Origin of the sequence: Geobacillus sp. YHL, assembly GCF_022341265.1 — a bacterium.
GTDB classification, from domain to species: Bacteria; Bacillota; Bacilli; order Bacillales; family Anoxybacillaceae; genus Geobacillus; species Geobacillus thermoleovorans.
Genome location: NZ_JAEIGB010000004.1, coordinates 57,672 through 173,014, shown reverse-complemented (window position 1 = coordinate 173,014; position 115,343 = coordinate 57,672). Strand labels below are relative to the sequence as shown.

Sequence of the window (115,343 nt, the reverse complement as noted above, 5' to 3'; positions counted from 1 at the left end):
CAAATTCATACCAAGAGCAATGGCCTGAATTAGAAATATGGTAGACTCCATATTTTTCAGTCTGAATAAGTTGAAAAATGCATCTAGCTAAATCAACTGCATAAGTTGGACATCCAATTTGATCATCAACGACAAACAATTGTTTTTGTTCTTGCGCTAGCTTTAACATTGTTTTCACAAAATTATTTCCATGTTTCCCGTAAACCCATGATGTTCGAATAATAAAAAATTTAGAGTGAAGGTCTCTTACAAACTGTTCACCGGCTAGTTTACTTTTTCCATATACGCTTATCGGATTCGTAAAAGCAAACTCGTTATAAGGCACGTTTGCGGTGCCGTCAAACACATAATCGGTACTTATATAAACAAACTTAGCACCTATATGTTCTGACGCTACAACTACGTTTCTTGTTCCGTATGCATTAACTAAAAATGCTTGATCTGGTTCGGACTCTGCTGCATCTACATTTGTATAAGCAGCAGCGTGAATAACAACATTAGGATGGATATGGTCAATAACACTTTTCACTTGCTGAAAATCCGTTATATCAAGTTCTGCTCGTCCATACCCATATACTTCATATTTCAAGTCTTTTAACAGCTTGACTATTTCTGTGCCTAATTGCCCTTTTGTACCAGTAACCAATATTTTTTGTTTACTCATTCTCTTTCACCATATTGCTTTTGATAATAAGCCATGTACTCTCCGGACTTAATGCGTTTCCACCAATCTCGATTATTGATATACCATTGAATCGTTTCCTCAATTCCCTTGTCAAACGTATATTGTGGTTTCCATCCGAGTTCTGTCATAATTTTTGCAGGATCGATTGCATAGCGACGATCATGCCCTGGGCGATCCGATACATATTTAATTAACGATTTTGAAACCCCAAGTTTTTCAACAATTAAATGGACTATTTCATTATTTGTTCGTTCATTATGCCCACCGATATTATATACTTCTCCTGGTTTGCCTTTATGAATAACTAAATCAATAGCGGCGCAGTGGTCTTTAACATGAAGCCAATCACGAATATTTTGGCCATCGCCATAAATAGGAAGCTCTTTACCTTCTAATGCGTTTGTTATCATTAACGGAATTAGCTTTTCAGGAAAATGGTATGGTCCATAGTTATTTGAACAACGTGTAATATTCACATTTAATCCATATGTTTCATGATATGCTCGTACAAGTAAATCTGCACTGGCCTTACTTGCTGAGTAAGGGCTGTTTGGAGCAAGCGGCGTTTCTTCCGTAAAATACCCTGTATCTCCTAAACTGCCGTACACTTCATCGGTAGAGATTTGGACATACTTTTGAATACTGTTCGCCTTCGCGACATCTAACAATACCTGAGTCCCCAATACGTTCGTTTTAACGAAAACACTTGGGTCAGAAATACTGCGATCCACATGCGATTCAGCAGCGAAATTAACAATCACATCAATATGATGAGACTTTACAATATAATCAACGAGTTGATAGTTTCGGATATCTCCTCTAACAAAAACATACCGTGGATTTTCTTGAATATCTTTTAAATTTTCCAAATTCCCAGCATAAGTTAATAAGTCATAATTAACGATTTTATATTCAGGATATTTGTTCAACATATAACGCACAAAATTGCTACCGATAAAGCCTGCTCCACCGGTTACTAAAAGATTCATAGAGTTCTCTCCCACACAAAATTAATTTCTGCATCCGCTAACAATGGATGATTTGCATCTTTTTCCGAAAGAATAGGATTCGTTACTGGCCAGTCAATGCTTAACGCTGGATCATTCCAAAGAATTCCTCGATCATGCTCAGGTGAATAATATTCGTCAACTTTATATTGAACTTCTGTGTTCTCTACCAATGTACAAAAACCGTGTGCAAATCCTTTAGGAACTAACAATTGTCGTTTATTGTCCTCACTCAAAATAAATCCTTTCCATTTCCCAAACGTCGGTGATCCTTTCCGAATATCAACGATCACATCATAAATAGCACCGCGAGTAACACGAACAAGTTTTGTTTGGGCTTTTGGATTTAGTTGATAGTGTAACCCACGAATCGTTCCCGCTTTTACGGAAAGAGAATGGTTATCTTGCACAAACCGGACATCAAAACCTAATTTACGAAATATTTGTTCATTATAACTTTCCATAAAAAAACCGCGCTCATCTTTATACACAATAGGCTCAAATATAACCGCTCCATCCAATTCGGTTTGAATAATCCTCATATCATTCATCCTTCAATGATTTCATATTTTCTTATTAAACAAGCTACCGAAATCGACATCTTTAGCAAGCTCATTAGCCCGCAAATAGGATGCATGCGTACCAGCATCCGTCCACCATCCGTCCAAAATGTCATACGTTAGCTCATTTCGTTCAATGTAAGCGTTATTCACATCCGTAATCTCTAACTCGCCTCGTGCAGACGGCTTTAACGTTTTAATAATGTCAAATACTTTAGCATCATACATATAAATTCCCGTAACTGCATACCGACTTTTCGGGTTTTTTGGCTTTTCTTCAATACTCTTAATTTGATTACCTTCGAGTTCAGGTACCCCGAATCGCTCAGGGTCCTCAACTTCTTTAATTAAAATTTTCGCCCCTGTTGCCTGTTGTTTAAAGTTTTCAACATAAGGAACAATGCTGCCAGAAAATACATTATCCCCTAAAATAACCGTCATTAAATCATTGCCAACAAACGATTCACATAACCCTAGCGCCTGAGCAATTCCACCAGCTTGATCCTGTACTTTATATGTAAACTGAACATCAAATTCAGAGCCGCTGCCTAAAAGATTAACAACGTCCCCCATATGTTCGCGTCCAGTTACAATTAAAATATCAGTAATATTCGCTTCTTTCAGTTTATAAATGGCATGATAAATCATCGGGTATTTGCCGACTGGCAACAAATGTTTATTCGTTACTTTAGTAAGAGGATAAAGGCGGGAGCCTGTCCCACCTGCGAGGATGATGCCTTTCATTTAAGTAATCCTCCTGTAAATTCATCCTTACTTAACTAATTAACTAACCCTGCGCGTACTATAAACTGATAAGTATCCGCGTCAGGTAGTGATCTCAAATAATCAGCAACTTGCTGAGGAAATACATTCAAATTAGTTCTAAATTCTGTTTGCTCCGGTGGACACACTGTTCTATTCATTTCTTTAATCGTTAATCCAGCGTCTTGGAACAACTTGATAACTCCGGATCTAGTAAAGAATCTAATATGAGTATTATCTAAAAGACCTAATTCTTTATAAGGGAATCTACCTTGTAATAACTCTGCTATGACAGAGCAATGAGCTATGTTAGGAATAGATACAAGAATTTCCCCATTTGCACTTAGATAGGGTTTGACACGCTTTAATACATCCAAAGGATCATATAAATGTTCCAAAACATCCGCAAAGATAATAACATCGAATTCCCCTTTTTGGAAATGCTGACTAAAATCGAAATTGTTAAGATCGCCTACAATAACATTATTAGAATATCTTCTTGCCTTTTCAGCAGCCACCGCATCATATTCTACACAACTAACTTCACAGCCCAATAAATTAGTTAATATATTAGTCATATATCCAGTGGCACAACCTAATTCTAAAACTTTTTTATTTTTTCCAACCATTCTCAGTATCATAGCATGAGAATTGTTTTCAGCGTTTATATCTATGTTAAAATCATATTTAGTTCGCTTTAATTGTTGAACAAGTTTATGATACTCTGTTTCCATTAATAGTTTATATTTTTGTATTTCTGCTATTCTATCTGAAATATTTGAATTAAATATTTCTGTAATCTCCGAATTATTCAATATTTCATCTATGAATCTATTTATATAATCTAACCAATGTTTTAAGGCTAATTCGTAGTTCCTATCACTTTGTAAAAAACCTTTTTTTCTAGCCTCTATAATTGAATGAGCAAAATCTATTATTCCATTTAACTGCATTTCAATTGATTGTGATTGCTGATCATCATGAATCCTAAAATAACTTAGTGTTTCGCTAATATAAACAACTTTTCCTTTAGCCAAAAGATTAAACCATGAAGCTAGATCAACATTGCACAAATATTTCCTTCCAAGGAAAGTACCAAAAGGCTCATCTAAATCACTCTTCCTGAATAACACTGTAGTAGGCTCACCAATATAGTTAATCAGTGACATTAATACATAATCTGCCATCATTTTTCCATCTATAATAGTGTCTGATTCAAAAAGCCGTCTCGTACTAACAATATCCTTTAAAAAATTCCCATTTCTATCAATTAATTGTCTATGTGATGTTACTAACTTTATTTCATTATTTTTATCATGTAGATAATAATTCATCATTTTTTCAATTTTTTGGGGATGAAATAAATCATCGTCCATTAAATAATTAATATATTCTCCTCGTGCAAGGTTAAACAGCTTAACATCATTTTCAAACTGACCCAATCTGACCGGATTTTTAATATAGGTTAAGTTATCATATTTACAAGTATATTTAGATATAAGTCTCTCAATTTCATCGTTCGTGCTATCATCACATACTATTATTTCTATGTTCTTATATGTTTGATTTAAAGCACTTTGTAGAGCCAACTCAAAATAATATGGTTTGTTATAAGATGGAATTAGTATGCTTACTAACGGATATTTCTCATTAATCATTAAATCTTTTGATTGTTTTTCAACTGTTTTTATTTCGAAATTAATCTTCTTATAAACATCTAAAAGCTCTTCAAACTTATCGTTATCTTTTTCCTGTTTAAGTTGCTCTATAACATTAGCTAAATATTTCTCACAACTATTGAGCGCAATTAAATAATCTTCCTTCTTTTCTAAAAACCCTTTTTTCCTCGCATATAAAACCTCATGAGCATAATCTAAAGCCCCATCTAATAACATTTTTGTTGATTGCAGTTGTTGACTATTATGAATTCTAAAATAGCTTAGCGGTTGAGAAACATATACTGCTTTTCCTTCCGCTAACAAGGTTAACCATGTTGCTATATCTACATTACAACCGTATTTTCTACCAAGAAACGTTCCAAACGGTTCCTTTAAATCAGATTTTCGAAACAATACTGTAGTTGGTTCTCCTATGCAGTTAAAATTATATTTTAAAACCAAATTCCCTAAATCTGTTCCGCTTATTACCTTATCTTCTTCAAAAAGAGGCTGTGTCAGAATATTATCTGGAAGTTGTTCTCCATTTTGATCTATCATTTTCCTATTTGAAGTAACAAGTTTTATTTCTTTATTTACATCATCTATAAAATAACTCATCATTTTCTCAATCTTTTGCGGATGGAATAAATCATCATCCATTAAATAGTTAATATATTCTCCATTGGCAAGGTTAAATAACTTAATATCATTTTCAAATTGTCCCAATCTAGTTGGATTTTTGATATAAGTTAAATTATTATATTTAGCAGTATATTTTTTGACTAACTTTTCTGTTTCATCATTCGTGCTATCATCACATACAATAACTTCAATATTTTCATATGTTTGATTTAAAGCGCTTTGTAAAGCAAGCTCAAAATAATGCGGACGATTGTAAGTAGGAATTAGTATGCTTACAAGGGGAAGAAATGTCTTGTTTAATCTCTGAACATTTTCCCCATAAACATCAACAAATTTTTTTCGATCATTATCAAATCCGTTTTCCGCACTCGCTATACCGCAGTCATGAACACACCATGGCACGTTTTGGCGCACAACCCCTACATCGTAACCCGCTAATAAAAATTCTTGACACTCGGAGAGATCATAAAAATGCCAACCCGTAAACAAATCTTCTCGCCATGGGATATCGTATTGAGTAATCATGATTAACCCGTTGATAGCTTGAACGGGTTCATATTCTAGTTCTGTTTCCTTAAAACTTAATAACTTCATTTCTCCAGTATGACTGTCATAAACCTTTCCAAATCGTTGCGTGCTCTCCCACCAAATTCCATTTCTCGGAATTGTTTTCGCTCCAACTACTCCAATCATCCCTAATTTAGGATACTTTTCAAAGAGAGCAATAATATCATATAAGAAATTTTTATTCACAATAAACGCATCTTGATGCAAATACACTTTATACTTTGCATCTGTTTTTTTCATCGCTTCGTTATATCCAGAAGTAATGCTTTTTGCCCCTTCTATTGTTATAATTTCGATTTTGTATCCTTCTGGTACGTAAAGCGACCTTACGTAACGGACAGATTCCTCATATAATTCCCGATTGTTGACGCAATAAATAAAAGCGATTTTTTTGTCGTTCATAGTCAAAACTCTCCTCTTGCGATCTTCAACAGTTGTAGCACTTGTTCATCTGGTTGTTGAATTTTTTGTAAAAATGTCTCTGCTAACGCATGCTCTCCATAAGTAATAAGCACATAGCCTAAATTGTATAACGTATCTACGTTTGTCGGCTCTTGTTCATACGCAAGTTGTAAATACGGTAATACATGTTCGTGCAATCCTTGTTCAAAGCATGCAATCGCAATAGCCTGAAGCACTTTTACTTTATGGATCATGCTTGTATCAATAATTTCCTTAATAAGCGGTTCATCAATCTCACCACAAGCGATTTTCTCAACAAGTGCCTGCTTTGTTTCGTCAATATCGACATCAAACTCAAGGCGACGCAACAAAAATGTCAGTTCTTGCGCCTTTTTCAATGAGTGTTCATTAATTTCTTCAAATAGTTTCTTCACCTCATCGTCTGGTTGACGAATGAACGACAAATAACGATTTGCTAGCTCTTTCTCGCCATAAGAGTTTAACACAAATGCTAAATTATATAATGTATCTGTATCATCTTGACATAACTCAAACGCCGCCTGCAAATATGGTAAAACATGCTCATGATTCCCTCGCGCAAAATTTTCAATCGCAAGTTCATTCAGCAGCTTGGTTGCTTCATCCATTTTCTTTATCATGTCAATAACTCCGGTAATGGGAAAATGATTTAATTTTTCTAAGACTTGATGACAATCTTCTTTGGATACGAAAGCTTCAATTAGTTTTCGCATATTCTCATTTTGTTTATAGGCCCGTACAACAAACGATTGTGGCATAAGCAAAGACTGAACAGCTTCTCCGTAAAGTACTTTCAAATGGTTGACGAACCGATGTTGGTTGTCAGTCTCTGAGAGCATCAAACCTGTAACAGATATCGATAGCGGATATCGTTTAAACAAATCATCCAATTGACCTAGACTGTACAACCTCGTACGAGCAAACGGATTACGCCCAGCAATCAGTTCTTCAATTACGCGAAAGTGCCCCGCATTTTGGACATGAGCAAAAAACTGCCCATTTGGTTTTAAATGGTCAACGACAAAACGAAGGAAATGATCATTCAACTCAAACGCGCGATCGCTGTACAAAATAAGATCAAACATTTGGTTTTTTATCTTATCGTCTTTTAAGTCATTCGCTACGTATGCATACCGTTGCGCTTCCTTCATGGCAAATGCATTTTGTTCTATGCCGTACAACGTTGCATATGGATACTCATGTTTGATTTTCAACAACGTCGCCCCAGCACCGCAACCAATGTGCAACACACTAACATGAGATTGACGATCTACCTCGATTCGATCAATCATCTCTCGTTCAATGTTATACGCCTCAACATCAACGTTCCATTTTTCTTCGAACTTTTTTTGATTATCCCGCAACAACTTCGAATAACCGCTACCATCGTCTTTCCATGATACGCTACCGTAATGATGGATAAACGTATCTTTGCATAGCATTAAACGATAACCAGCTTGTCTCAAACGAACAGAGTAATCGTCGTCCTCAAAATTTCCTGGAGTAAACCGCTCATCCAACAGCCCTACTTTATCAATCGCTTCTTTTTTAATTAGCATACAGAAGCCAATTAGTTTTAATCTTTCTTCCCATTTATTCGGATCCAAAACATTATGTTGAGAAGCGAACACATGCATTTCATCGATCGATGTATAACTTACAGGAATCGTTGAATAGTAAGCTGCAGAATTTGTAACCGGTCCGACCGCTCCAATATCGTCAGCGCTATATAAGCAAGCTAACAAATGATCAAGCCAGTGCTTTGTAACGACTACATCGTTATTTAGTAAAAGAATGTTTTCCCCTGTTGCAATTTGTATTCCTTGGTTGCATCCTTTCGGAAAACCAACGTTTTCATCATTAAAAATCGTTCGGGTGTCTGCTTGTTTCTTTAACCACTCCACTGTTCCATCGGTAGAATGGTTGTCAACTACGATAATCTCATATGTGCCTGATCTCGTATATTGGCGAATGCTTTCAATACATTGTTTTGTATAATCTAGCTTATTGTGAGTTAATATAACGATACTTGTCTTCATCGTGCTCTCCCTTTTATTTTTCTTTCTCCTTTAACCATTCACTGTCTGGATATATACGTTTAGCTTGTTGAACGACCTTCTTTCTCTCTTCACTTATTCCACATATGTTCATCAGCTCAATCACATATTTGTACAAACGAAAATCACGATGACCGAAACTGATAGCCAACAGTCCATATTGCACCGCTTCTATCGTTTCATTTTTTACTGCTAGCGCTTCGATCACATTCACGAATGACTCTGCATCCCAAGCGCTCATATTCTCAACTGAACGATACAATTGAAGTGCCACGTCCATAAATTCATAACGATGGAGCAAATGACCAATTTGAATATGAACACTCGCAGGAAATTTATCACTTAAAGCAAAAAATTGTTCAAATAGCTCATACTCTTTCAACTGAATCGTCCGCTCAAGTAAAAGCAAATAAAACATCGGTTCAGATGCTTCCTTATATTCATTCATCATGAACAATAAAAACTCTTTTTCTTTTTGCTCAGAAACAAGATGAAGCAAGAGGCGAACGACATCGAGTTGATTCGTTTTGAACGCCGTCACTAATAGATCGTACGAGTCCAAACTGCCTGTTCGAATGTATGTTTGCAAGTTAGACACAGAACTTTTCAATATTTGTTGTAACGCTCTTTCATAATTTTTTTGTAATATATTTACTTTTATTTGGAAACCACGTCGAGCCGTTTCATCGCTTAGTTTCAAAGCATACCATTGTATCACCTTTTCTAAATGTAAAACGGAAGCAATGCGCAAAATCAAAGAAATAGCTAGCTCATCGTTCGCTAATTGTTTATCTTCGATAAATTGAATCATTTCTTCCTGATGATGAGCACGCGCTAATAGCTGTAACACGTGATACAATGCTTCATAACTTTTGCGATTGAAAGATAATGCACTAGAGTAGTGATACATTGCTTTTTGTAAATTTCCTTTGTGTCTGTAGATATGACCGAGCAACATATGCGGATCATATTCGACATATTCAAACGTTTTAATCGTATAAGGATATTTACTTTTATTTTCAAGCAAATATTCTAGCTGCTTTGCCGCATCATCATAACGATGTTGCAAGTAGTAAATTTCCCCCCGCAAAAATGGAAAATCGGCGGTTTCACTATATAGAGTTTCTGCATCCGTGATTACCCGCAAAGCATCTTCAAATCTCTTTAAATACTTCAAACATAAAATGATTTGCACAAGACAATATGATACCCAGCTTAGACGAATATCTTTTTTCTCTTGATACGCTTTAACAAATGATTCCAGCGCCTTCTCTATTTCACCTTTGGAAAGATACTCGTTTCCTAAATTGAAATAGTCAAAAGCAACACTCTCTCCTGCTTGAATTTCACGCTCAATAAGCGGAGCATTTCGATCGTGTTTTTTCTTTTCTACCACTGCTTGATGCATGTAGCCTGTATGATAAACAGTTAAAATCCCTTGTTTAGCCTGGACATATTCTCCATTTACTCTCTGCAACTGTTCATGAATGGCACGATCATATCGTAAATGTGGACAATTACGATAGATTCTTGTATGACGATGTTGAAGAATACGCTCACCATACACTCCCATGAAGTTGTAGATGACAACATCATAGGCTTCAACGCTTTCGTCTGTTTGCTTTAATACATCAATCATTGCTTGTAAATTTGCTCGTTCGACATATTCGTCTGCATCTAATACGAGAATCCATTCCCCTGTCGCTTGTTGCTGGGCGAAGTTGCGGGCCTCAGCAAAGCTGTTTGTCCATTCAAAATCATATACTTTATTTGTATATTTGAGTGCAATCTGTTTTGTTGAATCCGTCGAGCCTGTGTCAACAATGATAATTTCATCCACAATGCCGTATACAGAATCTAAACAACGTTGCAACACTTTTTCTTCGTCTTTAACGATCATACATAACGATACAAATGGTTTCATCCTGCTCTTCCTTCTCCAATAAGTTTCAATAATCCACTTTTTATATCGGCTGGAGGTCAGCGGTTGTGAAGGATAAAGGATAAACAATAAGTTAGAGCGGTTCAATACACTTATAAAAAAGAGACCTTAGATAGCCTAAGGCCTCTTGACGCTTCATTAGCGAAGCAATTGCAATACTCCTTGCGGCTGCTGATTCGCCTGAGCGAGCATCGCTTGTGCAGCTTGCATTAAGATATTGTTTTTCGTGAATTCCATCATTTCTTTGGCCATCGTGCCACCCGCCCTTTCGGTACGGGACAAGACTACATCTTCACCCTCAGCTTCACCTGGTAGGGGCCGGGCGCTTCGGATGAACGAGGACGATGGAAATCCTCTCCACCCTACGGGCTTCATCGCCATAGCACAAGCCGTAGGCGGTATGCCCTAGTCGTTGAACCTTCTCCACCCTTTCGGGACAGGAGCTTGGCTGCTGATTGCCCAATCCTTTGGCTTTTTCCGCCGTCACGTCTGCCGTTTCCAGCTCCGTTGTGGCGCCAAAGGCTCTTAGGGCTTCCCAGCAATTCACCCGGTGGTGATCCTAGCCGTTTCCAGCCAGGACGACTGTGCCTGTCGCCGTTTACGCGGCTAAGGCATAATCGACGTCGCGGATACGGGATTCTGCGGCTGTTAAGTTTTCCGCAGAAGTAGATAAGTTGTTAATTGTGTACTCTAAACGGTTTTGTAATGCACCAAGTTTTGAGCGCTCTTGCGATACAGCATTGATCGCAGCATCAATGTTAGCAATCGATGAACTAGCTAGAGAGTTGTTAGCAACCGAAATACTAGCTGCATCAACTGTTAACGAAGTTGAGTTCATTTTTGCAATCGTCAAGTTAATAATTTGACCGCTATTGGCGCCCACTTGGAAGGTTGCGTTCAACGAACCATCAAGCAAGTTTTTCGTGTTGAATTGTGTGGTATTTGAAATACGGTCAATTTCTGAAATTAACTGATTCAACTCTTTTTGGATTTGATCGCGGTCAATCGTTGTGTTCGTATCGTTCGCTCCTTGTACCGCTAACTCGCGCATACGTTGAAGGATAGCATGTGTTTCATTTAAAGCTCCTTCCGCTGTTTGGATCAACGAGATCGCGTCTTGCGAGTTCTTCGCAGCCATTTCTAGTCCGCGAATTTGGCCTCTCATTTTTTCGGAGATCGCAAGGCCTGCCGCATCGTCACCAGCGCGATTGATACGAAGACCAGAAGATAGCTTTTCAATGTTTTTTGCCGCCTGCGTGTTGTTGAACGTCAACTGCCGATACGTATTCAACGCCGCGATGTTGTGGTTGATTCTCATGTTCTCTTCCTCCCTGAAATGATTTTTTCCACGTCCTTGTGGAACGGCGGGGCTAGGGCGAAAGTCGGCCGCCTTTCGCCGCAAGCCGCGCTCACTTTTTATATCGGCGCGTTTTTTGGAAGTTTAATAGGGAAATTTAAATTTTTTGTCGATGGTGACAAAAAAAGCGCCGCTTGGGCGCTTCGGGTTATGGTTGTTTCCACTGTTTCAGCTTGGCGGTCAGTGCGGTGAGCGACGCTTCGGGCGCTTCGGAGGCGGCGCTGTTTTCGGCTTGGATGGCAAGATACACTTCTTTGCGGTGGATGTCGATATGCTTGGGCGCGTTGATGCCGAGTTTCACTTGGTCGCCTTGAATGGCGAGGACGGTGATTTCGATGTCATCGCCGATTTGGATGGCTTCTTTCAGTTTGCGCGTTAGAACAAGCATAAGCCGCCTCCTTTACGTCGCCACTTTTTCCGGGAAGAGGCGATGTTTCGTTTTGTACGGGGGGTTCGTTAAGATCACTTGCTTGCCGAGGCGCTTATGGACGTTAATGACCACGGGCGCCTGCAAGTTCGCCGTCGTCTCGTGAAACGGGTCGGCGACGGTGAGGATCACGTACACCGCGACGTCGCGTTCGCTTTCGATGTTAAGTTGTTCGACCGTCGCTTCATCCAGTTCAAATTCGTATGTTGGAAAGTACGAAAACGGCTCAATCAGCACAAACCCAAGCGCAGGGGTCTCGACCGACTGCAAGATGACAAACGGCGTGTCGGCGAGCGGAAGAAGGACGAACCGCTTCTTGTCCGCGAATCCTGGCAAGCCGTGGGGGAAGTGGATAATGTCTTCTTCCTTCACCGCCACGGTTCCGTGGTATTTCGTGTCGATATTCATGAATCGTTCCTCCTGTTTTCTCAAATGACGACGTCAATGTGAAGCGACGGGCGCTGGGCGAGGCGGATCGCCACCTCGCCCGGCGTGTAGCGAATGACCGGCGGATGCGTGCGGGCGCGGATGACCGGTTTGTGTGTCTCAAAGCGAATATCCACATCCGCCGGGGTATAGGATATGTGAACGCTGAACGGGGACGGCACCCAGCCGATGTTGAATTCGTACATCGGAGTTTCGCTGTTTTCTTTCGCCTGCTCGGCGATCGGGTTGCCGCCGTCCTCGATGCGCATGAGCTCGTCGCCTTGGCGAGAGACGCGGGCCAGCCCGTCAAGCCAATCGTTGTATCCTTGTTCAGCAAACTTTTCGATGCGGCGGAAGATATGTTCTAAGTTCATGTCTTCCCACGCTTTTGTCTGATCGATCGTTAGCTTGGACGGCGTCGTACGGATCGTGAGTCGGGCCGGAGATTGCTCGATTTCCAACTCGGCAGGCGGCTGTTGGATTTCTAGTTTCGCCGGAACGGTTTCGATGGCGATTTTCGCCATCGTTGACTGCAAGCGGATCTGCGGCAGCTGCATCGTCATCTCCCCCTTATCCGCTTAGCGCAAAAAGTCGAGCAGCGTCGGCTGAATGATGCGGGCGCCGACGCCAAGGGCGGCGCGGTGCACACTTTCCTGTGTTTTCAAATCGGTAATGACCCGTTCGATATCGGCGTCTTCATTGTCCGACAAAATTTGTTGGGCGATGACTTCCTGTTCATCGACACGCGCCTCCATCAGCTCAAGGCGGTTGCTTCGCGCGCCAAGCTCGGCCCGCTCGGCTAAGACGTTGTCGATGTGCTTGTCCATATACGATAAATAAACGTTCAGCTCTTGGCCGCTCTTGCCGGCTTCCAAGTCATTCACAAGCGCTTCTAAATCGCTGAACAGTCCTTGTCCCGGAGCCGCGCTGTATGTAAAGACGCGCGTCGGATTCACGTTGACCGGGAGCTGGATGCCTTTTAACAGCTCGATTTTCACTTGTTCTGTGTTCGTCGACACTTTGTTCACTGGGTCGTCCAAGTTGACCGGCGGACGAAGGGTATCTGTGCCGTTAAAAATGTATTTGCCCGCAATTTGCGTGTTGGCAATGGAAACTAAATGGTTTTTGAGCTCATCGATCTCTTTCGCGATATGCTCACGCTGCGATTGCTCATACGTATCGTTGCTGGCTTGGACAACGAGCTCACGGATGCGCTGGAGCACTTGCGTCGCTTCGTTGAGCGCCGAGTCGGATGCATCGATCCAGTTATGAGCTTCAGAGAAATTGCGTTTAAACTGTTCGACCTCGGTTAAGTTCGTCCGGTAGGCCATTCCTTTAATGGCCACGACCGGGTCATCGGACGGGCGGGCAATTTTTTTGCCGGTGGACAGCTGGTCTTGAATTTTGCTGAGCCGTTCATAGCTTTGGCTCAAGTTGCGCAGCATATTTTGCGTCAGCATGAACTGCGTGACACGCATGGTCATTCACCTACCTTCCGACAATTCCCATGCCGTTAATGATTTTATCGAGCATTTCATCGATCGTCGTAATCGTGCGCGCCGCCGCGTTGTAGGCGTGCTGAAACCGAATCATGTTCGTCATTTCTTCGTCGAGCGACACCCCGCTGACGGACTGCCGCCGTTCCTCCACCGACTGGCGGAGCACTTCGGAGTTGTTGACGAGGCGGTTCGCCTGTTGGGTGTCGACCGCCAGCTGGCCGATCATGCTTTCGTAATACGCCTGCAGCGTGCCCGCTGTGATCGGATACGAGACCGACGGCGCCGGATCTTGCAGGTTGGCAAAATTGCTGTTTTTGACATTGGCGAGACGAATGGCGTTTAAGCCGTTCCCCGGTTCGTTCGGCGCTGATGAAGCGGCGATATTGTTTAAATCATCAATATTGGATGACAATTGGATCGCTTTCGCTGCCCCGTCCACTTGCGTCAAATCGCTGAAAAACAGCCCTCCCAGGTTGCTCGGGCTGAGCGTATACCCTGTTTGGTGCACTTCGTTAAACCGTTTGGCGAACGAATACGCGAGCGTATCGAGCTTTTTCAACATATCGGGATAAATGCCTTTGACACCGCTTCCGTCATCATATCCGTAGGCCTCGATCAACCCTTTCAACTTGCCGGAGGCGACAAACGGGATGGAAGAGCCTCCAAGCGAAAGTCCGGTAAGCGGACCGGTCGGCATCTCCGGGGAGGAGCTGGCGCTCGGCGATACGGACAGCGTCTGGTATCCTTGGTTGCCATTGACCAGCAGCTGACGCTGGCCGTTGCCATCAAAAATATATACATCATAAGACCCCTCCGCCGTTTTCAGCGCATTGCCGCCGCTTGGCTTCGGCTCGACTTCGATTTTGACGAGCGCAGACAGTTCATCGAGCAGTCGGTCGCGCTCATCGTACAAATCGTTCGGCAAGTAGCCGTGCGGTTCGACTTCGGCGATTTGTTGGTTGATTTTATACAGCTGTTCCGCGATCGAGTTGATCGATTTGACGGTCACTTGAATTTCATTGGCGAGATCGTTTTGAATAGAGGTTAACGAATCGGCCAAATAATGAAACGTCTCGACCACCGCCAGTCCGCGCTGGCGCACGACCGAGCGGGCCCCTGTATTTTCTGGGTTTGCACTTAAATCCTGGAGCGCCTGCCAAAATTGATCCATGGTTTTGGATAAACCGCTGTCGGACGGTTCGTTCATAATGTCCTCCATTTTTTTTAACGCATCGGCTTGGGCTTGCCAATAGCCGAGCTTGTTGTTCTCGCCGCGGTATTGCCAGTCAAAAAAGCGGTCGCGCACCCGCTCAATCGACCCCGCCTCGACCCCCGTCCCCATCTGTCCCGGAATTTGCGGGCGGTTGAGGGACGCCGGCGGGTACGGCTCGCTTTGGACAAAATTGACACGCTGACGGGAATAGCCGAGCGTATTGGCGTTGGCAATGTTATGGCTGGTCGTGTATAGCGCCATTTGCTGCACGGCCATGCCGCGCTTGGCGACTTCAAGCCCGTGAAACGTCGATCCCATCGTGCCCCTCCTTTTCATCTTCTAATGATTGTCCGCTGTTTTCTGCCTAGCGGCTCTGTTTCGTTTTGACGGCTGTTGGATGGATCGATCTCTCCTTATTTTCCGTCGGTGACTTGTGCTGCTATGCTTTGGAATCAAAGAGTGAACGGCTTCGTCCATGTCCATATTGTCTCGTTGATTGGTTTGGCGCGGTATAGTTCACGTTGGGCGGCTGCGGCATCAATTGGTCCAACATCAGCGTCACCCATTGCAGCGACTGGCGGATGAGCTGCCCATTCAGCTCGTTGACTGCCTGGAGCTCGTTGATCACGTCGAGCAACTCGCTAGCCAACTGTTCGGCTTTTTGCCGCTCCTCCCCGCCTATTTTCGGCAGGCAATCGGCTAATGATGGCGGATTCTCATCGTCAGACCATGCGGCAACGAGCTGTGCCCGCTCGCGCTCGAGCTGCTGGATGGCGGCGATAGCAGTTTGTTCTTTTTGGATCAGCTGCATTAATCCGTCCATATCGCCTCGTTTTAATACGTCCGTTTTTTGATAGGCCAATTGAAGCAAATGCCGGTGCAGCGTCAAGTGCCGGTCAAGGAGCGCCATCAGCTGCAGCGCTGGCGCACGCTGTTCATCATCGGTTCGGCGATTTTCTACCCTTGTGTTCATTGGCCATCGCCCTTATAGAACTTGTATAGTTTCTCCGCAATGGCGCGGGCATCGATCTCATACGTTCTGTTGTCGATTTGTTCCTTCAACCGGCGCACTTTCTCTTCCCGCTCGGCGGCCCAAGTAGAGCGTTGCTGCAGCTCTTTTGCCTCCTCAGAAATTTCGACGCGATCCCGCCGCCCGGGTTGCCCTGTTTTTCCTTGTGGGATGCCCGAGTACTGACGGTAGGGATGAACGCCAATCAAAAACCGGTGATCGATTCTCACTGCGATTCCTCCTATCCGTTCCGCCCGTTGTTGTCTTACTACTATTATCGGTCAATCCGTTCATTTGTTTAGCGGCCATTTCGCTCTTTGTCGGTGTAATACGTGCGAAACACTTGTTTTTTCTTCTGTTCTTCTTCTTTTTTCGCCATTTCCAGCTGCCTTTGCAAATCTTTTGAACAGTCAGCGCACATTCTGCCTTCGCGGATCAGCTTGCCGCAACGGTCGCACGGATATCCTAAATTCGGCAGCTGCGCCAACGTTAAGCGGCCGCTTTTGATGAATTTGACCAGCAGCGTCTCAGGCACCCCTGTCGCATCGACAATTTGCTCCATCGTCGCCAACCGGTTTTCCCGGCGCCGCAAAAATTGGACCACGGTTTGAAATTGCCGTTCTTCTTCTTCATGACAAGACGGGCAAATATCGCGAAACGGCGAGCGGACAAACAGACGGCCGCAAACCGGGCAATTTTCTAAGTTCATCATTCTCCCCTCCCAATGTGCCCATTACGTATACAAATTGACGATCAACCCTTGAATTTCCCCCAACGTCTGCAGCAAATCAATCCTCGGCCGTTCTTGCTCGAGCACCGCGTTTGTGACGTCCAGCAGCTTTTGGTCGATCGTTTTGACGATATGATAGACGCGGGAACGGCCGCTCCAATGGAACCCATACTGCTCCGTCAGTTTCAAGCCATGGTTCACCGCTTCATCGAGCAATTGTCTGACGAGCTGTTTATACCGCCGCAAATCGTCAACCGTCCGCAACTTGGCCAGTTTTTTTCCTTGCTGTTCGATTTCATCCGCCAGCTGCCTCAGCCGCTCGTTTCGCAGCTTTTCCTGCTCCTTGGCGGTCAGCTCGGCAAATGACACGGATGGCGAAAAAGAAGCCGCCGCTTTTTTGCCGATTGGAACCGATGGGGTGTTGGCAATTTTATTGATCTCCATCTTCTTCGCTCCTACCGCCTTGTTCATCAAGCTTCTGAATCCATTTTAAAACTTCCCCGATCACCGCGTAAAGCTGCGGCGGGACGCGCGGCACCGGATCGACCAGCTGTCTCAGCAACTCCCGGTCATGGGGCAGCGGAATGCCCGCCCGCCCCGCCTTGTCGGCCACCTCATCAGCGAGCTGTCGCGGCTGTCGGCCAAGATGTTGCTCATATGATTTGAAAGCAGGGGCGTAACGGTGTCTGTTCATATCGTCCACTCCCACTGGCTCGTTTCGTTTTCCGTCTTCACTCTGTCTGTCGCCGCCCGCTCTTGGTCTTGGGTGTTCATCGGTTGGAAAGTGAGGCGTTGCACTCGATAACCGATCTGTTCCAAATGGTCTTTGACTGTCGCCGCATATGACTGCAACACCGCCGCCAACCGCTCGTATTCTGTTTCCACCGTTACGGACAGCTGCCGTTCGATCGCCTGCAAGGAAATGCCGACTTTGCCTTGATTCGTGTCCAACAAAAAGTAGAGGCGGCAGTTTTGCCAGTCAAGCTGTCCGTCACCGCTGCGAGCGTTGACGTGCACATGTACGGTCGCCATCTCACCATGAAGCGAGAGTGGCCACTGGTACAACATAGTTTGGGTGTGGCTGTCAACAGTAAATTTGTTGAGCAACTGTTGGCCGGTAAGATTCATGAGCAGCCGTTCCGCCTGCGCAGGAGCCGTTCCTTCCTCAACCCATGACAGCAGCATCGCCTTCAAATTCTCGACCGGCTGTAATCGCTCTCCGCTCAAGAGCGCACGGGCGGTCTCTTGTTCATGGAAAAAGCCGAGGCGGCGCAGCGATTCAAAGACTCCTCTCGCCGATAATGCGCCATCGTTGGGCGCTTGGTCCACATGTTTCAGAAGGCGCGACAGCTGCTCGTGCGGCTTCGTGCCCTGCCACGCTTCCGATTCCATGAAAAACCGCTGTACTTTTTGTTCAGATGGCTGAAAGCGGAGCGACTCCAACAAGGCTTTCACTTCACGCACCGTCTTGGCCGCTTCGTCCGTCTTTCCTTCAGCAAGGCCGCGTTTCGCTTCTGCCAATTTCGCCCCCGCCTCAAGCAACTTCGTTTCCGTTTTCATGTCAGTAAACAACAACCATTCCCCGTGCAACAGCATGCGGTCGAGTGAATGAATGAGCGACTCAACAAGCGGCGCGGCTCGCTCTGTCGACTGTTGGGCAGCGGCATGCGCAAATTGTTCGAGCTGACGGACCATATCACGCTGCCAAACACGAAAATCGTGCACGAGTTGCACCATTTTTTCCGTCACTACCGTCACGGCAAACGTCCGGGCCTCTGCCGTCGGAAGAACCAGCTCCGATGCAACCGCATACGCGCGCGAACCTTCCAATCGCTCCGTTTGTTCACGAACAGGCGCCGCTTTTGCTTCATGGGTTTCTTCCGGTTCCGTTTTCGTCAACAACGGCGCCAACAGGTCTCCGAGCGGCGGGCCATGGAGCGCTTCATGCGCTAGGCGCAAATGCGTCTCGGTCACCTCGAGCTGTTTCGCCGCCAAAGCAGCGACGGTTTCCTGTTTTTTCTTTATCGAGCCGCCTTCCGTCTCCCAAAAACGACGAACGGCTTCTTTTTCCTTTTCGGTCAGGCGAATGCCACGGGCCGACAGCCATGAATCGATTCCATCGTCCAACGAAGATGGCAGAAACCGCCCTATAGACGATAGTGGCACCGCTTGCGCCATCCAAGTTCCACCTTCTTGCTTCACAAGCCGCACCATAAACGAACGGTCGCTTGGGACGCCATCCACAAAGTGGACGCGTACATCCTGTTGGCCGATGGCGACCACGGCCTCTTGATCGTTGAACCTTTCTTTCATTACCGCCATCTGCACGCTCCCCGGCTGCAATGAAACAGCCGGTGCGGCGACCTCATTGGATAGTTGATCGTGACGAATACGCATCATTATTCTTCCTCGCTCTTTGTTCTCCTACTGTTTATATCGGCACGTAGGCTTCCAATGTTTACACTGTTACGCGCGAATGAGCGTCAACGCCCACACCTCCGCCGCCCCCGCCTCAAGCAGCACGCGGGCCGCGTGGCGGATGGTGATGCCCGTCGTGTAAATGTCATCGATAAGAACGATTCGCTTCCCATTTATCGGCGGATGTCCTGAGAGAAAAAACGGGTTGTCGGTCTCGAGCCGCTCACGGCGCGATTTTTTCGATTGTTTTTCGGAATGCTTGCGAGAAAGCCAAGGGAAACACGGAAACGGAAGCAAGCGGGCGAGCGCTTCCGCTTGGTTGAAGCCGCGCTCATCGAGGCGCTCGCGGCTTAACGGGATCGGGACGACGTGCCAGCCGCGGCCGAAATGGCGGCGAAACGCTTGGGAAAACGGTCGGCGGAACGCCTCGACGATGACATAGTCGCCGCGGAATTTCCATAAGGCGACGACGTCTTTCATCCAGTCGTTGTATAGATAGACAGATCGGTTTTTCACGAGCACCCTCCCCCATTGTTCATCTTCCTGCCACCTTAGACAGTCGGCGCACAGCGATGGCTTGGCTTCCTCAAGCGGACGGCCGCACATCTCGCAAAGGCGGCCGTCAATGAGTTTGAACGACCCGCGGCAGCGTGGGCAAAGGACGTCAAGGTCTTCGAGGAAAAGAAGCTGGCGCCAGCTCGCGATCGGGTTGTACGGAGAATGGCAAAGGAGGCAGTTCATCGATGCAGCAACCCCCTTTTCTTTGCTGTCTCATTCATGCGGACAATGTGGCGGCGCGCCCGCACCATCTCGTTCGTTTTCCCGTGATGGAAAAAGCGGACATCGCCATCCGGAAACGCGGCGTGGCGGCCGACGCGGCCGGCGATTTGCACGAGGGCGCTTTCCGTGAAAATGCGGTCTTCGGCGCCAAGGACGGCGACATCGATGTTCGGCACGGTCACGCCGCGCTCAAGGATCGTTGTTGTGACGAGCAGCGGCACGCGCCCATCGCGAAACGCTTGAACGTGCTCAGCTCTGTCTGGGGCTTCGGCATGAACGCCGACGATGCGGGGATCGACGCGCTGCAAGAGGCGGGTGACCGCTTCAAGCTCATCGATATGGGGAACGAACAAAAACGCTTGTTTTCCCTGCGCCAAACGATGGAGAACCCACGCAAGAACGTTTTCGGGCAAGCGACCGCGCTCTAACCGTTTGCGCCAATTGCCGCACCATTCGAACACGGGGACGGGGAGCGGACGGCCGTGGTAGCGGGCGGGGATGACCACAGCTTTCCGTTTGCCTCTTGTGATGTCAAGCTGCCAAGCACGCGATGGGGTGGCGGTTAAATAAATGAGGCTCGACTGTTCTTTCCGCGCTTGACTGACGGCGTATTCGAGCATCGGCTCAACCGAATACGGGAAGGCGTCGACTTCATCGACGATCATAACGTCAAATGCGCGGTAGGCTCGCAGCAACTGGTGGGTGGTGGAGAGGACCAAGGAAGCGATCCGCCCGCGCTCTTCGCTTCCGCCGTACCATACGGCAAGCGGAACGCGCGGAAACGCTTGACGAAAGCGGGGAGCAAGCTCGCGGACGACGTCGACACGCGGCGTGGCTAGGCCAACGCGCCAGCCCTTCTCGAGCGCGGCGGCGATGGCGGGAAACAAAATCTCGGTTTTCCCTGCACCGCATACAGCCCAAACGAGCAGTTCGCTTCGATCGAGCACGGCCTGTTTGACAGCCATAGCGGCATCCTCCTGAGCGGCGGACAGCGTCCCATCCCAAACAAGCGGCGCCTCGTGCGGCTCGGACGGAAGCGGCATCGTCACGTGCACAAGGTGAGTGCAGGAGCTGATGCGCCCCATCACGAGACACTTACGGCAATACGCGCAATCCGATCCACAGCGGGCGCATGGAAACGAGGCGAACAGATGGCGATCATCATTTCCGCAACGGCCGCAGCGCCAGCCGCGCGCTGTTTTGATGAGCCCGGGATGTTCGTGAACCCAACCGGCTTGCACCGCGGCTTTGATTTCTTCATCAGAAAACGGCAGTTGTTCGCGTGGGAGGCGCTGGCCGTTCAACCATGAAACGAGGTGTGGAACACAAGATGGTTGTTGGATGCACAAGAAGCATCACTCCTTTTGAACGTATGAAAAGCACGTTCCCCAGCTGAGAGGCAAGAAGAGCAGATGACGCGGCAAAAACCCTCTCTCCCCAAGTTGAGAGGCTTGAAGCGCATAAAGGTACAGGAAGAGCGATCGACGGCGTTCTTTTTCGTAAAAAGTTAGAAAGATGGTGAAAAATGGGCGTCATGCGCAAAACAGCAACATTCCGCTAGAAAAGAAAGTGGAGATGAAAAGGCCTTTCCAAATGGAATAAGGATGTGGTTTGACCGTCTTTTTCACGACATATCGGCCTTCGAAAGAAATGGATGCGGCGAAACATGACGCCAGCGAAGATTCACAGGAGAGTCATGGAGCCGATCAATAACGTGTTTCGACAACATTCCCAGGGAAATAGCGACAAATTTTTCAGGAAAGGAAAACGGTTCGACAAGTTTGGCCAGCCCCGCATCTTCGGTCCGTTTCATAAAGCAGAGAGAAACCTACTGTACAACAAATTCGCCGCCGCGCAAGGCGGAGCGCACCGTTCCGCCTTGCGCTTGGCTGCAGCGCCTCGAGACGGCGCTTTGCAGCCCCGGCTTAAGGCTGATACCACGTCAACCCGAGCGCGCCTTCGCCGACATGCGTGGCGATGACGGGACCAAAATAGCTGATCGAAAATTCGACGTGCGGATAGCGGGCGGACAGCTCATCGCGCCAGCGGCCCGCTTCATCCGGCTGGTTGGCGTGGATGATGGCGGCTTTGAGCGGCACACCCTTTTCCGCATCTTCGGCGAACAGCTCTTCGATGCGGTGGATCGCTTTTTTGCGCGTGCGAATTTTTTCAAACGGCACGATCACTTTGTTTTCAAAGCGAAGAAGCGGCTTGATTTGCAAGAGGCCGCCGATGAACGCCTGCGCCCCGGTCAGCCGTCCGCCCCGCTGCAGATGGGCCAAGTCGTCGACCATAAAGTAGGCGCGCAGCGTTCGCTTCATCTCATCGAGGCGGGCGAGAATCTCGTCCGGCGCTTTCCCCGCTTGCGCCATCTCGGCGGCTTCGATGGCGTAAAACCCTTGCGCCATGCAGCTGATTTCCGAATCGTAGGCGTAAACGCGCAGGCCATCCACCATCGTCCCTGCCGTGACCGCCCCTTGGTACGTGCCGCTGATGCCGCTTGAGAGGTGGATGCTGATGACAGCGTCGTACCCTTCCTCACGAATGGCAGTGAACAAGTCGACAAATTCGCCGACTGAGGGCTGCGATGTCGTCGGCAGCTTCGGGTGCTGCTTGATTTTGGCGAAAAATTCATCGGCCGTCATATCGATCTCTTCGCGATATGTTTCGTCCCCAAAAATGACGCTGAGCGGAATCATCCGGATGCCGAGCCGCTCGCGCACGTCTTTTGGCAAATAAGCCGTGCTATCGGTGACAATCGCAATTTTCACGGGCGCCATTCCTTCCTGATTCAGCCTTTTCTGCCATTATACCAAAAAGACTGGCTGTCCACCACCGCTCAATGCATGAGGAGGCAAAGAACGCGGGCAAGCCGTGAAGCGGAACATCGTTGATCCTCATGCAACGCTTTGCCCAAGCCGCTCCTTCGCCGCCAAACGGCGCATCGATGCCACAGGAAGCCACTTCGATCGTCAATGCACCGCTGCAAAGACTGGCGAGAGCCCCCATTCCGTTCAGCGCACCTCGACCCAGCCGTTTTTGATCGCGACCACAACGGCTTGCGTCCGGTCATTGACGTTTAATTTTTGCAAGATGCTACTGACGTGGTTTTTCACCGTTTTTTCGCTAATGTACAGCGCTTCGCCGATGGCGCGGTTGCTTTTGCCGTCGGCCAACAGCTGCAGCACTTCGCACTCGCGCCGCGTCAGCAAATGAAGCGGACGGCGCACCTCCTGCTTAACCACTGCGCCGCCTTTTTCTGTCGTCAAGCGGCGGTATTCGCGAATCAAGTTGTGCGTCACTTTCGGATGCAAGTACGAACCGCCTTCGGCAACGATTCTCACCGCCTCAATGAGCGTATCGGCATCCATCTCCTTTAACAAATACCCGGTCGCTCCCGTCTGCAAGGCGCGCATGACATAGTGTTCATCGTCATGAATCGACAGCACGACGACTTTCGTATCAGGGTAAGCTTCAATCAGCTGTTTCGTCGCCTCAACGCCGTTGATGTCCGGCATGTTAATGTCCATCAGCACCAAATCGGGGCGGTATGTTTCGACGATCGAAAGCGCTTCGCTTCCGTCGCTTCCTTCCGCCACGACTTCAAAATCGCCCTCAAATTCCAAAATGCGCTTGATGCCCTCGCGAAACAGCTGGTGATCGTCGATAATCGCGATGCGTGTTTTCATCGTTTCCTTTCCTCCTTGTTCGTTTTGTCAGTCGAACGGTCGAGCGGAACGCGAATGAACACGGTCGTTCCGCTGCCAATCTTTGAGCGGATGTCGAGCGTGCCGCCGAGCAGCTCCACCCGCTCCCGCATTCCAATCAAGCCGAACGCATTTTCTTTTTTGACCGATGGATCAAATCCTTTGCCATCGTCTTTGACACTGACAAGCAGATGGTGGCACGTCACTTCCATTTTGACGTCGATATGGCGCGCTTTGGCATGCTTCAAGGCGTTTTGCACCGATTCTTGGACAAGCCGAAACACGGCCGCCTCCATCCGCGACGGCAGCCGAATTTCTTCGCCGATATGTACAAAGGAAATGTGGACTCCCTTGTTATATTCTTCGGTCGTTTGCAAGTATTTTTTTAGCGTCGGAACCAATCCTAAATCATCAAGCGCCATCGGCCGCAAATCGTAAATGATGCGGCGCACTTCGGACAAAGCCGAACGCACCATTTTGCGAAAATCACGAATCTCGGCGATCGCCGCCTCTGTCCCTCGCTCTTTGATCACCTTTTCGACCAAATCAGACCGAAGAAGGACGTGAGCGAGCAGCTGCGCCGGGCCGTCATGGATTTCCCGCGACAGCCGCCGCCGCTCTTCTTCCTGGGCTTCGATGATTTTCAGCCCAAATTCCTGCTTTTGCTTCGCTCCTTCAATAAGCTCGCCGACCTGGCGGAAATCGCTGTTTAAGTAGTGGAGCACGACCGTAATTTGTCCAACTAAATAATCGGCGCGTTCGATAATTTGCGCAAGGCTCGCCAATCTCCGCTCGAGCTCGTCGCGGCGCAACCGCAGCTGTTTCTCCCGCTCGCGCACCATCGTCAGCTTCATATGCAACTCATGCGCCGCTTCATACGCCTCGCGAATATCTTGCTCCGAGTGGGTGGAAAAGTTTTGACTCACTTCCGACAGGCGGCGGCGCGCCTGACGCGCCTTCATTTCCAGCTGATCCGCTTCTTCGATCGCCTGCACGGTCAGCCGCTTCACCTCCTCGAGTTCGCGAAGCAAATGGTCGTGCTCTTGACGCGACTGCTCCCCGATGCGGAAAATTTCGTCTTTGCTGTGTTGAACGGTGTCGATCATTTTTTCGACAATCCGATCTAATTGCTTCACGTCCCACTGTTTTGCCTCAGCCATTTGCCAACCTCCAACAGCGCTGCCAAGCGGTGCGCATGGGCGCCAGCAAAATTTGTTTGAAGGAAAAAAGTTGTCGATTTATAATAATAAAAGCATGCCCTATCTATTGCTCTTTTATTTTCAGTTTACCATAATTAGAGTAGAGCGCTAGCCATTCATGCAAAAAAATGAACAAAATTAAACCGTTTTCGCGTTTTTTGTATGTTGAGGTGTTTTGCTTTGTTGCAAACATATTACACGGTCAAAGGATACGGCGAACGCGAGATCGTGATCGAAAAATCACGGTTCATCTGCTATATCAATCGCGCTGAAACCGAGGAAGAGGCCGTCGCCTTTATTCAACAAATCAAGAAGAAGCATTGGGATGCCACCCACAACTGCTCCGCCTATTTGATCGGCGAGCATGACCAAATCCAAAAAGCGAACGATGACGGCGAGCCGAGCGGCACCGCAGGGGTGCCCATGCTTGAGGTGCTGAAGAAAAAAGGGGTGAAAGACACCGTCGCCGTTGTCACCCGCTACTTTGGCGGCATCAAGCTCGGCGCGGGCGGGTTGGTGCGCGCTTACAGCCGCGCCGTCTCCGAGGGGCTGAACGCCGCCGGCATCGTCGAGCGTCGGCTCATGCGCGTCATGCATGTCACGATCGACTACCCGTGGCTTGGGAAGGTGGAAAATGAGCTGCGCTCTTCCGTATATACTATTAAAAATATCCAATATGCCGACCGCGTCACGTTTGATGTTCTCGTTCCCGAGGACGGCCAGTCTTCGTTCGGCGAGTGGATGACCGAACTGACAAACGGAAGGGCGGACATTCAGGCGGGAGCGATGGAGTATGCCGAACGGTTGCTTCCGTCTTCCTAAAACGACACCGTAAAGGAAAGAAGGGTTAAACGATGAATCATACAAGAAAAACGGTGAAAAAGCGAAAGAAAAAAAAGCGGCTCCGCCGATTATTTTTGCTCGTGTTTCTTCTTTTGCTCGGGGGTGTCGGCGCCTTTGGCTACAATATTTACTCCGAGACGAAACAGGCGTCAAGCAAAATTTATCAAGCGCTTGATCCATCAGGCAAGCCGGCAAGAAACATTGAGATGCGCAAAGACCCATTTACCGTTCTGTTAGTCGGAGTGGAAAACCAGTACCACGACGAGGAGGGGCGGTCTGATGTCGTCATGCTTTTGACCGTCAATCCGAAGACGAACAAAGTGTATTTGTTGAGCATTCCGCGCGACACGCGCGTTTACATCCCGAGCGAAGGGCGGAAAGACAAAATCACCCATTCTTACAGTCATGGCGGCATTCAATCGACAATTGCAGCCGTCAATGAGCTGATCGATGTACCGATTGACTATTACGTGACAACCGATTTTGACGGGTTCCAGAAAATTGTCGATTCCTTAGGCGGCGTCACGGTGGATGTTCCGTTCACATTCAAAGCCCAACTGACCGGCTCCCTCAAATGGCATACGTTCCATAAAGGCAAACAAGAGTTGAACGGCAATGAAGCGCTCGCCTATGTGCGCATGAGAAAATCGGACCCCCGCGGCGACTTTGGCCGAAACGAGCGGCAAAAACAAGTCATTCGTGCCATTATTGACAAAAGCACATCCATCACCTCGCTGCCGAAGCTGGATGACATCATCGCCGATTTAGGGGATCACGTGCGGACGAACATCCCTCCGGCCGATTTGTTGTCGTTCATCTATGTCTATCAAAAAATGAAAAACGCGGATGTAGAAAATTTGCATTTGAAAGGATACGACGAAACGATCAACGGCGTGTACTACTACATCCCCGACGAGCAATCGGTCAGCTCAATCAATGAAACGCTGCGGCAAGCGCTCGAGACGTCCAACGCCTCCCTCACGCGCAGCGATTCACCATCCACACAAAACCAAAATTAACGATCACAAAGAAGGTGCTCCCAAAAGCAATGGGGCGCCTTTTTCCATTTACAGCGTATATCATGCCGCAATGATGATGAAAGAACACAACTTTTCATGTCCTCTGCTTTTTTTCTCTCTTTTTCAACAAAACTTTTCATTTTTTCTCATAATAGGACTGAATTCGGGTTGGATAAAACGGCAAAATTCGCTATGATAGTATAGAAAACGCAAACTTGAGAAAAAAGGGGGGATCGAATCCTTGAAAAAAACGCTTCTTTCCGTCTTGTTGGCGACTTGCCCGCTGTGGCCGTCGGCCGCCTTGGCCGCCGATGGAAGTCCGTCCTCATCCTCACCGACACTCATGGTCGCTGAGCATAACGCTTTGCTGAGGAGAGGAGCGACGGATTCCTATCAAATCGTCGAATCCATTTCCGCTGGCCAACAAGTAAAGGTCATCGACAAGTTCCAAAACGCTGCTGGCGAAACGTGGTATCGCATCGAATATAAGGGCATCACGGGCTGGGCGCGGGCAGACGACTTTTCTGAAGCGCATGTCTCTTCCGCCTTCCCTAACGTGATGTTCGCCAAGCAAGACTCGTTGCTGAGAAGAGGGGCAACCGATTCATATCGGTCCGTTGGTTCGATTCCCGCTGGCCAACAAGTGAAAGTCATAGACGAGTTTCAAAATGCCTATGGTGAAACGTGGTACCGCATCGAGTACGGAGGCGTCACCGGCTGGACGCGTGCGGACAGCTTTTCTAACCAACCGCCTTCCATGCTCGTCGGAAAGCGTGCGGTGATCGCCGCCAACGACATCGCGATGCGCAAGGGGGCATCCCCTTACTATCCGGTCGTCAAAACACTGTCTAACGGCGATGTCGTCTCCATCATTGCCGAGTTCACCAATTCGCTCGGGGAACAGTATGTGCGTGTGGAGTGGGCGGGAGTCAAAGGATGGGTGAAAACGGAACAGATCTACATACCCAAACAGCTTCCGACACTTTTGCCGACATTCATGAACGTTGTGCAGTCCTCCCCGGTTCGCCGCGGGGCGAGCGTCCATTACCGCGCCGTCGCCACAGTGTCACGCGGTCAATCTGTCAAAGTGATCGATTTGTTCGTCACAAATGGTCAGGAACTTTGGTACCGCGTTGATCTCGGACATGTCCGGGGATGGGTGTCGGAAAAAGTGTTGACGATGTCATCAACCATTTCGGTTCCAAGCGGTGTCTCGGATACGTCCAGCATCTCAGGCCAGCCGCTGACGGTCAGCGTGTCGGTCGCCAATGTGCGGCAAGCTCCATCTTTAAAAGCAAAAGTCGTCACCCAACTGAAAAAAGGAACCAAACTGAACAGCCTGTCAAGCGCCAAAGATGCGTCGGGAGCGCTTTGGTACAAAGTGTCCCTCAATGGAAAAACGCTCGGCTGGGTGCACGAGACGGTCGTAACCAAATCCTACCTTTCCCCACCAGCCAGCCAGGGGATGCAAAAGCAGGTGACAACCGCTAATGCGGCGCTGTTTGCCGAACCTTCGTTGAGCGCCGCCGTCATCGAGCGGATTGCGAAAAACCGAACGGTCACGGTTTTGAAGACGACAGAAGCATCTCCGTTCGACTGGGTGCAAGTCACCTCTGCATCGGGGAAAACGGGATGGATGCCGGTGTTTGAAGTAAAAGCCCCATCCTACGTATACGTCAAACAGGCGGGCACTCCGCTGCGCCGAGGTGCATCTTCGAACTATCAATCGTTGAAGGCGTTGGCAGCGAATGAGCGGCTTGCTGTCCTTTACGAATATCATGGATGGCTGAATGTCGAAACATCCAATGGCGTCCGCGGATGGGTGGAGGAATCAAGCACCTCTACCGTCGCCTTAAATAGTCTCGTTGAACCGACGTTTTCGACCATCAACGACAATGCCTATTTGACGTGGAAAAAAACGTCTAATTTCCGCGTCTCCTATTCGTTGTTGCCGGGCAATCGTCTGAAAATCACCGGCTCGTTTTCCTACGCTGAAGTCCCGTCGACCGATATTCCAGGCATACAAACCGTGGAATGGACCGGCAGCAGCCTGCTCATCACCTTTGAACCGGGGTACACGTTCACCCTTCGCCATTACAGCGACCGATTGGCGCTGAAAATTCTCGAGACCGGACTCAAGGGCAAAAAAATCATCATTGACGCAGGGCATGGGGCGCACGACACCGGGGCGATCGGCCCTGGCGGCACGCGGGAAAAAGATATTACTCTCGACACCGCCTTATTGCTAAAAGAAGAATTGGAGCGGGCCGGAGCGATCGTGAAATTGACGCGAAGCACCGACATCTTTTTGGAGCTGTCTGAACGGACATGGATCGCCAACAGTTCCGACTACGACGCCTTTATCAGCATTCACGCCGACTCGTACTCGCGGACATCTCGCGGAACGACAACGTACTACAACGTATCGAGCAACTTCAATGGGCCAAAAAGCGAGCAGTTGGCCGCCATCGTGCAAAAACATCTTGTCCAACAGCTCGGAACATATGACCGCGGCCATAAAACGCAAGACTTTTACGTCAACCGAAAAAACGAGCTGCCGAGCATTCTCGTTGAGCTCGCCTTCATCTCCAATCCAAATGAAGAGGCGCTGCTCAAAACGAAAGCGTTCCGCCAAAAAGCGGCCGTCGGCATTCGCGAAGGATTGGAAGAGTATTTCAGTCAATTCTAGTTTGTTCGTATTCGGAGAATAATAGCATGAGAAGGCCGATGATGCAACGGATATAAAGCTTTGGCAACGGTGTTTCTCAAGCTGGAGAAACATGGCAACATCGCGTTTTCATTCCTTGCGATTCCTCATGAACCAAGCGAATCCGTTGTGTTTCACCGGCCTTTTAGGAAAGCTATTATTCTCCTTTCTTTCCATATCCAAAAACGGGGGAGATGAACATGATGAAACGAAAAGCCAAATGGGCCGTTGCTGCCAGCCTGGCGGTCGGAATGACGGCAGGCGCCCTCTTGTTTACGCCATCGGCGATGAAAGCATCGGAAGAAGTCGTGTTAGCGAGCGTCGACTGGGTGACGTCCCAGCTCAACCCGATGAAAAACGACATTGCCAACCTGAAAGCACAACTGGCCGCCCAGCAACAACAAATTCAACAGCTTCAACAACAACTTGCCAGCAAACCCGCTTCGCCTTCTTTGCCTTCTGTCGTCTATGTAGCGAAAAACAATGCGGCCGTCCGCAGCGGAGCGTCAACGAGCTACCGCGTCATCACTTATAAACAGGCAGGGGCTTCACTGCAAGTCGTCGGGGCGCACCTTACTTCCCAAGGACTTTGGTACAACGTCGTCCTATCTTCATCGCTGAAAGGATGGATCCATTCAGGCGATGTCTCGACATCCGCTGTCAGCAGCGACAGCACCAAGCACGTCATCGCCACGGCCGCGGTCAATATTCGAAAAGGAGCGACGACTTCTTATCCGATTATTGCGACCGTTCCAAAAGGGACAGAGATGGTCTATATCCAGCCGTTTACCAACAGCAAAGGAGAGAAATGGTACAACGTGCAGCTGTCTGACGGGCGGCGGGGTTGGATGGCCGCTGAATTTGGTGAGGTGAAGTAGACGATGAAAAAACTAGCGTGGTTGGCTGTCGTCCTGTTTTGGCTCATCACCTCTCCTTCCGCCTCGAACGCCGCTGGGGTGAAAACGTACAACAATCCCGTGCAAGTCCTTTTATATAAAGGGGCATCGGTGACAGCCGCCGTCGAAGGAAACTATCAAATCGTCAATAAAGAGACGTTGACGATCACCCCGTTGCCAAGCGGGACAAATCTGACATTTCGGTCTTCCTCTTCGACCGTGTTTGTCACGTACAATGGAAAGACGGATTTTTCAAGCACCGGATTTACTATTCAAGAAACAATCGGCGCGGCGCCGTTGTCCCTTGTCAAGGTGAACCAAACGCGGTATCGGGGAAGCGTCGACATTCGCCTGCAAAACAGCGCCTTGTATGCTGTCAATATTTTAGATATGGAAGATTATTTAAAAGGAGTCGTGCCGAGCGAGATGCCTGCCTCTTGGCCGCTTGAGGCGCTGAAGGCGCAAGCCATTGCAGCCCGAAACTATGCCTATAAACATAAAACAAGTTTGACGACCAATCCAAACACACAGACGTATAAAGGATATGATGGAGAATCTCCCCGATCGAACGAGGCAGTGGATGCGACAAGAGGATTGTATCTTAAATATAATGGCAGTGTCATTGAAACGTATTACCACTCGACAAGCGGCGGCAGAACCGCCAACGTAAGCGACGTCTGGAACTCGTCGCAAACCGCCTACCCATATTTGGCGAGCGTCGATGACCCGTATGAATCATCGCCGTACAGCCGTTGGTCGTTCACCTTCTCCCCGTCTGTGCTGCTGCGTTCGTTCGGGCTCACCGATCCATCGGTTGTTTTATACGACGTCTCGATCGCCAAAACCGGCGCGAACGGGGAAGTGGGGGCCGTCACGATTGAAACCTCGGCCGGCGAAAAAACGGTGAAAGGCAATGAAACGACCATCCGCAAACTGTTCCCGCTAGACGGTAATCAATTTTACGGCATCTTGCCGTCCAACTGGTTCGACATTCAAGTGCAAAAAAGCGGTCCATCCGTGTCGATTCAAACGACGAACGGCAGCATCGCCGCCTCTTCCTTGTCATCTTATTCTGTCCAAACAGAGAACGGAACGGTTTCGCTCGCCGGCGTCGAAGGAATCAAAGTACAAACAACGGATGGCATCATGCCGCTTTCCGCCTCGCCGTCAGGGGTCAGCTCGATCACTGTCACTGGAAAAGGATGGGGGCACCGGATCGGCATGAGCCAATACGGAGCAAAAGCATTTGCCGAGCGTGGATGGACGGCGGAGCAAATTTTAGAACACTACTTCCCCGGTGCTGAAGTCTCGTTCTAGCGACAGAGTCCATGATGTCATACGGGATTTTGCTCTCCACCTCGGCATCACGCGGGAACAAAAAAGGGCGTCCTTCTTTGTGAGCGGAACGCCCTTTCTTCTTTTTCTATTTTTCTGTCCATCTGACGGATTCACGTTTTGTTTCATCGCCAAGGGCGTGAAGCAAATCGTCGACAATGCGAATCCATGAGTATTGCTCCACCGCCAACTTGCGCCCATTTTCCGCCATCTTTTCGTATTCCTCTCTCGGAAGGCAAAGCAGCTCGAGAACCGCGGCAGCGATCTGTTCAGGATTTTCTGGAGGAGCGATTTTTCCGCAATGGTATGTTTCTAAAATCTCTGCGCTCTCCCCTTCGCCGCAATACAGCACCGGGGTTCCGGTGGCGATCGCCGGGAAAATTTTCGACGGCCTTGCTCCTTTAAACAAATCGATATTGCGCAACGAAACGATGCTGTAATCGGTGATGGAGAAAATCGCTGGCATCTTCTCAACCGGAACGGATCCGTAAAACGTCACGTTGTCAAGGCCAAGCTCTTCTTTTAACGCCATCAACTTTTCTCGCTCTTGGCCGTCGCCGACAAACAGGAAATGCGCCCGTTCATCTTTTGCTTTGACGATGGCCGCCGCCCGCAATACCGAATCGAGCCCTTGGGCGTATCCCATCGTTCCGGCGTACGTAAACACCACTTTTCCTTCGAGCCCTAATTCCGCAAGCAACTCTTTGTTTTTCGGCAGCGGGCGAAACACATCCGTGTTGACGCCGTTCGGCAATAAAAAGACATCCTCGGGCGCCTTTCCTTGTTCAATCATATAATCGCGAATGCCTTCTGTCGCGGCAGCGATTTTCCAAGCCTTCCGGTATAAAAACAGCTCGAGCCATCTCGCCATTCGGATGAACAGCCGATTTTTCAAAATGCCGAGCTCAACGGCCGATTCCGGCCAAATGTCAGCGACGTTGAAAACAAACTTCGCCCGTTTCAACTTCGCGCCCACGTACCCGGTGATCCCTAAAAACAACGGCGGGGAATTGCAAATGATCACATCCGTCGGCTTCGCTTTCACAAGCAATGAATAAAACGAGCTGAACGTAAATGAAAAATACGAAGCGAGTCGCTTCCAAAAGCTCCCCTTTGGCGACGGATAAATCCATGTCCGATGAACGGGAATGCCGTCCCATTGTTCAAACAAATAAAACAGGCCGCGGTATGGCTCCGGGATGACGCCGTGCGGATGATGCGGGAATGCCGTGAGCACTTCCACTTGATGCCCCCGTTTGATCAGCTCTTTGCTCACCTCATACACACGAATTTGCGGTGCGCCCGTTTCCGGCGGGAAGTGTTGGCATAGGTAAATGATCCTCATCGTCCGCTCCACACCACTTTCCCCCAAAATCGCAAACAAACGTTCCATTTCGAGCGCCAAGAGGTGAGCGCAAACGAGGCGTGGAAAAAGGGCAACGCCCCCCTGGCATCGTTCCGCTGTCCTTGGATGTATAATCGTTGCCGCGAACCGACGGTCATCATGAGCTTGCCAACGGAAAGCCGCCGGCTTCGCGACTTAGCCTCCGCTTTCGGCAACAAACGAGCACCAACCGCGGCGGCTGATATGACGGCTTTGTTCCTCATCGACTCCCTCCACCGCCTTTCAACGTTTGTTCATACAATCGGATCATGCGCATCGCATTTTCCGTCCAATCGTAATGTTCATGAACATGGTTGACGCCGTTTTCCCCCATTCGTTGCCGCAGCCTCTCATCAAGCAACAGCCGTTCGAACGCCTCCGCTAGCTTTTCCGGACTGTTTTTCGGCACAATCAACCCCGTTGTTCCCTCACGGACGACTTCCGGCAATCCACCGACGTTGGAGACGACAACGGGAACGCCGCACGCCATCGCCTCGACGGCGGCAACGCCAAAACTTTCGCTGTCTTCAGTCGAAGGCACGGCGAAAATATCCATTTGATTGATGTACAGTGGCACTTGTTCGTTCGGAACTTTGCCGACAAACGTCGTCACGGATTGGATGCCGAGGCGGGCGCACAGCTCCTCGTATTCACTTCGCTGCGGCCCATCGCCGACGATCAACAGCTCCGTTTGTGGATGCCGCTCGTGCACAACGGCAAACGCTCGAATCAAATCAGCGATCCCGTACTTGTCCGAAAGAGCTTTCACTGTGCCGATCGTCACGGTCCGTTTCGGCTGTTTCGGCAATGGTTTGAAGCGGGCGACATCCACCCCAAACGGCGTCACCTCGATCGGTTTGTCCGTATACTTTCCGGTTTCTTTCGCCATCACATGACTTGTCGAACAAATGACATCCGCTCGCTGCAATGTATATTCAAGCATCCGTCGGTTCCAGCGATTGGCATTCGGAAACTGATACACGTCGCGTCCCCAGACGGAGACGTAAAACGGATGATACCCCGCAAGCGCCCCGATCAACCCGTAGCTGGAGGCATAATGGGCGTGCAAAATATCTGGTCGAAACGAAGCGAGCAGCCGCTTTAATGAAAAGACAGTGGAAAAATACGACAACTTCCCCGGCAGCCATTTCGGCAGCACGACTGTCTCGACTTCTTTCGCTTGCTCCGGCCCGTAATGGTCTTTAAACGTCACGACTTTCACATCGATGCCTTGCGTTTGGTAAAAGCGGGCCCACTTATGCGTATGGATCGATTTGCTTGGAGCCAATAAGGCGACTTTCATCGGAGGCCCCCCACCAACGTTTCTTTCACCTTTTCCACTCTCGCTTCCCATGAATGTTTCGCCATAAACGTCCGCGCAATGCGCAAGCGGCACTCCTCGAGCATGTCCGCCATCTTGGCGATCGCTTCTGCCATCGACGACGGGTTGTCGTCGCAAATGACGCCATACCCATCCGCTTCAATCAATCGCTTTTGCGCTGAGCAAGCGGTGGCGACAATCGGCAGGCCGCTCGACAGATAGTCGACCAGTTTGACGGGAACGGAAAAATCATTGTACTCGCTCCGCCGCCGCGGGATGAAGGCGAAATCCATCTCCGCATACAAACGGTCGAGCGCTTCGCCGCTGACGTGCTCGACGCGCACTTGCAAGGCGGCAAGCTCTTCTTTCACCGCAAGCGGCTGCCGCTCGTACTCGTCTTTTCGGCAGACGACGGTGAGCGAAACAAGCGGCTTGCGGCGGTTTGCCAAGCGAATCGCCTCAAGCAGGAGCAAAAGCCCATAGTCGGCATTGTTGATGCCGCCAACATAAATGGCATTCAGCGGCTGTTTCGCCGTCCCGAACCGCTGAAACGGCTTTTGCTTCCCACCCGGCGGCAAATCGACCATCGGGCGGCGGATCGCGACATATGTTCCCATTTCGAGGCTCGGCAAAAAGATGACATCGCAGTACCGCTCGTAAAACCGTTCTTCCCAACGGTACATCATTTGCATGGCCGCTTTTTTCCAACCGCGGAGCGGATACAAATCAGGAAACTTCCAATAGACGTCGCGGTAAAAGACGCCGATCGGAACGTTGCGGGCTTTCAAGTAGCGGAGAACGTCCCGGTCGACGAACGGACGTTGCGGCCGGTGTCCTGGGTCCGTGAGCCAAAGCGGAATCGTCTGGTTTTCCATATAGCAAAACCAGACATCATCGAGCTTGCCTTGGCTGCGGAGCTCTTGAAATTGCTTCTCCCGCTCGGCTGACGTGCCGGCGATCAGAAGAACGTCCACTCCCTCTTTCGCTCCCCAGCGCAAAAACGCCTGATGCATTTCATACGGCCGCAGCTTTGACCCGCTGTTTCGTTCCGCGGCGAGTGAAAACGGGTAATAAATCAATACGGTTTTCATCATTCATCCCTCATCAGTGATTCGCCTTTTCGTTGCAAACCATGCCCGTAAATCCCCCTGCACCCGCAGCCATAACGCCATTCCGCCAAACAACGCCACGAGCAGCACCCAGGTCGGATTGAACAAAAAATCGGTGAACCCACCGACGAGCGTGCGGGGGATGTTAATGGAAAAATAAACGAACAAACTTAAAAACAAAGGATTTTTTGGCAACCGTAGAAACCCAATGTACAACAGCTGCGTCACGACACCGACATACAGCGTGCCGATGACGATTCCAACGTAGCCAAAGTTCGCATACGCCTCAGCGACAAAGAGCGTATTGAGCACCCCTCCCGTTCCATCCTCGATCCGCTCCGGGAACACGTGCGCCATCACGAGGCGGGCGGAGCGGACATTCTCGACGTCAAACAACCCTGTTAAAATCGAGGGCAAGCTTTTTCCATAAAGAAATGGCAGCGCTTCGCCGAACAAATTCAAATGAAGAAACGTCGGCGCGATTTGCGCCAAAATCATGCGGCCGATCGGGCCTTTGTTGTAAGACAAAAAGGTCGCAACATCTTGCACCCCTTGAATGACGATGTACATGCCGACGAGCACCGCCGCCCCCACTCCCCCATACAACGCCAATTTCGCCGCCGACAGCCTTGTTTTTCCAATGTAGATGCGAATCAGCAAAAACATCATCACGTAAAAGAAAATCGGCGATTTGGCCAAATCATACACATTGACGAACACCGCCCCGACAAACAGACAGATAAACAGCAGCTTCCACCGCCACTCGTGCGTCAGCTCGGCAAACAAATAAGCGATAAACGACAAAAGCGGCGTGAGCGTAATGGCAAAAATATTGCGAACGAGCACGTTTCCGGCAAAATGGCGCGACGCCTCAATGCGCAACGCAGCCAAGCTCTCATCCGTCCCTGTCAAGAGCGCAAACACCGGAATCGTCGGCGTTTTCCAAATCATATACGCAATGGCGGCAAAACTGAGCAGCGACAGCGCCAAAAACGCATAAAACACTTGGCTGCCCGTCGCTCCAGCCAACGGAGAAAGCGGCTTTTGCAAATAGGCGCGAAACTCCTGCCTCGCTTCAAATCCACACAGCCTTGAAACGACCACCATCGACAGCGGGAACACGATCATGACAAAGCATACGACAGCAAATCCAATCTGCCGGTATTCCTCAGGCCGAAACAGCTTGCGAATCATGTAGTAATCGTCCATCCCCAAGGCGATCAGCAGCGCGCCGATGAAGCTTGACAGAAGGAACGAGTAATAGTACACAATCGACACGAGATTCGGCGCCGTCCATGCAAGCGTCCCCGCTGCATAGCGAAACATCAAGGTGGAGGCGACAAGAACAATCAACCCAATCAACACGTCCAACATGCCGACGCACCCTTATCGCTGTCCGATCGCCGCCACGATTTTCTCCGCCGCATGCCCATCGCCAAAGACGTCCGCATAAACAGGGGCGACTTCCTTGTGGACCGCCGCGACGATCTTCTCGCGGTCCGTGCCGGTTAAGATGTTCGCCCCGCCTTCGAGCGTTTCCACCCATTCGGTTTGTTCGCGCACCGTCACGCAAGGCACACGAAGGAAATACGCTTCCTTTTGTACGCCTCCTGAATCGGTGATGATTTTTTTCGCGCCGCTCTCTAACCGAAGCATGTCCAAATAACCGACCGGATCGATCAGCCGAAGCCCTGGAATCGCCGAAGCGTCCAAGCCGTACTCTTCAAGCTTATGCCGCGTCCGGGGATGAATCGGCCACACTTTCGTTCCGTCAATATCCCGAAAAGCAGCCAAAATGGCTTTCAATTTGTCGGGGTCATCGGTATTTTCCGCTCGGTGAATGGTGATCAAGTAGTAGGATTGTTCCGCCAGCGACAAATCAGCCAAAATCGTCGATTGGCGCTGTGCGAGCTCCTTGTTGTACAAAATGGCGTCATACATGACGTCGCCGACATTCCAGACGTTTCGCGTAATATTTTCTTTTCGTAAATTTTCCACGGCCGTCTCCGTTGGACAAAATAAGAGCTCGGAGACATGATCGGTCATGATGCGGTTGATTTCTTCCGGCATCTGCTTGTTGAAGCTGCGCAGTCCGGCTTCGACGTGGATGACGGGAATATGGAGCTTCGCTGCGACAAGAGCGCCCGCGAGCGTCGAGTTCGTATCGCCATAGACGAGCACATAATCCGGTTTTTCCTGCATGACAATTTCTTCAATTTTCATCAGCATTTCGCCCGTTTGCTTTCCATGGCTGCCTGAACCCACCCCAAGATAGTAGTCAGGCGTCGGAATGTTCAACTCCTCAAAAAAAATGGCCGACATATTCGGGTCATAGTGCTGCCCGGTATGGATCAGCACTTCGGTATATTGTTTTCGCAAGACGCGCGAGACGGGGGCAGCCTTGATAAACTGCGGTCTGGCGCCTAACACGGTGGCGATTTTCATCCGAAACACCTCCTAGATCAGATGAGCGGTTATCAAGTATTTTGCGCATTTTCATCCTCGATCGTGCGCACCGGACGGCGCAAATCACGATCAACCCGGCTGGCAAAGAGTGTGGCGGCAAACAGGCCCCAACCAGCGAGCACCCAGCCGTCAGCAAGCGGCGCCTGCTGAACGTAGACGATGACGATGAGGGCGAGCAATGTGCCGACCAAAACCAAAGCCATCTTTTTCCATGACACTGGCACAGGATACACTTGCTGGCTTTTGCGAAAAATGAAAGCCACAGCGACCATATACGTCATGAGGCTGGCCGCGACCGCCCCCCAGCTGAGCCAAAGCGGCACCAAAACGGCGTTCAACGCAAGATGAAGAAGCGCCGCTAGCGTGAACACCCGTGAAATATAGCCGGTTTCCTTTGTCAAAAACAAGCCGGTGGAAACAATCAGATAATAAAAGTTCAAAAACGTGACGGCCGATAAAAACGGGATATAGGACGCTGCATCGCGATATTCCGGTTTGAAAAAGGTTTCCACAAGCCACGGGCTCGCCGTGGCGATCAAAAGCAACCCAAACGCTCCAATGAGCAAAAGCGCCATATACACTTTCGCAAACAGCGCACGGCTTTCCGGCCGGTCTTTCATCGACATCGAATACGGACGCCACGCCATCTGCACGCCGCTCGTGATGAGCGTGATCACGGTCGCGAGACGCAAGGCAACCCCAAACACCCCGACTTCCTCCAACGACGCAAACCGTTGGATGAAAAACGTGCTGACGTTGGCGATCACCCAAAAGGCGAGCGAAGTCGGCACGAGCGGGGCGGCGTAGGCAAGCAGCTCCTTTAACACGTCAAAGCGCACGCGCCACACCATATACTTTACGGTCAAATGCAGCATCAACAAAAACACGAGCGCGCTGCTCACGAGCCGGCCGATGAGCAGCCCTTCCGGCGTCGCCGCGAACCACCGGAGCGCCGCATACGACAGCACAGCGACAAGCAGCATTTTCACGAGCGTCCAAATCACGACTTTTTTCGTCTGAAATTCAAACCGCAGCACCGTCGTCGCCATGACGAAAATCGTATCGAGCAGCAACGTCGCGATACTGATGTACAGCAAATCGACATAGCGAGGTTCTTGAAACAGCGCGCCTGCGATCCACGGACCGGCCAAAACGACAGCCAAAAATAAGATGGCGACGACAAACAGCCGGAAGTACATGACGTTGTGCACATACAAAAGGCGCTTCTCTTTGTCGTCCGTGTCGTAATAGTAAAAAGAGAGCGCCGAATCCGTACCGAAAATGACGAGAAATGTCAGCATCGACGTCCATTGGTCGATCAAGTAGACCGCCCCGTACTGCGCCTTTGACAAATAGCTTGTATAAATCGGCAGCATCAAAAAGGCAATCAGCTTCGTGCCGACGTTCATAAACGCGTAAAGGAGCGAATCCGCTCCTAAACGCTTGAATGCCGAGAACAATTTATAACAACTCCCGCTCGTCGACCATTTTGCTGAAGCGCGCCGGGAATCCTTTCACGACCGTCCTCGGTTCCGTATCTTTTGTGACGAGCGCCCCAGCGGCGACAAACGTCTCTTCCGCCACCGTCACGCCCGGCAGCAAAATCGCTCCGCCTCCGACGCGCGCCCCGCGCTTGACGGTCGCCCCTTTGATTTTGGCGAACCGTTCTTCCGTCCGCCCCATGTAGTTGTCATTGGTCGTCGTGACGCACGGGGCGATGAACACATGGTCTTCGAGCGTCGTGTAGGCCGTGATGTAGGAGTTTGACTGGATTTTCGTCCGATCGCCGATTTGGACGTGGTTTTCGACGCACACCCCGCGCCCGACGATCACATATTGGCCGATGTGCACGTTTTCGCGCACGCTCGCCAAATCAGCGATCAATGTGTAGGCGCCGATCGTCGCGCCTCGATAGATGACGGCGTTGGCGCCGATCGTGCAATGGTCGCCGATGACAAGCGGCGGCAGCTCGCCCGACAGCTTGACGGTGCTCGTTTTCGCCGGCTTCGGCGGTTTGCCGAGCACCGCTCCGTCGGCGATCGTCACGCCGTCGCCGATGACGGTTCCTTCGTGAATCGTGACGCGATGTCCGATTTTAACGTCGTTTCCGATTTTTACATTCGCCTCGATGACAGTGAAATGACCCATTTCGACACGTTCACCGCAAACAACAGAGGGATCGACAACGTTCATGGTTTCGTCTCCTTCGCTTACAATTTGACGTATTTGGCCGGTTTCGACACATCTTTCATAGCATTGCGTGTGTCAAACACGACCCGGCTGTGACGAGCGACCATTTCATAGTCGATGTTGGAATGATCCGTCGTAATCAAGACAAGATCTGACTGTGCAAGCAGTTCCGGCGTCAGCTCGACCGTCTCAATCACCCGGTTGCACGCCCGGAACGACGGAACATACGGGTCGACGACCGCAAATTCCGCTCCGTATTGCTCGAGCAGCTCGACGATTTTCAACACTGGCGATTCGCGCACATCATCAATGTCTTTTTTGTAGGCGACGCCGAGCACCGTCACTTTCGAACCGCGCAGCGCCTTGCCTTCTTCGTTTAAAATGAGCATCGCGCGGTTGACGACATATTCCGGCATGGCGTTGTTGATTTCTCCGGCCAGCTCGATCAAGCGCGTATGGTAGTTGTATTCGCGCGCCTTCCATGTCAAATAAAACGGGTCGATTGGAATGCAATGGCCGCCAAGCCCCGGCCCCGGATAAAACGCCATAAATCCGTACGGCTTCGTTTTCGCTGCATCGATGACTTCCCAGACATCAATGCCCATCCGTTCGCACAAAATGGCCATTTCGTTCGCTAACGCAATGTTGATATGGCGAAACGTGTTTTCAAAAATTTTCTCCATTTCCGCCACCGCCGGACTCGACACTTCATGGACATCGCCTTCAAGCACGGCGCGATACATCGCCGCTGCCACTTTCGTGCACGTCTTTGTCACGCCGCCGACGACTTTCGGCGTATTTTTCGTCTTAAACTGCTTGTTGCCCGGGTCAACCCGCTCCGGCGAATAGGCAACGAACACCGTTTCCCCGACGACGAGCCCCTTTTTCTCCAGCGCCGGTTTCACGATTTCTTCCGTCGTGCCTGGATAGGTGGTCGATTCCAAAACGACAAGCATCCCTTCATGGGCGTATTTGGCGACTTCGTTTGCCGAGTTTTCAACGTAGGACGTATCCGGCTGGTGATGCGCATCGAGCGGGGTCGGCACCGCGATCGCCACGGCATCGACTTCCGCGATCCGGGCGTAATCGGTCGTCGCCACAAGCCGCCCTTGTTTGACCATCTCATGCAAATCTTCATCGACGACATCGCCGATGTAGTTGATCCCATTGTTCACTTGATCGACGCGGCTTTGTTGGATGTCAAAGCCAATGACATGAAACCCTGCTTTTGCTTTTTCGACTGCCAGCGGCAGCCCGACGTAGCCAAGCCCGACCACGCCGATGACCGCGTCGCGTTTCTCAAACTTTTGCAACAGCCGTTCCGCGTAGTTCATTCCTCTCATTCCTTTCTACTCAGATAGTTGCACTCTTGTCCCCGTTTCCGCCGAACGCAAAATCGCTTCGATCAGCCGAACAGGAGCCAATCCGTCCCAACCAGTGACGATCGGCTCGCGGTTTTCGCGAATCGCTTGCACCATATCTTCAATGATCCATTGGTGCCCCGGCTTGCCAAACGGGTCGGCGTTGATCTCATCGATGAGCTTTGCCCGTTCTTCCTCGCTGACGCCTTCCGCTTCCCACGTTTCGATAAAGTTGGCCGTCCGGCCGCCGATTTTCACTGATGCCGTTTCGCCGAAAATGGCGATCGATTCCTCCAAGTTTTGCGGATAAATCGTCGTCGCTGCCTCAATGACGCCAAGCGCCCCGCTTTCAAACTCGACGACCGCCGCCGCGACATCTTCCGTCTCAATCTTGCGCAGACGGGTCGCCGCCATCGCTTGCACCGCCTTGACCGGCCCCATCAGCCAAAGCAGCAAATCCAAATTGTGAATGGCTTGATTCATCAGGACGCCGCCGTCAAACTCTTTCGTCCCCCGCCACGCCGCCTGGTCATAATAGGCTTGATTTCGATTCCAGCGCACCGTGGCGTTCGCATGGCTCAGTTTTCCGAATATCCCGCGCTCCATCGCCTCTTTCAGCTTCCGAATAGCCGGACGGAAGCGGTTCGGATGAACGACCGCGAGCTTCACGTCGTATTCTTTCGCCGCGCTGATCATCTCTTCGGCGTCGCTCACACGGAGCGCCATCGGCTTTTCCACAATGATATGACGGCGATAGCGGGCCGCCAGCTTGGCCAGCCGCGCGTGCAATCCAGACGGAACACAAATGTTGACGACATCGATCTGTTCGTTCTCCTTCAACATCGTCTCCATATCAGTGTAAACAGGAACGTCCGACACGTCGCGCAAACGTTCCGGATTCGTGTCGCACACGGCCGCCAGCTCGGCGCCGTCCGCCTTTTCAATGGCATCGATATGTTTTTTGGCGATATGCCCCATGCCGACAATGGCAAAACGGATCATGAAGAATAGTACCTCCTCGCGTCCAATATATACTTCCAAAGCACGAGCCAAACGACCGTCAAAAACAGGCCGAGGACAAGGCCGACGGCCATCAGCTGCCCCGTATACGTTTTCGATTTCGCCACCGTTTCCGACAACACGGCCGGTTTTTCGTAAAAGACAAGATTGCCGCGGATGCGATTGACGCGCTCCATCACTTCGGTCAAGTTGTTTTCCGACTCGACCAACAAGTCGCTGATGTCATTGAGCTGTTCTGGATTCAAGCGGCCCGACTGTATTTGTTCGCTATAATAATCGACTTTTTGCTGCAATGCGCGCTCCCGTTCTTCCAGCGCATGCAAGTATTTCGTGGTGACATCAATCCGCTCTTGCGAATGGCGCTTGAGCTCCTGGCTGTATTCCGACACAACAAGCTTCAATTCTCGACTCACGTCTTGTTCATCGTCGCCTTTGACAGTGATTTGCACGTACTGTTCCTCAGGAACGACGACATCCAAGTTTTTCACCTCAGGAAACTTCGCTTCTATATTTTTCGGATCCGTCAACTCTTTTACGTCAATCGATCCGGTAAACACGACAGCTTTCCCCGTATACTTCTCCCCCTGCAGCAAAAGCCGCCCTGCGATGACGGTCAACACGATCGTCGCAAGCGGAACGACAAGAAACCACCATTTTCGCTGCCAAAAAAAGCGCAAATATTCGTATAGCACAAACGGTCGTTTTTCCGCCGTCAATCCGGCCACCATCCCTTATCATAAAATAACAAAGTGTTGTGAACAAAACAAATGATCCAACGCCAAAGAAAACGCCATTGCTGTGCGCAAGTGACGTCTCCTTTGGCCGGTTGGACGATCAAGCGGAATGACGGTAAAATTCCGCAATTTTCTCCACGACGTACTGTTGCTGCTCCTCTTTCAGCTCTGGGAACATCGGCAGCGACAGCGCTTCTTTCGCCGCTTTTTCCGCCTCCGGCAGCTGCCCTTCCTTGTATCCGAGCGAAGCAAACACCGGTTGCAAATGCAGCGGCAGCGGATAGTACACCATCGTCGCGATCCCTTGTTCTTTCAAAAACGCTTGCAGCTCGTCTCGCTTCGGCGCTCGAATCGTGTATTGATGGAACACATGATAGCGCCCATCGACTTCTTTCGGCGTCACAACAAGGTCGCCGACCGCCTCCTCGAGCAGGCGCGTATACGTCGCCGCATGCTTGCGCCGCTGTTCCGTCCACCGATCCAGATGCGGGAATTTGACGCTTAAAATCGCCGCTTGCATCTCATCGAGGCGGCTGTTGTAGCCAAGTACATGATGGTAATATTTCGGCTTGCTGCCATGAACGCGGATGACCCGGCATTTTTCCGCCAGTTCGTCATCGTTCGTAATGATCATGCCGCCATCCCCGTAGGCGCCCAAGTTTTTCGTCGGGAAGAAACTGTACGTCGCCGCCGTCCCAAGCTCGCCGACGCATTTCCCGTTGTATTTCGCGCCGATCGCCTGGGCGGCGTCCTCGATGACAACCAATCCATGCCGCTTGGCAATCGCGGCGATCGCCTCCATATCCGCCATTTGCCCGTACAAATGCACCGGGATGATGGCTTTCGTTTTCTCCGTCACCGCCGCTTCAATTTGCGCCGGATCGATGTTGAACGTCACCGGATCGATATCGACAAACACCGGTTTGGCGCCGGCCCGCGCAATCGATCCTGCCGTCGCGAAAAAGGTGAACGCCGTTGTGATGACTTCATCGCCCGGCCCGACGCCGGCTGCTTGCAAAGCAATATGTATCGCATCGCTTCCGTTGCCGCAGCCGATTCCGTGTTTCGCCCGGCTGTAGGCAGCAATATCTGCTTCTAGCTTTTTGACATAATCTCCTAAAATAAAGCGAGAGGAGCGCATCACTTCATCCAATACGCGCATGATCTCCGGCTTCAATTGTTCATACTGTTCGCTTAAATCCAACATTGGCACGTTCATCGCAAGTTCCTCCAAATCCAAAAAATATGTAGAATAAACATGTTTAGTTTATCACATTTGCGTCAATATATAATGACAGTTTTGTGGCAATCTTGGCCTTGCCGCAAAAAAAATCAGCGAAGGAACGGCAGAAGCTGCATAAACAACGAAAAAGAAGGGTATAATTTTCCAAAGAAGGGCAATTCCTGAAAAAAGCCGTTTGTCCCTTTCATGACACAAACGGCCCATTTGCTATTTATCGGTCATTTCCGTATACTTTTCGGCTTCCCCGAAGCAGCTTGCGAATAAAGGTCATAAACGGCTTGTACTGATCATTGACCAAGCCGATCAGTTCAGCCAGCAGTTCCCCGAAGACGATCAAGGCAAAGACGATGAGAATGGACTGCCATAACGTCGAGGCGGAGAACAAAATCGCGCTGATGGCAAACATCAGGCCAAACGCATAAATGAGCAAGACCGTGTTGCGATGCGAAAAGCCGAGAGCCAGCAGTCGATGATGAAGATGCGACTTATCCGGCGCCGAGATCGGCCTTTTATTCACAATGCGGCGAATAATGGCAAATGTCGTATCGAAAATCGGCACGCCCAAAATGATCACCGGAACGACGAAGCTGAAGAGCGTCACGCTTTTGTAAAGCCCTAGCACCGACAGGACGGAAATGGCATAACCTAAAAACAACGCGCCGGTATCCCCCATGAAAATTTTCGCCGGGTGGAAGTTGTAAAACAAGAAAGCGATGACGCTGCCCAAGATGATCAAGCAGAGCGTGAAAATGAGCATTTTGCCCGCCATGCCCGCCATGACGGCAATGGCCGCAATTCCAATGGCGGAAATGCCTGCGGACAATCCGTCCAACCCGTCGATCAAGTTGATGGCGTTCGTAATCGCGATAATCCAAAATATGGTGATCGGGTAGCTCCACAGCCCCAACTCAAACGTGCCGACAAACGGGACAGTCAAAAGATCGACCTTCAGCCCGGAAGCGACAACGACGAACGCCGCCAGCAGCTGGCCGGCCAGCTTCACTTTTGGCGACAGCTCGTACAAATCGTCGAGCATCCCGACGAGCACGATGATGATGGCGCCGACCGTCATCCCCGTCACTTGCTCTTTATACACCCCGCCGACAAAATAGCCGACGGCGACACCGATAAAAATGGCCAATCCGCCAAGCCTTGGCATGACTTTTGTATGCACTTTTCTTCCGTTCGGCCGATCGACCGCCCCAATTTTGATGGCGAGCTTGATCACGAACGGGGTGATGACCAATACTGTAATAAACGAAGCCAAACATGCGGCAAATGCTTCCATATTCATGTGCAATCACCTTGGCCTTATAAAATCGCGGAAACACACATCATCTTTATGTTACCATATACGATGAGTAAATCAATCTTTTTTTACACCCCTTTTTTGTCCCCAAGGATGGAAAATTTCTTTTTCCCTTGCCGCGAGAAGCTCGAGCGCCAATCCGGCGAACGATTCCACATTTTACATCCTCCCTCCACAGGAAACATCTTGTGCTATAATTAGGTTTTAGAGCACTTGGTGTGAATCATGCCTGTCTAGGAGAGGAATGGACATATGTTTGCAAAAGTAAAGCAACTATTTGACGAAAGCGCGCGAGAAGTGCAGCGTCTTGCCAAGCTGGCGGCGCAAATCAATGAATGGGAACCAACCATTTCTTCGCTGAGCGATGAACAACTGCGCCAAAAAACGGTTGTCTTCAAAGAACGGCTCGAACGCGGCGAGACGCTCGATGACATAAAAACCGAGGCGTTTGCCGTCGTCCGGGAGGCGGCGCGGCGCGTGCTCGGTCTGCGCCATTACGACGTGCAACTGATGGGCGGATTGGCGATGCATGAAGGAAACATCGCCGAAATGCAGACCGGGGAAGGAAAGACGTTGGCGGCCACTTTGCCAAGCTACTTGCACGCCCTCCTTGGAAAAGGCGTCCACATTATTACGGCCAACGAATATTTGGCGCGCCGGGACTGCGAACAAATGGGCCGTGTGTTCCGCTTTCTCGGCTTAACCGTCGGCCTGAATGTGTCGCAAATGACGGCCAGCGAGAAAAAAGAAGCGTACGCGGCCGACATCACGTACGGCACCGGCACCGAGTTCGGCTTTGATTATTTGCGCGACAACATGGTGTACCGCCTCGAAGATAAAGTGCAGCGCCCGCTGTATTACGCCATCATCGATGAAATCGACAGCATTTTAATCGACGAAGCGCGCACCCCGCTCATCATCGCCAATAAATCGGGAATCGGAGCCGAATTGTTCCCGATTATGGCACGCATCGTCCGCACCTTCGAAGAAGGAAAAGAGTATGAACGGTCTCCGGAGACGAAACAAATTTTCCTCACCGAAGAAGGGGCGCAAAAAATCGAGCGGGCGTTTGGCATCGATAACCTATACGACTGGGAGCATCACGTGCTGCTCCATCATGCGATGCAGTCGCTGCGCGCTTGGTTTATCATGCGGCGGGATGTCGATTACATCGTCAAAAACGGCAAAGTGATGATCGTTGACCCGTTCACCGGCCGGGTGATGGAAGGACGCTCGTTCAGCGACGGCCTGCATCAAGCGATTGAAGCGAAAGAAGGTGTGGAAATCACCGAAGAAAACGACATCCAAGCAACGATTACGATCCAAAACTATTTTCGCATGTATGAGAAGCTGGCCGGGATGACCGGCAGCGCTACGCCGTCGAAAGAAGAATTTTGGCAAACGTACCGGCTGCGCGTTATTACGATTCCGACAAACCGGCCATCCCGACGCACCGACTGGGACGACCTCGTCTACCAGACGTACGAGGCGAAAGTACGGAAAATTATCGACGAAGTGAAAAAAATGAATGCCATCGGCCGCCCTGTTCTCATCGGCACGACATCGGTCGCTCAGTCGGAACGGTTGTCAGCAGCGTTTTCGAAAGCAGGCATCCCTCACCACCTGCTCAATGCCAAAACGGAGGAAGAAGAGGCGCGCATCATCGCGACCGCCGGGCAAAAAGGGCAAGTGATGATCGCCACCAATATGGCCGGGCGCGGGACCGATATTTTGCTTGGGGAAGGCGTCAAGGAACTTGGCGGGCTGCACATCATTGGCACAGAGCGCCATGAAAGCCATCGCATTGATATGCAGCTGCGCGGCCGGGCAGGACGCCAAGGGGATCCGGGGTCTTCCCAGTTTATCATTTCGCTCGACGACGATTTATTCCGCTTGTATGATCAAGATGAATTGAAAAAATGGAAAAGCAAAGTCGAGACGGATGAAACCGGGCGCATCGTGTCGCCCGACCCGATCAAGTTCGTCCAAAAAGTGCAAACAACGATCGAAAACGCCCATTATTCGGCGCGATTGCATTTATTGAAATTGGACACCGTGATCGACCAACAAAGCAAAGTCATCTACCATATGCGCGATCGCGTCTTGGCGCTGAAGCAAGCAGAGGTGCTGTCCGAGCTCCTTCGGCACATCCATCGCCATATCACGCAAACGATCGACCGTTATTGTCCGGAAAACGTCTTTTTTGAAGAGTGGAACATCGAAGGACTGCACAACGAGCTGCGCCGTGCCTTTTTCCGGTTTGCCTATCCGATTGATGATCTTCGCCATAAGCAAAAAGAAGAAATCGCCCAGCTTGTTTGGGACGAATACAAATCGCTTGAAGCGGCGCTCGCCGATCTTCCGTGCGACGAAGAACAAACCATGCGGCTTAAGCATTTGATGGTTGAAACAATCGACGCCCACTGGATTCGCCACTTAAATCAACTGAATTTATTAAAAGAGGGGATTCATTTGCGCAGCTACGGCCAAGAGGATCCGTACCGCGCCTTTGAAATGGACGCCTACCGCGAATTCGTCGCGCTGCAGCAAGCGATCGACGCCGGCATTTGCACGACAGCCATGAACTATTTGAAAAGCCAGTTTGTCATCGATGACGAAGCGGCCGCCGCCGCGAACAAACCATAACCGCGGCGCAGCACGCCGCCTCGTAAAGGAGGTTCCCTATGATTTTCCGACGAAAACAACGCACGCAACCGGAAGCCGAGCTGCCGGCGCAACATGTCAAACAGCCGGAGGTCGGAACGAAAACGACGCTGTCGTTTCATCCGGACTGGCAGCTGTCTCCGGAAGAAACGTACGTCTATCGCTTTTACCACGAACAGCTGCCGCCGCTTCAGCCAAACCAAATTTCCATTTCCGGCGTCAAGCTGGTCGAATACAACGATGGGTTTGTCGCTGTCGCCATTTTGCGCAACACGCTGCCGAAGCCGGTTCGCTTTGAACGAATCCGCCTGTTGCTACTTGACGAGGATGGCACGGCGATCGCCCGCAAAGAGTTTGATATGAGCCCTTTCGGCGAACTGCCGCCGATGACGGCCCGCCCGTGGCGGTTTTTGTTCGCCGCCGAGGACAAGCTCGTCGATCAGTTGCCTGCAGATGGATGGAAGATCGCCTTTGAACTGACACCGCGGCATCGGCTCGACCTAGAGGAAAGCTGGGAGCAGACGCTGTCGGCCAAGCAGCGCCAACATCTGCAAGCCCTCGTTGACTCGGTTCCGCCTCCCGCTCCCGGAGAGGTGAACTTCATGGGCATTGAAGCGAAACAGCTGCCTTCCGGTGAACTAGGCGTCACGTTGCTCATTCGCAACGGCAGCGACAAACATATCCATTTTGAACAAATCCCGCTTGAAGTGCGGGATTATGCTGGCGATATCGTCGCCCGCGGATTATTTCCCTGCCATCTGGAAGTGAAAGCTCACACCAGCAAACCATGGACGTTCCTCTTCCCACCGGAATTGCTGCACAAAGCAGAACCGGATTGGACGTCCTGGAAGGTGACAATCCCATCCTCCCCGGCACAGAGCGAAAAGCAAGAAACGCAATCAAGCGAAACGTAATCGGCAAAAAGCTGGCCCCCATGGTCGCCAAACGACCGATGGAGGCCAGCTTTCTTTGCATCGTTCCGTTCAAAACGACCGCGCTCCCGCTGTCGGCCGCGCCTTAGTCGAAGCAGCCGAACTTTGCACCATCAAGAGCAGACGGCTATCCAACGCATCTCGATGGGAGAGCCTTATTTCGTAGAAGCAGCGGTTTGAATCTCCATGTAAGCGCCTTTTTTCATCGCCACACCGTCTTTGCTTTTTAACACCGGCGGAATGACCAACAAATAGCTCTGCCCTTTGGCCAGCTTCGCTGCCGGTTTGATCAAAAGCTCCGTCCCCCGGCGGATTTGCGCCGTCACCGCTACTTCCTGTCCACCTAATTGATACAATTTTACTCCGCTTACCGCGGTATTGGCGAGCGGACGAGAGAAACGGACGACAAACGTCTTATCGACCGGCGCATTGCGCAGCTTGCCGAGCGACTGATACCCTTTCAGCTGCCCAATAAGCAAATCGCGGTGAGCGGCATACAGCTCTTTTCCAACGACCGTCGGCACATCCGGCTTCACCCCAACGTTATGAATCGGCGTCCCTTTTGGCGAGAAAAAGTGGGCGACGGTCAACTTCAACATGCTGCCGTCCGACAGCTCAAACATTTCCTGCATCGATCCTTTGCCAAACGTCCGTTGCCCATACAAAACGGCCGCCTTTTGCTCCTTCACCGCCGCCGCCAACATTTCCGACGCACTCGCGCTCGACGCGTTGACAAGCAGCCGGATCGGTCCCGTCATTTGCACCGGCTGTTTGACAGCGGCATACACTTCTGGGTGATTCGAACGGTCGCGCAACTGAAACGCCTGTTTCACATTCGGGAAAAAGCCGGCGATTTTCTGCGCCGTTTCCACATATCCCCCCGGATTGTCGCGGAGGTCAAAAATCCACCCTTTCACCCCGCTTAACGAGCGGATGGCGCGTTCGATCTCACCGGGCGCTGTCTCATCAAAACTATATAGCTGAATATAGCCGATATTCCCTGCCAGCCGTTTGAACTCAACGTTCGGCCAGTCGATTTTTTCCCGCTTGATGGTGACGCTGACGGTTTCCTCGGTCGACGGCCGCCAAACGGTTACGGCCACCGTCGTTCCTTCTTCCCCTGCGATCAGGCTCAATACTTTTTCCATTGTCTCATTCGTTACCGGCTGCCCGTCAACCGCCCGAATCACATCGCCCGGCTGCAGTCCGGCGCGGGCGGCTGGCCCATTGTCCAAGACAGACATGATGTGGACGCCGTCCTCATCTTCCTCAACCATCACGCCGATGCCGACAGACTCCATATCAATCCACTTCAAAAATTCCTCGTATTCTTCCTTTGTCATATAGGCAGAATACGGGTCAAGCTGTTTGACAATATCTTGCGGGGTGCTGGCTTTCAGCACTCGATCGCTTACGGGTTCAACATAATACTGACGAACCAACTCCCTCACTTCTTCGAGCACCTTCGTTGACGCCGGAGCCGCCGCCTCCGCCGGCGGACTCCAAACCGAAAATGAAGCCGCAAGCAACATAAGAGCCGCCGCCCATCGCTGAATCACATTCATATCCGTCTCTCCTCTCCCGACATGCGCCGGTTTATTCGATATCGACATCTAAGACAACCGGCGCTTTAAAATCATCGATATACACCGCCAGCTGCTTGCGCGTCGCCGCATCCACCACATTTGGCAGCCATCGGTCGCAAAGCGACAGCAGCCGCTCCGCCCGCGCGATATCCCCTTCATCATACGCATCAAGCAGCTTGTCCATGGCTTTCATAATATTGATGGCATAATACGCGCGCTGCTTGACAGCCAAAGCCGGGCGTTGAAACCATCCTTCCATCTTTTCGCGAAGCGCCGCTCCCGGAACACGGCCGATGAGAATCGCCGTTTTGCGAATTTGGTATTGCAACAGGGCATAGGAATCGTACACGACATCCACATCCCCCGTCCGCAGCGCCCGGTCGACGTTGGCCGTCAAGGCGCGCAATCGCTCCCCGCTTTCGACAGCGCTGATATAGGCAGAAGCCTTTTTGATTGTCTGTTCTCCGGCCGCGATCCGTTTTTCCAACTGCGCCCTTGCCGTTTGCGGACGCACGCGCGCCACTTCTTTTTTTGCCGCCTCATAATCGCTTTTGACTTGGTTGAAGAGACGGTACGGCTTGGACCATTGATTGGCTTTCATCGCCCGCTCAAGCTGGGCGGCATGCTGCTCAAGCCGCTCCACATTCGGGAACGAGGCCGCTTCCGCCTGAACAGTCAACAGCGAAAACGACAACCAAAACACCGCCAGCCATCCGATGATGGAAAATGCTTTTCTCCGTTTTCTCCTCACACTTTCACCTGCTATCTATGAAAATAGTAAACATGTATTTCAATTTTACTGGAAAAGACACAAAATGAAAATATGTTCTGAAAAAAATCGAACTTAAGCCCTTCAAAGCATAAAATAAGGCCGACTCTTCAGCCACCTTTTTGACTGTCAGAGCCAGCCTTGATCAACTAAAGTCCGGCCAATGGGTTTGCTGTTTGTCGCCGTCGATTTTGCTCAGCGTCCGGTAGCGAAACGGAATCACGTCCTGCTCGGGCTTGCCAAGAAACTCTTTCGCCCATTCGAACGGAATCAAATCGAACTGTTCCTTGTTTTCGGCGATGAAATAGACGCCGACGACTCTTCCTTGTTGATGGAGGTCAATCGTCAAAAAAGCCGGGTAATACGTGCCGTCTTGCGCCCGCAGCACCGCTTTGGCCGTCACCCGGCCGTCTCCTTCGTCTTCCACATCCGGATTGGCGATTCGCTCCAACACTTTGATCGCCCATCCTTGTTTTTTATATCCTCCGACCAGCTTCGGCGGGTTTTTCCGCAACTGCTCCAACAACGTTTGTTCGTCCATCGTCAAGCTTTTGCCTCCCTTGCGGTTTGCCTATCCACATATATACAATACTTTTCAGAGAAATGCAAATGCCCAGAAGAACAGCATGCAAGGATGGCCCGATTTATATAGATGCCATTTGAAGTTCTATAATTTACATTTTTTACATAATATAGAGTATACTGTATATAGAACGAACCACGCCGCTTCCAGACCCATCGATGGGTCTGTGAAGCAGGCGGTGGTTCGGTCTTCCGTCACGCCTTGGTGTGATGGAAGCAAGCCACAGGCTTGCTTCGACAGTCGAACATGGACCAACCGCTTTTCCGTCAAGGATCTGTTCCACGTCTTCGTTGCATCCTGAAAATACCCGAATTCGAAAATGTGCAAAATATAGAGGGGGATTTTCATCCTTCCGTTGGTGACGAAATTTTTCCGTCATGGAAGTCTATATAGGAATCCTTATCGGCGAGCAACATCCCTTGTTCATTCACCATCCTTCTAGGCGAGCAGGGGAGGCGAGCGCATCAGCGGAAGATGGCGCGAAGGCCGTCGATGTAAATCGCTCCGGCGTTTTTCCGCCCGATATCCGTTTCCATATAACGCACCGGCATCTCCAGCATGAGCGGAAGCGCGACATCGCTAGGCACAGCGGCCTGCACATATTTCCAACCGATCCAATCGACATGGCGGGCAAAATCGATCCAGATGCGGCGCCCGCTTCCATCCCGCAGCTGGGCGCGCAGCCAATGGCCGCTTCCGTCTCCATACACCCACATGCCAATCGCTTGCGGCCGTTTCGAAATCCAAATCGCTTCCTCCCGACTAGCATAGACGCCGGATGTCCCTGGCATCCCGCGGAAATCGTATGAAATTTTCAGCGCCTGCTTTCCTTCTCTCACCTTTTCTGTCGTCCGTTCGACCGCCGCCCCCACATAGTTGACGCCCGATGCATTCCACTTCGACTCCGTTTCAAAGTCATCAAGCACTTCTTCGCTTTCCCCGTTCTCTTGCGTCTCTTTGTACACAACAAGAAGCGCATTCGCCACTGGCCGTGCGAATCCATCAGACGGTTTGTTTTCGACTTTGAGCTGCCCGTTTGGCTGGCGGACGACAAATGTCGAAGAACCACCGCCATCGAGCGTCATCGCATCGACCGCGCCAAGCTCATGCATCAGTTTGGCCAGCTCATTCAATGTCATTCCTTGGCTATAGGCAGGCTGGCGGCCATCGACAACGACGAGCATGACATTTCCGTTCTTGTCAATGCCGACGGCTGTACGCGGATGGACTCCTTCAATCGAAAACGACTGCACTTTTTCATCCGCCACCAACCGGTATCGGCCGCCGAGCGCTTCTTTCACCCCACTCCATTCGGGCTGGTCATACTGAAGGGAAATTTGCACCGTATCCCCCTCTTTCGCTTGCCGCAAATAGTCGCTCGCCCGTCCGTGGCCCGACAACACCAATTCCCCAGGCTGAAGCGGCTCATCTCCTTGACTCACAGCCACCTTCTTCACCGTTGCAGTGACCGTTCCATTCCCGTTCAACACCCCTTGGACGTTCGTCAACACGACTTCCGTCCCAAGAGCGTTCGTTTTCGTGGAGGCAGCGAAATACGGGGTATACAAAATCAACTGATGAGCACGCCGCGGTTTATTGATGCCGTCAATGGGATAAGGGCTTCCCTGTCCCATTTGAACTCGAATCTGGACATCCGGATTGCCGATCATCGGCTTCCCATCAGCGCTGATGCCAAAAATCGTCCGTTCCGCCGCCGGCGTCGTATTCGTCATCACAATTTCCCCACGGTGCACCATCAAATCGGTCGGCGAACCATCCTGTTTGAAATAATCGCCGTTCACCGCCGCCAGCACGATTCCGTCGCGGCCATCGTACCGTTTTGCCTGCTCAAGCACCGGTTCAATGCCAAGCACTTGATCATTGGACAGCGCCGTCTCAATGGCCAGCCTCTCATTCGACGTATCGATGTCAAGCTTGTACACGTGCTGCTTGCCGCGCGCGCCGACGATTTCCATTTCCTCTTTTTCCACCCCAGAGGCAATGCGCGTCGACACTTCCTTTACCACTGTGCCGACCGCCAGCTGCCTTGCCCCATACTTCCCCGGATTGACAAGCTTCAGCTTCTCCCTCGACGGCGTTTTATACACAACATGCCCTTTGATATTGGTGACGTAATATCCACCGCCAACCCCGTATTGGCCGCCAAACGCCTCGTCATACGAATACACCCGGTACTGTTCTCCAGGCTGCAACACGCGGACAAACGTCAGCGCCCCGTTTTCCCGTTTCCATAGATTAATAGGTTTCACAATCTCCAATTTCCCAATTTGCCCCTGCACAAGGCGCATACCTTCCCAGTAGACGACATTCGCCGCGGCATCCACTTCTGTCGCTTGCAGCGCCGTCCATGCCGCCAACACCGCCCCGACCCCGCTGCGGATGATGTTCTTCACTTTTCTCACTGGTTCCCTTTTCCTCTCTTTCTATCATTTTGTTGCAATCGATTCTATTATACGACAAACTTCTACAAAAAGGGGGATCTTTTTCCATTTATTTGGTCAAAAAAAATGTCCCAGCACTGCTGGGACGCTCTGTAGAAGCGAAAAAATCATCCGCGGTCACGGGGCATAAAACTCTTGAGAGTAGTAGGGTTGATGGAATGCATTGAACGCCACCCCAACGCCGAGGCGGGTAAAGTCCGGGTATAAAAGATTTTGCCGATGCCCGAGCGAGTGCATCCACGCTTCATGGACAAAAATCGCATCGTATTGTCCGTAGGCGATGTTCTCGCCCGCCACGCGATAAGCGATGCCATGGCGCTTCAGACGGTCAAACGGCGACAATCCTTGCAAGTTCGTATGAGAGAAGTAGTGATGGACCGCCATATCTTCGCTATGTTCACGGGCAACCGCCGCCGCTTTCGCATCCCACGCGAGCGCCGGAAGCCCGTGCAAGCGGCGCGCCGCGTTTGCTAAATCAAAAATTTGATATTCATACGCTGTGCGCAGCTCCTCCGTCGGCATTCCATAAAATCCAGGTTTTTTATCTTCCAGTGCGCGATTCACCACCAGCACGCCATCAACCCGATTGTTGTTATACCGGTCATAAAAGAAGGTGACGTAGCGGCCGTTGACAAGATAGGTCCCGTATTCGTCATTTTGAATGTCGTAGACGGCATCCTTTTTTTGGATGAAGGCGAGCGGCCGGCCGTAGCGCGCTTCCACCACCGTTTTCGCCGTTCCGATGCCCGTTCCTTTTTTCGTTTGGACAATCGGTTGGTTCGTGTACATCGCCGCCACCCGATCACGGTCATAGCTCACCATCAAAAAGTTTTTGTAACCGCCCTGATCATACGCCTCCCAATATAGGCCGTAGGCGTTTTTCGTCTTCCGCTTCGCCTTGCCGTACATCGCTTCGATCTTGGCGCGCGAGTCGCCGATCGCCACCCCGTTCATCGTGACATCGGCCATGCTTGTTTTCGCCTGCTGCACGCATAAAGCAGCGGCCAACTTCTCTCTTGACGGCGTTTCATAGCGGACGCGGGCATCGTTCTTAATCACATATCCTCCGCCGACATCGAAATCCCCGCCGCGCAACGCGTACACGCGGTACACCCCACCGTTTGGCAGCGTCTTCACTGCTTTGTTCGACAACCATAGCTCTGTCGGCGCCACCACCGTCACCCGGCCGATTTGCCCGGGCTTCAGTTCAGCACCGTCCCACCACACTTTTTCCGTGCCGACACGTTCTCCGCATCCCCCCGCCTTGACCATGGATGAACTCGGCATCCAAAGCCATCCGACCGCCGCCAACAGCATTCCGATTGCCACCGCCTGCACCCATTTCCTCACTTCCGCCCGCTCCTTCCTTTCTCTTTTTCTTTCATCATAGAGGTCTTTCCATCAAAAGAAAAGAGAAAAAAGAATGATTTCAACGAAAAAGAGGCCGCTTTGGCTGTGCAAATGTCGAAATTTCGTCCAACATGCTTCGCACCCACTTGGCTAAGGGGCGAAATATAGGTTAAAATGGATCATATTATTCTTCCATTTTCGTGAGAGAGGAGCATACTTTATGAAGATCATGAAAAAATTTCTAGCAGTCTCAGCGCTAAGCGCCGGAATCCTTCTGTCGCCATTTCACGCCCACGATGCGCAAGCAAAAGTTTGGTGGAATGGCATGGAATTGGTGCAGGGACAGATCGGCAAATTAACTGTTTTGAAAGATACCGAGCTTTATAAGTTACAAGGAGAGAAGAAAGTTTACATAAAAACGTTAAAAGCCGGCGGAGTCTATCGCATTTACACGTTTAAACCTGGCATGTTAGGTTTAGGCGGCGGATATTATGTCGATCGCGATGCCCGGGTAAAATACGAAACTCCTTCCAAAGCAAAACTCAATCAAGTTAAAATGGAACAGCTGTTCCGTGGAGTAAAACTCGGCATGTCCACTTCTCAAGTCAAGAAGTTGGAAACCGCAAAATTGATCCTACAAGAAAATATAGACGGCGGCCAAGCCTGGGTCTATTCGACTTCTCTTTTCGGATATCATACGCTGCTCGTCTATGGATTTGAGAACGGAAAGCTTGCCTTCTACGGCTACTCGTTCGATGCCGGCCAGGAGTATACAAACGATCAGCTCACAGCGATTTACAACAATCTGAAACAACAGCTCATCACGCTATTTGGAAACCAGTATGAACAGTCCGATTCTGGCCAAGACTACCCGCCTGCACTCGCATTTCACAAAGACGGCCTTGTGATTGCCCTTTCCTATGATGCGGACGGGTTGGCGGTTACGGTCACGAGTGAACAATAACGTGCAAAAAGCGAGGCTGCCCCATTCATTCGGACAGCCTTGCTTTCTTGCTTACTCCCCATTCACCAACTTCAACTTCTCCTTTGACGGCGTTTCGTAGCGGATGTGCGTGTCGATGTCGGTCACGTAATACCCGCCGCCGACCGCGTACTGCCCGCCGAAGCGCGCGTCATACCCGTAGACGCGGTATACTTCCCCAGGCTGTAAGATGCGGACGAACACAAGGCGCCCATCCTTCGTCCGTTTCCATAGATTGATCGGCTTTTGCACCGTCAAGCGGCCGATTTGCCCTTTTTTCAACTCCACGCCATCCCAGTAGACTTTTTTCACTTGGCCTGGAGGAGTGGTTGGCTTTCTCGGTTTCTCTTTTGGTTTCGATGGAGACGGTTTTTGCGGCGGTCTGGATGGAGGCGCTTCGTTTCCCGGTGGAGCTGTGCCGCCCGGCGGAACGCTCCCCCCAGGGGATGCGCCATCCGATGGACCACCGCTGCCCGGAGAGGTGCCGTTGCCTGGTGTTGCCCCTCCGTCATGGGACGGCGTTTCGCTTCCCGGAGAATCGCCGTTGCTTGGCGGCGTTGTCAACTTCCCTTCGCTCAATTGCTTCGTTTCTAAATTCAGCACATAATCTTTCGTGTTTTTCGCAATCGCTCCGCCGTCGTTGTTGAAAATGGCTGTTTTGCTTTCAGCCGATGGTTCAATATGAATCGACACTTCTTTTTGATGGCTGGCCGGCGCAAACGTGTACGAGAATGCCATCCGGCCATCAATCGGCACCCGCTCACCGTTGATCGTCAAAACGCCATTTTTAATGGCATTGCCCTTGATCGTCACTTGACTCCCTTGTTTTTGCACCTCTTCGATGACGACTGGCATATCGATCCAACGCAAAATGCGGTCTTGCACAACCATCGTATTGTTTCCTTGATTGTGGACCGTCACTTTCAAGTCGGTGCCAATCGCCCCGTAGCCGTAATAGCTCACGTCATCATCGTTGTCGTCCTCACGCGTATGGTCGGCCAACCCCTCTTGATCCCACGATCCGCCTTTCACATACTTATAGGTGATCGTTTCCCCTTCCTGCACCTCGACGGTAAATTGCCAATCGGGCGTCACCGCACCGTTGCGCGACATCTCCCACGCTCCTGTGTTCCAGCCGTTCAGACTGTTCGGAATCGTAATGCGGGCATCGAGCGGCGTATAATCCGGCGCTCTCACTTTAAAAATCACTTTCACCATCACAATGTCCGGCGTCACCTTGACTGTGTTCGACGCCACAACATTGCCGGCGCGGTCATACAACTTGACAACATACGTGTACTCGGTGCCGTTTTCGACATCGTAGTCTGTAAATGAATCGCCGATCGAAGTGGTTGTATGCACGATATCACCGTTGCGCTCGATGGTTAACAAATAAGCATCCCCATCTTTTTTCCCAACAAACATCCATGATAAATTCACTTGTCCCGATTCAACCGCAGGCTGCCGCAGCTCGATGGCGTCTGCTGGCGCTATTTGGTCGCTGTTGTCTGCCGCAAACGTCACTTGCTTCTCTGCTGTATACACCCATTCCTCGCCGAGGTTGGTCGTCAGCGCATAACGATACGTATACGTCCCTGCGGCGAGCGGAGTGAAGACAGCTCGGAACACGTTGGCGTCGCCGTCTTGTCCTTGGTAGGACGCTCTGTATTCTTTCCATGTTTCGTCACGGGTGCCTTTCACTTGCAACACCGCTTGCAACCCATCAGCTGCTCCTTTGCTTGTCACATTGTCGATGTTGACATGGACATCCACTTGTTGCGGCTTTGACAAATCCAGTGTGGCATCGCTTAACGTTGTCACGAACTGGACATTGTCGCTCGTCAGCGGGTAATGAGGAACGACGCGATTCGTTTCGACCTTCGGTGATTCATTGCCGTTTTCATCGACCGCCGCAACGGCAAAGTAATAGGCTGTTCCGTTCGTCAACGAACCGATCGTAGCCGAAGTTGTTTCCGTCTCTTGCACCATCGTATAACCGGCCCCTCTTAACGTGGACTCGTAAATTCGGTATCTCGACGCATTTCCTTCCCACGTTAACATGACACGGCCATCCGAAGGGCTCGCCTGCAAATTGCTGACTGCTGCCGGCATTTCCACCGTCACCGCCCCAAACATCATCCGTCCATCCAGGGCCGGAATCGTGACCGTCAACGTTCCGCCAGCGACCGTGGCTTTCTCGCCATCATGCAACTCATCCGTGAGTACGGTGCCATTCGGAAGCAACGAAGCGACGTCAAGAGCCACCGTCTTGTCCTCATTGCCGCGGTTGACAGCAATGAGCGCCACTTCACGCCCGTATTGGCGGGCAAATACGTATACATCCCCTTGCGCATACACCGTCTTGATGTCGCCATGGGCCAACAACGATTGATGGTGCTGGCGAATGTGCCCCACTTTCTGATAATGGGACAATAGATTTTGATCTTCTTTGCCCCACGGATACGTGCGGCGGTTGTCTGGGTCTTTTGAGCCTGTTACTCCCGCTTCATCGCCGTAATAAATCGTCGGAGCTCCCGGATATCCCATCTGCAAAATCACCGCCAGCTTGAGCCGCTTTTTCCCAAGTTCCTCATTATAATTCGGATCAAGCTCCGCCCGCTCGGATGAATCCGTTCCGTTCCCAAGCAGAAAGACCGCCCGCGCCGTGTCATGGGAACCAATTAAGTTCATCAGCGCATAAAACGCTTCACTTGGGTAGTCTTCCCTTATGGCCGTCAGTCGCTTGTCCGCCTCTTCCGCATTTCCGTTTTTCAAAAAGTCAAGCACCGCCCCGCGGAACCGGTAGTTCATCACGGAATCGTACTGGTCGCCTAGAAAATATTTCGATGCGTCATCCCAAATTTCCCCTAAAATGAGCGGCTGCTCCCCCTCTTTTAACGTCGGACCGCGGTCGTACGACCCTTGAAGCAATTCTTGGCGAAACTCGCGCCAAAACGCCGGATCCACCTCATTGGCCACATCCAACCGCCAGCCGGAGGCGCCGCGGGCAATCCAGCTTTTCGCCACCGAATCCGATTCACGGAAAATGTAATTCGCGAGCGCATCGTTGTTCAATTCACTCGGATGCGGCACTTTTTCCCCCGTCACCGACTTAAACTCCGGCAGACTGTCATAGCCCCACCATGATTGGTATTGATAATGGCCATCGACTTTTTTGTTTTCAATATTGAACCAAAGGTGAAACCCATACGGGCTGAACGTCTGTCCCTCTTGTTTGAACTTCTCTTCCACTTGTTTCCGCGCTTCTTCCTCGCTCAATCCTTTTTCATTTATCAAATCGTAAACCGCTTCCCAATATTCATACGCGCCGACGGTCGGATAGCGGTGGTAGCGGTCAAAGTAAATCGAATCGTCGGATACGTGGTTGAACACCCCGTCTAAGATGAGATGCATTCCCCGGTTCGCAAGCGCCTGCACAAACGATTGGAATTCTTCCGGGGAACCGAACATCGGATCCAATTCTTTGTAATTGCTCGCATCATATTTATGGTTCGATGGCGCATTGGCGATCGGATTTAAGTAAATCGTGTTCACCCCAAGCGACTGCAAATAATCCAACTTTTGTTCAATTCCAGCGATGTCTCCGCCGAAAAAGTCATTCGACCATTCGCCGTCGCCATCGTAGCCGCTCGTTCCTTTCAGGCGCGGATTATCGGGCAAATCCGACCAATCGCGATGCTCAATCGGCTGCGCCCCGCGTGCCTGCTGCTTGCTGTTGTCATTTGAAGGGTTGCCGTTAAAGAACCGATCTGGGAAAATTTGATACACAACCGCTTCTTTCATCCAATCTGGTGTTTTGTAATTCGGATCATAGACGGTCAGCTGGAACAGCTCCGCATTTTTGTCGACCGCCCTCCCCCATTGTCCTTCTTTCGTATCTTCGCCATATTCCGCCTTCATCCCGGCATCGACAGCGATAAATTTATAACCGTATACCCCCGGCGCAGAAGGAGTAAACGCAGCCTCCCAATACTCATCATCCCCGAGCACGCCGACTTTTTCCATCGTGTAGACTTTGGCGGTTCCGGTCGTCGCATTTTTCACATACACATCCGCTTTCGTCAAATCGCCTTTTTTCGCCGCAAGACGAAGCGTTACCTTCGTTCCCGCTTTCACCGCGCCAAACGGCTGGCGGTACAGCGTATCCCATGTATTGTGTTTTAATCGGTCTTTCTGAACAACACCGTCAGAGCCATTGGGGTTGTAGTCGGTGTACACGTCTTTTGTTTTCGCATTGAAGAAGAATGTAATGGTTGTCGTTTCCAAAACGGTTAAGCGTGCATTCTCTTGTGGGTAGCTCTCGTTCCAATTGTTTCCGAGGACAATTTTATATTCATACGATCCTTTCGGCACCCGCGCCGTAAACGTGTACACCGAGTCAAAATCATCATCGGTCAACAGCGCTGTCGATGTCCCTGGAGTCCATCCGTTGTTCTCCCCCTCATAGCCGATGGCCGGCAGCACCGTCCCGACAAGACGCGGCTGTTTCTCCTTCGCAATCGCCGTATACCATGTCGAATCCGCGATCGCATGCGTCCGGTCATTGTAATAAAACGTCACCTCGGTTTGCCGATCCAGCTTCAACACCAGATTTGCGCCATTGCGACCACCGGCGCCGTAATTTTCATCCCAGCTGCCGTTGACCGCAATTTTGTACTCATAGGTCCCGGCTGGCAGCGTCCCGGTGAATGTATAAAGCCCATTCCCTTCATCATGCATCCTCGTCGCCAATGCCCCCGGATCCCATTCCGCCGTATGGCCCAACTCATCTTGCAAATTGCCGACTAGCGTGATCGTCCGTGGCTGCGAGGCCGTGGATTCGGCCGTCCACCGATGCTCCCCATTCCCTAGAGCGCTAGAACTTCCTGCCTCGTTCGCAGCGGCAACCGCCTGGAAAGGAGTCAATGCCAGCAACAACACCGATGCCAAAACCAATGATAGCATTCTCCTTGCCTTCTTGATCATCCCCCGCTCCCTTCTCCTTTGTTTTGCCAACTTCCTTCTCTCCTTTCCTTTTTATATTCTTTGTGCAATCGTTTGCACAAAACGGTTGATGCAAACGATTTCATCAATCTTTATCTTATACTAATAAACAGAATATTTCAACTATATTCCCCTCTGTTTTTTTATTTTCGATTCACTCCTAACTCAAAATCGTTTAAATTCGATATTGAAAACGATTACAAACAAAAATTATAATAGACGTAAACGTTCGAGGGTTTGCTCCCTTTTTACTCTTTTTATGCAATCGTTTCCCTTAATTTTTTGGAAGCCAAACCGTCGAATGTAACATTTGATTAAGGGGGAAGGGCATTGTACTAACGTTTCACCGCATCATTCGAAAAGGGTGGGTGTTCCTGCTCGCGTTTTTGCTCACTGCCTCGCTGTTCTGCCCGACAGGACAGCACGCCAAGGCTGCCGCACCGTTTAACGGCACCATGATGCAGTATTTTGAATGGTACTTGCCGGATGATGGCACGTTATGGACCAAAGTGGCCAATGAAGCCAACAACTTATCCAGCCTTGGCATCACCGCTCTTTGGCTGCCGCCCGCTTACAAAGGAACAAGCCGCAGCGACGTAGGGTACGGAGTATACGACTTGTATGACCTCGGCGAATTCAATCAAAAAGGGACCGTCCGCACAAAATATGGAACAAAAGCTCAATATCTTCAAGCCATTCAAGCCGCCCACGCCGCTGGAATGCAAGTGTACGCCGATGTCGTGTTCGACCATAAAGGCGGCGCCGACGGCACGGAATGGGTGGACGCCGTCGAAGTCAATCCGTCCGACCGCAACCAAGAAATCTCGGGCACCTATCAAATCCAAGCATGGACGAAATTTGATTTTCCCGGGCGGGGCAACACCTACTCCAGCTTTAAGTGGCGCTGGTACCATTTTGATGGCGTTGATTGGGACGAAAGCCGAAAATTGAGCCGCATTTACAAATTCCGCGGCATCGGCAAAGCGTGGGATTGGGAAGTAGACACGGAAAACGGAAACTATGACTACTTAATGTATGCCGACCTTGATATGGATCATCCCGAAGTCGTGACCGAGCTGAAAAACTGGAGGAAATGGTATGTCAACACAACGAACATTGATGGGTTCCGGCTTGATGCCGTCAAGCATATTAAGTTCAGTTTTTTTCCTGATTGGTTGTCGTATGTGCGTTCTCAGACTGGCAAGCCACTATTTACCGTCGGGGAATATTGGAGCTATGACATCAACAAGTTGCACAATTACATTACGAAAACAAACGGAACGATGTCTTTGTTTGATGCCCCGTTACACAACAAATTTTATACCGCTTCCAAATCAGGGGGCGCATTTGATATGCGCACGTTAATGACCAATACTCTCATGAAAGATCAACCGACATTGGCCGTCACCTTCGTTGATAATCATGACACCGAACCCGGCCAAGCGCTGCAGTCATGGGTCGACCCATGGTTCAAACCGTTGGCTTACGCCTTTATTCTAACTCGGCAGGAAGGATACCCGTGCGTCTTTTATGGTGACTATTATGGCATTCCACAATATAACATTCCTTCGCTGAAAAGCAAAATCGATCCGCTCCTCATCGCGCGCAGGGATTATGCTTATGGAACGCAACATGATTATCTTGATCACTCCGACATCATCGGGTGGACAAGGGAAGGCGTCACTGAAAAACCAGGATCCGGACTGGCCGCACTGATCACCGATGGGCCGGGAGGAAGCAAATGGATGTACGTTGGCAAACAACACGCCGGAAAAGTGTTCTATGACCTTACCGGCAACCGGAGTGACACCGTCACCATCAACAGTGATGGATGGGGGGAGTTCAAAGTCAATGGCGGTTCGGTTTCGGTTTGGGTTCCTAGAAAAACGACCGTCTCTACTATCGCTTGGTCGATCACAACCCGACCGTGGACTGATGAATTCGTCCGTTGGACCGAACCACGGTTGGTGGCATGGCCTTGATGCCTGCGATCGCGTTGTAAAGACATTCCGCTCTATCATTGAGGCAAAAAACACGGCCTTGCCCGCCATGAATGGCGGCACAAGGCCGTGTTTGATGTTACCATCCATTTGCTTGCTTCAACTTCTCCTTTGACGGCGTTTCGTAGCGAATGTGCGTGTCGATGTCGGTCACGTAATACCCGCCGCCGACCGCATACTGCCCGCCGAAGCGCGCGTCATACCCGTAGACGCGGTATACTTCCCCAGGCTGTAAGATGCGGACGAACACAAGGCGCCCATCCTTCGTCCGTTTCCATAGATTGATCGGCTTTTGCACCGTCAAGCGGCCGATTTGCCCTTTTTTCAACTCCACGCCATCCCAGTAGACTTTTTTCACTTGGCCTGGAGGAGTGGTTGGCTTCTCGGGCTGCTTGGGCGGGTTGGGCTTTTCTTCCTTCCAAAGCGGCAAGGCAAATTCATATTGGGCAAATCCACTCGGCAAGGTGGCGACATAGCGGATGCTGCCGTCTTGCGGCAAGTATTTTTGCGCTTCCGGCGACGATTCAAACGTGACGGTCACCGGCGCTTTCCCTTTCACTGGCGCAAACCGCCAGTTGCCATCCGCCGACGGGTTGATCGTTCCGTTTTCCCGAATGTAATCGATGATCACTTGCCGGTTTTCATCCGGCGCAGCCAAAATCGTGTTTTTCCCGCCCGGATTGATGATCCGGTTTGTCGTCGCCCGATAGTTGTTCGTTGCGACGATAAATTCCATGTTCGGCGTCACTGGCTTGCCTTCGAATTTCAAGTTTTTAATCCGACTCGCGTTCGGATTGATCACATTTTGGTTTTTGTCGTATTTCGCCGGCTCGGTGACATCGATCTCGTACGTCACTCCATCAATAATGTCGAAGTTGTACGTCGGGAAGTCATTGTTGATGAGCGGCTGAACGTCTGTCTTGTTCGGGTCGATTTGGTTGAATTGCCCCGCCGACCACTCAAGCCATTCTTTCAACTCGGCTCCCGTAATTTTCAGCGCATACACCGTGTTCGGATACAAGTACAAATCAGCAACGTTTTTAATGGCGATTTCCCCTGCCGGGATGTCGGTATAGTAGCTCGCCCCGCCGCGTCCGCCGGCTTTGAACGGAGCGCCGGCCGACAGCACCGGAAGGCCTTCATATTTCGTCCCTTTCAACATCTTTTCGACATACCATTTTTGCGCATTCGTGACGATTTGCACGGACGGATCGTCTTTGATAAGCGCAAAATAGCTGTTGATCGGGCTCGTTGTTTTTCCAACCGGGCTGCGGACGTACTGAATCGTCGCTTCATGTTCCGCTTGGATCGCCTGCTCCACGGCCGGGTCGCTGTCAACCAACGGCGTTTTCGTCGCCTTGTCGTACACCGGGCGAAGCTGGGCTTTCGCTTGCGTCACTTTCCATTTTCCATCGACTTGCTCAACCGTCAAATCAATAACCCCAAGCGTATCGCCCCACGCCCCCGGCATCGTCACCGGAACACCGTTGATTGTGCCTGTTTCATTGTTGATACCGTTCCCATCCGGAAAATCGGGCGTCGTTCCCGGAAGCGCCGGAAATTTTTTATGCTGGTGGCCGGTCAACACGGCGTCGACCCCCGGAATTTGCGTCAAATAATACGATGCGTTTTCCATATTCGGGCTGTTTCCGCCGGTCTCAATGCCCGAGTGCGATAGCACAACGATCAAATCGGCCCCTTCCGCTTTCATTTTTGGAATATACTTTTGCGCCGACTGCACAATGTCTTTCGCAATCACTTTCCCTTGCAAATTCGCTTTGTCCCAATCCATAATTTGCGGCGGCACAAAGCCGATGACGCCGATCTTCAGCGTATGCTTCTCCCCGTCTTCATCAACGACTTCTTTCGCTAAAATTTGATACGGCGTGAAATAGTTGACATCGTTATCCGGATTTTGGTCATGATCGTCACGGTACACGTTCGCATTCACGATCGGCAGCTTGGCATCGTCATACACTTCATTGAGGAAATCCAAGCCATAGTTGAACTCATGGTTCCCAACCGTCGCCGCATCGTACTTCAACAAATGCAACAGTTTCACCGCTGGATGCACTTCGCCATCTTGCAGCGGCTTCACTTTCGCCACATAGTCGCCAAGCGGCGTTCCTTGAATCAAATCCCCGTTGTCAAACAGAAGCGTATTCGGCTGCTCAGCGCGCGCCTGCTCGATCAAACGCGCCGTCTTCGACAACCCAAACTCATTCGTCGGACTATCTTTGAAATAATCGTAGTTGACGAGATTCATATGTACGTCCGTCGTCTCTAAAATGCGCAGCTTGACGACATCTCGGTCTTCCGCGCCCACCGCCGTCGGCCCAAACGAAGGAGCCAGCAGCCCCAACGCCAACGCCACGCTCGCTGCCGCGTATTTCTTCCGTTTTTTCAATGCCCATCCCCCTCGCTCAGATTCAATCACTTTCACTTCTATATTACCATAAAAGCAACAAAATTTTGATAGGAAAAACAAAAGAAATATGAGGAAATAAACAGACAATATCGAAAGAGATAGAGGAAAACACCATGTCCTATTCTTGGGAATGGTTGATCTTTTCCATCTTCCTTTCCGCATTCATGCTGTATATTATCATTGAAACCGCCGTCCGACGAGCGATTGACAGCTCAACATTAGCAAGAACACATCAAAAAACCGTTGGAAGATAGAAAAAAAGGAATGACAGCCGACATTAAAGGAGTGACACGCATCGTTCATCAATGTTATGATTAAATAAAAACTTGGAGCTTTTATTTGCAAGGGGAGTATGCAATGTTGCGGGACATCATCAATGCTGTTCTCGGTGTGATCATCGGGGTCATTTTAGGAGACCCTCTAAAGGAGGCTTGGGGGAAATTTGTCAAATACATGAAGCGCCTCCTTGCAAAGCCAAAAACTATTAAAGATCCCTCATATTTTACCATTGGGAATGAAACTACTTCGTTTATTGTTTGTGACGGAGATGGCGTTATGACCTACTCTCCTGAAAATATTGAAACAAGAGTAAACAACCATGCAGTTGAGCTTCCCAGTGATTTAAAAATTTTGAGGAGAGAAATAGAAAAAGCGGAAGATGCAAAGAAACAACGGGGGGAAAGCTACAGTTGGAATGGACCTTTGCTCTCTCTCGAAAAATATTCAATTCTACGAACAAAAGTGAATGAGGATATGAAAGTCATTTTTTCGTTCGTTCCTTCAGATTATTATACATTTAAAGCGTTAAATATGAATCTAGATAAACAACTTCCTTCCGGTTATACAATCCGAGAGAAATACTTGGCCGGAAACACAGTTAGGCAACCAATCCCAGCGCTAGCAAACGGCGTTGGCGTAGCCATCACTGTCATTACTTCAGACAATTACGTCATTTTAACCAAACGATCGCCTGAAAGCGGGGTGCGGCCAAACGAGTTGGATATTAGCGTTGTCGAAGCAATCCATCCTTCCCACGACCGTAAAGCGGTAGGACAAGGGCCGGACCTATTTAATACTGCTGTACGTGGCGCAGAAGAGGAACTAGGCGTTGTCATCCCTAGGGAAAATATAAAATTTCTTGGGTTCGGTGTAGATGAACAATACTATCAATGGAATATCATCGGCATTGCGCACTGTAAAGAAAAAGCCGAAGAAATTATGAAACAACGCAGCAGAGGAATCCCAGGGAAATGGGAAATGGAACAAATACTCTTCATTCCGTTTAAAATTAGGGACGTATTATATACTATCAAAAATGAAAAAATGTGGTCCACAGCAAAAGTTGCTCTATACTGGTCACTCGTCTTTGAATATACAAAAAGAGGAGTAGATAAGGAAGCAGAAAAGCTGTTCAAATAATCCATTATTCGCAGAGAGAATATGCCTTGAAGGAATGTCTTTTCTAAAAGAGCAGGAAAAGAAGCAACCCAAGCAAAAATAGAAGGTCACCATTGCAACACAACGAAGAGCGCCCTCCACTGGCGCCCTTCCTCATTTCTATAGCAAATTGAGCAACGCCTTTTTGTTCGCTTGCACTTGGTCGTTCAACGCCTTGACTTTTTCTTTTACCTTCTGAATGTCTGCGTTGTTGGCGCCGACTTTCTTTTCAAGGGCGCGAATTTCATTCGTCACCGCCCGCAGCTGGTTGGACAGCGCGATGAGCTGGCCGATGAGGCCATCAATTTGCTCTTGTTTTTCTTCATCGAGTTCCTCTTGGTCTTCACCAACAGGTTGTGGAGAATTCGGAGACGGCGCCTCCGTTACCGTTTGCCCGCTGGAAGCTGGAGCGGCAGCGTCATTGGCCGCTATGGCTTGTCCACTCGGAGCGTCAGTTGCCGCTGTGACTTCTGTCGGTTGAGAAGCAGACGGCTCGCCCGTTGGCAACGAATCAGCAGGCGTCGTTTGCGTGTCCGTTGCCGATTCCGCTTCGCTCAATGCTTGAATGCGAGCGGTCACTTTGTCTAGCCGCTCTTCAATTTGGCCTACTTTTTTATGTAACTGCGCCAACTTTTGCGCAAGCCATTTTTGTTGCTTGGACGATTCCTGTTTTTTCTTCGCCTCTGTTTCCTTTTGTTCCGTCTTCTTCTTGACGACGACTTCCACTTTCTTCACCATCGTTTCGCGCTCATGCGCTTTGCCCGCAGGTTTGGCAGCCGCCCACGCCGGAGAGGCGACGAGCATCGACGCCACCAAAATTGGCCATCCTTTCTTCAACATTACCAATTCCTCCTTTATTTTTTGGTAATGGCAGCTGGCTGGCATAGGTTTCCCCTTAGCCCCTGTAGCTTTGTGACGCTAAGTTTCCTTAGCTGTACCTTTCATCATCATTGTACCATGATTTTCTTCGCGATGAAGTGAGACGAAATGACTATTTTCGACCTTTGAACCATTTCATATATATCTCAAACATTCCTGCTTCACCGTTAAATCCCTAGTTGAAGTTCGTGCACAGTATATTTGCTTTTTGTCACAACTCCCCGGTGCCGCAATGTTTCATGCACGTTCTCATTATACAAGCGAACGTTTTCATTCATGACCTTCCACTCAACTGATCGTTGATGGCAAAACCCATCGATATCATTGTCGAGATGTTTCACATAGCGATAGGGGCCAATGATCCCGATGCTGAGCCACGCTCCATTGCGAACCAACACGATATCCCCTTGTTCCATCGTATTGACAAACGCCCAGATCGCACCAAGAGCGTTGCCAAGCTTCGCCCCCGAATAATGGTACACGTTGCGCAATCGCTCTCTCAGTTCATCTTTGCTTATGCCGTCTAAATTGCCGATCAGCGGCCAGCCAATCCCTATGACTTGATCGCGAATGAATTCGTCGTACCGCTGAAACCCATGCGGTTTCGTTTTCATTTGAAATACATGCGCCATTTCCAATCCCCCGTTTCCCTTTCAACCTCCGCCTTAGCCACACCGTCCCATCCATCAAAAAGCGACAGGCGCGTAACCACCTCAACTTCTTGCATGCTTCTTAAGAACGGCGGTAATCGCCTCAATCGTTTCTTTGGCGCCATCCGTCAACGCTTCAAACTTAAAGGCAATCGACTGGGCGTTTGGATTGATGGACGGGCCTGCGTTTCGATCTCTGCGAAACGCCGTGATCGCCTCCAAGTCTTGTTTGAGCCCATCGGGAAGCAACGCTCGCTCGAACCTCCAGCTGACAATGTAAGGCTCTTTCGCTGTGTAATCGTTGGATCCTTCATATTGTATAGCCCCAATGCGCTTCTTCCCTTTCTCGGAAGCTGCATCATTCATAAACAACTGCACGGTTTGCTTTCCACGGCCATCACATACATGCAAGCCTGCTTCCATCGATTTGCTTGCAATGAAGTGAAACAGAGGTGTAATGGCAAAGCGGTACTCAAACATCTTCACCTTTTCTCCCCCCCTTTTTTTGTCATATTTGCAACAGGCTCATCTGCCCCCAACAAAATGACGAGCAATCTCCGTTCATGCATCATTAAGGATTCTTTCAACAAAAACAAGCAAACTCCTGCATATGAATGAAAAAAAATAGAGGCCCAACCAATGTTTCTCTGTTTCGATTAATCCTCGAGTGGATCCTTCCTGCCTCCACGAGCCTTTTTGTCACTTCAATGTCTTCCCTTGAAGGAGTCGGGTCAGATGATGGATGGTTGTGAGCGACAAGAATCGAAGCTGAATTCGATAGAATCGCTGATTTGAACACCTCCCTCGGATGCACGGATGCTTGAATTGAGACTGCCCACGTGGCAAACGTTGATGGCAGTCGGCTGGTTTTTCGTGTCAAGGCAGATAACGACAAACTTCTCTCGGTCGGCTTCCACAAGAAACGGCTTCAGCAGCTTGTACGCATCCTCTGGGGATTTGATTTGCCGCTCCTTGTACAGCACGCTAGACTCCCAAACGAGTTTGAGGCTCACGATGTTGACGCGCTTCGCTGGCTGCTTGGAAGACACCTCCCTTTCTAGCAACTCTAGCTGTTGGTGGTTGATAGTTTGATACTTGCTCATCCTTTTCTCTCCTAAAACGAAATAACCTCTATTCCTTTCGGAGAATGGAGACTTACTGTAGATTCAAGAGAATAATTTATTTAAATTCCATTTGATGCGGATGCAGAAAAAAACCAGAGAGCTAAACTACGACTCTCTGTCTCTATAAACCTTCGACAAAATGCGGGTGATGACAGGCACCAAGCCCCAATTTGCCGACGAGCAGTGCTGACAACGGAATTACTAACACTGACTTTCTATTTTTCCCTTGCAAAAAAAAACCCTATCACATTTAAGTGATAGGGTTTTAAAATTAGCTGGTAATTATTTAGAAACAACGCCATCTTTAACTTTGTTGCCGTTAGCATCAACTAGGTTAGCTGATTTAAATTCAACAGTAATGCTATCAGATAAATTGAAGTCAGCAGAAGTTGTAACAGTCAGCTTACCATTTGCAGCTGAAACTGAAGCAGCTTTGTCTTCAACGCCGTTAATCTTAACTGTTACACCAGTAACGCTTCCAGCTGCTGCATCTTTAATCGCTTCTGAGAAGTCAACTGTGAAAGTATTGCTATCAACTAAAGTTATTTTAGTAGCAACAGGAGCTACACTTTCTTTTAATGGTACAAGAACAGTGGCTTTACCATCTTTTAAAGTATTTCCATTTGTATCAACTACATTTTTAATTTCAAGCATATAGCTTCCGTTTGCTACGATAGAGCCTGCTGGTAAAGTAATTCTAACCTTCTTAGTTCCATCTACAAATTGAAGTTGAGTTCCTGCAGGTAGTGCTGCTCCACCTAGTTTATAGTTAGCTGCATTTAAAGCAGATGATGTGACATCAGTTGCATATTCTACTGTGAATACATTATTGTTATTAGGATCGACAACAACTGGATTTGCAGCCAATACTAATGTAGCAGATGGCTGTTGTGCAGGAGCTTGATAATCAGCTGTATTGAAGTTAATAGTTAAATCATCAGCGATTTTGTTTCCTGATAAATCAGCAACAGAATTTCCTGCTAGTTTAAATGAATAGCTAGAATTTTTGTCTAAATCTACAGAAATAGCAATAGTATTTGACTCAGTTCCTTCGATTTCGCCATTTCCATCTACATCTACACCAGAAGCAACATTAGTTAATTTTATAGGAGTTGCAGAAGTATAAAGGATACCGTTTTTAGAAGTAAGAGTGAAATCACCGTTAACTACTACTGGCTCATTGAATGTTAAGTAAACAACATCAGTATCATCTGTCTTAGCTGTGTCATCTGCTACAAGAAGTTTAGAAGAAACAGATACTAAAGATGGAGCAGTTTTGTCAGCAACTAAAGTAGCTCCAACAGAATAAGCTTCTCCAGCATTACCAGCTAAATCTTTATAAGATTCTACTTTGACAGTAGTATTAACAAAAGCTTTTGTTCCAAGGACAGACTTTGCATCAAAAGTAAACTTAGTTTTATCATTAGCATCTTTTTCAGCATCTGTTAATAAGAACTCAGTAGTGCCAACAGTAACTTTTGCATACGCATCTAGAGTTCCGTCATTGTTAAAGTCTTGTTTGCTTAACTCTTCAGAGAAGTCAACAGTTACCTTTGTTCCATTAACTGAAACAGCAACAGTTGGTTTTGTATTATCAACAACTGGCTTTTCAACAGTAAAGTTTAGAACAATAGGATTTGCAGTGTTTCCAGCAAAGTCTTTCGCTCCAACAATATCAACTCTGTAGGATTTCTCAGCTTCTAATCCTGTGATTGTTAAAGTATTACCGTTTAGAGTGTAGCTTCCACTCGTTAATTCAACACCATTTAAGCTGACAGTTCCTTCACTTTGTAGAGGTTCTGCAAAAGTAATAACTGCTGTTGTCCCTTTTGCTTGTACGGAAGTAACAGCCGGTGCTTCTGTATCAGCAAAAGTTAACAATTGATTGAACTCAGCAGTTTTAACGTTAGCATCTGCTTTAGTTGGGATAGGGAAAACAGTTAATTTCGCATTGGAAACTTTAAGTTCATCAGCAGTTGTCAAAGTAACTGTTTTTCCATCTTCAGAAAGAACAGCGCTAGTAAAAGTTTCACCTTCTAATTTATAGTTTGAAGTCTTTTCAGCTTCAGTTTTATCAACAGCTTTGTTGAACTTAACGACTAATTCTCTAGCGTTAATCGCACTTACACTCTCAACCTTCGGCGTCAATGCCGCTTCATACGCCGCATTGGCGTCTTGTGCTGCTTTTTGCAGTTCAGCTTTGAACGCATCGGTTACTTTCGATACGTATTGGTTGACTTGGTCAAGCGCAGCTTTCGCTTTGTCCAAGTTGCCGGCTTTGACGGCGTCTTGCGCTTCACGAGCTTTCATGGCAACGGTGATGTCGTAGATCAAGCTGTCGCGCAATGCTTGAGCATCGGCTTTGAACGTCGAACGGAGGAGTTCGCGCGTCGTTTGGCCGTATACGCGGTCGAGGATGACCGTGCGCGTTTTGAGCTCGTACGAAATTTTGTGGTAGAGCTCTTCTGCTTTTTTCAGATCTTTCGCATCGACGGCTGCTTTGAGTTCTTGACGCATCGCGTCTAATTTTGTCGCATAGTTGTAAGCGTCGATGTACGTAGCCACGCGCGCTTCGCCCGATTTCGGATTGGCTTTGAATACATACGTTTCGTATGTAGCTTGCAAGTCAGCCAAATACGCGTCTTTCTTCGCGCCGCCGGCTTTGTTCACAACAGCGACAGCGTTCGCATACGCTTGTTTTGCTTTGTTGTAGGCTGCGTATACATCGTTAATGTCCGGGAATTGGCCCGTTTCCGTTACCGTGTGGCTGTACGTATAGTACGCTTGCTTCATTTGCGCTTTCGCTTGGCTGACGACCGTCGCAACGTCCGTGGCTGCTTGGGAAGCATGCGGGTTGGCTGCGACGAAAGCGCTCGCTGCTACAGCGCTGGCTGTGGCGAGTTTGACTGCTTTCTTTTTGTCCATAAAGCCCAAAATCCCCCTTCGTTTTTATGAAACTTTAGAGCAATGGGTACTAAACGTTTCCGTTTAGTAGATTCATTGCCTAAAAGGTGCTAACATCAACCAATATCATCCTTGACGGCTAGATGCTGGGCTGATTAGAAAGCCTAGCATCTGTTGCTAGCACTTGAGCATAATTCCTCAATGCTCCACGTCTCCTATAATAATACATTTTTCTTCTAAATTCTAGTCCTAAATACAAATTTTTTAGAGAATATGCCTTTGAAATTATTGCCATCGATGGCGACATTGATATGAATATGCCTGTAACAGAAATTTAGAACGATATTTTGGCAGTTTGATGGTTTTGGTTGGCAAACATTTTGCGCAAAAACATCAATCGTTTTTCTTCACCGTGACGTCCATCGGTTGGCCAAGCGTCATTTTGACGACGTCATAGCGGTCATTCAAGTACAAATCGAGAAAGCGGAACTGTCCTGCGAATTGTTCCGGGCTGTTCGTGATGGAAAATTGCAGCTGCATTGCGTAATCGCCGCTGTTGGCGAGCTGTTCGGCGATTTTTTCGATCTCTTCCTTCGGCACGTTGTACGCTTTTAAGTAAGAGATCGAGTCGGCGATCGCTTCGGCGTTGTCGTTGAAGAAAATGGAGAGCGTCACCGTGGCGCCGTCGATGCGGCCTTCAAGCGGCAATGACATATTTTGGCCGTATAAGTACCAGCCGAACAGACGATTTCCTTTTTGCCGCTCAATGACGAACGGAACGGATTCATTTCCTGCCTGAAGAATGTATTGCCCTTTCAATGAGCGGGCGACAAGGGCGAGAAGTTCGTCTTTTGTGAACGGCACGTATTGGATGGCGTCCCCTTGTTTGGCATACAGTCCACCGCCGAGGCTGTAATAGACGGCGCCGCCTGCCCGTTTTTGGCTGTAGACGCGATACTCGCGCCCTTGTTTCACCGTCATGGCGGTCTGCCATGCCGCTCCGTTCAGGCGGTATAGAGGCGTGTCGCGCAAAATGACGACTTTGCCGATCATGCCTTGTTTCCATTGGACTTGCCCCCATTGGACGGCGGCGTCAACTGTTTGTCCATTTCCTCCGAGGGCGATGGCGGCGGCGAGGCAGATGGCGGCTGCCATTTGGGATGCATGTTTCATCTTCGTTTTCCTCCTCATTTTGGTCATCGTTGTCGTTCCAGCATGCTAAAATAACCGCTTCGCCCCCAAGTACCGCTGTTTCCAATACGATTGGTCGAGGCGGCTGATCGTCACTCCAGTCGAAGCGCCGCTATGGATGAACTGGCCGTTGCCGATATAGATGCCGGCATGCGACGGGCTATTCGTGGTCGTGGCGAAAAAGACGATGTCGCCGACTTCCGGGGCGGAAACCGATACGCCTGCATTCCACATCAAGGCGACGGTGCGCGGGATGGGGACGCCTTGTTGCTGGAACAGGTAGAAAATGAAGCCGCTGCAGTCAAATCCCTCTTCCGGCGCATCGCCGCCCCAAACGTATGGGGTTCCGAGCAACTCAGCCGCATCGGCGACAAGTTCGATGACATCCACCTTCGTCGGGGGAGCTTGTCCAAGCAGACGCTCGTATGTTTCGCTGTCAACGACGCCCGTAACCGGGAGTTTCACCGATTGTTGAAAACGGCGAACGGCATCCGCAGTGACCGTGCCGTAGTAACCGGTGATGGTAGGGTAGGTGAAGTAACCGAGCTCTTTCAACTTCTTTTGCACACGTTTGACGTCCTCGCCTCGCGAACCAATCGAAAGGCGTATCGCTGGGCGTTCGGCTGTTGCAGGCGGGTTTGTTTTCGCTTTTACTGCGCTCGCGAGGCGGGCAGCGGTTTGGTTGTCGACCGCGCCGGTCACTGGCAGGCCGTTGTCGCGTTGAAAGCGGCGGACCGCGTCGGCGGTCAGCACCCCATAGTAGCCGGTGATGTCCGAATACGTAAAGTAGCCGAGTTGTTTGAGCTGTTGCTGCAGCTTGCGGACGTCGTCGCCGCGCGAACCGATCGTCAGCGCGTCAGATGACGTGGCCGGCTGACTTGTTTCTTTTTGCTTCAGCCGCTCAAGCGTCGCCCGATCCGCCCGCCCGGTGGCGGGAAGCCCGTTCGCCCGTTGAAACTGCTTCACGGCATCGGCCGTCACCGCGCCATAGTAGCCGGTGATTTGCGGATAGCGAAAATAGCCGAGCTGTTTCAGCCGGCGTTGCAAATCGCGGACGGCCGCGCCGCGGGAACCGATGGCGAGCGTGTCGTTTGACGCAGGCGCGCTTTTGAGCTTCGCGTAGGTGGCGTCATCGACGATGCCGGTGGCTGGCAAGTTCATCGCCCGTTGGAACGCCTTGACCGCTTCTTCGGTAATGGCGCCAAAGTAGCCGGTCGCTTGCGGATACGTGAAAAAGCCTTTTTCTTTCAAGCGCTGCTGGAGCTGTTTGATTTCAGGAGAACTCATGCCTTTTTTCCATTCCGCCGCTTGGCTCTCGTCCGGCGCGAGAAAAAAGGCAGAAGCCATGGCAGCGGCGAAAACAACGTGATTCGGTTTCACGGATGCGCCCTCTCCCTTCGCCGTCTGTTTCGTTTTTCATCTTTCATCGAGGCCTCATGCGGGATAGTTCCTCAGGCCGGCTTGACATCCCGCAGCCAAAAATAGTAATGTTCTATATTTTCAGTATAACGGACGAAAGCCATGAAAGGAAACGATTTTTTTTATTGGAAGAAGGAAGAAGTTTATGCGCCGGAACGGGGCATGCTTCGCTTCGGAGGCGACGGATACGTGAACAAATACGACACGCATCGATCGTCGACAAGGTAAATCGACTGCAGCACTTCATAAATGAGCTGTTTTTCCATCGCCAGCCATTCATCTGCGCGGATCGGGATGTATTTTTGCCTCGGTTCGTTCCATTCATAAAGGGCGACGGTAAACTTTTTTTGGCGAAGATCGAGCTTGACGATAAACATGTAAAGCTGGCTCGTGCATTTAAATACAAAATAGAGCTGGGCTTCCTTTGAGCAGGTGATCGTGCGGAACAGCGCCTCGCCTTCCGATGCAAAACGCATCCGTCCACCTTCGTTTTTCAGCGAGCGCAGCGAATCGGTGAAACTGGCCGGGGCGATCGTTTTCAGCCGCACGGAAAACGGATTTTTCATTTCCTTAATATAGATGTGGTACATTTTTTGGGCGTGTTTCTCCCCGTTTCGTTCACAAATGACAAAATCGGCAAGATAGATGTTCACCTTGACCCCCTCTTTTTGGTTCGTAATTTACCATTTTTAACTAATTGTACTATGTCCTTCCTGGACAAAAAAGATGCCGAACGACGAAATCACGGACAAATCCGTTCTGATTTAGAAACAAAGATAGAAATGAGCGAAAAAGGAACAACCATTGACTCCATGCTTTTCTATCTTTAAAGAGTAATGATGAAAAGCGTGGTGACGAACGATGACAAACTTGGGGGAGACGCTCAAACAACTGCGAAAACAACGGCGCTGGACACAGGAACAGCTGGCCGAGCAGCTGAACGTGTCGCGTTCGCAAATCAGCAAATGGGAAAACGGCAGCTTGCTTCCGGATGTGCAGTCGCTTGAGAAGCTCTGCCAGTTGTTTGACGTCAGCGCCGATTTTTTGCTTGGCGGCGAAACGCGCCAACGCGAGCTGTTGCGCGAAGTGACGGACATGTACGGAACGGCGGACGTGCACGAAACGGTGCTCGCGGCGTTGGACTACTTGCTTCATAACCATGAGATGAGCGAAGCGGTGTACGCGCTCGCGAAGCTGCCGGATAAAAAGCGAAAACATGTCGAAACGATGATCGTGACGATCGTAAAAGAGTGCTCCGAGCTCATGTAGCTCCCCTCATGCTGAAAAAAAGCGCTAACAACGACGTGCTAGCGCCATCCGTTGGGGAGTGTTTGGGGACACGTTCTTTCTCTTGAGGATTCGCTTTGAAAGGCATGTATGGGGAAACGACTATACGTGCTCCGGCCATTCTGGTTTCTTTCCGGAGTGGAGAAATTGGACGGACTCCGCGACGACTTCGGTGACATAGACGCGTTGACCGTCTTTTTTATCGTAGCGGCGCGTTTGGATTCTCCCCGTCACCGCCACCATCGATCCTTTTCGGCAATAATTGGCGGTATGTTCCGCTGTTTTCCGCCATAAAACGCATGGAACGAAATCGGCGTCAATCCCCCCTTCCGCGTTGCGGAAATTTCTCGCCACCGCCAGCGTGACAGTCGCGACGGCAGCCCCTTCGGCCGTGTAGCGAAGCTCGGGATCTTTCGTCAACCGGCCGACCAACACGACTTGGTTGATCATGTGTTGGCGCATCCCCCCTTTCCTCCACCGCACCTTTATGATAACGAATCTCGTTTTGGGTCGTAAAATCGCGATTTTTGCATTTTTTGGCGCACTCTATGGATACAATTCAGCGAAAAAGGCGAAATCTTCGTCGACAATGGCGGGGCAAAATGGCGTTTTTGCCATCCGACGGAAAATATGCAGATCGTTTTTCAGCAGGAGGGGCGGCATCCCGTTTTTCTTCCCTCGTCCGCCTGTGCTATAATCTTGGATAAGACAACAGTAACGAGGTGGACGAGATGAAAACGTTCAAGCTTGTCGGGCTCTCGGTCATCGACGACGACATGCACCGCCAAGACATCCCGTTTATTGACGGGTTGATCATCAACAAAGAAGACGGGCAAAACCGCTGGCTCGTGGAGGTGTATTTGGATGACGACTATGAGCCAATGTTTGTGAACTTGCAGCGGCGTCCAGAGTTTCAACTGCAAGTGACGATCACCCACACGAGCAACGACCCGGCCAACATGCTCGTCGCCGTCCGTTCGATCACGAAAATGAACGGCCACATTAGCGTCTTGATGGAAGGGCTGATGATCCCGCGGCGCACCCATTTGGCGGAAGTCGTGCTGGCCGGCCTTGTCAAGAAAGGGCTGCAAGGCGAGGCGCTGCTTCAAGAGTTTCGCCAGCAAATGCATGAGCGAATCGATGCCAAGGCGCCGCAGGAACGGAAAAGGTAAAAGGCTGGAGAGCGCACTTTCCAGCCTTTTTGTTTGCCTTCCTGCAGGCAAGTGGATCATCCTCTTGGAAACGCCAGGGCATCAACCCGAACCGGGCGGGCGGTGACGATGCAGCGCTTCGGAGCGCGGCCGATGAGGCGAAACGGGTAGCACGTTGTCACCGTCAGCGTTGGGCGCGCTTTCTCGACCAAAACGGTCCGGTCGTTGTCATCGACGATGCGAATGTTGACGATGCGGTAATGGATGGCGGCGCGATCCGTCCGAATGATAAGCGCATCGCCGATCTCAAGCTCGCCAAAGCGGCGGAACACAGTATCGCGGTGCCCGGATAGCACGACATGCCCTCGTCCCCCCGGCCAATCGCTCGCTGGATAATGGCCGACACCTCGGCGCAATTCTTGTTCGCGGACGCCTTCATACACGGGAATCGCCGCCCCGAGCTTTGGGATGGCGAGCTCACCAAGGTAGACGCCAAGCGGTGCGTCTTTTTGCGCCGAACGTTCCGCTGGAAGGCTTGCGGCCGGCGGTGAGGAAGGCGCAGGAGCATCCCGCTTGACCGCCATCCAGCCGACGGTGTACCAATAGCCGTTCCAACCGGCCGCCGCCGCCCCAATGACGATCGCCGCCAGCGCCGCCCATTGGGCGGCCCGGCGCTTCCACGAAACCCGCGCGGGCTTGCCGTTCACGTTCCTTCACCCTTTCAGCCGCCCGACCCGCCGGTAAAGAAGGAACCCGGCGGAAGCGAGCATCAGTCCGGCCAACGTATAGGTCAAATACGGCGACGCCGTCTCCGGCAGTTTTTCCCCATACATCTTTCCTTTCATCTCTACAGCGAGCAGCCCCGCGTCAATGCCTTTCTCCCCCGCGCGGACGATGTAGCCTGATGTGAGCATCTCCCGCGTTATGGCGATATCGGCGACCTTCTCGCCTTGGCGGGTGTACAAGCGAACATGGATGGGCTTCGCTCCGGCCGTCTTGATGTCCGGCACGTCCGCCTTAAGCTCAAGCAGGCGAAGCCCCTCTTCCCACATCGCCCGCAGTTTGTGGCGCTCTTCATCCGTCCACGGCCCTTCCATCTCCGCAAACGGACGCAGCCGTTCACGAAGCGCCGCCAGCCGCCCGGCTAACTGCGGGTCGTCAAGCGAGGCGATATGGCGGGTGAGGGCGCGCACTTCTTGTTCCGTCATCCCGAGCGCCCCAAGCAAGTCGTTGATTTGCTGCATGGCGGCGTTGTGCTGCGAGTAAAAACGGATGGCCCGGTCCAAGTCTTCGACAAATGTGTAGTCTTGCACCGTTTCGCCAAACTGGCCAAGCAGCGCCTCGAGCTCCTCGACCGTCAGCCCGTGCCGGCGCAGAACGGCATGAAGCCGCTCGTCAGTGATGGGCGTGCCAAGCCATTGTTTCATCTCATCCATGGTGCGAAAATCGGCGGCTGTCAAGCCGTATCGGTCCAAATAGTCCAACAAGTCGCTCACTGTCCAGCCGACGCTCTCAGCGTACTGCTCAAGCTCGCTTCGGCTGATGGCCGCCGCCCCAGCCGGAAACGAAGCGAAAACAGCGACAAGCACCGCCATTCCTAGCCATTGCCGCATTCGTTCTTCCTCCCTTCCGCTTTCTTTGGCGTACATTGGTAGTATTTTCCGAACATGCCGCTCTTATGTACGCCAACGAGCGAAAAAAGAAGAAAGCTCGGCTTAGAGCGCTTGAACGCTCTCCCACCTACGCAAACGCTTAGAGATGGGAGATTCTCGGGAACACCCGCCATAAGGCAGACTGCCAGCCAGACCATCCCCCGTCTGTCCCTGTGATTTGGCGGTTCCAACGAAGTCCTTCTTTCAAGATATTTTGAGCGGCGTTGGGGAACATCCATGATGGAAGACGCTGATTCATTCCCCCCTTCGGCTGATCGCGTGAAAGTGGGGGCTTCTCGGTTCATAAGAACAGGCGCCCGAGTTTCGGACGCCTGTTTCGCGTTAGGAAAGGTGACTTACGGTTGCCTGTTGGAAGTAGGCGTTGTACAAGGCGCGAACCGCCTCGTTGACGACTTCTTCTTTGACGCCGAACATCATGCTCACTTCGGATGAACCTTGGTTGATCATCTCCAAGTTGATGTTGGCGTTGGCGAGCGCGGTAGTCGCTTTCGCCGCCATCCCGATCGTTTTTTCCATTCCTTCGCCGACGACCATAATGAGCGCCAAGCCGTACTCAATCGTCACCTCATCGACGGCAAGCTCCTCGCGGATGCGGGCGAGGATGCGCTCATCTTTTCCATCCACGAGTTGATCTGCCCGCAAAATGATCGACATGTTGTCGATGCCGGACGGCGTATGTTCGTAGGAGATGCCTTCGTCTTCTAAAATTTGCAGCACGCGCCGGCCAAAGCCAATCTCACGGTTCATTAAGTATTTGCTGATGTTGATGCTGCAAAAGCCAGTGTCGCTTGCAATGCCGGCGACTGGTTCGTCGATATGATTGCGCTTGGCGACGATCCACGTGCCTGGAGCGGCCGGGTTGTTTGTGTTTTTTACGCAAACGGGGATGCCGGCGCGATAGACCGGCTCAAGCGCCTCGTCATGAAAGACGGAAAATCCGGAATACGACAGTTCACGCATCTCGCGGTACGTGATTTCTTTCAGCTTGCGGGCATCGGCGACGATCGACGGGTTGACGCAATAAATCGAATCGACGTCGGTAAAGTTTTCGTACACGTCCGCTTTGACGCCCGCGGCGACGATCGAGCCCGTAATATCCGACCCGCCGCGCGGGAACGTGACGATATGGCCCGATCGGGAATAGCCGAAAAATCCCGGGATGACCAAAACGCCGCGACGTTCGCGCAGCTGCTTCAGTTTGTCGTACGACTCCGGCAGCACTTGGGCGTTGCCCGGCTCATCGGTGACGATGATGCCGGCTTCAAGCGGGCTGACGTAGCTCGCCTCAAGCCCGCAATCTTGCAGATAGAGCGCCATGAGCCTTGCGTTATGGTCTTCGCCGCTCGCTTTAATGGCGTCAAACAACCGAGGCGGCTCGCTTCGATAGGCGCTGATTTTCGACTGCAAGTCATCGACAAGCTCGGCCAAAAAGCCGTCGGCTTCCAGCCCCAGCTCATTGGCGATGTCAGCATACCGCTTCACGATCGCTTCCATTGTTTCCTCATGCGGCTCGCCAGCCACAACTTGTTCGGCCAGCTGGATGAGCATATCGGTCACTTTCACATCGTCCTTGTACCGTTTCCCCGGCGCCGACACGACGACGATGCGGCGCTCGATATCCGAGCTGACGATGTCGGCCACTTTACGGAATTGTGCAGCGCTCGCCACCGAACTTCCACCGAATTTAGCTACTTTCATCGTTCATGACCCTTTCTGTCGAAAGTCTCTATAATTGTTTATCATATCACATTTTTCCGCCCATGGAACTATTCATTTTTTAGAAATTTCCGCCAACGTCCCAAAACGCCGCCATCGCCGGCCATGACTCTTTTCAAAACATATAGATGCCACTTGAAGCTTTACCATTTGCCGCTTTTACCGAGCATTGGATCGACTGTCGAGCGACCGAACAACGCCGCTTTCAGCCCCAGTATGGGTCTGTGAAGCGGATGGTTGTTCGGTCTTCCAAGCTACAGGCTTGCCCTCGACAGTCGAAAATGGACAAACCGCTTTTCCGTCAAGGATATGTTAAACTTCTTCGTTGCATCTATCAGATGCCGCTGCAACAGGCCCCCCGCCTTGACAAACGAATGACGGCTCAGCGCAGCGCCGTGTTCCCATCGTCCTTCGATTCTTTTTCCGCAAATCACTTCTCACGTTTGCGCCACATTGCCGCGGCGGACGTTGGCGATTCCTTCTTTGCAGACGCCGTACGGCAGCCACGAGCAGTCGCGGCATAACTCGTCCAAATCATCCGGCTTGACCCGTTCCGCCGTCCGCCGAATCAGTTCGGACTTCCAATACACGTTGCCTGGCTCCAAGCCTAAATGGCGAATGACGTTTCCGTCAAGCGAACGGACGTGGGCATCGGAATTGGGGCCGGCTTCACACGTTGTCTCCCCATGATGCGGGCAGGCGAGGCACGCCTCATCGAGCGCCGCGACGACTTCAATCGGGAAATCGTCGTGTTCATCGCGAATGCGCGCCACGATCTCCCACATTTTTTCCACGAACGACGGGCTGTAGCCCATGCCGCGAAACCCGTGCACACAAAGCAAATGATGACCGCGCAAACGAACCGGTTTCATCTTCTCTCCCCTTCCTTTTTTCCGGATGACCTTTGACCAACCGAACCGTGTCGAAGTGAACATTTGGAGATGGGAGTGTCTGTTGGCAGTACTTGGCTTCCACACACAACAGACAGACCTACGCTCGATGTTTGACGGTTGCAACGTTTCCTGCAACCAACTCCATCCATCGAGCAGCCGTTATGGGAGTGCCTTTATTGAACGGTTTTCTCCACGTCTTTATTCTATCATACACAAAAGAAAGGGGGAACGCGTATTCCTCTCCCACTTACTCCCTTTGGTCGTTGAAGTGGGAGTCTCCTGCGCGAAATAGAGATGAAACGATGGATCCCAATCTTCGCTCAAACCGCCGTTTTCCTCCGTCAATTCGGAAACATAACGGATCTGCTTTATCCCGACAGCCGTCATGATACAATGAGAACAGGGAACGATGTTGCTGGGAAAGGACTGGCTGATCATGACGAAAGAAGAATTGGCACGCTCGCTTTCCGTCTTGCTTCATGAGCTGACGAAATCATGGCGGAAAGAAAAAATTCATTCTGATGTGCTCGAAATCATTATGAAGCTGCGCATTCAAACCGATGACGACGAGCAATACGTTGCCGATCTGCTCAACAACATCGCGTTTGCGAGCGAATCGGCCCATGCGCTCAAGCAAATTTGGGGCTATATGCTGCGCGAGCAAACCTTTCTATCGCCACAGACGATCGAGGCGATGCTCGCGGACGCCCAGCGCAAGATCCAGCGCCGGCTGTCCGAGATGACAGCCCGCTATGAGCGGCCGTTTTTATCCATCGACGATCCGCTCGAGCGGAAACGCCAACTTGAGCGCTCCTACAGCGCGCTTCTTTTGTTCAACCGGATCGCCACCGACTTTTTGCTTGAGTTCGTCCGCGAAGAAAACGAAACGGCCGCGAGCGTCTTTTTCGCCGCCGATCCGAACGAGGCGATCGAAGCGTTCCATCATCTTTGCAGCGTCTACGCAAGCCGCTGGCTGGAAGGCTTGGAAGTCGATTGATGGCCGAACCGTCGATTCAAGTCCTTGAAGCCAACCAAGGGCGCCCCAAACGCAGCGGGGCGCCTTTTCTCATCACCATCTATACGGCTGCATGGACATTTTCGACTTGACAGTATTGTCCAGTCATGATATTGTATTCATTGGAAAGAATTTTTATAATATTCTTTCCTCTGTAAGCGAATACAAAAAAACTCAAATGGAGGAGGAATCGGGGATGATCTACGCACAACCAGGCCAGCCAGGCGCGCTTGTCACATTTAAAAAGCGCTACGAAAACTTCATTGGCGGCAAATGGGTGCCGCCGGTCGACGGCGAGTATTTCGAAAATATCACACCAATCACCGGACAGCCGTATTGCGAAGTGCCGCGCTCAAAAGCGGCGGACATCGAACTGGCGCTTGACGCCGCCCATGCGGCAAAAGACGCATGGGGACGCACGTCTCCAGCGGAGCGCGCCCGTTTGCTGAACAAAATCGCCGATCGGATGGAAGAACATTTGGAAATGCTGGCCGTCGCCGAAACGTGGGAAAACGGCAAGCCGATCCGCGAGACGCTCGCGGCTGACATTCCGCTTGCCATCGACCATTTCCGCTATTTTGCCAGCTGCATCCGCGCGCAAGAAGGCACGATTTCAGAAATCGATCACGACACGGTCGCCTATCATTTCAAAGAACCGCTCGGCGTCGTCGGGCAAATCATCCCGTGGAACTTCCCGATTTTAATGGCGGCCTGGAAACTCGCGCCAGCGCTCGCGGCCGGCAACTGCGTCGTGTTGAAACCGGCGGAGCAAACGCCGACGTCGATCCTCGTTCTCATCGAACTCATCGAAGATTTGCTTCCGCCTGGCGTCGTCAACATCGTCAACGGCTTTGGCTTAGAAGCCGGCAAGCCGCTCGCCTCGAATCCACGCGTGGCGAAAGTGGCGTTCACCGGCGAAACGACGACCGGACGGCTCATCATGCAGTACGCCTCGCAAAACATCGTGCCGGTTACGCTCGAGCTGGGCGGCAAGTCCCCGAACATTTTCTTCGCTGATGTGATGGACAAAGACGATGACTTTCTTGATAAAGCGCTTGAAGGCTTCACGATGTTCGCCTTAAACCAAGGCGAAGTGTGCACATGCCCGTCGCGCGCCCTCATCCATGAGTCGATTTACGACGCCTTTATGGAACGGGCGCTTGAGCGCGTCAAGCAAATCAAGCAAGGCAATCCGCTCGATACGGAAACGATGATCGGCGCCCAAGCCTCCTCCGAACAGCTCGAGAAAATTTTGTCATACATCGACATCGGCAAACAAGAAGGCGCCGAACTTTTGATCGGCGGCGAGCGGAACATGCTCGAAGGAGAACTGTCCGGCGGCTATTACGTCAAGCCGACCGTTTTCAAAGGGCATAACAAAATGCGCATTTTCCAAGAAGAAATTTTCGGCCCGGTGCTCGCGGTCACGACGTTTAAAGATCACGACGAAGCGCTTTCGATCGCCAATGAGACGCTGTACGGCCTTGGCGCCGGCGTCTGGACGCGCGACATCAACACCGCGTACCGCTTCGGCCGCGGCATCCAGGCCGGCCGCGTGTGGACGAACTGCTATCACATTTATCCGGCCCATGCGGCATTTGGCGGCTACAAGATGTCCGGCATCGGCCGCGAAACGCACAAAATGATGCTCGACCATTACCAACAAACGAAAAACTTGCTCGTCAGCTATTCGCCGAAAAAACTTGGCTTGTTCTGACATTGGTCCACCTGCTCTTCCACAGCAAAAGGCAGCGCCGACGCGCTGCCTTTTGCCCACTGTTGCATCCATTGCCGCCAAAACCACGCAAACGCCTTTTGATGATGGAATGGAAAACAACGCAGCAACCATTCCATTCGACGAATCCAGCGCAGCTGCGCCAGGCCGGCGCCTGTCTTTGACCGTGATGCGAAAGGAGGTGCATCCGATGCCTAATGAACCGAAAGTCATCGCCACCGAAGCGGCGTTAAAATTGATTGAAAAATTAAAGGCGAAATACGGCCCACTTATGTTCCATCAATCCGGCGGCTGCTGCGACGGCAGCTCGCCGATGTGCTACCCGCTCGGTGAGTTGATCGTCGGCGATTCCGACGTTTTGCTTGGCGAAATCGGCGGCTGCCCGTTTTACATCGCCAAGGCGCAATACGAATATTGGAAGCATACACAGCTCATCATCGATGTCGTTCCGGGGCGCGGCGGCATGTTTTCACTGGAAGGCCCGGAAGGCGTCCGCTTTCTCACCCGCTCGCGCGTCTTCGGCCAAAGCGCGGATGCAGGTGCGCCGTAAGCCGCCCATTGCGGGATGCCGCTGTGAACCCGCCATGTGCGATGTATGAATCGCTTGTCCAATGAAAAGCACGGAGCTCGACCGCTCCCCTTCGCCCCCGTTCCCAGATGCTTTATCCCCTTCGGAGCGGTTTGTTCGTCGCAACAAAAAAATGGCGGTCCGCCACCTGACCAAATGAGGCGTGGTCCGCCATGTCCTTTTCTTTACTCAGCCTCTTTTGCCTGCTTCATCGCCTCTGCCCGATCAGACAAAACAATCCGTTTCAAGCCGAACACTAAAAGCAAGCCGACCGCGATAAACGCGAGCCCGAACCAAAAGACGGCTTGCAGGGAATCGACAAGCGATTGCTTCAGCACCGGCACGAACATGTCGCGCAGCAGCGCTGGAATCTTGGCCATCGCTTCCGGACTGAGCAGAACGGAATACAGCCCTTGCGGATCATCATGGATCATGCCGGCAAAGCGGTCGACAAGCCCTTTCGCTTGCGCCGGCAGCGCTTCGAGCTTTGGCATGAGCCGCTCGTCAAGCAAGGCGCTCGACCGGTGGTTCATGATGGCGCCAAGCACCGTCATCCCAAACGTCCCGCCAATGGAACGGAAAAACTGGCTCGAAGAGGTGACAACGCCAAGCTCCGATTTCGGGAAGCTTTCTTGCAAGGCGAGCGTCAAAATCGGCATCACGAGCCCTGTGCCAAGACCGAGAATGATCATATACATCGTCGCCGCCCATTTGGACGTGTCAACATCCATCGTGCCAAGCAGCCCGAATGCGGACGCCATAATGATCATGCCGGCGACGAGTTGCGTTTTCACTCCGATTCGATACACCAAACGGCCGCCAAGGACGCTGCCGATGATCATCGTGATCATCATCGGCGTCATAATCGTCCCGGATTGGGTGGCGCTCACACCGACAATGCCTTGCATAAAAAACGGCACAAACATAATCGCGCCAAACATGCCGACGCTCATAAAAAAACCGATGCCATTGAGCAACGTAAACGTCCGATTGCGGAACAACCGAAGCGGAATGATCGGCTCCTCCGTCCGTTTTTCCGCCCAAACAAACAAAGCGAAAAAGACAACCGCGGCCGCAAACAGCGAGACGATTTGCCACGACCCCCACGGATATCGGTCGCCGCCAAACGTCAACCCCAACAACAAGCTGACGACGCCCGCCGTCAACGTCGCCATCCCGGCGATGTCAAATTTCACTGGCCCTTCGGCTTTATATTTGCTTATCCCCATCGCAATCAGCACCGTGGCGAGAATGCCGACCGGCAAGTTGATGTAAAACACCCAGCGCCAGTTCAAATGGTCGACGATAAAGCCGCCGATTTGCGGGCCCAGCACTGAAGCGAGACCGTACAAACCGCCGAACACCCCTTGCCATTTCGCCCGCTCCTTGCCGGTGAACACGTCACCGATGACAATCATCGCCATCGGCATCATAATCCCGCCGCCCAGTCCTTGAATGCCGCGGTAAATGATGAGCTCGGTCATATCGTTCGCCATGCCGCAAAGCGCTGAACCAGCTATAAAAATGACCAACCCGCTCACATAGACAATCCGACGGCCCAATAAGTCGGCGAGCTTGCCGGCGATCGGCACGACCGTCGTCGACGTCAACATATACGCTGTCGTCAGCCACGTCATAATCCCCAATCCGTGAAGCTCCCCGACGATGCGCGGCATCGCCGTGCCGACGATCGTCCCGTCTAATGCCGCAAACAGCATGGCAATGATCAGCCCGGTAATGAGCAACGGACGATGACGAATGGTGATCGCTGGCACTGTTACCGCTTTTTCCATGGTTCTCTCTCCCATCCATTGAGTCGTTGATACGCTTCCATTTCTTGGCTCAGTGCGTCCAAAGCCGACGCAAGTCGAGGCGCCTGTTGATGGCGCAAATACAAAAGCAGCGCTTCAACGATATAGGCGCGCGGCGGCTCATTGCGCCCAAGCACTTCCTCCTCCAGCGCCGCTACGGCTTCAAGCACATCGTTCGCCCGCTTCGGATCAAGCCCGTTGGCGGCCTCCCGGACGGCGGCGAACGCCGAAACCAGCCGCTCCCGCTGGCGCTTGCGCTCGCGCTCTTCGAGTTCTATCCATGGCACGAGCGCCTCCTTGGTCAACAACGGGCGCTCGCCGGCCGCAAAGCTAGCAACAATGGCATCAATGCGGCGCACGAGAAAACGAGCCGTTGCGTCCGCATCAAACGCCTCCTCGCGAAAAAAGAAGTAAAACAAATATTGTCGGATGATGCCGTTGGTCATCATGGCGACATCATACACATACGGACAGACTTCCTCTCCGTACACCTCCGCCAGACGGGTGCAATACCATAAAAAAAGGCGCCCATGCTGGCGGAACATATACCGTTCCACTTCCGGATTGACTTTCGGCAATTGCTCCGACATCATCATACGCAAAAAGTCTTTGTACTCGCGAATGTGAGAAAAATGGGCAGCCAGCTGGCGAGTAAACCGTTCTTTTTCCGTCCCTTCCCCGCCGTCCGCCATGAAATCAGCGACCATTTTTTCGCTGTAGTAGCGGAGCACCGCCAGCAACAAATCTTCCTTCGAGGCGAAATGGTGATAAAACGCTCCTTTGGAAATCCCCCATGCCTCGACCAAATCTTGAATCGACGTCTCATGATACCCTTTTTCGGCAAACAATTTCATTGCCGCCTCAATAAATTGGACGCGCCGTTCATCCATGGCAACGACTCATTCCTTTCCCATTCGCTGTCATCCATTGCCGATACGACGGCAACACCGCGCGCGGTTTCACGAAATCAACCCGTACGCCGCGCTGTTGCAGCCATTCAACCAACCGTCGAACATCGGTCATTGTCCTCGCCTCCATATCCCATATGACCATTTGGTCAAAACGATTATAAACTACTGTTATAAAGGTATGCAACTCAAAAACGATATTTTTTGACCAAATAGTCATTTTTTCAGACTAAATTTGTTGAACAATCAGTCAACATCCCTGCCTTCAAACAAAAAAAAACGGCCCCACCGCCTGATTGAAGACGGTGGACGGCCGTTCTTGCTATTCATTTGCCGCCGCTGCGAGCGCCAAGGCACCCGCAACACCGGCGTTGTCGCCAAGCCCTGGGAGGACGATGTACTCGTCGATCTTCTCGAGAATCGTTTCGTGCTGAACATACCCATTGAGCAACTCCTGCACATGACGGCGCACAAGCGGCAACACGTGCGTCTGCTTCATGACGCCCCCGCCCGTGATCACCTTTTTCGGCGATAAAATGAGGATGTAGTTGGCGATCGCTTGGGCTAAGTAAAACGCCTCAAGCTCCCACACCTCGCTCCGGTCGGCCAGCTCCGCCCCCTTTTTCCCCCAACGCCGCTCAATCGCCGGGCCGGACGCCATGCCTTCCAAGCAGTCGCCATGATACGGGCAAATGCCGGCAAACGCGTCATCCGGATGGCGGCGGACCAATATGTGGCCCATCTCCGGGTGAAGCAGCCCATGCAGCAAGCGGCCTTCGATGATCGCCCCAACGCCGATGCCGGTGCCAACCGTCATGTACAGGCAGCTGTCAAGTCCTCGCGCCGCCCCCCAGCGCTGCTCGCCGAGCGCCGCCGCGTTGACATCCGTGTCAAAGCCGATCGGCACGGGAAAATGCTGCTTCATTGTGCCGACAAAATCAAACTGCGCCCACGCCTGTTTCGGCGTGCTCGTAATGTACCCGTACGTTGGACTGTCCGGACGCAAATCGACCGGGCCAAACGACCCGATGCCAATCGCCTCGATGCGGTGCGGACGGAAAAAGTCGATGACGTGCGCCATCGTCTCTTCCGGCGCCGTCGTCGGAAACACCGCTCGTTCATGGATGTTCCCCTGTTCATCGCCGATGGCGCAGACAAATTTCGTGCCTCCAGCTTCAATGGCTCCTAGGATCATATGTACGCCTCTCTTTCTTCATCTGCTCTTTTCTTGTATCTATCTTACTAGAAAAAGGGAGAGGGCATCAATGACAAAAAGCCGCTGATCAGCGGCTTTTTGAAACATAGCGCAATCGATTCTATTGTCTACCGGGTTTGTTGATCTACACTGCTGATTGGCTCACCCCTTCACCGAACCAGCCAACAACCCACGGACAAAATATTTGCCAAGGAAGATGTACACAAGCAAGGTCGGCAGCGCCGCCAACAGGGCTCCCGCCATTTGCACGTTCCATTGGACGATTTGACTGCCGGATAAGTTTTGCAAGGCGACCATGATCGGCTGTTTGTCCGACGTCGTGATCGTCACGGCGAACAAAAACTCGTTCCAAATGTTTGTAAACTGCCAGATCGCCACGACGACAAATCCAGTGATGGACAAGGGGAGCATAATATAACGAAAAATACGGACAAACCCAGCGCCGTCGATTTTCGCCGACTCAATCATTTCATCGGGGATCGCCGCGTAGAAATTCCGAAACATCAGTGTGGTGATCGGAATGCCGTAGACGACATGGACGAACACAAGCCCCGGAATCGTGTTGTACAGCCCGATTTCGCGCAAAAATTGGATGAGCGGAATGAGAATGCTTTGATACGGAATGAACATCCCGAACAAAATGAGCGTAAAGAGCGTATCCGCTCCTTTAAACTTCCATTTCGACAGCACATAGCCGTTGAGCGACCCCAACAGCGCGGAGAGCAGCGTCGCCGGCACGACGAGCAAAATCGAATTCCAAAAGTTCGGGGCGAGCTTGTCAAATGCCGTCGCGTAGCTGCTCCAATCGATCGTTGACGGCAGCTTCCACATATCGGCCAATGTCACTTCATCGAGCGGCTTCAAGCTCGTTGTGACCATGACATACACCGGCAACAGGAAAAACACGCTCATGACGAGGGCCAACAAATACAAAAACGGCCGCGCCCACACGGATCTCGCCATCACGATCCCCCCTTCCGGCTTGAGATAAGATACGGAACGATAAAGATGGCGACCGACAGCAGCATCACGATCGCAATCGCCGCGCCGTTGGCGTAATAGTTGCCGCGGAACGTCGTTTCAAACATGTATACGCCCGGCACATCGGTGACAAAGTTCGCCCCCGGCCCGGTCATGGCGTAAATCAAATCGAAAATTTTCAGCGAAATATGGGCCATAATGATGATGACGCTGACGGTGATCGGCCGCAGCAGCGGCAAAATGATTTTCCAATACAATTGAAACTCGGTCGCTCCGTCCATCCGCGCCGCTTCCCGCACTTCATCCGGAATGGCGCGCAGGCCGGCGAGATACATCGCCACCGCAAATCCGGTCATTTGCCAGACGGCCGCCACGACAACAGCAACGATGGCGACAGGAACGCCAAATTCGATTTTCCCCCAATGGAATCCGCCAAGGATGTTCGTATCCGTATACCATTTTCCATCAAGGCCAAGCGGTTTCAAAAATAGATTCACACCCGTTGACGGGTTGAACAGCCATTGCCACACGACTCCGGTGACGACAAATGACAAGGCCATCGGGAAGAAGAAAATGTTGCGGAACAGCGACTCGCCGCGCAGTTTTTGGTCAAGCAAAATGGCAAGCAGTTGGCCGAGCACAATGACGGCGGCGATAAACAACACCGTAAACACAAGTGTATTGCGCAAGTCGGCCTGGAAGCGGAAATCATGAAACAAATACAGATAGTTTTTCAACCCGGCAAACGACCAATCCGGCACGAGCGAATTCCAGTTGCTCAAGGACACATACCCCGTCCAGCCGATAAACCCGTACACAAATAAGAAAATCAGTACGACCGACGGTGCCAAAAACGCCGCTGCCAGCCAATGATCGGCCGTCCATTTCCGCTTTTTCCGCACCGCGGGGACAGCCGCTGTCTTCTCGGCTGGCGTGATGTTGACCGTTTCCACTAAGATCCCTCCTCATGATGACGAAAAGGGGAAGAGAATGGCTCCCGTCCCCTTTTCCCGATTACTTCTTCAGTTCTGCGGCGGCCGATGCCAACGTGTCGATGAACGTCTTCACATCTTTTTGCGTCACGAAAATGTTGACGGCCTGATTCACCTTCGTGACAAACCCTTCCGGCGCTGCCGAACCGTGCGCTAAGCTCGGCGCCAGCTCCGCCGTCTTGAAGTCTTGCATCGTTTGCTTGCCGTATTCATCGTACTTGGACGGATCAGCGTCAATGCGAGCCGGGATCGAGCCTTTCAGCGGGTTAAACGCATCTTGCCCTTCCACCGAGCCAAGCACCGCTAAAAATTTCTTTACATCATCCGGGTTTTTCACGCCTTTCGGCAGGCCGAACGTATCGGTAATGACCATAAACTTGCCTTCCGTATTCGGCACTGGCACATAGCCGAAGTCTTGGTTCACCTTCAATTTCAAATCGTTGACAAAATAGCCTTTCACCCAGTCTCCCATCACGTACATGGCCGCTTTTCCTTCAGCGACGAGCTGAGCCGCGTCTTGCCAGTTGCGCGAGCTATGGTCTTCGTTAATATAGCCGAGCATTTTCTTAAACGTCTCAACCGCCTGTTTCACTTTCGGATCGTCAAACGACAGTTCTCCGGTCCAAAGTTTTTGGTAGTTGTCCGTTCCGAGCGTGCCAAGCAGCACGTTTTCAAACAGGTGCGTCGCCGCCCACGGCTCTTTGTCGCCCAAGGCGAGCGGCGTAATGCCTTTTGCTTTCAGCTTATCCGCCGCTTGGAAAAACTCGTCGAACGTTTTCGGCGGCTGGAGTCCGTTGTCGGCAAAGATTTTTTTGTTGTACCAGAGCACGTTGCCGCGGTGAATGTTGACGGGCACGGAGTAAATGTTGCCGTCTTTGCTTACCATATCGATAAGCGCTTTCGGGAATTTGTCCATCCAGCCTTCTTTTTCATACAAATCGTTGAGCGGCTCCATTTTGCCAGCCGCAACCCAGCCTTCATTCAGCTCCGCTCCGCCGTGCACTTGGAACGTTGATGGCGGGTCGTTCCCTTGCATGCGGCTCGCCAACACCGCCTTGGCGTTCGTTCCGGCCCCGCCGGCGACTGCGGCGTTTTCGACTTTAATATCCGGATATTTTTCTTGGAACAGTTTGATGAGCGCTTTTAAGCCGTCTTCCTCGCCGGCTCCCGTCCACCAGCTGAAAATCTCGAGTTTCTCTCCCGCTTTTTGGCTGCCTTGTTTGGCGTGATCGGATGAAGAGTTCGAGCTGCTGCAGCCTGAGAGCGCCATCCCAATTCCAAGCGCCAACGCCAGCCATGCGGATGCTTTCTTTCTCATGGTTCTCCCCCTTTGTCTTTTGTTTTTGAAACCCCTTTCAACATCGAGTGTACCATGCGCTGTCCAGCAAACGGCGGCTTGATTTCTTCACTTTTTTGCGTTTTTCTTCACTTTTTTGTTTTCCGTTCTCCTGTCAGGCAAGCGGTGCAGCGGACAGCCATTTCGCTTTTATGGCGTGAAAAAAGCCCGTCTCCCCATCCAGGGGGCGGGCTTCGTTTCAGACGCCGGAAGAGGGCGGGGCAGCCTGCTTTGTCTGCGGGACTTACCTTTTGACTTGCCATGCACCTTCCTTGTTGGAGACAGCACTCCCCTTGTCAGCGCGCCTGCACTTTTTTCCGGTATTCGCTCGGCGACAGGCCGGTCTGCTTTTTAAAGACGCGGCTAAAATAGTTGGGATCGTTGTAGCCGACTGAAAAACAAATTTCTTTTAAGCTTTGGTCCGTCCCAGCCAGCGCTTCTTTCGCCCGTTCGATGCGCACGTTCGTCACGTAGTCGATAAAGGTGATGCCAAAGTGCTCTTTGAACAGTTTGCTGAAGTAGTATGGGCTCATCCCGGCTTGTTCCGCCACCTCCTCAAGCGTCAGCGGCTCGGCGTAGTGGCGGTCAATGTAGTCTTTCGCCTTGCCGAGTTTGCCATACGCTTGCTGCTGGCGCCAAACCTCGAGATCAGCGGCGATGCGGTCCAGTTCATCAAGCGCCGCTCGCTTCAATTCTGCCGCCGACCGGCAGGAAGCAAAGGAAGCGAGCCGCTCATAACGAATGCCCAGCTCCGATAGAAGACGCCCGAGCCACACAAAGGTCTCTTCCGCTTTGCGGCCGGCGGCCGGCAGTGAATGAGAAGAGGCCAGTTCCTCTATATACGTCAGACAAATCATCCGGGCTTGCTCGATGTCGCCAAGGCGCAGCGCTTCAAACAGCTGCTTATCCCGTTCCGCTTCCCCGCCGGCGCGCGTCGCTTCCGCCGGCAGAAACCCCACTTGTGCTTTTTGCCGGTCGGCGTAATAATGAGCGGCCGACAGCGCCTCATAGTACGAGGAACGAAGTTGGTCAAGGCGGGAAAACGGGGAGCCGAGCCCGATATACAGCGCGGCGCCGTACCGGGCCGAAAACTGCCGCGCCAAATCGAGCGCCAATGCCTGGATGACGGGCTTCCAGGCTGGCTCGCCATCGTTTGGGCTGCGGAAAAACAAGACCGGCAGGCGCCGGTTCACCATCCGCCCGATCCAATAGCGCGTTGGCGCCTTCCCGCTAAGCTGCTTGTCCAGCCATGATTTCCATTCGTCAGCCACCCCTGCATCCGGGAACTGAATGACGAGGAACATCCCCGACGCAATCGAAAACGGCAGCAGTTCCTTCCACCGCTCCCACTCATCAGCCGATACGTCTTCTGTCATGAGGACGGACAGCCATTCGCTTTCCACAAGCGTCTGCAACCGGCGAATCTGCTCCTCGAGCTGGCGGCTGCTCTCCTCGTGTCGCCGCTTGGCCGCCACTTCTTGGCTGACCCGTTCCAAAGCCGAAATGACCTCCTCCTTCCGGCTCGGTTTCAATAAATATTCCTTGACGCCAAACCGCATCGCTTGTTTCGCATAGTCGAACAAATCAAACGCCGACACAATAATGAACTCCAGATCGAGGCCGTCTTGGCGAATCGCTTCGATCGCTTGCAGCCCGTCAAGGCCGGGCATTTTGATGTCAATCAGCATGATATCCGGACGATAACGCTTGGCGATCTCGACCGCCTCGCGCCCGTTGGCGCCCTCGGCGACCACCTCGATATCCGGAAGGTGGTCGCTAATCATTTTGCAAAGCGCTCTTCGCTCCAACGCCTCATCATCGACGATCGCCACTTTCACCGTTCATCCCCCCTTGCCATCTTGGCAGCCATAACCGCACCGTCGTTCCTTTTCCTAGTGCAGACTCGATTTCGGCCACATCCATCACTCCGTAAAACAGCTGCAGTCGGCGAATGACATTGTGCAAGCCGATGCCGGTTGAATGGCCGCGCCCTTGCTCACGGCGCGTCCGCGGTTCTTCGCCGCGGATCAACGCTTCAAGCTCCGCTTTCACCTGCTCATCCATGCCAACGCCATTGTCGCGCACTTCCACAACGACCCGCCCGTTTTCGGCGAAAACGGACACGGACAGCTCGGCTCCCTGCTCGTACGTCTCAATGCCATGGATGAACGCATTTTCAATCAGCGGCTGCAACGTGAGCGGCGGAATCGGTTGATCGAGGCAAGATGGTTCCGCCTCTAACGAAAACTTGATCCGATCAAAAAACCGCGTCTGCTGGATGAAGAAATATTCACGGGCGATGCGCACCTCATCGGCAAGCGTCACCGTCCGCTGCAAATCACCCAAGTTGTAGCGCAAAATGGCCGCCACCGCTTCAATCAGCCGCGACGTTTGCTGGGCGTCCTCCAAGTACGCCATCTTCGCAACCGTGTTCAGCGTATTGAATAAAAAATGCGGATTGATTTGGCTTTGCAAGCTTTTGAGTTCCAGCTCCTTCACCAGCCGGTCGAGCTCAGCCTTTTGTTTCATCTCCGCAATCAGCTGCTTTAAATTGCGGCGCATGTCATTAAACGTGATCGTCAACAGCCGCAGCTCATCGTTGGTCATCGGCTCAATATCCGGCCCGTCCAGCCGCCCGTCAGCGATGGATCGGGCAGCGCGCGAGAGAAGAATGATCGGCTTCGTTAAGTGGCCGGAAAAGAACACCGCCAGCAAGGCGCCAAGCAACAACGTCGTGACAAACAATCCCATTCCCATATAGCGGAAATAGCGGTTGCGCCGCTCCACTTCATCGTACCGCCGTTGGTAGGCCGTCAGCTCATCGTCAATCAAGTTTAACGTTTCCTCTTGCAAAAAGGACGCAATGTTCATCGTTTCATGCAAGTGGGATGAGTACAAGCCAATATTTCCAGCTTGAAAATGATAGACCGTCAGCGCCGCCTCCTCCAGCAAACTTTCAATCATATGTTCATAGTTTTCCGCCGCCAGCCGGTCGGACAGCACTGGCAAGATGGCGCCGAGCTGCCGGCGGCGTTGCTGCAGCCAGCGGAACTCCCGCTCATAAGCGCGTGCATACCGTCCTTCTTTTTCCGAGACGTACGCATTGAGCTGTTCCATCATTCGGTTTGCCCGCTGCGACACCTCATTGAGCAACAACAATCGGCGCATCCGTTGATCATAATCGCTCATCATCTCTTCGCTCGTCTGATACAAAAGAAACACCGCTCCGTTCAGCAAAAGCAAAAAAACGGTAAAGCAAAGCAGCATCTTCGTCCGAATGTTCATCTGAATTCCACCCCGCTGTCACCGGCGCTTTGTTGCCTGCATCGTCCTGCCGCTTCAAGTCGAACGTGTTCGAACGTCAAGGACGGCCATCTCTCATGCTTTAGCGCTCGCCAACCCTTCTCCGCTTTCAGCCCCCTCCCTACGGAGGCCTGGCAGGCCCCTTCATGGCGTGTTGATCTCATAATTGCGCGCCGGGCGCAGCGGCAAGTCTTTTTTCCGAATGACTTTCGTCTCCGTATTCGTCACCACCGGCACGTCTTTCCCGGCGACGATCTCGGCCATCATTTTGACAGCCTTGTATCCCATTTCATACGGCTCCTGCACCACCGTCGCCGCAATCGTTCCTTTTTGCAAATAGCGGATCGTCTCCGGCAGCGTGTCAAAGCCAATAATATACGTCTTTTGCTCCCGATGAAACTGCTCGACCACCTTGGCAACGCCAATCGCATCAAGCGCGCTCGTGCCGTAAAACGCATTCACATCCGGGTGCTTTTTCAAAATCGTATACGCCTTTTCCGCGGCTTGCACACGCGTAATGTGCGACTCTTCGATGGCAACGATGCGGATTCCTTTTTCCTGTCTCACTGCATCCTCAAATCCGCGCACTCGCAGCTGTTGGTGCGCCGCCGTCAAACTGCCGGTAATAATCGCGACCGTCGCCTTGCCCTTTGTATCCTCAGCCAACGCCCGTCCCGCGAGAAAACCGGCATAATAATTATCCGTTCCCACATAGGCGACGCGTCGGCTCGTTGGAGCATCCGTATCGATCGTCACCACAGGAATATTCTTGTCCGTGATTTCGTTAATCACTGGGACAAATTCCGCTTCCGTCAACCCTTGGGTGATGATCCCATCGACTTTCGCTGCCGCGGCTTTTTTCAAAATGCGCAAATGCTCATCAATATTCGCCTGCCGCGGGCCGATATACTCGAGGTCAACCCCCAGTTCTTTCGCCGCCGCTTTCGCTCCTTTTTCCACGAGCCGCCAGTAATCATTATCGAGTTCCTCCGGCACAAGCACGAAATGATAGGCCTCTTTTGTTGTTTCCGGAACCCGTTCCTTTTCTGATTTCGGATACGCATACACGTTCCAAGCGCAATAGGCGGTGAAGGAAGCGCTTCCAATCAGCGCGGCGATGCCGCCCCCGTAAAACAGCCGTTTCCACCAATCGCGCATCTTGATCCCTCCTACCGCCATTGTACACGAACGTCGGGGCGCTAGCCTAGACAAAAGAAAATGGATGAATTGCATCTATATGAAATCCAAATAGGGGTCAGTCCGGCCGGCATCATTCGCCATGCGGCGATGGCCATGCCCATCATCAAGTGCAGAGCGAGCAAAAAAACACCGTTCCGAAACAAGCTCGCTGCATCGGAACGGGGTCTCTCCACTCGTTTATCCTTTCAACTTTTCCACTGCCTCAACCGACAGTCCAGTCAATTCACAAATCGTTGGCACATCATATCCTTTCCCTAGCATCCGTTTCGCGATGTCCATCTTGCCTTTTTCGATTCCTTTTTCGATTCCTTTTTCGATTCCCTTTTCCATCCCCCGTTGCTCATACGACACGATGAGATCCGTCACTTTTTTCGCTTCCTTCGTTCCCATTTGGTTCACCTCGTTTCGCAATTGGATTTCCTCTTGTTCGGACAGCGTCAAATACGTCTCGAAAAATCCAAACAACAGCCGCTGTTTCGCTTCATCAAGCTCCAAGCGGACGAGCATGCGCAAAAATTCTCTTTTCACTGCCACTCTCTCACTTTCATTATACCCCATTTTGCTTAACAAGGCGGCCGCGACCGGGTTGTCGCGGCGAATGTACTCACGCCATGGCTGTTTGCGCAGTTCAACAGTAAGAAAGCGGAAATCGACAACGGTTAGGAACGGAAACTTGATGGTGAACGAGGACGGTTCATCGCGGTGTTCGTCATAGCTGAAGATGGCAATGGGAAGAATGCGACGGCGGTATTTTTGAAACAAACGGCTGACATAAATGAACATGCGCTCGGGAAACGTCGGCTGCGTGTAACTTTGGTGTTCGATATGGACGATGATCAGCCCATCTCCCCCTTTCAATTTTGTTTCCACCAATAGATCCACACGGTGCTTTTCGCCGGCCGCCACATCCGTAAACACCTCTTCGGACAAAAAGGAGACGTGGCGGAAGTCGACTTGTTCATACACGTGCGGAAAAAACAAAAGCAAAAACTCTTCAAAAAACGTCGACAGCAACTCCTTAAACAACCGGTCGTGATCGATTCGCGTTTCGGACACGGTCTCCCTCCTTGTGATATTTGAACTTTCTTTATTTTCTTCGCCGCGCCTTGGGCAAAATCCTGCCGAAAAGGCTGGTGAAAAGCATTGATTTTGTCTAAAATAAGGGGAATGTGAATGGGAAGAAAGCCCTTGTGTTGTGCGGCTTTTCACGATGAAATGACAAAGCCGCCCCGGCGACAGGCGGCTTTGTCAATCGCTTTTCCAAACGATTTAGTTTCCAGCTACTGTTTTGGCCTGTTTAAAAAACTGCGGCAAATGTTCTTTATGCGCTTCAAGCATTTCGTCCAACATTTGTTTGGCGATGGTGTCAGACGGGACAAGCGGGTTGATCGTCATGGCGACGAGCGCGGTTTGGTAGTCGCCAGTGACCGCGGCCTCGGCAGCGACGCGCTCGAACGACTTGATTTGCTGGACGAGCCCACGCACCGCGACCGGCAAATCGCCGACGGCGATCGGTTTCGGTCCATCTTTCGTGATGACGCAGTTTACCTCCACCGCCGATTCCGGAGGGATGCTCGCAATGGCGCCGTTGTTTCTCGTGTTGACCGGCTGAATGTCGCGCTTGTCGTTGTAAATGGAGCTGATCAAGCTGCACGCGGCGTCGCTGTAGTACGCCCCACCACGCTGTTCGAGCTGCGGCGGCTTGATGGCCAAGTTCGGGTCTTTGTAAAGCTCGAACAGCTCTTTTTCGAGCTGCTGCACAACCTCGGCGCGCGTCCCTTTCGTTTTCGCCGCCTCCAGCTCCTCGGCGAGCATTTTGTCTGTTTGGTAGTAATACCGGTGGTACGGGCAAGGCAGCACCTTCAACCCTTTTAAGAAATCCGGCTCCCAGCCAAGGTCAACGATGTTTTTCATCGTCACACCGGAGCGGTCTGGATGGGCGACGAGATCAATCACCTTTTCGGTCACCTCGACGCCGTCCAGATAGACGTGCAAGCCAAACACCATATGGTTCAAGCCGGCAAAATCAATGTGCACGCGGTCGGCATCAACGCCAAGCAGCTTGGCGACGCCCATGCGCATGCCGATCGGCACGTTGCACAACCCGACCACTTTTTCCTGTTTCGTGTAGCGCAAAACGGCTTCTGTCACCATCCCAGCCGGGTTCGTGAAGTTGATCAGCCATGCATCAGGGCAAAGCTCTTCCATATCGCGAATGATGTCCAAAATGACCGGAATCGTCCGCAATCCCTTAAACAATCCGCCCGGGCCGTTTGTCTCCTGGCCGATCACCCCGTATTTGAGCGGGATGCGCTCGTCTTTCGCCCGTGCCTCTAGGCCGCCGACACGAAATTGCGTCGTAACAAAGTCTGCTCCTTCCAAGGCCCGGCGGCGGTCTAGTGTCAAATGAATCTCAAGGGGCACACCGGCTTTTTCGACCATCCGTTTGGCCAGTGCGCCAACGATTTCGAGTTTTTCTTTGCCTTCCGGAATATCGACAAGCCACAATTCCCCGACCGGCAATTCATGATAACGCTTGATCAACCCTTCGACCAATTCCGGCGTGTAGCTCGACCCGCCGCCGATCGTCGCCATTTTCAATCGTTTATCCATACTCCTCTTCCCCTTTCGCCCTGTTGGGCATGGTATAATCAATGTAGGAATCAACCAGTGGGCTTGGAAGCGCCATCCTTTCCCAGCTATCGCACGTTCCGTCCCATGAAAGCGAGGTGTCCCGATGTTCACTCCTGAACAAATCGCCCAGTTCTCCGAGCTCGACTACGCCATTTACGACTATGTGATGAAACATCCTCATGAAGTCGCGTACATGCGCATTCGCGAGCTTGCCGAGGCCGTCCATGTCTCGCCGCCGACTGTGCTCCGTTTTTGCAAAAAGGTCGGATGCGAAGGGTTCAGTGAATTTAAAACGAAATGGAAGCTGTATTTGCGCGAGACAAAGCGAACCGCGATCATCAGCAGTCAAGAGGCGCTTAAGGAATTTTTCGAACGGACGCTGACCGCCGATTACGAGCGGACCATTCTGGATGCGGCAGCCGCGATCGCCCGGGCGGATCACGTGATTTTTGTCGGCTCCGGCAGCTCCGGCATTTTGGCTGAATACGGATCGCGCTATTTTTCTGCCTTTCAAAAGTTTTCCGTCTACATCAAGGACCCGTTTTTTCCGATTTACGGCCATTATTTCCACAACTGCGCCGTGATCGCCTTGTCGGTGTCTGGAGAGACGTCATATACGCTCGCCCAAGTGCACCGGTTCAAGGAAAACGGCAGCACGATCATCAGCATCACCAACCGGAAACATTGCACACTCGCGAACATCTCGGACTACAACTTGACGTATTATGCCACCGCCGAGCGGATGGGACAGACGGATGTGACAACACAACTGCCGGTCGTTTATTTGCTTGAGCGGCTCGCGAAGGAAATGTACCGGTTGCTGCCGACGCAGACTGACCGCGGGCCGAGCGGGCGGTGACAAAGCTACAGCTCGGCACCGTTCGTCGCAATCACACGCTGATACCATTTGTTCCCTTAAACGTTCGGCCCGGCTGTTTGGCAAACACATCCCATACCGATAATCCTTTTCCATCTTCGTTCCACGCCCCTTCGACTTGATACGCAGCTGATGCTGCACCCCATAAAAACCCGGGCGGAAACGGTTTCAGATGGCGATGCTCCATTCAGATCGTCTCCTTTCTCACAACAACGTCGATGAATCATTCTATCACCAATAAACCGTGTTTGGCGAAAAAAGTAAAGGGCGCGGCGGCTTTTTGTAACGAGACGAACGTGAAAAACAATTGTTTCTTCGGAGTAACAAACTGTTACAAAAAGGATAAGAAAAGCAAGCGCGCAGTATGCAAAAAGCAACCGTGAGGACGTTCCATAAAATGCGAGCAACGGCACTCTCCATCCTTGTAGAGAAACACAAGAAGAAAAAGGTGCTCCGTTCCATTGAGAGCACCCTTTTCCCCATAAAGGCCCGTCTTCAGCCCATTTATGTTTGGGAGAAATATTCAACCTAATCCATCGAGCCGCCATACAGATGAAGCGTTACGGCAAAAAGATTTTCCCCGGATTGAGAATGCCGTTCGGGTCAAACAGCTGTTTCAACCGTTTCATCCAAAGCACGGCGTCTCCTTTTTCTTCACGCAAAAACGCCCGTTTGCCGATGCCGATGCCGTGCTCGCCTGTGCACGTGCCGCCGCGCGATAAGGCGTAGCGGACGATGTGAGCATGCACCTGTTCAATCCGTTCCCTTTCCGCCGCATCGTTCGGGTCAAAGGCAAGCACCGTATGGTAATTGCCGTCGCCGACATGGCCGAAAATCGCGGCGGTCATGTTCTGCTCGTTGACAAGCCGGCGCGTATCGGCGATCGCCCCCGGCAGCTCGGACAGCGGCACGCACACATCGGTGGAGAGCATCGCCTTGCCTGGATAGGCGGCTTGAATGGCGAACGCCGCATGGTGGCGCGCTTCCCACAGCTTCGCGCGGGCGAGCGAGTCGGTCTCGACCACAAACGAAACCGCCCCCTCCACTTCGCACAATTCGTTGACCAGCTTTGTCCCTTCCTCGACGCTTGACGGGCTGCCGCTCAGCTCGATAAACAACGTCGGTTTCACCGGATAATCGGTTTTTTTGTACGCATTGACCGCGGCGATCGTCGCCTCGTCCACGAGCTCGATTTTGCCGGGGCCGACGCCGGACCGCAAAATGGCAAACGCAGCCCCTGCCGCTGTCTCGAGAGACGGGAAGCACACTTTGATGGCGTTCGTCGCCTCTGGAATGCCGTGCAGGCGGACGACGAGGCGGGTGAACACGCCAAGCGTCCCTTCCGATCCGACGAACAAGCCGGTCAAGTCATAGCCGGCCGACGATTTCACCGCCAAGCTGCCCGTTTGCATGACCGAACCGTCCGCGAGCACCACCTCTAATCCGAGCACTTGATCGCGCATGACGCCGTATTTCACGCAGTTCGTGCCGCTCGCGTTCGTCGCCGCCATGCCGCCGATCGTCGCGTCCGCCCCCGGATCGACCGGGAAAAACAACCCGTATCGCTTCAGCGCCTCATTCAGCTGCAGCCGCGTCACCCCGGGCTCGACGATCGCCAAAAAATCATCGGGACGAATGTCAATGATGTGGTTCATCAACGTCAAATCGAGGCTAATCCCGCCTTGGACCGGAATGACGTGCCCTTCCAAGCTCGTGCCGGCGCCAAACGGTGTGACCGGAATGCGATGCTCGTTGGCAAACGCCATCACCCGGCTGATTTCCTCCGCTGTCTTCGGAAAGACAACGACATCTGGCTTGTGCGGCGCATGGTAGGCGATGCCTTTGCTGTGGTGTTCGAGCACCGTTTCATTGATGCTCACCCGCTCGCGGTCGCCGATCAATTCCAGCAGTGATTCGTATACGTTCATCGTTCTCCTCCTCACCCGATCGGATCAAGCGGCGCCACCCATCGATGCGCCGCCTTTTCTCTTGACGCACTCTGATGGTGGATCGATCGACCCGGATGGCATGGTTCGTTTAGTATCGCAACAGCGTTTCGATCCCTTCCACGATGCGTTCGGCGTTCGGCAGCCAATCATCCTCCACCGACGGCACCGGATACGGCGTGTCGTAGCCGGCGATGCGCACGATTGGAGCTGATAGAGAAAACAGCGCCCGCTCACTGATCAAGGCCGCCACTTCGGCGCCAAACCCGCCCGTTTTCACCGCTTCATGGACGATCATCACCCGCCCCGTTTTTTCCACCGAGGCGATGATCGCATCAAGATCAAGCGGCTGCAGGCAGCGAAGGTCGATCACTTCCGCGCTGACCCCTTTCGCTTCCATCTCGGCGGCGACTTTGGCGGCAAGCGGCACGGTCGCCCCCCAAGCAATGATCGTCACATCGTCTCCTTCTTTCACAACCCGTGCTTGGCCGAGCGGAATCGTGTACGGCTCTTCGGGCACTTCCATGCGAAACGCCCGATACAGCTTCATCGGCTCCAGAAACAGAACCGGGTCTTCGTCGCGAATGGCGGAAATGAGCAGCCCTTTCGCATCGTACGGATTGGACGGCATGACGACTTTTAAGCCCGGCGAATGGGTAAACAGCGCCTCCAACGCATCGGAGTGCAATTCCGGCGTCCGCACCCCGCCGCCGTACGGGCTGCGCACGACGATCGGGCACGAAAACCGTCCGGCCGAGCGGAAGCGGATGCGCGCCGCCTGGGCCGCCAGCTGGTCCATCGCCTGGTACACAAACCCGAGAAACTGAATTTCGGCAATCGGGCGCATGCCGTTGATCGCCAGTCCAATAGACGTGCCGATAATGCCCGATTCCGCAAGCGGCGTATCAAACACGCGCCCCTCGCCAAACTGCGCAAGCAGCCCGTCCGTCGCCCGGAAGACGCCGCCGTTTTCGCCGACATCTTCGCCCAGCACGATGATGCGCGGATCGCGCTCCATCTCTTGGCGCATCGCTTCATTGATCGCTTCAATCATCGTCAATTCCGCCATTTATCTCACCCCGCTCCGTTGTTTGCGCCGCATCACTTCGTCTTTTTGCTCGGCAAGCAATGTTGGCGCTTCGCTGTACACGTAATCGAATACATCGACAATCGAACCGGACTTGCTGGCGATGGCCGCCTCGTACGCCGCCGTCACTTCGTCATTCACTTGGGCGACAAGTGCTTCTTCTTGCGCTTCCGTCCATAATCCGCGCCGTTTAAGCAGCACGCGCAGACGGTAAAGCGGATCTTTCGTCCGCCATGCTTCCACCTCTTCCGGCCGGCGGTATTTCGTCGGGTCGTCCGCCGTCGTGTGCGGCCCAAGCCGATAGGTGAGCGCCTCGATCAACATAGGACCCTCGCCGCGGCGGGCGGCTTCGACCGCCTGTTTCATCGTTTCATAAACCGCCAGCACATCGTTGCCGTCAACGAGCACCCCTTTCATCCCGTACGCAAGCGCCTTTTGCGCGATCGTCCGGCTGGCCGTCTGCTTCCGGTACGGGACGCTGATGGCGTATTGGTTGTTTTGGCAGAAAAAGATGACCGGCACGTTGTACACCGCGGCAAAATTCATCGCTTCATGAAAATCGCCCTCTGACGTCGCCCCGTCGCCGAAATACGCCACCGATACGTGCGGTTCGCCCTTCAATTTCGACGCCCACGCGCAGCCGACCGCATGAAGCGTCTGAGCAGCGATGATGATTTGCGTCGGGAAAATGTTCACTCCCTCCGGCATCCGTTTCCCTGACAAGCGGCCCTGCACGTAATGGAAAAACTGCTCAAGCGGCATGCCATGCATCAAGCATACCGCCACTTCGCGGTAGCTCGGGAAAATCCAATCGTCTTTATGAAGCGCAAGGGCGCTGCCGATTTGCGCCGCCTCTTGACCGCTAAACGGGGCATACGTCCCGATCCGCCCTTGCCGCTGCATGCGCAAAAGCCGCTCATCAATGACGCGCGCCCGCCGCATTTCCCGGTAGGCACGAAGCAGCCACTCATCGGAAAACGCCGCCAGCTGCCTCTCGTCGCCGTTTCCGTTTTCGTCCAAAATTTGCACGACCTCGACCGGCAATTTGCCCGGATCAAACATGGAGTCCCCTCCCACTCTTTTTTCATTGCCGCTTCACTTCGCGCTCTCCCAGCTTTTAGGCAAGCATCGAATGATCACCGTACATCCAAAAGCAGCACTTCCGGATTTTCCAAATAGTAGGCCACCGTCCGCATAAACCGCCCGGCCGGCTCGCCGTCAATGACGCGGTGGTCAAAGGTAAGCGACATCCCCATCATATCGCGGATGACAATTTCGTCGCCGACGACAACCGGGCGCCGTTTGATCGCATGCGCCCCAAAAATCGCCACTTCCGGATAGTTGATGATCGGCGTCGCAAACCAGCCCCCGCCCGCCCCGGTGCTCGTGATCGTAAACGTGCTTCCTTGCAGCTCCTCAAGGCGGAGCGCCTGGCGGTGCGCTTTTTCTGACAGTTCCGCGATTTCGATGGCGAGCTCGCGGATCGATTTTTGATCGGCGTCACGGATGACGGGGACGACGAGACCGGCTTTCGTCGCCGTCGCGATGCCGATGTGATAGCGCTTTTTCAAGACGATTTCATTCGTCTCTTCATCGAGCGAAGCGTTAAACATCGGATATTGCTTCAGCGCCCTTGTCACCGCTTTAATAATAAACGGCAAATACGTCAGTTTGATACGTTCTTCCGCCAATTGATTGGCAAGGTGCTTGCGGATTTCCACCAACTTCGTGACGTCCACCTCGTCCATGCCGGTCACATGCGGCGCCGTGTACATCGATTTCACCATTTTTTCGGCGATTTTTTTGCGCAAGCCTCGAAGCGGGATTCGCTCTTCTTCTTCAAACACCGCATCCAAACTCGCGATGGATGTCCATGAGGCTATACTCTCCTGCCGTCCTCCGGCCGCACTCGCGCTGCCGGTCGGCAGAACGCCGGCTTCGTTCGCTTCCCTTCTTGCCGCCTCCGCCACCGAAGCGGCCGCCTCGCGCTCCCTGACATACCGCTCCAAATCGGCGAGCGTCACCCGACCGCCTTCGCCCGTTCCTTCCACTTCATCGATCGGAACACCCATCTCCCGCGCCCGCTTGCGCACAGACGGCGCGGCAATCGCCCGTTTGCGCGCAGGACGAGGCGTTTCTCCATGCAGAACAGGCACGGGCTCCCGAACCGAATCTTCGATGGGCGCGGCTTCCCCCGCGACCGACGCCTCGGTTTCCACGACAATCAACGGCTCTCCAACCTTCACCGTCGCCCCTTCCGGTCCGGCAAGCGCCACGACTTTGCCAGCGACCGGCGTCGTCATTTCGACCATCGCCTTATCGGTTTGAATTTCGGCAATCGGCTGATCCGCCTTGACCACATCCCCTTCCCGGACAAGCCAGCGAATGATTTCCGCTTCATGCAGCCCTTCACCGATGTCGGGCAATTTAAATTCATAGATCATGTGATATCCCCTTCCCCTTGTTCTCATGTTGTGATTGGAAACAAAAACAATGGTGCAGCATCGATGGTGCGGCGATCATAAGGAAACATAGAAGTTAAGCGCTTACAAAAAACGTGGTGACCATTCGTTTTTTCTACCAAAATATCAAATGAATATTTTAAATTTTCCAACCTACAAGATTTATGATAGTCTATAGATTGTCAAACTGTCAATATAAGGAGAGCAGACATTTTTCGCCCGCTTCGACAAGCATCGACAACCCCTTCTATTATCGCAAAATAACAATTCTTGGTTCGATTTGACCGAAACACCGAGAACGGGCTCAACCGCTGCTGATTTCAGTGATGGGTAGGCAGTTTTCCGAAAAACATGGAAGGACGTGAAACATGGCTGTCTCGTACCAATGAGCGGAAATGGTTCAAAAAAAGTTAATTGTACGAGGTTTCTCTAAGAAGAATGAATAAGTTCAATGGTATTTTGCAATACATCACTCGTCTTATAAGAGGAGGAAGCAATATGCGTCTTGCCACGATTCACCATATCGCTTTGATTTGCTCGGACTATGAACGATCAAAACGATTTTATACAGAAATTCTCGGATTTCGCCCCATCCGGGAGCAATACCGCGCTGAGCGCCGTTCGTACAAACTCGATTTGGAGGCTGATGGCGGCATTCAGCTTGAGCTATTTTCCTTTGAAAACCCGCCGAAGCGCCCAAGCTACCCGGAAGCGTGCGGACTGCGCCATCTTGCTTTGGCGGTGGACAACCTCGATGAAGCCATTGCCTACTTGCGCCAACACGGCATCGATCCCGAACCCGTCCGCGTTGATGAAGCGACCGGCAAACGATTCACCTTCTTCCAAGATCCGGACGGGCTGCCGATCGAGCTGTATGAAAACTAGAGAGAAAAGCACACTTGCTCCATGACGATGACAAAACGAAGCCTCTCCGTTGATTTGTGGTACAATGGGGGCGATACAAATGAAGGAGGCCAAACAACATGATTCGATTCGCAACCATCGGCACAAACTGGATCACCGAAGCATTTCTTGACGCCGCGCGCCTCGTCGATTCCTTCGAACTCGCCGCGGTCTACTCGCGAACCGAGGAGACCGCAAAGCAGTTTGCCGACAAAGTCGGGGCGCCGCGGACGTTCACGGACTTGCAAAAGCTGGCCGAAAGCGACGGCATTGATGCCGTCTATATTGCCAGCCCGAACGCACTTCATGCCGAGCAGGCGATTTGGCTCATGAACCACGGCAAGCACGTCTTATGCGAAAAACCGCTCGCCTCCAATGCGAAAGAAGTCAAAGCGATGATCGAAGCGGCGGAGCGAAACGGCGTCGTATTGATGGAAGCGATGAAAGCGACGCTGCTCCCCACTTTCCGGTCCATCCGCGAGCACTTGCCGAAACTCGGCCGCATCCGCCGCTATGTGGCGAACTATTGCCAATACTCATCGCGCTATGACGCCTATAAGCAAGGAACGGTGCTCAACGCCTTCAACCCCGCTCTCTCGAACGGGGCGTTGATGGACCTTGGCGTCTATTGCCTGTACCCGATGGTCGTTTTGTTCGGCCAACCCCGCAGCGTGAAGGCGCAAAGCGTGAAGCTCGAATCCGGCGTTGATGGCGAGGGCTCGATCGTGCTCGATTACGGCGACATGGACGCGGTCGTCTTTTATTCGAAAATCACGAACTCACACTTGCCTTCGGAGATTCAAGGGGAAGACGGAAACATGATCATCGACGCCATCCACACACCAGCCAAAGCGGAAATCCGCTACCGCGACGGACGCGTCGAGGACATCACCGCGCCGCAGGACAAGCCGCCGATGTATTATGAAGCACAAGAGTTTATCCGTTTGATCGAAAACGGAGAACGCGAATCGTCCGTCAACTCGCACCGCCATTCGCTTTGGACGATGGAAATCATGGACGAAGCGCGAAAACAAACCGGCATCGTGTTCCCGGCCGACGAGCGATAATAAAAAGGTTCCAACCTAGTCTTCCTGGGGCTCGGTTGGAACTCTTTTTCTTTCTGTCTCATTGGATTTCCTTGGCCGCCGATAAGCCATGGCTGTCACCTTCTGCTAAAATACGGGCCAAGCCATCCGCTTTCATGCGTCATGACAAACGTCCAGTTGAACTCGCTGTCCACCACATATAGATCGATTTTGTCGTTTTCCGTTGCCAGATCGGCGGCTTTCAAGCCGGACGCATCCTCCACGGTGAACGCATCGTCGCCATGTTGAAAGAAAAGATAGCAACACGTTTTCTCTTCTTGATCAAACGCCATTTCCGCTTCTTCTCCTGTGAAACAGCCTCTCATCCCATAGCTGAACACATGCCATAAGTAGCCGTTAACTCCATTCCGATTACGAAGGTGGATGTGTTGTTTTTCTTCCGCTGTCAAATGGCCGGCAAACACCTCTTCCCACTGTTGTCGCCATTGCGCTCCGAAACCGGACTGTTTGCGGATTTTGATGTTTCGGCGAGCTAACTGATGAAATAACTCCATTTGGTTTCTCCTCCAGTGACCTAATGTGGCACCGCCTTCATCGATGTGCTCATTTCGTCTGTCAAAACGTTCAGTGGATCGACAAGATGGCTTCTCACCATCTTTGTCACGCCGAGCGGTTTTCGTCCGCCCAGCCACTTCCCCGTTTCCGGCCGCACTTCGACGAGCAGCTGCTGCGCACCCTATGCAAGACAGTTTCCCCGCTCTTTGCGCCTGCCTCGCTGCACCGCCCCTATTCCCCCGTCTCGGCAAACCGGCGGATGCGCGCGCCGATTTCATCGCGGACGCGGCGGAACACCGCGAGTTTCTCCTCTTCGGTCCCTTCCGCTTTCGCCGGGTCGTCAAAGCCCCAATGGACGCGCTTCACGTGCGGCGGGGTGACGGGGCAATGGTCGGCCGCATGGCCGCACAGCGTCACGACCAAATCAGCGCGGTTGAGGAGATCCGGGTCGATGACGTCAGACGTTTGGTTCGAAATGTCGATGCCGACTTCCTTCATCACTTTCACCGCATTCGGATTGAGGCCATGCGCTTCAATGCCGGCGCTGTGCACTTCCCATTCCTCACCAAGAAGTTGTTTCGCCCAGCCTTCCGCCATTTGACTGCGGCACGAGTTGCCGGTGCATAAAAAGTATATGACTTTTTTCTTCATCGCTGGTTCCCACCTTTACGTTGATGTTGGATTGCCCGAAGAAAAATACTTTCGCTGAAACGCCAATGCTACGTTGACAAGCGCCAGCATCACCGGCACTTCAATGAGCGGACCGATAACTGCCGCAAACGCCGCGCCCGAATGAATGCCAAACACCCCCACGGCGACGGCAATGGCCAGCTCAAAGTTGTTGCTCCCCGCCGTAAACGCGAGCGTCGTCGATACCGGGTAGCCGGCTCCCAATTTTTTCGCCAAAAAGAAGGAGACAAAAAACATGATGACAAAATAAAGCAGCAATGGAATCGCAATGCGCACAACATCGAGCGGCAAGCTGACGATCATATCGCCTTTGAGCGAAAACATCACCACGATCGTAAACAAAAGCGCAACAAGCGTCAGCGGGCTGATTTTCGGCACAAACACTGTTTCATACCATTGCCGCCCTTTCGCTTTCACAAGCACAAACCTTGTCGCCATGCCAGCGAGAAACGGGATGCCTAAGTAAATAAACACCGATTTCGCCACTTCCGCCATCGTGATCTCGACAACGGCTCCCTCAAGCCCAATCCATCCAGGAATGACCGTCACAAACACGTACGCATACAACGAGAAAAACAGCACTTGAAACAGTGAGTTGAAGGCGACAAGTCCTGCTGCGTACTCGGTGTCGCCGCGCGCCAAATCGTTCCAGACGATGACCATGGCGATGCAACGGGCAAGCCCGATTAAAATCAAGCCGATCATATACTCCGGCTTGTCAGGCAAAAAGACAATCGCCAAGATGAACATCAGCAGCGGGCCGATCACCCAGTTTTGCACGAGGGACAAGACGAGCACCTTCACATCTTTGAACACGCGCCCCATCTCTTCATAACGCACTTTCGCCAGCGGCGGATACATCATCAAAATCAAGCCAATCGCAATCGGAATCGAGGTTGTTCCGACTTGCAGACGGTTCAAGCCATCCACCAGCCCCGGAGCCCAAATCCCGATTCCAATCCCAGCCGCCATCGCTAAAAAAATCCATACCGTCAAAAAGCGGTCTAAAAACGACAACCGCTTCGGTTCACAACAATCCATCATCATTCACCCCGTTGTCCATCATCAGCACCCGCAGCGGGCCGCGGGATTCGCTGTCTCGATTTTGCGAATGTTTTCGTCTTGGTCCGGAACGTATGACAACACCGCTTGCAGCAGGGAGTAGTATTCGCTTTGCGGCCGGAGCGAATAATACACCCATTGCCCCCTCCGCTCCTCTTGGATCAGCCCGGCGTCTTTCAACTTGCGAAGATGCTGGCTGATCGCCGGCTGGCTTGACGAAAACACCTCCAGCAGCTCGCACACACAGCACTCCCGCTGATTCAAAATCGCCAAAATCGTCAGCCGCGTCGGATCGCCGAGCAGCTTCAACACCCGAGCGGCTGCTCCTATCTCCATTGCGAGTTGCGGCATATAACCTCCTCCATTCATCATCATATCATGATTTGCTTATATCAAAACGAACAACCATCATGAAACGGCCACGCCGACCAATGAAATGGTTTCCGTCAATCAGTATATAATTAAATAATTATATAAGTTAACCATGATGTATCGACAAAAGCAAGAAAAGCGAGCGTGCCGCATGTTTCCGCCGCACGCCCGCAAATGTTCCCCGCCCTCTGCCGCCAACACGCCTTAGTCCATCCGTTTTTTCGCCGCCGACAACAGATCGACCGCCTTCGTCCCGACCCCGACAAACGTCTCGAGAATCGCCTGCGCCCCGGCGATGGAAAAGACAAAAATCAACGGCATGGCGATCTTCGGGATGAATAAATACCCAAGCGCGAGAAACATCGCGCTCCACACCCCCGCGCACCAGTAACAGTTCAACAAATAGCCGAATTTCGATTTCGGCACTTTCTTGATTTCCGTACTCCCGTCTTCGTGTTGGATTGTCTCTTTTTTCATGAACGGATTGCGAATAAATTCCGTGATTTTATCAAAGACGATCAAGTGAGTGAACCGATAGCTGGCCAAAATGATCATGATGTACGTCATCCAGTCAAGTTCGCGAAGCATGGTGGGTTCCTTTCTTTTTCCATCTTTTTCTTTAGTATGAACCAAGATGCGTTTCTTTATGACCTCCGATGGTTAATGGAGCCGGTCGAGGGAACAAGCACGTTGTTCATCCCATGCGCCTGCAAGGCCTCCAACGCCCCTAAGGCCATTTCGTCATTATGGGCAAAGACCGCTTGAATGTCTTTATGGCTTTGCAAAATGTTTTCCATGACCGATAATCCTTTGGCCCGGTCAAAATCAGCCGCCTGTTTGGCCACGACTTTCATCCTATTTCGCGCAGGAGACTCCCACTTCAACGACCAAAGGGAGTAAGTGGGAGAGGAATGCGCGTTCCCCCTTTCTTTTGTGTATGATATAATAAAGGCGTGGAGAAAACCGTTCAATAAAGGCACTCCAATAACTGCTACTCGATGTATGGAGTTGGTTACAGGAAACGTTGTAACCGTAAAACATCGAGCGTAGGTCCGTCTGTTGTGTGTGGAAGCCAAGTACTGCCAACAGACACACCGAGAGAATCGGTAACGATGCAGGCATGACCTGCGTCGTTGGGTAGTCGTCAACCTGCCCCCTGATGCAACCCCAAGTCAAGGAAGGAGGACGAAGTCCGTTTGCACTTCTGGGGAGTTGCAAGCCCCCACTTCAAGCGTTAGCTAAGTGGGGGTAGTTGACATTGGCTGCTTTGTCGATCACTTGGTGGAATCCTTCTCCCCGTTCACGTGCGGCCGAGGAGCCCGGAATCCCCTCCAATTCCACAATGTTTCCGCCGTTTTTCAAGTGGTCGACGATAAACTGCGCGGCCATTTTTCCTCCCGCCACATTGTCGGAGGCGATATGGGTGACCACTTTCCCGCCGTCCGCGCTGCGATCGACGGTAATGACCGGGATGTTGGCGCTGTTGGCGGATTCAATCGCAGACGTGACAGCGCTTGAGTCCGTCGGGTTGACCAGCAGCACATCGACTTTTTGCCTCATTGACTTCGTTCCTGTTCGGCCAAAAATGATTCCACCTCCTCTCGTCTCGGCATCCCAGCCTGCGCCCCGAGTTTTGTCACGGACAGAGCCGCAGCCGCATTGGCAAATCGGCACGCTTCATGAAGCGGCTTCCCTTCCGCCAGCGCCACGGCAAGCGCCCCGTTAAACGTATCACCCGCGCCCGTCGTATCCACGACGGGAACGTGGAAACTTCGAATGAGCCGTTCTTGTCCATCTTGCCAAATGCGCACCCCTTTGGCCCCTTCGGTGACAATGAGCTGATCGACAAACGATTCTTCATCCATCTTGTCAAACAAAATGCCCCGTTCATGTTCATTCGGCGTCAAGAAACTCGCCTGCTCGAGCACCACGAGCGGCAGCGGCTGGGCTGGAGCTGGGTTCACGATGACGCGCACGCCGTGGCGATGCGCGATCGAAACGGCCCGCTCCACAACAGGAAGCGGGATTTCCAGCTGCAGTAAGCACACATCGCTTTCGGCGATCACGGATTCATATGGATCCAGATCCTCCGGCGTCAGCGCATGATTCGCCCCAGGGACGACAATAATGCGGTTGTCCCGCTCAGAAATCGTAATCGCAGCAATGCCGGTACGTTGATGTGTAACCGATTTCACACAATCGACGGAAACGCCTTCATTTTGCAACGAACGGATGAGCTCTTGACCAAACGCATCATCCCCCACCGCGCCAATCATCCGCACATCGGCGCCGAGGCGGGCGGCGGCCACCGCCTGGTTCGCCCCTTTGCCGCCGGGAGTGGTGAGAAACTGTTCGCCTAAAATCGTCTCTCCTTGGTTTGGAAACCGCGCCGCCACAGTGACTAAGTCCATGTTGAGGCTGCCGATCACCGTAATCGATGGCCGAGCCATCTTTCTTCCCCCTCCTTGTACGAAACAAAAGCGATAGACTCCCGCGCCTCGACGTTTTCCCGAAGCCATATTGTGATTTGCCCGGATCACGGTTATAAATTAATAAGATAAAAGCATAGGATAAAAAACAGGACATTGACAACTGCCAATGCCCTGACCAACACGCACAGCGACCGCAAAAAGTGCAACGGTCTAGAAATAGGCAGAATCGCCCCACCCCCACCTACACCTAGTAGAGGACTTTTCTTTTGATACCGCACAACGACTGTCGCGACCAACGACGCAAACGAAATGATCAGCGACAACCACAGCAGCCATCATCCATTAGCCCCTTTTTATCAAGGGAGTTGCCGCTGCTCCCGTGCATGAAACCGTGCATCTGTATTAACCAGCATGTCTTAGAACACCTAAGGCGCTCGATCATTGCCTAACGTCCCTCTGCAAGCTTCTCACTTTTCCCTCCACCGTTCGCTCGCTTCATCCGCCCGTTTCGCGGCCACCATCATGCTCATGATGACGAGCATCACGAACGAGCCGACAAACATTCCCGCGATAAACGCGACCATGACTCTCTCTCCCTTTTCTCACAAACTTGTTATTTGCCATTCTTTCCTTTTACATCTAAGCCGATACATCGGGAGAGCTTATTCTATTATACGCCGCGTTTGACCGCACGATGCTTTGTCCTTGCCCAACAGCGGCAAGCCCATACAATCAAAAGCGCCAGGAGCGCCCCACATGAATCAATCGCCACGTCTTTTGGCGTCGCCGTCCGCCCCGGTTCAAACGATTGGTGCCACTCATCGGTCGCCGCGTAGGCAGTCGCAAACAGCCAAGCGCCCGCATACGCAAACCGCTTGGGCAACAGCGCTCGCCACACAAGCGCAGCCAAAATGCCAAACTCGGTCAAATGCGCCGCTTTGCGGATCACAAAGTTCAACCATGACGGCCCCTCTTCATCCCCTCCGCCGAACGGCAAGTACGACAAAATCATCTGCAGCACATGCGCCGTATTCGCCCCGGTGAACCAGGAAGACTCGCTGAAGCTGTAAATGACGAGGCACCAGAGAATGACGGGAAGCCAGCG

Annotated in this window: 100 protein-coding genes, 4 pseudogenes and 1 riboswitch (2 of these 105 cut by a window edge); of the genes and pseudogenes, 18 read left to right on the top strand and 86 right to left on the bottom strand. The window is 51.6% G+C overall.

The features are described from left to right. From rfbD to JCR24_RS06600, 25 genes and pseudogenes are all read right to left on the bottom strand, one after another. A protein-coding gene (rfbD, locus tag JCR24_RS06720) for a dTDP-4-dehydrorhamnose reductase (protein ID WP_238980352.1) crosses the window boundary here: on the bottom strand, positions 1–664 show its 5' portion. 197 nt of this gene lie to the left of the window's left edge; only the first 664 of its 861 coding nucleotides appear in the window; the start codon lies at positions 662–664; the stop codon falls past the left edge of the window. Then, the gene (gene rfbB / locus JCR24_RS06715) at positions 661–1,674 is read right to left on the bottom strand and encodes a dTDP-glucose 4,6-dehydratase (RefSeq protein WP_238980351.1); all 1,014 of its coding nucleotides are present in this window, start codon (positions 1,672–1,674) and stop codon (positions 661–663) included. Before rfbB ends, rfbD begins: the two co-directional genes overlap by 4 nt. Continuing rightward, a complete protein-coding gene (gene rfbC / locus JCR24_RS06710) occupies positions 1,671–2,234 on the bottom strand; it encodes a dTDP-4-dehydrorhamnose 3,5-epimerase (protein ID WP_053532794.1) in 564 nt (187 codons plus the stop codon). The genes rfbB and rfbC overlap by 4 nt, the downstream gene beginning before the upstream one ends. Positions 2,235–2,255: 21 nt before the next feature. Further along, positions 2,256–2,996, bottom strand: coding sequence for a sugar phosphate nucleotidyltransferase (locus JCR24_RS06705; RefSeq protein WP_053532795.1), 741 nt, complete (start codon positions 2,994–2,996; stop codon positions 2,256–2,258). Between the two features lie 35 nt (positions 2,997–3,031). Then, entirely contained in the window at positions 3,032–6,283 is a 3,252-nt protein-coding gene (locus JCR24_RS06700; protein WP_238980350.1) for a glycosyltransferase, read from the bottom strand. Between the two features lie 983 nt (positions 6,284–7,266). After that, positions 7,267–8,361 (bottom strand): annotated as a pseudogene (locus tag JCR24_RS17535) (glycosyltransferase); the annotation flags it as partial. A gap of 13 nt (positions 8,362–8,374) precedes the next feature. Continuing rightward, the gene (locus tag JCR24_RS06690) at positions 8,375–10,303 is read right to left on the bottom strand and encodes a glycosyltransferase (protein WP_122983773.1); all 1,929 of its coding nucleotides are present in this window, start codon (positions 10,301–10,303) and stop codon (positions 8,375–8,377) included. Positions 10,304–10,459: 156 nt separating this feature from the next. Further along, on the bottom strand, positions 10,460–10,573 hold the full coding sequence (locus tag JCR24_RS06685; RefSeq protein ID WP_020756460.1) for a flagellin: 114 nt from the start codon (positions 10,571–10,573) through the stop codon (positions 10,460–10,462). Between the two features lie 346 nt (positions 10,574–10,919). Beyond that, positions 10,920–11,639 (bottom strand): flagellin N-terminal helical domain-containing protein, encoded by a 720-nt coding sequence (locus tag JCR24_RS06680; protein WP_238980349.1) that lies wholly within the window; start codon positions 11,637–11,639, stop codon positions 10,920–10,922. Between the two features lie 187 nt (positions 11,640–11,826). After that, positions 11,827–12,066: a carbon storage regulator CsrA gene (gene csrA, locus JCR24_RS06675; protein ID WP_020756457.1), complete on the bottom strand. Its 240-nt coding sequence runs from the start codon at positions 12,064–12,066 to the stop codon at positions 11,827–11,829. Between the two features lie 12 nt (positions 12,067–12,078). After that, a complete protein-coding gene (gene fliW, locus JCR24_RS06670) occupies positions 12,079–12,513 on the bottom strand; it encodes a flagellar assembly protein FliW (protein WP_238980348.1) in 435 nt (144 codons plus the stop codon). A gap of 20 nt (positions 12,514–12,533) precedes the next feature. Next, entirely contained in the window at positions 12,534–13,088 is a 555-nt protein-coding gene (locus JCR24_RS06665) for a DUF6470 family protein (protein WP_033014952.1), read from the bottom strand. Positions 13,089–13,109: 21 nt separating this feature from the next. Continuing rightward, positions 13,110–14,009, bottom strand: coding sequence for a flagellar hook-associated protein FlgL (gene flgL / locus JCR24_RS06660; protein ID WP_129447420.1), 900 nt, complete (start codon positions 14,007–14,009; stop codon positions 13,110–13,112). Positions 14,010–14,019: 10 nt separating this feature from the next. Continuing rightward, complete coding sequence (gene flgK / locus JCR24_RS06655; protein ID WP_033006519.1) at positions 14,020–15,561, bottom strand: flagellar hook-associated protein FlgK; 1,542 nt, start codon at positions 15,559–15,561, stop codon at positions 14,020–14,022. A 121-nt stretch (positions 15,562–15,682) separates the two neighbouring features. Beyond that, positions 15,683–16,216: a flagellar protein FlgN gene (locus JCR24_RS06650; RefSeq protein ID WP_081212576.1), complete on the bottom strand. Its 534-nt coding sequence runs from the start codon at positions 16,214–16,216 to the stop codon at positions 15,683–15,685. Then, positions 16,213–16,482, bottom strand: a complete 270-nt coding sequence (gene flgM, locus JCR24_RS06645; RefSeq protein ID WP_020756451.1) for a flagellar biosynthesis anti-sigma factor FlgM — start codon at positions 16,480–16,482, stop codon at positions 16,213–16,215. The genes JCR24_RS06650 and flgM overlap by 4 nt, the downstream gene beginning before the upstream one ends. Before the next feature lie 68 nt (positions 16,483–16,550). Then, positions 16,551–16,964, bottom strand: coding sequence for a TIGR03826 family flagellar region protein (locus tag JCR24_RS06640; RefSeq protein ID WP_020756449.1), 414 nt, complete (start codon positions 16,962–16,964; stop codon positions 16,551–16,553). Between the two features lie 21 nt (positions 16,965–16,985). Next, positions 16,986–17,426, bottom strand: coding sequence for a YaaR family protein (locus tag JCR24_RS06635; RefSeq protein ID WP_020756448.1), 441 nt, complete (start codon positions 17,424–17,426; stop codon positions 16,986–16,988). Next, a complete protein-coding gene (locus tag JCR24_RS06630) occupies positions 17,413–17,676 on the bottom strand; it encodes a hypothetical protein (RefSeq protein ID WP_023633638.1) in 264 nt (87 codons plus the stop codon). The genes JCR24_RS06635 and JCR24_RS06630 overlap by 14 nt, the downstream gene beginning before the upstream one ends. Continuing rightward, entirely contained in the window at positions 17,673–19,379 is a 1,707-nt protein-coding gene (locus JCR24_RS06625; RefSeq protein ID WP_238980347.1) for a hypothetical protein, read from the bottom strand. The genes JCR24_RS06630 and JCR24_RS06625 overlap by 4 nt, the downstream gene beginning before the upstream one ends. A 69-nt stretch (positions 19,380–19,448) precedes the next feature. Continuing rightward, a complete protein-coding gene (locus tag JCR24_RS06620) occupies positions 19,449–20,141 on the bottom strand; it encodes a ComF family protein (protein WP_238980346.1) in 693 nt (230 codons plus the stop codon). After that, positions 20,138–21,529 (bottom strand): ATP-dependent helicase ComFA, encoded by a 1,392-nt coding sequence (locus JCR24_RS06615; RefSeq protein ID WP_238980345.1) that lies wholly within the window; start codon positions 21,527–21,529, stop codon positions 20,138–20,140. Before JCR24_RS06615 ends, JCR24_RS06620 begins: the two co-directional genes overlap by 4 nt. 576 nt (positions 21,530–22,105) lie before the next feature. Next, entirely contained in the window at positions 22,106–22,951 is an 846-nt protein-coding gene (locus JCR24_RS06610; protein WP_238980344.1) for a DegV family protein, read from the bottom strand. A gap of 243 nt (positions 22,952–23,194) precedes the next feature. Then, positions 23,195–23,869 carry a response regulator gene (locus JCR24_RS06605; protein WP_011232620.1) on the bottom strand — a complete coding sequence of 225 codons (675 nt, stop codon included), beginning with the start codon at positions 23,867–23,869 and terminating at the stop codon, positions 23,195–23,197. Then, positions 23,866–25,047, bottom strand: a complete 1,182-nt coding sequence (locus JCR24_RS06600) for a sensor histidine kinase (RefSeq protein ID WP_238980343.1) — start codon at positions 25,045–25,047, stop codon at positions 23,866–23,868. The genes JCR24_RS06605 and JCR24_RS06600 overlap by 4 nt, the downstream gene beginning before the upstream one ends. A 219-nt stretch (positions 25,048–25,266) precedes the next feature. Between JCR24_RS06600 and JCR24_RS06595 the strand changes: the two genes are divergently transcribed. The 5 genes from JCR24_RS06595 (at position 25,267) to JCR24_RS06575 (ending at position 31,868) form a co-directional block, all read left to right on the top strand. Then, the gene (locus tag JCR24_RS06595) at positions 25,267–25,908 is read left to right on the top strand and encodes a YigZ family protein (RefSeq protein ID WP_014196788.1); all 642 of its coding nucleotides are present in this window, start codon (positions 25,267–25,269) and stop codon (positions 25,906–25,908) included. A 32-nt stretch (positions 25,909–25,940) separates the two neighbouring features. Next, positions 25,941–26,948, top strand: coding sequence for an LCP family protein (locus JCR24_RS06590; RefSeq protein ID WP_068895392.1), 1,008 nt, complete (start codon positions 25,941–25,943; stop codon positions 26,946–26,948). Positions 26,949–27,189: 241 nt separating this feature from the next. Further along, positions 27,190–29,637 carry an SH3 domain-containing protein gene (locus JCR24_RS06585; protein WP_068895390.1) on the top strand — a complete coding sequence of 816 codons (2,448 nt, stop codon included), beginning with the start codon at positions 27,190–27,192 and terminating at the stop codon, positions 29,635–29,637. A gap of 218 nt (positions 29,638–29,855) precedes the next feature. Continuing rightward, positions 29,856–30,533 carry an SH3 domain-containing protein gene (locus JCR24_RS06580; RefSeq protein ID WP_013146448.1) on the top strand — a complete coding sequence of 226 codons (678 nt, stop codon included), beginning with the start codon at positions 29,856–29,858 and terminating at the stop codon, positions 30,531–30,533. Between the two features lie 3 nt (positions 30,534–30,536). Then, positions 30,537–31,868, top strand: coding sequence for a SpoIID/LytB domain-containing protein (locus tag JCR24_RS06575; RefSeq protein WP_238980342.1), 1,332 nt, complete (start codon positions 30,537–30,539; stop codon positions 31,866–31,868). Between the two features lie 106 nt (positions 31,869–31,974). On the opposite strand, the gene JCR24_RS06570 is transcribed toward JCR24_RS06575, so the two are convergent. The 13 genes from JCR24_RS06570 to JCR24_RS06510 form a co-directional block, all read right to left on the bottom strand. After that, positions 31,975–33,231 carry a glycosyltransferase family 4 protein gene (locus JCR24_RS06570; RefSeq protein ID WP_238980341.1) on the bottom strand — a complete coding sequence of 419 codons (1,257 nt, stop codon included), beginning with the start codon at positions 33,229–33,231 and terminating at the stop codon, positions 31,975–31,977. Continuing rightward, on the bottom strand, positions 33,228–33,494 hold the full coding sequence (locus JCR24_RS06565) for a hypothetical protein (protein WP_081130762.1): 267 nt from the start codon (positions 33,492–33,494) through the stop codon (positions 33,228–33,230). The genes JCR24_RS06570 and JCR24_RS06565 overlap by 4 nt, the downstream gene beginning before the upstream one ends. Beyond that, positions 33,491–34,573, bottom strand: a complete 1,083-nt coding sequence (locus JCR24_RS06560) for a glycosyltransferase (RefSeq protein ID WP_081130761.1) — start codon at positions 34,571–34,573, stop codon at positions 33,491–33,493. The genes JCR24_RS06565 and JCR24_RS06560 overlap by 4 nt, the downstream gene beginning before the upstream one ends. Beyond that, positions 34,570–35,685 carry a glycosyltransferase gene (locus JCR24_RS06555; protein WP_033026341.1) on the bottom strand — a complete coding sequence of 372 codons (1,116 nt, stop codon included), beginning with the start codon at positions 35,683–35,685 and terminating at the stop codon, positions 34,570–34,572. Before JCR24_RS06555 ends, JCR24_RS06560 begins: the two co-directional genes overlap by 4 nt. Next, positions 35,686–37,074 (bottom strand): O-antigen polymerase, encoded by a 1,389-nt coding sequence (locus tag JCR24_RS06550; protein ID WP_238980340.1) that lies wholly within the window; start codon positions 37,072–37,074, stop codon positions 35,686–35,688. A gap of 12 nt (positions 37,075–37,086) precedes the next feature. Beyond that, positions 37,087–38,145: a non-hydrolyzing UDP-N-acetylglucosamine 2-epimerase gene (gene wecB, locus JCR24_RS06545; RefSeq protein ID WP_025950142.1), complete on the bottom strand. Its 1,059-nt coding sequence runs from the start codon at positions 38,143–38,145 to the stop codon at positions 37,087–37,089. 32 nt (positions 38,146–38,177) lie between these two features. Further along, the gene (locus JCR24_RS06540) at positions 38,178–39,626 is read right to left on the bottom strand and encodes a lipopolysaccharide biosynthesis protein (protein WP_238980339.1); all 1,449 of its coding nucleotides are present in this window, start codon (positions 39,624–39,626) and stop codon (positions 38,178–38,180) included. Position 39,627: 1 nt separating this feature from the next. Beyond that, the gene (locus JCR24_RS06535; protein WP_011232634.1) at positions 39,628–40,359 is read right to left on the bottom strand and encodes an N-acetyltransferase; all 732 of its coding nucleotides are present in this window, start codon (positions 40,357–40,359) and stop codon (positions 39,628–39,630) included. 17 nt (positions 40,360–40,376) lie between these two features. After that, positions 40,377–41,690, bottom strand: coding sequence for a nucleotide sugar dehydrogenase (locus JCR24_RS06530; protein WP_020278880.1), 1,314 nt, complete (start codon positions 41,688–41,690; stop codon positions 40,377–40,379). 15 nt (positions 41,691–41,705) lie between these two features. Next, positions 41,706–42,719 (bottom strand): Gfo/Idh/MocA family protein, encoded by a 1,014-nt coding sequence (locus tag JCR24_RS06525; protein ID WP_238980338.1) that lies wholly within the window; start codon positions 42,717–42,719, stop codon positions 41,706–41,708. Further along, positions 42,716–43,453, bottom strand: a complete 738-nt coding sequence (locus JCR24_RS06520) for a GumC domain-containing protein (RefSeq protein WP_053915081.1) — start codon at positions 43,451–43,453, stop codon at positions 42,716–42,718. Before JCR24_RS06520 ends, JCR24_RS06525 begins: the two co-directional genes overlap by 4 nt. A gap of 118 nt (positions 43,454–43,571) precedes the next feature. Further along, complete coding sequence (locus JCR24_RS06515; RefSeq protein WP_021321960.1) at positions 43,572–44,690, bottom strand: DegT/DnrJ/EryC1/StrS family aminotransferase; 1,119 nt, start codon at positions 44,688–44,690, stop codon at positions 43,572–43,574. Positions 44,691–44,925: 235 nt separating this feature from the next. Next, positions 44,926–46,008 carry a glycosyltransferase family 4 protein gene (locus JCR24_RS06510; RefSeq protein ID WP_020278877.1) on the bottom strand — a complete coding sequence of 361 codons (1,083 nt, stop codon included), beginning with the start codon at positions 46,006–46,008 and terminating at the stop codon, positions 44,926–44,928. Positions 46,009–46,275: 267 nt separating this feature from the next. Between JCR24_RS06510 and secA2 the strand changes: the two genes are divergently transcribed. Both secA2 and JCR24_RS06500 read left to right on the top strand, forming a co-directional pair. Then, on the top strand, positions 46,276–48,669 hold the full coding sequence (gene secA2 / locus JCR24_RS06505; RefSeq protein WP_047758303.1) for an accessory Sec system translocase SecA2: 2,394 nt from the start codon (positions 46,276–46,278) through the stop codon (positions 48,667–48,669). Positions 48,670–48,707: 38 nt separating this feature from the next. Continuing rightward, positions 48,708–49,601 carry an accessory Sec system S-layer assembly protein gene (locus JCR24_RS06500; RefSeq protein ID WP_238980337.1) on the top strand — a complete coding sequence of 298 codons (894 nt, stop codon included), beginning with the start codon at positions 48,708–48,710 and terminating at the stop codon, positions 49,599–49,601. A gap of 173 nt (positions 49,602–49,774) precedes the next feature. Here JCR24_RS06500 and JCR24_RS06495 read toward each other — a convergent pair whose 3' ends face one another. The 5 genes from JCR24_RS06495 to JCR24_RS06475 form a co-directional block, all read right to left on the bottom strand. Then, positions 49,775–51,184 carry a S41 family peptidase gene (locus tag JCR24_RS06495; RefSeq protein ID WP_238980336.1) on the bottom strand — a complete coding sequence of 470 codons (1,410 nt, stop codon included), beginning with the start codon at positions 51,182–51,184 and terminating at the stop codon, positions 49,775–49,777. Positions 51,185–51,215: 31 nt separating this feature from the next. Then, positions 51,216–51,956 (bottom strand): hypothetical protein, encoded by a 741-nt coding sequence (locus JCR24_RS06490; RefSeq protein WP_238980335.1) that lies wholly within the window; start codon positions 51,954–51,956, stop codon positions 51,216–51,218. 163 nt (positions 51,957–52,119) lie between these two features. Continuing rightward, positions 52,120–52,521, bottom strand: coding sequence for a hypothetical protein (locus tag JCR24_RS06485; protein WP_131872578.1), 402 nt, complete (start codon positions 52,519–52,521; stop codon positions 52,120–52,122). 500 nt (positions 52,522–53,021) lie between these two features. Then, positions 53,022–54,980: a phosphodiester glycosidase family protein gene (locus JCR24_RS06480; RefSeq protein ID WP_238980334.1), complete on the bottom strand. Its 1,959-nt coding sequence runs from the start codon at positions 54,978–54,980 to the stop codon at positions 53,022–53,024. 156 nt (positions 54,981–55,136) lie between these two features. Further along, positions 55,137–56,369: a CAP domain-containing protein gene (locus JCR24_RS06475; protein ID WP_238980333.1), complete on the bottom strand. Its 1,233-nt coding sequence runs from the start codon at positions 56,367–56,369 to the stop codon at positions 55,137–55,139. Between the two features lie 220 nt (positions 56,370–56,589). Between JCR24_RS06475 and JCR24_RS06470 the strand changes: the two genes are divergently transcribed. Continuing rightward, a complete protein-coding gene (locus JCR24_RS06470; protein ID WP_238980332.1) occupies positions 56,590–57,333 on the top strand; it encodes a hypothetical protein in 744 nt (247 codons plus the stop codon). 51 nt (positions 57,334–57,384) lie between these two features. Here the strand turns inward: JCR24_RS06470 and JCR24_RS06465 are convergent, their stop codons facing one another. Then, complete coding sequence (locus JCR24_RS06465) at positions 57,385–62,367, bottom strand: pullulanase X25 domain-containing protein (RefSeq protein ID WP_483299827.1); 4,983 nt, start codon at positions 62,365–62,367, stop codon at positions 57,385–57,387. A gap of 356 nt (positions 62,368–62,723) precedes the next feature. Here JCR24_RS06465 and amyS point away from each other — a divergent pair, with 356 nt between their 5' ends. After that, positions 62,724–64,337: an alpha-amylase gene (gene amyS / locus JCR24_RS06460; RefSeq protein WP_238980330.1), complete on the top strand. Its 1,614-nt coding sequence runs from the start codon at positions 62,724–62,726 to the stop codon at positions 64,335–64,337. 97 nt (positions 64,338–64,434) lie between these two features. Here amyS and JCR24_RS06455 read toward each other — a convergent pair whose 3' ends face one another. Continuing rightward, the gene (locus tag JCR24_RS06455) at positions 64,435–66,762 is read right to left on the bottom strand and encodes a bifunctional 2',3'-cyclic-nucleotide 2'-phosphodiesterase/3'-nucleotidase (protein ID WP_238980329.1); all 2,328 of its coding nucleotides are present in this window, start codon (positions 66,760–66,762) and stop codon (positions 64,435–64,437) included. A gap of 378 nt (positions 66,763–67,140) precedes the next feature. Between JCR24_RS06455 and JCR24_RS06450 the strand changes: the two genes are divergently transcribed. Continuing rightward, positions 67,141–68,202, top strand: coding sequence for an NUDIX hydrolase (locus JCR24_RS06450; protein WP_021321947.1), 1,062 nt, complete (start codon positions 67,141–67,143; stop codon positions 68,200–68,202). Between the two features lie 138 nt (positions 68,203–68,340). On the opposite strand, the gene JCR24_RS06445 is transcribed toward JCR24_RS06450, so the two are convergent. The 8 genes and pseudogenes from JCR24_RS06445 to JCR24_RS06410 form a co-directional block, all read right to left on the bottom strand. Next, complete coding sequence (locus JCR24_RS06445) at positions 68,341–69,060, bottom strand: hypothetical protein (RefSeq protein WP_238980328.1); 720 nt, start codon at positions 69,058–69,060, stop codon at positions 68,341–68,343. 26 nt (positions 69,061–69,086) lie between these two features. After that, a riboswitch (cyclic di-GMP riboswitch) is annotated at positions 69,087–69,169 on the bottom strand. 97 nt (positions 69,170–69,266) lie between these two features. Then, positions 69,267–69,731: a hypothetical protein gene (locus tag JCR24_RS06440; RefSeq protein ID WP_238980327.1), complete on the bottom strand. Its 465-nt coding sequence runs from the start codon at positions 69,729–69,731 to the stop codon at positions 69,267–69,269. 81 nt (positions 69,732–69,812) lie between these two features. After that, positions 69,813–70,229, bottom strand: a complete 417-nt coding sequence (locus tag JCR24_RS06435) for a hypothetical protein (RefSeq protein WP_238980363.1) — start codon at positions 70,227–70,229, stop codon at positions 69,813–69,815. Between the two features lie 103 nt (positions 70,230–70,332). Beyond that, positions 70,333–70,852 (bottom strand): annotated as a pseudogene (locus JCR24_RS06430) (JAB domain-containing protein). Positions 70,853–71,155: 303 nt separating this feature from the next. Beyond that, positions 71,156–73,798 carry an Ig-like domain-containing protein gene (locus JCR24_RS06425; protein ID WP_238980326.1) on the bottom strand — a complete coding sequence of 881 codons (2,643 nt, stop codon included), beginning with the start codon at positions 73,796–73,798 and terminating at the stop codon, positions 71,156–71,158. Between the two features lie 372 nt (positions 73,799–74,170). Then, positions 74,171–74,950, bottom strand: a complete 780-nt coding sequence (locus tag JCR24_RS06420; RefSeq protein WP_011232657.1) for a hypothetical protein — start codon at positions 74,948–74,950, stop codon at positions 74,171–74,173. Between the two features lie 45 nt (positions 74,951–74,995). Beyond that, positions 74,996–76,348, bottom strand: a complete 1,353-nt coding sequence (locus JCR24_RS06415; RefSeq protein WP_238980325.1) for a C40 family peptidase — start codon at positions 76,346–76,348, stop codon at positions 74,996–74,998. A 182-nt stretch (positions 76,349–76,530) separates the two neighbouring features. After that, complete coding sequence (locus JCR24_RS06410; RefSeq protein WP_011232659.1) at positions 76,531–77,040, bottom strand: hypothetical protein; 510 nt, start codon at positions 77,038–77,040, stop codon at positions 76,531–76,533. Between the two features lie 208 nt (positions 77,041–77,248). On the opposite strand from JCR24_RS06410, the gene JCR24_RS06405 reads away from it, so the two are divergent. Then, positions 77,249–77,656, top strand: a complete 408-nt coding sequence (locus tag JCR24_RS06405) for a helix-turn-helix domain-containing protein (RefSeq protein WP_129447611.1) — start codon at positions 77,249–77,251, stop codon at positions 77,654–77,656. A 120-nt stretch (positions 77,657–77,776) separates the two neighbouring features. On the opposite strand, the gene ssb is transcribed toward JCR24_RS06405, so the two are convergent. Next, on the bottom strand, positions 77,777–78,136 hold the full coding sequence (gene ssb, locus JCR24_RS06400) for a single-stranded DNA-binding protein (protein WP_011232661.1): 360 nt from the start codon (positions 78,134–78,136) through the stop codon (positions 77,777–77,779). A gap of 269 nt (positions 78,137–78,405) precedes the next feature. Between ssb and JCR24_RS06395 the strand changes: the two genes are divergently transcribed. Then, complete coding sequence (locus tag JCR24_RS06395) at positions 78,406–78,846, top strand: YwpF-like family protein (protein ID WP_238980324.1); 441 nt, start codon at positions 78,406–78,408, stop codon at positions 78,844–78,846. A gap of 56 nt (positions 78,847–78,902) precedes the next feature. Here the strand turns inward: JCR24_RS06395 and JCR24_RS06390 are convergent, their stop codons facing one another. From JCR24_RS06390 to JCR24_RS06375, 4 genes are all read right to left on the bottom strand, one after another. Then, positions 78,903–79,532 (bottom strand): class D sortase, encoded by a 630-nt coding sequence (locus JCR24_RS06390; protein WP_238980323.1) that lies wholly within the window; start codon positions 79,530–79,532, stop codon positions 78,903–78,905. Between the two features lie 6 nt (positions 79,533–79,538). Beyond that, positions 79,539–80,438, bottom strand: a complete 900-nt coding sequence (locus JCR24_RS06385) for a processed acidic surface protein (protein ID WP_238980322.1) — start codon at positions 80,436–80,438, stop codon at positions 79,539–79,541. A gap of 381 nt (positions 80,439–80,819) precedes the next feature. Beyond that, entirely contained in the window at positions 80,820–82,196 is a 1,377-nt protein-coding gene (locus JCR24_RS06380; protein ID WP_238980321.1) for an aspartate kinase, read from the bottom strand. Positions 82,197–82,651: 455 nt separating this feature from the next. Further along, positions 82,652–83,086, bottom strand: a complete 435-nt coding sequence (locus tag JCR24_RS06375) for a DUF1284 domain-containing protein (protein WP_011232666.1) — start codon at positions 83,084–83,086, stop codon at positions 82,652–82,654. A gap of 430 nt (positions 83,087–83,516) precedes the next feature. Here JCR24_RS06375 and JCR24_RS06370 point away from each other — a divergent pair, with 430 nt between their 5' ends. Beyond that, positions 83,517–84,104: a hypothetical protein gene (locus tag JCR24_RS06370; protein ID WP_238980320.1), complete on the top strand. Its 588-nt coding sequence runs from the start codon at positions 83,517–83,519 to the stop codon at positions 84,102–84,104. 214 nt (positions 84,105–84,318) lie between these two features. After that, positions 84,319–85,839, top strand: a complete 1,521-nt coding sequence (gene adh / locus JCR24_RS06365; RefSeq protein WP_060788611.1) for an aldehyde dehydrogenase — start codon at positions 84,319–84,321, stop codon at positions 85,837–85,839. Here the strand turns inward: adh and JCR24_RS06360 are convergent. Further along, entirely contained in the window at positions 85,809–85,976 is a 168-nt protein-coding gene (locus JCR24_RS06360; RefSeq protein ID WP_238980319.1) for a hypothetical protein, read from the bottom strand. The two genes, adh and JCR24_RS06360, sit on opposite strands and share 31 nt — an antisense overlap. A 71-nt stretch (positions 85,977–86,047) precedes the next feature. Here JCR24_RS06360 and JCR24_RS06355 point away from each other — a divergent pair, with 71 nt between their 5' ends. Continuing rightward, positions 86,048–86,407, top strand: a complete 360-nt coding sequence (locus JCR24_RS06355) for a DUF779 domain-containing protein (RefSeq protein WP_238980318.1) — start codon at positions 86,048–86,050, stop codon at positions 86,405–86,407. Positions 86,408–86,610: 203 nt separating this feature from the next. On the opposite strand, the gene JCR24_RS06350 is transcribed toward JCR24_RS06355, so the two are convergent. The 12 genes from JCR24_RS06350 to JCR24_RS06295 form a co-directional block, all read right to left on the bottom strand. After that, on the bottom strand, positions 86,611–88,218 hold the full coding sequence (locus tag JCR24_RS06350; protein WP_238980317.1) for an MDR family MFS transporter: 1,608 nt from the start codon (positions 88,216–88,218) through the stop codon (positions 86,611–86,613). Then, complete coding sequence (locus tag JCR24_RS06345) at positions 88,203–89,126, bottom strand: TetR/AcrR family transcriptional regulator (RefSeq protein ID WP_238980316.1); 924 nt, start codon at positions 89,124–89,126, stop codon at positions 88,203–88,205. The genes JCR24_RS06350 and JCR24_RS06345 overlap by 16 nt, the downstream gene beginning before the upstream one ends. Further along, positions 89,119–89,259 carry a hypothetical protein gene (locus JCR24_RS06340; protein ID WP_013146496.1) on the bottom strand — a complete coding sequence of 47 codons (141 nt, stop codon included), beginning with the start codon at positions 89,257–89,259 and terminating at the stop codon, positions 89,119–89,121. The genes JCR24_RS06345 and JCR24_RS06340 overlap by 8 nt, the downstream gene beginning before the upstream one ends. A gap of 207 nt (positions 89,260–89,466) precedes the next feature. After that, on the bottom strand, positions 89,467–90,339 hold the full coding sequence (locus tag JCR24_RS06335) for an ROK family protein (protein WP_255781519.1): 873 nt from the start codon (positions 90,337–90,339) through the stop codon (positions 89,467–89,469). A 162-nt stretch (positions 90,340–90,501) separates the two neighbouring features. Then, positions 90,502–91,323 (bottom strand): carbohydrate ABC transporter permease, encoded by an 822-nt coding sequence (locus tag JCR24_RS06330; RefSeq protein WP_238980315.1) that lies wholly within the window; start codon positions 91,321–91,323, stop codon positions 90,502–90,504. Then, on the bottom strand, positions 91,323–92,294 hold the full coding sequence (locus tag JCR24_RS06325) for a carbohydrate ABC transporter permease (RefSeq protein WP_033026436.1): 972 nt from the start codon (positions 92,292–92,294) through the stop codon (positions 91,323–91,325). Before JCR24_RS06325 ends, JCR24_RS06330 begins: the two co-directional genes overlap by 1 nt. A 61-nt stretch (positions 92,295–92,355) precedes the next feature. Beyond that, positions 92,356–93,651 carry an ABC transporter substrate-binding protein gene (locus JCR24_RS06320; RefSeq protein ID WP_238980314.1) on the bottom strand — a complete coding sequence of 432 codons (1,296 nt, stop codon included), beginning with the start codon at positions 93,649–93,651 and terminating at the stop codon, positions 92,356–92,358. 314 nt (positions 93,652–93,965) lie between these two features. After that, on the bottom strand, positions 93,966–95,507 hold the full coding sequence (locus JCR24_RS06315) for an AraC family transcriptional regulator (RefSeq protein ID WP_238980313.1): 1,542 nt from the start codon (positions 95,505–95,507) through the stop codon (positions 93,966–93,968). Further along, positions 95,485–96,954, bottom strand: coding sequence for a sensor histidine kinase (locus JCR24_RS06310; RefSeq protein WP_011232679.1), 1,470 nt, complete (start codon positions 96,952–96,954; stop codon positions 95,485–95,487). Before JCR24_RS06310 ends, JCR24_RS06315 begins: the two co-directional genes overlap by 23 nt. 162 nt (positions 96,955–97,116) lie before the next feature. Next, on the bottom strand, positions 97,117–98,130 hold the full coding sequence (locus tag JCR24_RS06305) for a sugar-binding protein (protein ID WP_238980312.1): 1,014 nt from the start codon (positions 98,128–98,130) through the stop codon (positions 97,117–97,119). Positions 98,131–98,349: 219 nt separating this feature from the next. Beyond that, complete coding sequence (locus tag JCR24_RS06300; RefSeq protein WP_023634299.1) at positions 98,350–99,228, bottom strand: Rpn family recombination-promoting nuclease/putative transposase; 879 nt, start codon at positions 99,226–99,228, stop codon at positions 98,350–98,352. A 213-nt stretch (positions 99,229–99,441) separates the two neighbouring features. Further along, the gene (locus JCR24_RS06295; RefSeq protein ID WP_238980311.1) at positions 99,442–100,785 is read right to left on the bottom strand and encodes a 6-phospho-beta-glucosidase; all 1,344 of its coding nucleotides are present in this window, start codon (positions 100,783–100,785) and stop codon (positions 99,442–99,444) included. A gap of 124 nt (positions 100,786–100,909) precedes the next feature. Between JCR24_RS06295 and JCR24_RS06290 the strand changes: the two genes are divergently transcribed. Continuing rightward, on the top strand, positions 100,910–101,665 hold the full coding sequence (locus JCR24_RS06290; RefSeq protein ID WP_011232683.1) for a MurR/RpiR family transcriptional regulator: 756 nt from the start codon (positions 100,910–100,912) through the stop codon (positions 101,663–101,665). Between the two features lie 43 nt (positions 101,666–101,708). On the opposite strand, the pseudogene JCR24_RS06285 reads toward JCR24_RS06290, so the two are convergent. From JCR24_RS06285 to JCR24_RS06265, 5 genes and pseudogenes are all read right to left on the bottom strand, one after another. Further along, positions 101,709–101,870 (bottom strand): annotated as a pseudogene (locus tag JCR24_RS06285) (family 1 glycosylhydrolase); the annotation flags it as partial. Positions 101,871–102,243: 373 nt separating this feature from the next. Then, a complete protein-coding gene (locus tag JCR24_RS06280; protein ID WP_238980310.1) occupies positions 102,244–103,611 on the bottom strand; it encodes an FAD-binding oxidoreductase in 1,368 nt (455 codons plus the stop codon). A gap of 109 nt (positions 103,612–103,720) precedes the next feature. After that, entirely contained in the window at positions 103,721–104,698 is a 978-nt protein-coding gene (locus JCR24_RS06275; protein ID WP_041470605.1) for an alpha-ketoacid dehydrogenase subunit beta, read from the bottom strand. Then, the gene (gene pdhA / locus JCR24_RS06270) at positions 104,699–105,778 is read right to left on the bottom strand and encodes a pyruvate dehydrogenase (acetyl-transferring) E1 component subunit alpha (RefSeq protein WP_238980309.1); all 1,080 of its coding nucleotides are present in this window, start codon (positions 105,776–105,778) and stop codon (positions 104,699–104,701) included. 74 nt (positions 105,779–105,852) lie between these two features. Then, entirely contained in the window at positions 105,853–107,160 is a 1,308-nt protein-coding gene (locus JCR24_RS06265; protein ID WP_238980308.1) for a dihydrolipoamide acetyltransferase family protein, read from the bottom strand. A 516-nt stretch (positions 107,161–107,676) separates the two neighbouring features. Here JCR24_RS06265 and gloA2 point away from each other — a divergent pair. After that, positions 107,677–108,063: an SMU1112c/YaeR family gloxylase I-like metalloprotein gene (gene gloA2 / locus JCR24_RS06260; protein WP_033011380.1), complete on the top strand. Its 387-nt coding sequence runs from the start codon at positions 107,677–107,679 to the stop codon at positions 108,061–108,063. A gap of 98 nt (positions 108,064–108,161) precedes the next feature. After that, entirely contained in the window at positions 108,162–109,148 is a 987-nt protein-coding gene (locus JCR24_RS06255; protein WP_238980307.1) for a Gfo/Idh/MocA family protein, read from the top strand. A gap of 95 nt (positions 109,149–109,243) precedes the next feature. Here the strand turns inward: JCR24_RS06255 and JCR24_RS06250 are convergent, their stop codons facing one another. From JCR24_RS06250 to JCR24_RS06205, 10 genes and pseudogenes are all read right to left on the bottom strand, one after another. Then, positions 109,244–109,681: a DUF4275 family protein gene (locus JCR24_RS06250; protein ID WP_150826036.1), complete on the bottom strand. Its 438-nt coding sequence runs from the start codon at positions 109,679–109,681 to the stop codon at positions 109,244–109,246. Between the two features lie 232 nt (positions 109,682–109,913). Then, on the bottom strand, positions 109,914–110,333 hold the full coding sequence (gene arsC, locus JCR24_RS06245; protein WP_011232692.1) for an arsenate reductase (thioredoxin): 420 nt from the start codon (positions 110,331–110,333) through the stop codon (positions 109,914–109,916). Between the two features lie 15 nt (positions 110,334–110,348). After that, positions 110,349–111,413 carry an ACR3 family arsenite efflux transporter gene (gene arsB / locus JCR24_RS06240; RefSeq protein ID WP_238980306.1) on the bottom strand — a complete coding sequence of 355 codons (1,065 nt, stop codon included), beginning with the start codon at positions 111,411–111,413 and terminating at the stop codon, positions 110,349–110,351. 24 nt (positions 111,414–111,437) lie between these two features. Continuing rightward, positions 111,438–111,785: an ArsR/SmtB family transcription factor gene (locus JCR24_RS06235; protein ID WP_015375941.1), complete on the bottom strand. Its 348-nt coding sequence runs from the start codon at positions 111,783–111,785 to the stop codon at positions 111,438–111,440. A 225-nt stretch (positions 111,786–112,010) separates the two neighbouring features. Beyond that, a complete protein-coding gene (locus JCR24_RS06230; RefSeq protein ID WP_184318640.1) occupies positions 112,011–112,394 on the bottom strand; it encodes a DUF1360 domain-containing protein in 384 nt (127 codons plus the stop codon). Positions 112,395–112,450: 56 nt separating this feature from the next. Beyond that, positions 112,451–112,651: a substrate-binding domain-containing protein gene (locus JCR24_RS06225; RefSeq protein WP_015375943.1), complete on the bottom strand. Its 201-nt coding sequence runs from the start codon at positions 112,649–112,651 to the stop codon at positions 112,451–112,453. Positions 112,652–113,060: 409 nt separating this feature from the next. Further along, a pseudogene (locus tag JCR24_RS06220) lies at positions 113,061–113,366 on the bottom strand (substrate-binding domain-containing protein); the annotation flags it as partial. Beyond that, positions 113,363–114,256 (bottom strand): ribokinase, encoded by an 894-nt coding sequence (gene rbsK, locus JCR24_RS06215; protein ID WP_015375945.1) that lies wholly within the window; start codon positions 114,254–114,256, stop codon positions 113,363–113,365. The gene rbsK and the pseudogene JCR24_RS06220, both read right to left, overlap by 4 nt. 449 nt (positions 114,257–114,705) lie before the next feature. After that, entirely contained in the window at positions 114,706–114,822 is a 117-nt protein-coding gene (locus JCR24_RS06210; RefSeq protein WP_013146530.1) for a DUF3789 domain-containing protein, read from the bottom strand. Between the two features lie 86 nt (positions 114,823–114,908). Next, a protein-coding gene (locus JCR24_RS06205; protein WP_238980305.1) for a VanZ family protein crosses the window boundary here: on the bottom strand, positions 114,909–115,343 show its 3' portion. Its footprint extends 18 nt past the window's final position; 435 of the gene's 453 nt are visible here — the last part of the coding sequence; the start codon falls outside the window, past its right edge; the stop codon is at positions 114,909–114,911.

Bases quoted from the DNA above. Each gene is read 5' to 3' on its own strand.
- ssb (WP_011232661.1), bottom strand. From the start codon at position 78,136: ATGCGCCAACACATGATCAACCAAGTCGTGTTGGTCGGCCGGTTGACG.
- JCR24_RS06350 (WP_238980317.1), bottom strand. From the start codon at position 88,218: ATGGAAAAAGCGGTAACAGTGCCAGCGATCACCATTCGTCATCGTCCG.
- JCR24_RS06385 (WP_238980322.1), bottom strand. From the start codon at position 80,438: ATGCGGCAATGGCTAGGAATGGCGGTGCTTGTCGCTGTTTTCGCTTCG.
- JCR24_RS06525 (WP_238980338.1), bottom strand. From the start codon at position 42,719: ATGATCCGTTTTGCCATTGTCGGCATGGGGCATATCGCCAAAAAACAT.
- csrA (WP_020756457.1), bottom strand. From the start codon at position 12,066: ATGCTTGTTCTAACGCGCAAACTGAAAGAAGCCATCCAAATCGGCGAT.
- JCR24_RS06470 (WP_238980332.1), top strand. From the start codon at position 56,590: ATGAAGATCATGAAAAAATTTCTAGCAGTCTCAGCGCTAAGCGCCGGA.
- flgK (WP_033006519.1), bottom strand. From the start codon at position 15,561: ATGGGATCGACGTTTCACGGGCTTGAAGTCGCCAAGCGCGGCATGGCC.
- gloA2 (WP_033011380.1), top strand. From the start codon at position 107,677: ATGCGTCTTGCCACGATTCACCATATCGCTTTGATTTGCTCGGACTAT.
- JCR24_RS06625 (WP_238980347.1), bottom strand. From the start codon at position 19,379: ATGCGTATTCGTCACGATCAACTATCCAATGAGGTCGCCGCACCGGCT.
- JCR24_RS06420 (WP_011232657.1), bottom strand. From the start codon at position 74,950: ATGAAACATGCATCCCAAATGGCAGCCGCCATCTGCCTCGCCGCCGCC.
- JCR24_RS06445 (WP_238980328.1), bottom strand. From the start codon at position 69,060: ATGTTGAAGAAAGGATGGCCAATTTTGGTGGCGTCGATGCTCGTCGCC.
- JCR24_RS06425 (WP_238980326.1), bottom strand. From the start codon at position 73,798: ATGGACAAAAAGAAAGCAGTCAAACTCGCCACAGCCAGCGCTGTAGCA.
- JCR24_RS06310 (WP_011232679.1), bottom strand. From the start codon at position 96,954: ATGAACATTCGGACGAAGATGCTGCTTTGCTTTACCGTTTTTTTGCTT.
- JCR24_RS06255 (WP_238980307.1), top strand. From the start codon at position 108,162: ATGATTCGATTCGCAACCATCGGCACAAACTGGATCACCGAAGCATTT.
- fliW (WP_238980348.1), bottom strand. From the start codon at position 12,513: ATGAATATCGACACGAAATACCACGGAACCGTGGCGGTGAAGGAAGAA.
- JCR24_RS06340 (WP_013146496.1), bottom strand. From the start codon at position 89,259: ATGACCGATGTTCGACGGTTGGTTGAATGGCTGCAACAGCGCGGCGTA.
- JCR24_RS06620 (WP_238980346.1), bottom strand. From the start codon at position 20,141: ATGAACTGCCTCCTTTGCCATTCTCCGTACAACCCGATCGCGAGCTGG.
- adh (WP_060788611.1), top strand. From the start codon at position 84,319: ATGATCTACGCACAACCAGGCCAGCCAGGCGCGCTTGTCACATTTAAA.
- JCR24_RS06500 (WP_238980337.1), top strand. From the start codon at position 48,708: ATGATTTTCCGACGAAAACAACGCACGCAACCGGAAGCCGAGCTGCCG.
- JCR24_RS06290 (WP_011232683.1), top strand. From the start codon at position 100,910: ATGTTCACTCCTGAACAAATCGCCCAGTTCTCCGAGCTCGACTACGCC.
- JCR24_RS06630 (WP_023633638.1), bottom strand. From the start codon at position 17,676: ATGAACAGACACCGTTACGCCCCTGCTTTCAAATCATATGAGCAACAT.
- rfbB (WP_238980351.1), bottom strand. From the start codon at position 1,674: ATGAATCTTTTAGTAACCGGTGGAGCAGGCTTTATCGGTAGCAATTTT.
- JCR24_RS06450 (WP_021321947.1), top strand. From the start codon at position 67,141: ATGTTGCGGGACATCATCAATGCTGTTCTCGGTGTGATCATCGGGGTC.
- JCR24_RS06370 (WP_238980320.1), top strand. From the start codon at position 83,517: ATGTTGCTGGGAAAGGACTGGCTGATCATGACGAAAGAAGAATTGGCA.
- JCR24_RS06550 (WP_238980340.1), bottom strand. From the start codon at position 37,074: ATGTTGGACGTGTTGATTGGGTTGATTGTTCTTGTCGCCTCCACCTTG.
- JCR24_RS06275 (WP_041470605.1), bottom strand. From the start codon at position 104,698: ATGGCGGAATTGACGATGATTGAAGCGATCAATGAAGCGATGCGCCAA.
- JCR24_RS06705 (WP_053532795.1), bottom strand. From the start codon at position 2,996: ATGAAAGGCATCATCCTCGCAGGTGGGACAGGCTCCCGCCTTTATCCT.
- JCR24_RS06535 (WP_011232634.1), bottom strand. From the start codon at position 40,359: ATGAACGTTGTCGATCCCTCTGTTGTTTGCGGTGAACGTGTCGAAATG.
- JCR24_RS06495 (WP_238980336.1), bottom strand. From the start codon at position 51,184: ATGAATGTGATTCAGCGATGGGCGGCGGCTCTTATGTTGCTTGCGGCT.
- JCR24_RS06210 (WP_013146530.1), bottom strand. From the start codon at position 114,822: ATGGTCGCGTTTATCGCGGGAATGTTTGTCGGCTCGTTCGTGATGCTC.
- JCR24_RS06360 (WP_238980319.1), bottom strand. From the start codon at position 85,976: ATGGAATGGTTGCTGCGTTGTTTTCCATTCCATCATCAAAAGGCGTTT.
- JCR24_RS06635 (WP_020756448.1), bottom strand. From the start codon at position 17,426: ATGGAGATCAATAAAATTGCCAACACCCCATCGGTTCCAATCGGCAAA.
- JCR24_RS06380 (WP_238980321.1), bottom strand. From the start codon at position 82,196: ATGAAAGTAGCTAAATTCGGTGGAAGTTCGGTGGCGAGCGCTGCACAA.
- JCR24_RS06330 (WP_238980315.1), bottom strand. From the start codon at position 91,323: ATGGCGAGATCCGTGTGGGCGCGGCCGTTTTTGTATTTGTTGGCCCTC.
- JCR24_RS06345 (WP_238980316.1), bottom strand. From the start codon at position 89,126: ATGGATGAACGGCGCGTCCAATTTATTGAGGCGGCAATGAAATTGTTT.
- JCR24_RS06590 (WP_068895392.1), top strand. From the start codon at position 25,941: ATGAATCATACAAGAAAAACGGTGAAAAAGCGAAAGAAAAAAAAGCGG.
- JCR24_RS06700 (WP_238980350.1), bottom strand. From the start codon at position 6,283: ATGAACGACAAAAAAATCGCTTTTATTTATTGCGTCAACAATCGGGAA.
- JCR24_RS06685 (WP_020756460.1), bottom strand. From the start codon at position 10,573: ATGGCCAAAGAAATGATGGAATTCACGAAAAACAATATCTTAATGCAA.
- JCR24_RS06560 (WP_081130761.1), bottom strand. From the start codon at position 34,573: ATGAAAGTCGCCTTATTGGCTCCAAGCAAATCGATCCATACGCATAAG.
- JCR24_RS06580 (WP_013146448.1), top strand. From the start codon at position 29,856: ATGATGAAACGAAAAGCCAAATGGGCCGTTGCTGCCAGCCTGGCGGTC.
- JCR24_RS06555 (WP_033026341.1), bottom strand. From the start codon at position 35,685: ATGATGAAAACCGTATTGATTTATTACCCGTTTTCACTCGCCGCGGAA.
- JCR24_RS06600 (WP_238980343.1), bottom strand. From the start codon at position 25,047: ATGGCTGAGGCAAAACAGTGGGACGTGAAGCAATTAGATCGGATTGTC.
- rfbC (WP_053532794.1), bottom strand. From the start codon at position 2,234: ATGAGGATTATTCAAACCGAATTGGATGGAGCGGTTATATTTGAGCCT.
- JCR24_RS06435 (WP_238980363.1), bottom strand. From the start codon at position 70,229: ATGTTTGAGTACCGCTTTGCCATTACACCTCTGTTTCACTTCATTGCA.
- JCR24_RS06235 (WP_015375941.1), bottom strand. From the start codon at position 111,785: ATGCCGCAACTCGCAATGGAGATAGGAGCAGCCGCTCGGGTGTTGAAG.
- JCR24_RS06665 (WP_033014952.1), bottom strand. From the start codon at position 13,088: ATGCAGCTGCCGCAGATCCGCTTGCAGTCAACGATGGCGAAAATCGCC.
- JCR24_RS06305 (WP_238980312.1), bottom strand. From the start codon at position 98,130: ATGCGCGATTGGTGGAAACGGCTGTTTTACGGGGGCGGCATCGCCGCG.
- rbsK (WP_015375945.1), bottom strand. From the start codon at position 114,256: ATGGCTCGGCCATCGATTACGGTGATCGGCAGCCTCAACATGGACTTA.
- JCR24_RS06230 (WP_184318640.1), bottom strand. From the start codon at position 112,394: ATGCTTCGCGAACTTGACTGGATGACGTACATCATGATCATTTTGGCC.
- JCR24_RS06605 (WP_011232620.1), bottom strand. From the start codon at position 23,869: ATGAAAACACGCATCGCGATTATCGACGATCACCAGCTGTTTCGCGAG.
- JCR24_RS06565 (WP_081130762.1), bottom strand. From the start codon at position 33,494: ATGAGGAACAAAGCCGTCATATCAGCCGCCGCGGTTGGTGCTCGTTTG.
- JCR24_RS06335 (WP_255781519.1), bottom strand. From the start codon at position 90,339: ATGATCCTAGGAGCCATTGAAGCTGGAGGCACGAAATTTGTCTGCGCC.
- JCR24_RS06320 (WP_238980314.1), bottom strand. From the start codon at position 93,651: ATGAGAAAGAAAGCATCCGCATGGCTGGCGTTGGCGCTTGGAATTGGG.
- JCR24_RS06265 (WP_238980308.1), bottom strand. From the start codon at position 107,160: ATGATCTATGAATTTAAATTGCCCGACATCGGTGAAGGGCTGCATGAA.
- JCR24_RS06405 (WP_129447611.1), top strand. From the start codon at position 77,249: ATGACAAACTTGGGGGAGACGCTCAAACAACTGCGAAAACAACGGCGC.
- arsC (WP_011232692.1), bottom strand. From the start codon at position 110,333: ATGAAGAAAAAAGTCATATACTTTTTATGCACCGGCAACTCGTGCCGC.
- JCR24_RS06680 (WP_238980349.1), bottom strand. From the start codon at position 11,639: ATGAGAATCAACCACAACATCGCGGCGTTGAATACGTATCGGCAGTTG.
- arsB (WP_238980306.1), bottom strand. From the start codon at position 111,413: ATGGATTGTTGTGAACCGAAGCGGTTGTCGTTTTTAGACCGCTTTTTG.
- JCR24_RS06530 (WP_020278880.1), bottom strand. From the start codon at position 41,690: ATGAACTACGCGGAACGGCTGTTGCAAAAGTTTGAGAAACGCGACGCG.
- JCR24_RS06570 (WP_238980341.1), bottom strand. From the start codon at position 33,231: ATGAGGATCATTTACCTATGCCAACACTTCCCGCCGGAAACGGGCGCA.
- JCR24_RS06640 (WP_020756449.1), bottom strand. From the start codon at position 16,964: ATGATGAACTTAGAAAATTGCCCGGTTTGCGGCCGTCTGTTTGTCCGC.
- JCR24_RS06650 (WP_081212576.1), bottom strand. From the start codon at position 16,216: ATGAACACAAGGGTAGAAAATCGCCGAACCGATGATGAACAGCGTGCG.
- JCR24_RS06295 (WP_238980311.1), bottom strand. From the start codon at position 100,785: ATGGATAAACGATTGAAAATGGCGACGATCGGCGGCGGGTCGAGCTAC.
- flgL (WP_129447420.1), bottom strand. From the start codon at position 14,009: ATGCGTGTCACGCAGTTCATGCTGACGCAAAATATGCTGCGCAACTTG.
- secA2 (WP_047758303.1), top strand. From the start codon at position 46,276: ATGTTTGCAAAAGTAAAGCAACTATTTGACGAAAGCGCGCGAGAAGTG.
- JCR24_RS06515 (WP_021321960.1), bottom strand. From the start codon at position 44,690: ATGAACGTGCCAATGTTGGATTTAAGCGAACAGTATGAACAATTGAAG.
- JCR24_RS06395 (WP_238980324.1), top strand. From the start codon at position 78,406: ATGAAAACGTTCAAGCTTGTCGGGCTCTCGGTCATCGACGACGACATG.
- wecB (WP_025950142.1), bottom strand. From the start codon at position 38,145: ATGAAAATCGCCACCGTGTTAGGCGCCAGACCGCAGTTTATCAAGGCT.
- JCR24_RS06510 (WP_020278877.1), bottom strand. From the start codon at position 46,008: ATGAATATGGAAGCATTTGCCGCATGTTTGGCTTCGTTTATTACAGTA.
- JCR24_RS06375 (WP_011232666.1), bottom strand. From the start codon at position 83,086: ATGAAACCGGTTCGTTTGCGCGGTCATCATTTGCTTTGTGTGCACGGG.
- JCR24_RS06575 (WP_238980342.1), top strand. From the start codon at position 30,537: ATGAAAAAACTAGCGTGGTTGGCTGTCGTCCTGTTTTGGCTCATCACC.
- JCR24_RS06250 (WP_150826036.1), bottom strand. From the start codon at position 109,681: ATGGAGTTATTTCATCAGTTAGCTCGCCGAAACATCAAAATCCGCAAA.
- JCR24_RS06280 (WP_238980310.1), bottom strand. From the start codon at position 103,611: ATGAACGTATACGAATCACTGCTGGAATTGATCGGCGACCGCGAGCGG.
- JCR24_RS06690 (WP_122983773.1), bottom strand. From the start codon at position 10,303: ATGAAACCATTTGTATCGTTATGTATGATCGTTAAAGACGAAGAAAAA.
- pdhA (WP_238980309.1), bottom strand. From the start codon at position 105,778: ATGTTTGATCCGGGCAAATTGCCGGTCGAGGTCGTGCAAATTTTGGAC.
- JCR24_RS06355 (WP_238980318.1), top strand. From the start codon at position 86,048: ATGCCTAATGAACCGAAAGTCATCGCCACCGAAGCGGCGTTAAAATTG.
- JCR24_RS06440 (WP_238980327.1), bottom strand. From the start codon at position 69,731: ATGGCGCATGTATTTCAAATGAAAACGAAACCGCATGGGTTTCAGCGG.